77 protein-coding genes and 2 tRNA genes (1 of these 79 cut by a window edge) are annotated in these 91541 nt (G+C 62.3%); 47 read left to right on the forward strand and 32 right to left on the reverse strand.

Annotation, left to right across the window (positions count from 1 at the left end; translation table 11 throughout):
- Positions 1 to 486, forward strand: partial view of a pyridoxal 5'-phosphate synthase gene (locus M1L53_RS08320; protein ID WP_054188789.1) — the 3' portion only. It extends 189 nt beyond the left edge of the window; only the last 486 of its 675 coding nucleotides appear in the window; the start codon falls outside the window, past its left edge; the stop codon is at positions 484 to 486.
- A gap of 18 nt (positions 487 to 504) precedes the next feature.
- On the opposite strand, the gene M1L53_RS34855 is transcribed toward M1L53_RS08320, so the two are convergent.
- From M1L53_RS34855 to M1L53_RS08335, 3 genes are all read right to left on the reverse strand, one after another.
- A complete protein-coding gene (locus M1L53_RS34855) occupies positions 505 to 813 on the reverse strand; it encodes a hypothetical protein (RefSeq protein ID WP_306669658.1) in 309 nt (102 codons plus the stop codon).
- Between the two features lie 355 nt (positions 814 to 1168).
- Positions 1169 to 1819 carry a nicotinamide riboside transporter PnuC gene (pnuC, locus tag M1L53_RS08330; RefSeq protein WP_050654516.1) on the reverse strand — a complete coding sequence of 217 codons (651 nt, stop codon included), beginning with the start codon at positions 1817 to 1819 and terminating at the stop codon, positions 1169 to 1171.
- Positions 1819 to 3423: a peptide chain release factor 3 gene (locus tag M1L53_RS08335; protein WP_371747846.1), complete on the reverse strand. Its 1605-nt coding sequence runs from the start codon at positions 3421 to 3423 to the stop codon at positions 1819 to 1821. The genes pnuC and M1L53_RS08335 overlap by 1 nt, the downstream gene beginning before the upstream one ends.
- A gap of 349 nt (positions 3424 to 3772) precedes the next feature.
- On the opposite strand from M1L53_RS08335, the gene M1L53_RS08340 reads away from it, so the two are divergent.
- Positions 3773 to 5407 (forward strand): fatty acyl-AMP ligase, encoded by a 1635-nt coding sequence (locus M1L53_RS08340; protein WP_007728923.1) that lies wholly within the window; start codon positions 3773 to 3775, stop codon positions 5405 to 5407.
- A 3-nt stretch (positions 5408 to 5410) separates the two neighbouring features.
- Here the strand turns inward: M1L53_RS08340 and pth are convergent, their stop codons facing one another.
- The gene (gene pth / locus M1L53_RS08345) at positions 5411 to 5983 is read right to left on the reverse strand and encodes an aminoacyl-tRNA hydrolase (RefSeq protein WP_003946229.1); all 573 of its coding nucleotides are present in this window, start codon (positions 5981 to 5983) and stop codon (positions 5411 to 5413) included.
- A gap of 106 nt (positions 5984 to 6089) precedes the next feature.
- The gene (locus M1L53_RS08350; RefSeq protein ID WP_003946242.1) at positions 6090 to 6698 is read right to left on the reverse strand and encodes a 50S ribosomal protein L25/general stress protein Ctc; all 609 of its coding nucleotides are present in this window, start codon (positions 6696 to 6698) and stop codon (positions 6090 to 6092) included.
- 290 nt (positions 6699 to 6988) lie between these two features.
- On the opposite strand from M1L53_RS08350, the gene M1L53_RS08355 reads away from it, so the two are divergent.
- Positions 6989 to 8194, forward strand: coding sequence for a GAF domain-containing protein (locus M1L53_RS08355; protein ID WP_232319110.1), 1206 nt, complete (start codon positions 6989 to 6991; stop codon positions 8192 to 8194).
- Here the strand turns inward: M1L53_RS08355 and M1L53_RS08360 are convergent.
- Positions 8191 to 9651: an FAD-dependent oxidoreductase gene (locus M1L53_RS08360; RefSeq protein WP_054188787.1), complete on the reverse strand. Its 1461-nt coding sequence runs from the start codon at positions 9649 to 9651 to the stop codon at positions 8191 to 8193. The genes M1L53_RS08355 and M1L53_RS08360 overlap by 4 nt on opposite strands.
- Before the next feature lie 82 nt (positions 9652 to 9733).
- Entirely contained in the window at positions 9734 to 10915 is a 1182-nt protein-coding gene (locus M1L53_RS08365; protein ID WP_054188786.1) for an aminotransferase class V-fold PLP-dependent enzyme, read from the reverse strand.
- A gap of 14 nt (positions 10916 to 10929) precedes the next feature.
- Between M1L53_RS08365 and M1L53_RS08370 the strand changes: the two genes are divergently transcribed.
- From M1L53_RS08370 to egtD, 5 genes are all read left to right on the forward strand, one after another.
- On the forward strand, positions 10930 to 12204 hold the full coding sequence (locus tag M1L53_RS08370; RefSeq protein WP_054188785.1) for an APC family permease: 1275 nt from the start codon (positions 10930 to 10932) through the stop codon (positions 12202 to 12204).
- A 78-nt stretch (positions 12205 to 12282) separates the two neighbouring features.
- Positions 12283 to 13506: an ergothioneine biosynthesis glutamate--cysteine ligase EgtA gene (gene egtA, locus M1L53_RS08375; protein ID WP_042448924.1), complete on the forward strand. Its 1224-nt coding sequence runs from the start codon at positions 12283 to 12285 to the stop codon at positions 13504 to 13506.
- Positions 13503 to 14810 carry an ergothioneine biosynthesis protein EgtB gene (egtB, locus tag M1L53_RS08380; RefSeq protein ID WP_054188784.1) on the forward strand — a complete coding sequence of 436 codons (1308 nt, stop codon included), beginning with the start codon at positions 13503 to 13505 and terminating at the stop codon, positions 14808 to 14810. The genes egtA and egtB overlap by 4 nt, the downstream gene beginning before the upstream one ends.
- Position 14811: 1 nt before the next feature.
- Positions 14812 to 15558, forward strand: a complete 747-nt coding sequence (egtC, locus tag M1L53_RS08385; protein ID WP_007728904.1) for an ergothioneine biosynthesis protein EgtC — start codon at positions 14812 to 14814, stop codon at positions 15556 to 15558.
- Complete coding sequence (gene egtD / locus M1L53_RS08390; protein WP_054188783.1) at positions 15555 to 16526, forward strand: L-histidine N(alpha)-methyltransferase; 972 nt, start codon at positions 15555 to 15557, stop codon at positions 16524 to 16526. Before egtC ends, egtD begins: the two co-directional genes overlap by 4 nt.
- Positions 16527 to 16538: 12 nt before the next feature.
- Here the strand turns inward: egtD and M1L53_RS34860 are convergent, their stop codons facing one another.
- Positions 16539 to 16886, reverse strand: a complete 348-nt coding sequence (locus tag M1L53_RS34860; RefSeq protein ID WP_397517559.1) for a DUF4288 domain-containing protein — start codon at positions 16884 to 16886, stop codon at positions 16539 to 16541.
- Between the two features lie 96 nt (positions 16887 to 16982).
- Between M1L53_RS34860 and M1L53_RS34865 the strand changes: the two genes are divergently transcribed.
- Together M1L53_RS34865 and M1L53_RS08400 are read left to right on the forward strand one after the other, a co-directional pair.
- On the forward strand, positions 16983 to 18524 hold the full coding sequence (locus tag M1L53_RS34865) for an HNH endonuclease signature motif containing protein (RefSeq protein WP_054188781.1): 1542 nt from the start codon (positions 16983 to 16985) through the stop codon (positions 18522 to 18524).
- A gap of 108 nt (positions 18525 to 18632) precedes the next feature.
- Positions 18633 to 19838 (forward strand): sorbosone dehydrogenase family protein, encoded by a 1206-nt coding sequence (locus tag M1L53_RS08400; protein WP_054188780.1) that lies wholly within the window; start codon positions 18633 to 18635, stop codon positions 19836 to 19838.
- A gap of 3 nt (positions 19839 to 19841) precedes the next feature.
- Here the strand turns inward: M1L53_RS08400 and M1L53_RS08405 are convergent, their stop codons facing one another.
- The 6 genes from M1L53_RS08405 to M1L53_RS08430 form a co-directional block, all read right to left on the reverse strand.
- The gene (locus M1L53_RS08405) at positions 19842 to 20729 is read right to left on the reverse strand and encodes a cyclase family protein (RefSeq protein WP_054188779.1); all 888 of its coding nucleotides are present in this window, start codon (positions 20727 to 20729) and stop codon (positions 19842 to 19844) included.
- Positions 20729 to 22309, reverse strand: a complete 1581-nt coding sequence (locus tag M1L53_RS08410) for an SLC13 family permease (protein WP_054188778.1) — start codon at positions 22307 to 22309, stop codon at positions 20729 to 20731. Before M1L53_RS08410 ends, M1L53_RS08405 begins: the two co-directional genes overlap by 1 nt.
- A gap of 79 nt (positions 22310 to 22388) precedes the next feature.
- Positions 22389 to 23045: a hypothetical protein gene (locus M1L53_RS08415; RefSeq protein WP_030536285.1), complete on the reverse strand. Its 657-nt coding sequence runs from the start codon at positions 23043 to 23045 to the stop codon at positions 22389 to 22391.
- Positions 23046 to 23284: 239 nt separating this feature from the next.
- Positions 23285 to 24265, reverse strand: coding sequence for a ribose-phosphate diphosphokinase (locus M1L53_RS08420; RefSeq protein ID WP_003946284.1), 981 nt, complete (start codon positions 24263 to 24265; stop codon positions 23285 to 23287).
- A 71-nt stretch (positions 24266 to 24336) separates the two neighbouring features.
- A complete protein-coding gene (gene glmU, locus M1L53_RS08425) occupies positions 24337 to 25788 on the reverse strand; it encodes a bifunctional UDP-N-acetylglucosamine diphosphorylase/glucosamine-1-phosphate N-acetyltransferase GlmU (RefSeq protein WP_082900777.1) in 1452 nt (483 codons plus the stop codon).
- Between the two features lie 76 nt (positions 25789 to 25864).
- Positions 25865 to 25935, reverse strand: a tRNA-Gln gene (locus tag M1L53_RS08430).
- A gap of 154 nt (positions 25936 to 26089) precedes the next feature.
- Here M1L53_RS08430 and M1L53_RS08435 point away from each other — a divergent pair.
- The 11 genes from M1L53_RS08435 (at position 26090) to M1L53_RS08485 (ending at position 40655) form a co-directional block, all read left to right on the forward strand.
- Positions 26090 to 26743, forward strand: coding sequence for a TetR/AcrR family transcriptional regulator (locus M1L53_RS08435; protein ID WP_003946303.1), 654 nt, complete (start codon positions 26090 to 26092; stop codon positions 26741 to 26743).
- A gap of 189 nt (positions 26744 to 26932) precedes the next feature.
- Positions 26933 to 27574, forward strand: coding sequence for a ScbR family autoregulator-binding transcription factor (locus M1L53_RS08440; protein WP_003946317.1), 642 nt, complete (start codon positions 26933 to 26935; stop codon positions 27572 to 27574).
- A gap of 285 nt (positions 27575 to 27859) precedes the next feature.
- Entirely contained in the window at positions 27860 to 28306 is a 447-nt protein-coding gene (locus M1L53_RS08445; RefSeq protein ID WP_054188777.1) for a holo-ACP synthase, read from the forward strand.
- The gene (locus M1L53_RS08450; protein ID WP_003946296.1) at positions 28299 to 28541 is read left to right on the forward strand and encodes an acyl carrier protein; all 243 of its coding nucleotides are present in this window, start codon (positions 28299 to 28301) and stop codon (positions 28539 to 28541) included. Before M1L53_RS08445 ends, M1L53_RS08450 begins: the two co-directional genes overlap by 8 nt.
- Complete coding sequence (locus M1L53_RS08455; protein WP_042448906.1) at positions 28538 to 29728, forward strand: acyl-CoA dehydrogenase family protein; 1191 nt, start codon at positions 28538 to 28540, stop codon at positions 29726 to 29728. The genes M1L53_RS08450 and M1L53_RS08455 overlap by 4 nt, the downstream gene beginning before the upstream one ends.
- Positions 29725 to 30681 carry an amino acid--[acyl-carrier-protein] ligase gene (locus M1L53_RS08460; protein ID WP_007728880.1) on the forward strand — a complete coding sequence of 319 codons (957 nt, stop codon included), beginning with the start codon at positions 29725 to 29727 and terminating at the stop codon, positions 30679 to 30681. Before M1L53_RS08455 ends, M1L53_RS08460 begins: the two co-directional genes overlap by 4 nt.
- The gene (locus M1L53_RS08465; protein ID WP_003946304.1) at positions 30681 to 31667 is read left to right on the forward strand and encodes a DUF1839 family protein; all 987 of its coding nucleotides are present in this window, start codon (positions 30681 to 30683) and stop codon (positions 31665 to 31667) included. The genes M1L53_RS08460 and M1L53_RS08465 overlap by 1 nt, the downstream gene beginning before the upstream one ends.
- 2 nt (positions 31668 to 31669) lie before the next feature.
- On the forward strand, positions 31670 to 34255 hold the full coding sequence (locus tag M1L53_RS08470) for a glycosyl hydrolase 2 galactose-binding domain-containing protein (protein ID WP_054188776.1): 2586 nt from the start codon (positions 31670 to 31672) through the stop codon (positions 34253 to 34255).
- A 128-nt stretch (positions 34256 to 34383) separates the two neighbouring features.
- Positions 34384 to 38010: a transcription-repair coupling factor gene (mfd, locus tag M1L53_RS08475; RefSeq protein WP_261949217.1), complete on the forward strand. Its 3627-nt coding sequence runs from the start codon at positions 34384 to 34386 to the stop codon at positions 38008 to 38010.
- A gap of 7 nt (positions 38011 to 38017) precedes the next feature.
- Entirely contained in the window at positions 38018 to 38854 is an 837-nt protein-coding gene (locus tag M1L53_RS08480) for a MazG family protein (RefSeq protein ID WP_007728872.1), read from the forward strand.
- 319 nt (positions 38855 to 39173) lie between these two features.
- Positions 39174 to 40655, forward strand: a complete 1482-nt coding sequence (locus M1L53_RS08485; protein ID WP_007728870.1) for a sugar transferase — start codon at positions 39174 to 39176, stop codon at positions 40653 to 40655.
- Positions 40656 to 40669: 14 nt separating this feature from the next.
- Here M1L53_RS08485 and M1L53_RS08490 read toward each other — a convergent pair whose 3' ends face one another.
- The 6 genes from M1L53_RS08490 to M1L53_RS08515 all read right to left on the reverse strand — a co-directional run bounded on the left by M1L53_RS08490 (position 40670) and on the right by M1L53_RS08515 (position 46299).
- Entirely contained in the window at positions 40670 to 41224 is a 555-nt protein-coding gene (locus M1L53_RS08490) for a YdcF family protein (RefSeq protein WP_007728868.1), read from the reverse strand.
- Between the two features lie 33 nt (positions 41225 to 41257).
- A complete protein-coding gene (locus tag M1L53_RS08495) occupies positions 41258 to 42379 on the reverse strand; it encodes a glycosyltransferase (RefSeq protein WP_030536278.1) in 1122 nt (373 codons plus the stop codon).
- Positions 42376 to 42912, reverse strand: a complete 537-nt coding sequence (locus M1L53_RS08500) for a DapH/DapD/GlmU-related protein (RefSeq protein ID WP_007728861.1) — start codon at positions 42910 to 42912, stop codon at positions 42376 to 42378. Before M1L53_RS08500 ends, M1L53_RS08495 begins: the two co-directional genes overlap by 4 nt.
- Positions 42909 to 43889 carry a GDP-L-fucose synthase gene (locus M1L53_RS08505; RefSeq protein ID WP_007728859.1) on the reverse strand — a complete coding sequence of 327 codons (981 nt, stop codon included), beginning with the start codon at positions 43887 to 43889 and terminating at the stop codon, positions 42909 to 42911. Before M1L53_RS08505 ends, M1L53_RS08500 begins: the two co-directional genes overlap by 4 nt.
- On the reverse strand, positions 43886 to 44923 hold the full coding sequence (gmd, locus tag M1L53_RS08510; RefSeq protein WP_007728857.1) for a GDP-mannose 4,6-dehydratase: 1038 nt from the start codon (positions 44921 to 44923) through the stop codon (positions 43886 to 43888). The genes M1L53_RS08505 and gmd overlap by 4 nt, the downstream gene beginning before the upstream one ends.
- An 83-nt stretch (positions 44924 to 45006) precedes the next feature.
- Positions 45007 to 46299 (reverse strand): glycosyltransferase family 4 protein, encoded by a 1293-nt coding sequence (locus tag M1L53_RS08515; RefSeq protein WP_007728855.1) that lies wholly within the window; start codon positions 46297 to 46299, stop codon positions 45007 to 45009.
- Positions 46300 to 46707: 408 nt separating this feature from the next.
- On the opposite strand from M1L53_RS08515, the gene M1L53_RS08520 reads away from it, so the two are divergent.
- The 7 genes from M1L53_RS08520 to M1L53_RS08550 all read left to right on the forward strand — a co-directional run bounded on the left by M1L53_RS08520 (position 46708) and on the right by M1L53_RS08550 (position 56504).
- Positions 46708 to 47970, forward strand: coding sequence for a hypothetical protein (locus tag M1L53_RS08520; RefSeq protein ID WP_007728853.1), 1263 nt, complete (start codon positions 46708 to 46710; stop codon positions 47968 to 47970).
- Between the two features lie 166 nt (positions 47971 to 48136).
- The gene (locus tag M1L53_RS08525; protein WP_007728852.1) at positions 48137 to 49441 is read left to right on the forward strand and encodes a hypothetical protein; all 1305 of its coding nucleotides are present in this window, start codon (positions 48137 to 48139) and stop codon (positions 49439 to 49441) included.
- Entirely contained in the window at positions 49438 to 50874 is a 1437-nt protein-coding gene (locus M1L53_RS08530; RefSeq protein WP_054188775.1) for an oligosaccharide repeat unit polymerase, read from the forward strand. The genes M1L53_RS08525 and M1L53_RS08530 overlap by 4 nt, the downstream gene beginning before the upstream one ends.
- The gene (locus M1L53_RS08535; RefSeq protein WP_007728848.1) at positions 50871 to 51674 is read left to right on the forward strand and encodes an SGNH/GDSL hydrolase family protein; all 804 of its coding nucleotides are present in this window, start codon (positions 50871 to 50873) and stop codon (positions 51672 to 51674) included. The genes M1L53_RS08530 and M1L53_RS08535 overlap by 4 nt, the downstream gene beginning before the upstream one ends.
- On the forward strand, positions 51671 to 53086 hold the full coding sequence (locus M1L53_RS08540; RefSeq protein WP_007728846.1) for a capsular exopolysaccharide biosynthesis protein: 1416 nt from the start codon (positions 51671 to 51673) through the stop codon (positions 53084 to 53086). Before M1L53_RS08535 ends, M1L53_RS08540 begins: the two co-directional genes overlap by 4 nt.
- Positions 53083 to 54864 carry a polysaccharide biosynthesis tyrosine autokinase gene (locus M1L53_RS08545; RefSeq protein ID WP_007728844.1) on the forward strand — a complete coding sequence of 594 codons (1782 nt, stop codon included), beginning with the start codon at positions 53083 to 53085 and terminating at the stop codon, positions 54862 to 54864. The genes M1L53_RS08540 and M1L53_RS08545 overlap by 4 nt, the downstream gene beginning before the upstream one ends.
- 254 nt (positions 54865 to 55118) lie before the next feature.
- Positions 55119 to 56504, forward strand: coding sequence for a glycoside hydrolase family 71 protein (locus tag M1L53_RS08550; RefSeq protein WP_136471215.1), 1386 nt, complete (start codon positions 55119 to 55121; stop codon positions 56502 to 56504).
- Here M1L53_RS08550 and M1L53_RS08555 read toward each other — a convergent pair whose 3' ends face one another.
- Both M1L53_RS08555 and M1L53_RS08560 read right to left on the reverse strand, forming a co-directional pair.
- Complete coding sequence (locus M1L53_RS08555; RefSeq protein ID WP_083471248.1) at positions 56505 to 57737, reverse strand: lipase family protein; 1233 nt, start codon at positions 57735 to 57737, stop codon at positions 56505 to 56507.
- Positions 57734 to 59572 (reverse strand): serine aminopeptidase domain-containing protein, encoded by a 1839-nt coding sequence (locus M1L53_RS08560; RefSeq protein ID WP_168422010.1) that lies wholly within the window; start codon positions 59570 to 59572, stop codon positions 57734 to 57736. The genes M1L53_RS08555 and M1L53_RS08560 overlap by 4 nt, the downstream gene beginning before the upstream one ends.
- A gap of 135 nt (positions 59573 to 59707) precedes the next feature.
- Here M1L53_RS08560 and M1L53_RS08565 point away from each other — a divergent pair, with 135 nt between their 5' ends.
- Positions 59708 to 60970 carry an Hsp70 family protein gene (locus M1L53_RS08565; protein WP_142006234.1) on the forward strand — a complete coding sequence of 421 codons (1263 nt, stop codon included), beginning with the start codon at positions 59708 to 59710 and terminating at the stop codon, positions 60968 to 60970.
- A gap of 15 nt (positions 60971 to 60985) precedes the next feature.
- Here M1L53_RS08565 and efeB read toward each other — a convergent pair whose 3' ends face one another.
- The 3 genes from efeB to efeU are packed head-to-tail and all read right to left on the reverse strand — an operon-like array spanning position 60986 to position 64314.
- Entirely contained in the window at positions 60986 to 62266 is a 1281-nt protein-coding gene (gene efeB, locus M1L53_RS08570; protein ID WP_007728831.1) for an iron uptake transporter deferrochelatase/peroxidase subunit, read from the reverse strand.
- Positions 62267 to 63397 (reverse strand): iron uptake system protein EfeO, encoded by a 1131-nt coding sequence (gene efeO / locus M1L53_RS08575; protein ID WP_007728830.1) that lies wholly within the window; start codon positions 63395 to 63397, stop codon positions 62267 to 62269.
- Between the two features lie 14 nt (positions 63398 to 63411).
- Complete coding sequence (efeU, locus tag M1L53_RS08580) at positions 63412 to 64314, reverse strand: iron uptake transporter permease EfeU (RefSeq protein WP_003946279.1); 903 nt, start codon at positions 64312 to 64314, stop codon at positions 63412 to 63414.
- Between the two features lie 140 nt (positions 64315 to 64454).
- On the opposite strand from efeU, the gene M1L53_RS08585 reads away from it, so the two are divergent.
- The 6 genes from M1L53_RS08585 to M1L53_RS08610 all read left to right on the forward strand — a co-directional run bounded on the left by M1L53_RS08585 (position 64455) and on the right by M1L53_RS08610 (position 69129).
- Positions 64455 to 65267, forward strand: coding sequence for a lytic transglycosylase domain-containing protein (locus tag M1L53_RS08585; protein WP_116058051.1), 813 nt, complete (start codon positions 64455 to 64457; stop codon positions 65265 to 65267).
- A 214-nt stretch (positions 65268 to 65481) separates the two neighbouring features.
- Positions 65482 to 66768: a phosphopyruvate hydratase gene (eno, locus tag M1L53_RS08590; RefSeq protein WP_003946309.1), complete on the forward strand. Its 1287-nt coding sequence runs from the start codon at positions 65482 to 65484 to the stop codon at positions 66766 to 66768.
- A gap of 20 nt (positions 66769 to 66788) precedes the next feature.
- Positions 66789 to 67514: a septum formation initiator family protein gene (locus tag M1L53_RS08595; RefSeq protein ID WP_074447086.1), complete on the forward strand. Its 726-nt coding sequence runs from the start codon at positions 66789 to 66791 to the stop codon at positions 67512 to 67514.
- Positions 67511 to 68056 carry a DUF501 domain-containing protein gene (locus M1L53_RS08600; protein WP_003946286.1) on the forward strand — a complete coding sequence of 182 codons (546 nt, stop codon included), beginning with the start codon at positions 67511 to 67513 and terminating at the stop codon, positions 68054 to 68056. Before M1L53_RS08595 ends, M1L53_RS08600 begins: the two co-directional genes overlap by 4 nt.
- Entirely contained in the window at positions 68053 to 69018 is a 966-nt protein-coding gene (locus M1L53_RS08605; RefSeq protein WP_054188772.1) for a Ppx/GppA phosphatase family protein, read from the forward strand. Before M1L53_RS08600 ends, M1L53_RS08605 begins: the two co-directional genes overlap by 4 nt.
- 34 nt (positions 69019 to 69052) lie before the next feature.
- A tRNA-Leu gene (locus M1L53_RS08610) sits at positions 69053 to 69129 on the forward strand.
- Positions 69130 to 69222: 93 nt separating this feature from the next.
- Here the strand turns inward: M1L53_RS08610 and M1L53_RS08615 are convergent.
- The 3 genes from M1L53_RS08615 to M1L53_RS08625 form a co-directional block, all read right to left on the reverse strand.
- Positions 69223 to 69909, reverse strand: a complete 687-nt coding sequence (locus M1L53_RS08615) for a hypothetical protein (RefSeq protein ID WP_042448887.1) — start codon at positions 69907 to 69909, stop codon at positions 69223 to 69225.
- A gap of 944 nt (positions 69910 to 70853) precedes the next feature.
- Positions 70854 to 71048, reverse strand: coding sequence for a hypothetical protein (locus tag M1L53_RS08620; RefSeq protein WP_007728824.1), 195 nt, complete (start codon positions 71046 to 71048; stop codon positions 70854 to 70856).
- Between the two features lie 289 nt (positions 71049 to 71337).
- A complete protein-coding gene (locus tag M1L53_RS08625; protein WP_007728823.1) occupies positions 71338 to 72015 on the reverse strand; it encodes a tellurium resistance protein TerA in 678 nt (225 codons plus the stop codon).
- A 296-nt stretch (positions 72016 to 72311) separates the two neighbouring features.
- Here M1L53_RS08625 and M1L53_RS08630 point away from each other — a divergent pair, with 296 nt between their 5' ends.
- The 8 genes from M1L53_RS08630 to M1L53_RS08665 all read left to right on the forward strand — a co-directional run bounded on the left by M1L53_RS08630 (position 72312) and on the right by M1L53_RS08665 (position 82692).
- The gene (locus M1L53_RS08630; protein WP_232319109.1) at positions 72312 to 74615 is read left to right on the forward strand and encodes a bifunctional diguanylate cyclase/phosphodiesterase; all 2304 of its coding nucleotides are present in this window, start codon (positions 72312 to 72314) and stop codon (positions 74613 to 74615) included.
- Complete coding sequence (locus M1L53_RS08635; RefSeq protein WP_142006232.1) at positions 74608 to 76998, forward strand: bifunctional diguanylate cyclase/phosphodiesterase; 2391 nt, start codon at positions 74608 to 74610, stop codon at positions 76996 to 76998. Before M1L53_RS08630 ends, M1L53_RS08635 begins: the two co-directional genes overlap by 8 nt.
- Before the next feature lie 46 nt (positions 76999 to 77044).
- The gene (locus M1L53_RS08640; RefSeq protein ID WP_054188770.1) at positions 77045 to 77896 is read left to right on the forward strand and encodes an SDR family NAD(P)-dependent oxidoreductase; all 852 of its coding nucleotides are present in this window, start codon (positions 77045 to 77047) and stop codon (positions 77894 to 77896) included.
- 3 nt (positions 77897 to 77899) lie between these two features.
- Positions 77900 to 78805 carry a TIGR03619 family F420-dependent LLM class oxidoreductase gene (locus M1L53_RS08645; RefSeq protein WP_054188769.1) on the forward strand — a complete coding sequence of 302 codons (906 nt, stop codon included), beginning with the start codon at positions 77900 to 77902 and terminating at the stop codon, positions 78803 to 78805.
- 68 nt (positions 78806 to 78873) lie between these two features.
- On the forward strand, positions 78874 to 79560 hold the full coding sequence (locus M1L53_RS08650; protein ID WP_003943290.1) for a nitroreductase: 687 nt from the start codon (positions 78874 to 78876) through the stop codon (positions 79558 to 79560).
- Positions 79561 to 79633: 73 nt separating this feature from the next.
- The gene (locus M1L53_RS08655; RefSeq protein ID WP_007728811.1) at positions 79634 to 80770 is read left to right on the forward strand and encodes a class I SAM-dependent methyltransferase; all 1137 of its coding nucleotides are present in this window, start codon (positions 79634 to 79636) and stop codon (positions 80768 to 80770) included.
- Positions 80771 to 80964: 194 nt separating this feature from the next.
- Positions 80965 to 81816: a Bax inhibitor-1/YccA family protein gene (locus M1L53_RS08660; RefSeq protein ID WP_003943280.1), complete on the forward strand. Its 852-nt coding sequence runs from the start codon at positions 80965 to 80967 to the stop codon at positions 81814 to 81816.
- Positions 81817 to 81936: 120 nt separating this feature from the next.
- A complete protein-coding gene (locus tag M1L53_RS08665; RefSeq protein ID WP_007728809.1) occupies positions 81937 to 82692 on the forward strand; it encodes an enoyl-CoA hydratase/isomerase family protein in 756 nt (251 codons plus the stop codon).
- Between the two features lie 66 nt (positions 82693 to 82758).
- On the opposite strand, the gene M1L53_RS08670 is transcribed toward M1L53_RS08665, so the two are convergent.
- Together M1L53_RS08670 and M1L53_RS08675 are read right to left on the reverse strand one after the other, a co-directional pair.
- Positions 82759 to 83976, reverse strand: a complete 1218-nt coding sequence (locus M1L53_RS08670; RefSeq protein WP_019744600.1) for an acetyl-CoA C-acetyltransferase — start codon at positions 83974 to 83976, stop codon at positions 82759 to 82761.
- Positions 83977 to 84097: 121 nt separating this feature from the next.
- Positions 84098 to 85069 carry an SGNH/GDSL hydrolase family protein gene (locus M1L53_RS08675; RefSeq protein ID WP_042448870.1) on the reverse strand — a complete coding sequence of 324 codons (972 nt, stop codon included), beginning with the start codon at positions 85067 to 85069 and terminating at the stop codon, positions 84098 to 84100.
- A 71-nt stretch (positions 85070 to 85140) separates the two neighbouring features.
- On the opposite strand from M1L53_RS08675, the gene M1L53_RS08680 reads away from it, so the two are divergent.
- The 3 genes from M1L53_RS08680 to ilvA all read left to right on the forward strand — a co-directional run bounded on the left by M1L53_RS08680 (position 85141) and on the right by ilvA (position 89042).
- Positions 85141 to 86526 carry a cystathionine beta-synthase gene (locus M1L53_RS08680; RefSeq protein ID WP_003943292.1) on the forward strand — a complete coding sequence of 462 codons (1386 nt, stop codon included), beginning with the start codon at positions 85141 to 85143 and terminating at the stop codon, positions 86524 to 86526.
- A gap of 44 nt (positions 86527 to 86570) precedes the next feature.
- Positions 86571 to 87743, forward strand: coding sequence for a cystathionine gamma-synthase (locus M1L53_RS08685; protein ID WP_007728802.1), 1173 nt, complete (start codon positions 86571 to 86573; stop codon positions 87741 to 87743).
- 135 nt (positions 87744 to 87878) lie between these two features.
- Positions 87879 to 89042 (forward strand): threonine ammonia-lyase, encoded by a 1164-nt coding sequence (gene ilvA, locus M1L53_RS08690; protein WP_223304414.1) that lies wholly within the window; start codon positions 87879 to 87881, stop codon positions 89040 to 89042.
- Between the two features lie 6 nt (positions 89043 to 89048).
- Here ilvA and M1L53_RS08695 read toward each other — a convergent pair whose 3' ends face one another.
- Complete coding sequence (locus M1L53_RS08695) at positions 89049 to 89843, reverse strand: FAD:protein FMN transferase (RefSeq protein ID WP_003943281.1); 795 nt, start codon at positions 89841 to 89843, stop codon at positions 89049 to 89051.
- Positions 89840 to 90085 (reverse strand): hypothetical protein, encoded by a 246-nt coding sequence (locus M1L53_RS08700; RefSeq protein ID WP_230587541.1) that lies wholly within the window; start codon positions 90083 to 90085, stop codon positions 89840 to 89842. Before M1L53_RS08700 ends, M1L53_RS08695 begins: the two co-directional genes overlap by 4 nt.
- 205 nt (positions 90086 to 90290) lie before the next feature.
- On the opposite strand from M1L53_RS08700, the gene M1L53_RS08705 reads away from it, so the two are divergent.
- On the forward strand, positions 90291 to 91391 hold the full coding sequence (locus tag M1L53_RS08705; RefSeq protein ID WP_003943296.1) for a bifunctional lysozyme/C40 family peptidase: 1101 nt from the start codon (positions 90291 to 90293) through the stop codon (positions 91389 to 91391).
- Positions 91392 to 91541 lie beyond the last annotated feature (150 nt).

Consider the following 91541-nt stretch of genomic DNA (forward strand, 5'->3'; position numbering starts at 1 on the left):
GACGGCGACGGTATGCCTGATTCTCGCTTCCTCATCCTCAAGGACGTGACCGAGGGTGGGTTCTGGTTCTCTGGTTCAGCTGCTTCGCCGAAAGGTGTTGAGCTGAAAGAAAATCCGCGAGCATCGCTCGCCTTCTACTGGCGCGAAACAGGCCAACAGATCCGGATTCGCGGAACGGTTCGCGAGGGCGACGACGCACTTCGACGCCGAGACTTCGTCGAACGCTCCGTCACGGCGAGAGCGGTGGCGACGGCAAGTGAGCAGAGCGAGGTGCTCGAAGACTTAGGGGCGTACGACACGTCGGTGGCCGCTGCGGAAGCAAGAATCAGCGACGACCCAGGGTTCGTGTCGAAGGACTGGCGTGCGTGGTGCCTCGAGCCGGAGTCTGTCGAGTTCTGGCAGGCAGACTCCGGGCGTCGACATCAGCGGTGGTTGTACCGGCGCGGCTCGGACCGAGCATGGACACGAGCAGTGCTGTGGCCCTAAGGGGCAGCTGGGCCCAGATCAGCTCGCGCTGATCTCCGGCGATACGAGGTTGACGACGATCGACTGTCCGCCCAGCTTGGCGTGGATTTCGGGATGTTCGAACCCCGAGGACAACAGGTAGCTGCCGAGCATCGTGAGCAACTCGTCCAGATCCGTCGTGGGATCGGAGGAATGTGCGCTCGAGGGTGAGGCCTGATTTGCGATGAGTTCGGTGTGGGTGAGTCGACCGGCCACTCGAACGGCGGCTACGCCCATCGCGTCGCGACGTACGACGGTACGACTCCGAGTTTCGAGCGTCCTCGATGATTCGCGTGTTGAAGCTGGCACTGAAAGGTCCTCTCCGCTGCTGTGTGCGGCCGTGGTTCGGGCAGGAAGCGGAAACGTGAATGCATCGGATTGCTTGGGTGCGGTCGACAGAAAATCCGCTGTGGCGGTGGCACTGCTGGAACCGTTACCCGTGGAAAGGTTGCTCCCAGAACCATTGCTTGCAGAACCATTGCTTGCAGAACCATTGCTTGCAGAACCATTACTTGCGGAACTATTGGCTCTCGATCCGTTGCCGGAACCGTTGGGGCCCGCTATTCCGTGAGAATTCTTGTCTTCCATTGTTTCGCTCCTGATGCCCGTAAACAGACCGCCGGTTTGCTTAATCGACGCAAACATACCAGGAGTTGGTTTACGGTCATACCCCTTGTGGAGTTCGGCGTTGAATGCGCAGCCACATTGCGAAGCCCCACAGGACGAAGAATGCATAGACCAGATAGAGGATCGCCGAAGGGTAATAGCCGGCTCGGAAAAGAAGGGGAACACCAACGGCGTCGACGCCGATCCAGATGAGCCAGAATTCGGTCCAGCCGCGCGCCATGCCGTATGTCGCGAGGATGGAGCCGGTGAAGATCCAGGCCTCTGCCCACGCTCCGTACGAGCCGAGGAGGTCGAAGATCCAGGCGAAAGCGATTGTGCCGCTGGTCATGACGGCGATCATGGCGACGCGCTCGCGAGTTGTCGCCCAATGGGGCAGGACTGCGCGACCGGAGTCGCGTGCCCCGCGTCGCCACTGAGTCCACCCGTAGACGCTGACGGTGATGAACAACAACTGACGGCCGGCCTGGCCGTAGAGATTGAGCTCTTGCGGCGTGTGGAAAAGTGCGCCCATGAACACCGTGAACAACAAGGCATTTCCGGCTATACCGACGGGCCACGCCCATACCGAGCGTCGCGCGCCCGCGATCGCGGAGCCGATTCCGAACGCGTTTCCGATGATCTCTCGCCAGAGAATCGTGGCGCTGCCGATGTGCAGTTCGGCGTCGAACAGCGCCTCGATCAGGCTCATCAGTCCGCAGCAGCGACGAGGGGTTCGAGCGTCAGATCCGGGAGTTCCTTCTGGATGTACTGCAGGCGCCACTTGTCACTGACCAGGGCGAGCAGAACACCGTCGGAACGGGTGAAGACCTCCACACCTCGTTGACGGTTCAGTTCGACCTCGGACGCGGCGTCGGTACGGCGAGCCAATGCGTAGCCGAGCGGTTCCATCTTGGCCTCGACGTTGAACTCGGCCTTCATGCGCGCTGCGACGACCTCGAACTGCATCGGGCCGACAGCCGCCATGACGGGGGAGGCGTCGCCGCGGATGTCGTTGCGGAGAATCTGGACGACGCCCTCGGAATCGAGTTGGTCGACAGCACGGCGGAACTGCTTGTACTTGCCGGCGCTTTCGGCGCGCAGGATCGAGAAGTGTTCCGGCGCGAACGACGGAATCGGCGGGAACTCCACCTTCTTCTCGGTGTACAGCGTGTGGCCGGGTGCGAGTGCGGTGGCGTTGACGAGGCCGACGACGTCGCCGGGGAACGCGGATTCGACGGTGGAACGCTCACGTCCGAATACCGTCTGGGCGTACTTGGTCGTGAAGGGCTTGCCGGTTTGGGCGTGTGTGACAACCATGCCGCGCTCGAACACGCCGGAGACGATGCGCATGAACGCCAGACGGTCGCGGTGCGCGGTGTCCATACCGGCCTGGACCTTGAAGACGACCGCACTGAACGGATCGGTGACCTCGCGCGGCTTGCCGCTGAGGTCTTCGCGCCCACGCGGCGGCGGCGCCAATTCGACGAGGGTGTCGAGGATCTGGCGGACGCCGAAGTTGAGCATCGCGGACGCGAAGATCACCGGGGAAGTCTGACCGGCGAGGAACATCTCCTGATCGTGGTCCTGGCCGGTAGCGGAGAGCAGTTCACTCTCCTCGGCCGCAGTCTCCCACTCGGAGCCTTCCTTGGCGAGCGCCGCGTCGGCGTCCATGACCTCTTCGGGGGCGATCTTCGCGCCGCCTGCGGTGCGGGTGAAGCGGACGTATTCGCGAGCCTGACCGTCTTCACCGCGCCGCAGCAGTCCGCGGAAGTCGCCGGCGATGCCGACCGGCCAGTACAGGGGGGTGGGCGTGAGGCCGATCCGTTCGCTGATCTCGTCGAGCAGTTCGAGAGGAGTCTGACCGGGACGGTCCCACTTGTTGATGACGGTGATGACCGGAATGCCGCGGTGACGACACACCTGAAACAGCTTGAGCGTCTGCGGTTCGAGGCCCTTGGCAGCGTCGATGAGCATGACCGCCGCGTCGACGGCGGTCAGGACGCGGTACGTGTCCTCGGAGAAGTCGGAGTGACCGGGGGTGTCGACGAGGTTGATGACGTTGATCTGCTCGTCCGGGGTCTCGGACGAGTGGTAGTTGAACTGCAGTGCGGTGGAACTGACGGAAATGCCGCGGGCCTTCTCCATCTCCATCCAGTCCGAGACCGTCGACTTGCGGCCTGCCTTGCCGTGGACGGCTCCTGCCTCCGAGATCTTCTTCGCGTGCAGTGCCAGCGCTTCGGTCAGCGTCGATTTTCCGGCGTCGGGATGCGAGATGACGGCGAAGGTGCGGCGACGCTCTGCCTCGGCGGACAGGCCCTTGGTCGTCGTCGTGACCGCGACCGACCCGCTCTCGGTTGAATCGGGGCCTTCGGTGTCGGACTGGACAGTCGAGTCGGAAGGGACGGTCGAGTCGGACGGGGTAGTCAACGAAGAACCTCTCGAAGTGGGCGTCGGTGCCGGCGACGTGCCGGTGCGCGGACAGGTGGAGAGTGCGGCAGCACAACAGAGAAAGGATACTCGCACACGATGCAATAGCCACTGCGGCGTAACACTCGGCGAACGATCGCTGATTATCCATGTATGTGTGTGTTCGAACACACAGCCATTTGTGTCCTGCGAAGAGTTGCACTGATCGAAGAGTGACACTGACCGAGGAGTTGCGTTGAGCAAGTTCACCGAAGAGATGTATGCGACCGCCGCAGTCACCGACCGCGGCCTGGTGACGGGAGAGCCGGACAACGCTTTCCGTCAGACCTGGGGCGACATCCACCAGGAGGCTCGGCGCATGGCCGGCGGCCTGGCCGAGGTCGGTATCGATCGCGGCGTCGCGATCGGCATTCTCGCCGGACAGCCCGTCGACATCGCACCTGCCTGCCAGGCGACGTGGATGCGCGGTGCGTCGGTGACGATGCTGCATCAGCCGACCCCCCGAACGGATCTGGGCGTCTGGGCTCAGGACACCGAGACTGTGATCGACATGATCTCCGCGAAAGCCGTCATTCTGGGTGCGCCCTTCGACGCGGCCAAGCCGCTCCTCGAAGAGCGTGGCATCACCGTCGTGACGGTGGACGAGCTTCGCAGCGGAACGTCGATCGATCCCGTGGAGACGGCCGAATCGGATATCGCACTCCAGCAGTTGACGTCCGGTTCCACCGGTTCGCCCAAGGCCGTGCAGATCACGCACGAGAACTTCTACACAAATGCCTACGCCATGATCAACCGCATCAAGTTCTCCATCGAAGACGACGTGATGGTGAGCTGGCTTCCGCTCTTCCACGACATGGGCATGGTCGGTTTTCTCACGGTTCCGATGCAGGTGGGCGCAGAGGTCATCAGCATCACGCCGATGGATTTCCTGCGTACCCCGGTGCTGTGGGCCGAACTGATGGGCAAGTACGGCGGAACCGTCACCGCCGCACCGAACTTCGCGTACTCGCTCTTGGCTCGTCGACTCGCACAGGCGGAAGACGGGGCAGTCGACCTGTCCAGCGTCCGATACATGTGGAACGGCGCCGAGCCGGTGGATCCCGACACGATGGATGCACTCGCCGAGGCAGGTGCGCGTTTCGGTTTGAACCCGACTGCGCTGGCGCCCGTGTACGGAATGGCGGAAACCACGCTCGCCGTGTCGATTCCGGATCCCGATCAAGGTCAGGTCCTCGACTACGTCGATCCAGACTTTCTCGAATCGATGTCTCGAGCGGTGCCGTCCAATCGCCCCAACGCTCGTGCCCTCGCCACACTCGGCAAGATGGTGCCTGACCTCGAGGGACGCATCGTCGACCGTGACGGTCAGGTGCTTCCGGCCCGCGGTGTCGGAATCATCGAGGTTCGCGGCAAGGCAGTCACTCCCGGGTACGTCACGGTCGACGGACACAAGCCGGCCCAGGACGCCGACGGTTGGCTCGACACCGGTGACGTCGGGTACTTCACCGAGGAAGGACTGGTCGTGGTGTGCGGGCGTGTCAAGGACGTCATCATCATGGGCGGCCGGAACGTGTACCCCACAGACATCGAACGGGCGGCCGGAACCGTTGCCGGTGTGCGTCCCGGAAATGCCGTCGCGATTCGTCTCGACGCCGGCCAGAAGCGTGAGAGCTTTGCAGTCGCCGTCGAGACCAACGCTTTCGAGGATCCGGAAGAGGTCAAGCGTATCGAACGCGAAGTGGTCCACGCCGTGGTTGCCGACGTCGGTGTCCGACCTCGCGCCGTTGCGGTCCTGGGTCCCGGCAGTATCCCGAAGACGTCGTCGGGGAAGCTCCGCCGCGCGAATTCGGCTGCACTGCTGGGTAACTGACCGTCAGTGCAGGCGGTTCTGTGCGGCTTCCAACCCGAGTTCGAGCAGTAGCTCCACTGCATCCGCAGCCTCTTCGCATACGAGATCGAGTTCTTTTCGCTCCGTGGACGAGAACGGCTTGAGAACGTAGTCCGCCGGGTCCATGCGGCCCGGCGGACGACCGATCCCGACGCGCGTGCGCAGGTAGTCCTTGGTGGTCAACGAACTCGAAATGGACCGCAGGCCGTTGTGGCCGCCTTCGCCGCCGCCGAGTTTGAGTCTGATCGTCCCGAAATCGAGATCCAGTTCGTCGTGGACGACGATGATGTTCGCGGCGTCGACCGAGAAGAACCGTGCGAGACCGGCGACAGCGCCACCCGAGAGATTCATGTACGAGCGTGGTTTTCCGAGAATCACGCGCCGGCCGGCGAGGCGACCTTCGACGATTTCGGCGCCACTCTTCTTGTGTACGTTGAACTTTCCGCCCATGCGCCCGGCAAGGGTGCCGGCGACCATGAAGCCGACGTTGTGCCGGGTCTTCTCGTACTGGGGGCCGGGATTACCCAGGCCGATGACGAGGGCGGTATCTGTGCTCAACGGACGCTACTTTCTGGCTTGATTTTTCCTGCTACGCACGAACGGCGCGTCACTCCGAATCGGAATGACGCGCCGCGCGCAGTGAGTTCTGTTGGAACCGAGAGGATCAGGCCTCTTCTGCAGCCTCGTCGGCGGCGGGAGCTTCTGCGCCCTCTTCGAGGTCTGCCTCGGTGGGTGCAGCAACGACGTTGACGATCAGGGTGTCGGCGTCAGCCTGCAGGGTCGAGCCCTTGGGCAGTTCGAGCTGGCTGGCCAGGATCTGGGTGCCGATCTCGAGACCCTCGACCGAAACCTCGATCTGCTCGGGGATGTGAAGCGCGTCGGCCTCGATGGAGATCGTGGATGCGTCCTGCGCGACCATCGTGCCTGCAGCAGCATCGCCGACGACGATGACGTTCACGTCGATCGTGACCTTCTCGCCCTTCTTGATGACGAGGAGGTCGGCGTGCTCGATGTAGTTGCGGATGGGGTGCACGACGACCGACTTGGTCAGTGCAACCTGCTCCGTGCCCTCGATGTCGAGGGTGAGGATGGCGTTGGTGCCGTGTGCACGGAGGATGGCGGCGAAGTCGCGAGCCGGCACATTGAGGTGGCGGGGATCTTCACCGTGGCCGTACAGAACCGTGGGGACCTGGCCGTCACGACGTGCGCGGCGAGCTGCGCCCTTGCCGAATTCGGTGCGGACGACGGCGACGAGGTTGTTTTCTTCAGACATGATGAAACGGCTCCTACAACTCACGGGGTTCGTGCTCGGTTTACTGACGTGTGGTTTTGCCTGCGGCAAGGCGGACAGGCGCGCACACGGCCAGGAGCGAAACGCTCGAGCTGAGCCGTAGCCGCGTCGATCACGGTAAACCTGCAACGTGTGGAACTGCTGCGATTCACCCTCGCCGAGACAACTTTGGATACGTTACCGGAGTTTGCTCCCGGCCGCTAATCGCAGGTGGTGGGGACCTGGCCGTGTGGACGTGGTTCGCGTCACATCGAAAGCGGTAGCCTGACGGAGTGACCATCGTGGGGAACGCTCCCGAAGGCAGTCGGCTCGGTGCCGTCGTGCCGGGTACCGACCTGTCGCAGCATGCCCGCCTACTCAGTCGGGTGCACGACGCAGTTCTCTCCGGCCAGGAACCACCGGCGCAGCCGCGGACCGTCGTGGCGCGGTCGTGGTCGAGGGTGGCCGCCGGCGGGCTCACGCCGGATCACTGCGGTGCGTCTACTGTCGCCGATTTCTCCGAGTTGGAGGCGAGGCGTTCGCGTACCGCGCTGCGAAGCGTTCTGCCCGAACTGCGAACCACGCTCACCGAGGTCGCCGAGGACGCGGGCTTCATCGTGGTCGTTGCCGACGCCGACGGTGTCCTGCTCTGGCGCGAAGGGGCGAAGACCGTCAAACGTGCGGCGGACGCTCTCGGGTTCGCGGAAGGCGCGCGCTGGTCGGAGCAGTCGGTGGGGACCAACGCTATAGGTACCGCGCTGATCGAAGACTCTGCGGTGCAACTCTTCTCGGCCGAGCACTATGCGCCCACGCATCACAATTGGTCGTGTACCGGCTCGCCCGTGCACGACCCACGGACGGGCGAGATCCTGGGCGTGGTGGACATCAGTGGATCCGCAGCTTCGGTTCATCCCACCACCGTCGCGCTGGTGCGCACCGCGGTTCGCCTCGCGGAGGCGACGCTGTGGCGCGAGCACGCAGCTTCGCTCGAGCGCCTGCGCTCGCGCGCGGCGCCGTTGTTCGCGGCAGGAACAGGTCCGGCATTGGTGGTCGACGAGTACGGCTGGGTAGCCGGCGCCAGCGGGATTGCCGCGCCTGACCGCGTGGCAGCACCCAGTGCGGGAAAGCCCGTCATCGTGCCAGGTCTGGGGATGTGTCTGCCTGAGCCGCTCGGAGACGGCTGGCTGTTGCGCACCGGCGTCGGCGGGCCGTTGATCGAGCTGGAGCTGGCCCTCGGCGCATCGCCGCAGGTGACGGTGCGTGGTGACGCCAACTGGACGCGCGCGCTTTCGCCGCGTCACGCTCAGATCTTGCGGGCACTGGCAGCCGTCGGTTCGGCAGGTGTGGATGCCGCAGGCCTGAGCGAAGTGCTCTTCGGTGATCGCGAGCATGTCGTGGCAGTGCGCGCCGAGGTGTCCAGACTGAGGAAACACCTCGGCGCGGTCCTGCAGACTCAGCCGTACCGCTTTGCCGACGGTGTGCGAGTTGTGGTGATCTAGCGCGCCGCGCTGATTCCGGCACGACGTCCGAAGAAGCTGCCGTCGCCGAGACTTGTCCCGCTGGCGTAACCGCCCGCACAGACACCGGACGTGCAGCGACCCGCTGCGAAGAGTCCGGGGATCGGCGCACCCGAGACGTGCAGAACCTCGGAATCGACGGTGGTCTTCAATCCTCCCAGCGTGAATCCGCCTGTGCGGCCACGGAGATCGATTGCCGCGAACGGGCCGACGATCGGCTTCACCCACTCGGACTTCTTGCCGAGCACCGGATCCGAACCTTCAGCCGCGTGCCGGTTGTAGAGGTCGACGGTGGATTGCAGCGATCCGGCGGGCAGTCCCATCTCGCCTTCGAGTTCCTCGACGGTCTCCGCCACCCAGCTCGGCTGCGCCCGCAACTGTGCACTGGACGATTCGGCATTCATGCCTTCCTCGTACGCAGCTTCGTCGATCACGAGGAATGCCTGGTTGTCCTGCTGGAACAGCGTTGCCTGGCCGATGCGGCCGGGGTAGGTGTCCTCGGGGATGTATCGCTGACCGCGGCCGTTGACAAGAATGCCGCGCACCATCAACTGCGGGTCGCAGAAGAACGCGACCTCGGTGGCGTCCATGTGTGCGGTGTCGGCGCCGAGTGCCTGACCGATCTGGATTGCGCGGCCGTCGTGCGCCTCGATGGAGGCCGCCGGGTGGCCGAAGATGCGCGGTGCGTTCGAGCGCACCATCTCGTTGTTGTACGCGAAGCTGCCCATCGCAAGCACTACGCCCTTGCGTGCGCGAATCGCGACATCCTTGCCGTAGCGCTTGGCGACGACGCCGACAACCCGATCGCCGTCTACCACCACAGTTTGGACGCGCAGATCGTATTCTGCTCGGACGCCGAGCTTTTCGGCCGTCTCGACGAGTGGCTTCATCAGCATGTAGCCGCCGCCCTTCTCGCCGGTGTTCTTCTCGGACATCTGCGGAACGTGTCCGCGGGGCGCGGGATCGACGAGGGTGTTGAACGGCGCGGCGTTCTCGCCTCCCGAGTACATCAGGCCGTCGTCGTACGGCGGTTCCCAGCCGGGCTGACCCCAGAACGATTCCTTGAACGGGACCCCGGCGTCGACGAGCCAGTTGTAGTGATCGACGCTGCCCTCGCAGTACGCGTCGATCTTCGTATCGTCGGTTCCGGGGCCGAGCGCTGCCTTCATGAACGTCTTCATGTTCTCGACCGAGTCCTCGAACCCGCACGCCTTCTGCAACGGAGTTCCACCGCCCAGGTAGATGAATCCACCAGCCAGTGACGCGGCTCCGCCCCAACCGCCCGTCCGCTCCAGGACGAGCACCTCGGCGCCGGCACGCGCTGCTTCGATCGCAGCGGTGACGCCGGCGATGCCGTATCCCGCGACGACGACGTCGGCCTCGTAGTCCCAGGTGGTGATGTCGGCAGCGGAGATCGGTCTGACGGTGGGGTCGGCCATGCGAATAGTCCTCTCGGAAGGCGAAACTGCTGATCACCCCACAGTTGCAGTTTCGACTTCCACAGATCAGGCATGGTCCCGGTCAACGGGAGGTTTGTAATCCCCTGACCGCGCCCAGAAATGTGTCCAGGTCGGCTTCGTCGACGAAGTAGTGCGGCGATGCGCGAACCACGGCATCGAGCCCGCGGGCATCCATGTCGAGGAGGGTGGACCCGCGACCACTGACGGTAACGGTGATGTTCTGTGCTGCAAGCTGATCCCGCACCAAGTGCTCGGGGATACCGTCGACGGTGAAGGAAACGATGCCGCTCAGTTGGGTTCCTCGATCGCGGACTTCGACTCCGGAAATCGCTGCCAGACCTTCCCTCAGCGTGACTGCTCGGGATTCGATCTGCTCCCACGCCGTGTCGGTGCCGATCGAGAGCAGATAGTCGGCGGCGACGCCGAGACCCAGGCGCGCAGCGACACTCGTTTCCCAGAGCTCGAATCGTGTTGCGTCCGGTGCGGGTACGAAGCTGTTCTCGCCGGTCCATTCCGCTCCGTGCAGGTCCATCGCAGCGGGTTCGAGTGCGTCGACGAGTCCGGGGCGGACGTACAGGAATCCGGTTCCGCGTGGCCCGCGGAGCCACTTGCGGCCGGTTGCGCTGAGGGCGTCGACGCCGAGTTCGGTGACGTCGATGGGCAATTGGCCGACGGACTGGCATGCGTCGAGCAGAACGAGCGAGCCGTAGGCCCTCGCGAGTTCGACGACCTCGCGGACGGGGTTGATCAGGCCGCCGTTGGTGGGGACGTGGACGACGGAGACGACGCGAACACGATCGTCGAGCATGTTCTCGAGTGCGTCGAGGTCGATGCGTCCGTACTGATCGCTCGGGATGATCTCGACGTGGGCACCGGTCGAACGCGCCCGCCCCAGTGCAGCGATGGCGTTGCTCGCGTATTCGACTCCGCTGATGAGAATTCGATCACCGGGTCCGAGCGGAACGGCAGCGAGGAAGTCGTTCCACGCGCGGGTCGCGCTGTCCGTCAAAGCGATATCGGTTGCCTGAGCACCGATGACCCGGGCCAGCGAATGGGGAACAGCAGCGAGGGCGCCGCTCTGACGAGCAGCTGCGACGTATCCGCCGACGTCGGCTTCACGTCGCAGGTGCTCGATCATCGTGGCCGGCACCGGCTCGGGCGGGAGCGAGGATCCCGCGCTGTCGAGGAACACCTTGTCAAGGCATCCGGGAGTGTCGCGGCGGATCGTGTCGAGATCGAACATGGCACCTTCCGTTCATGTCGGTGTGGTTCAAACTACCTGTGAACGAAGCTGTCCCGATGGAGCGAAGACTGGGCACCGCCGATGCCGTGGTGATCGGCCTCGGCGCGATGATCGGCGCCGGAGTCTTCGTGGTGTTCGCGCCTGCTGCCGCAGTAGCCGGTACCGGGTTGCTTGTGGGCCTGGTGATTGCAGCGTTCATCGCCTACTGCAACGCGACGTCGTCGGCGCAGCTTGCGGCCAGATACCCCACTTCAGGTGGGACCTACGTCTACGGACGTGAGCAGCTCGGACCCTGGTGGGGGTTTGCCGCCGGCTGGTCGTTCGTGATCGGGAAGACCGCGAGCTGCGCGGCAATGGCCCTGACTTTTGCGACGTATGTTGCGCCTACGGCCTGGCGTGTCCCCGTCGCGGTATTGGTGGTGGCAGCGCTGGTTGCAGTCAACTATCGCGGAGTCACGCGGACGGCGCACATGGCCAGGGTGATCGTCGCCGTGTCGACGACGGCGCTGTGTGTAGCGCTGGTGGTTGCCGTCGTCGGTCCTGGTGCGGTGCGCGAGTTCCCGGACGTCGCGTTCGGGTCGTGGTACGGAATTCTGCAAGCGGCGGGGCTGCTTTTCTTCGCGTTCGCCGGTTACGCCAGGATCGCGACGCTGGGGGAGGAAGTGCGTGATCCGCGTCGAACGATTCCGCGGGCGATCCTGATCGCACTCACCGTCGCCGTTGTCCTCTATGCGCTGGTAGCGGTGGTGCTGTTGGTGACGCTGGGACCTGATCGGCTGGCGAATTCGGCGCGACCACTGGCAGATGCGGTGGGCGCAGTCGGGTGGAGTTGGGCCGTTCCCGTAGTGGTGATCGGTGCCGCGGCGGCGTCGGCGGGGGCGCTGCTGGCTCTGATCGCCGGCGTGAGTCGTACGGCGATGGCGATGGCCCGCGAGCGCGATCTGCCAGTGGCCCTCGCTGCAGTCCATCCACGGTTCGGGGTCCCTCACCATGCGGAACTTGTGGTCGGTGCCGTTGTGATCGCCTTGGTCTCGACAACCGATCTTCGTGGGGTGATCGGCTTTTCGTCGTTCGGAGTGCTGCTCTACTACTTCGTCGCGAACGTGAGTGCGTACAGCCAACGCGGTGTGGACCGGATGTATCCGAAGTGGCTGCAAGCGGTCGGCGCGGCTGGTTGTGTCGTTCTGGTGGTCACACTTCCGTGGATCGCGGTTGTTTCCGGCGCAGGTGTGGTTCTGGCCGGTTGTGGGTACCGGTGGATACGACTGAAGAAATTCAACGACACGTAACACCACAAAGGGTGCATCTCGGACGTTGGCGTTCTATCGTCGGTAGCGACCGCGAAGACCGCCCGAAGGGGAAGTCGAATGGTGACAGCAGCGTTGACAGCAGCACAGACCACGCAGGTGGATTCACGTCCTGCGGCCGAGGCCTACGTCGGTGGTGTGTGCTTCAAACAGGGGCCACCCCGTTTGGTCGGAGCTGAGCTCGAGTGGCTGACCAGCCAGGTTCCCGGTGGGGAGCGGCCGTCAGCAGCGACTCTGGCAAAGGCACTCGGGCGATACGCGCCCACCAGTATCGACCCGGATTCACCAGCGGTTCCGCTTCCTCGTGGCAGCCTCGTCACCGTAGAACCTGGCGGACAGATCGAACTCTCGTCAGCGCCGCGGACGTCCGCCCGAGAACTGTGTGACTGTCTCGACGAAGACCGTCGTACTCTCGAAACACTCCTCGCGTCGTACTCCATCGAAATCAGTTCTGCCGCGGCCGACGTCGCCCGCCCACCTTCCCGGATTCTCCGGTTGCCACGCTATTGCGCAATGGAATCCCGCTTCGCCGGGATAGGACCGTACGGCACCTTGATGATGTGCAATACAGCAGCAGTGCAGGTCAGTGTCGATGCCGGCGGCAGCCCGGAGTCCATTGCCCAGCGTTGGCGGCTCCTCGGGGACATGGGGCCGGCGCTCATCGCTGCGTTTGCGTGTTCTCCACGCTTGCAAGGGGTTCCGAGAGGGGATTGGGCGTCCCAACGCATGCGGACGTGGCTCGAACTCGATTCCTGGCGAACGGTCGCAGTCCCGGAAGTGCAGGACTACGCCGGCTGGGCGCTCGATGTTCCGCTGATGTGTGTGCGAAACGAGGGCGACGATTGGACGGCTCCGCGGGGTGCCACTTTCGGGGACTGGATAGACGGCGCTGTGGATGCCGAGATCGGACGCCGACCCGTCTGGGCGGACTTGGACTATCACCTGTCCACGCTGTTCCCGCCGGTTCGCGCTGTCGGCCATCTGGAGGTTCGCTACATCGATGCGCAGCCGGGAGATCTGTGGCGAGTACCGGTAGCAGCGATCGACGCGTTGCTGTCCGGGCCTGCCGTGATGCGTGAGGCGAGTGATGCCGCAGCGTCGACGGCCGGGAGATGGCGGGATGCGGCAGAGTACGGTTTGGACGACGTCGAACTGCGTTCGGCGGCAACCTCTCTGATGTCGCTTGCCGCGTCGTACGCGCCGGAGCCGCAGTTTGTCCGTCTTCTCGATGCCGCAGCCGAACGGTGTTGTCGCGCAATTGTGCCCGGTGAGAGCGACACATGACGGGGGAGATCACCAAGGAAGCGGTCGAGGCCGTACTTCTGCGAGCGCGTGAACGGTCGACGCTGCTCACCGACTGCGTCGACGATACCGAATTGGTCGCTCAGCATTCTCCGTTGATGAGTCCACTCGTGTGGGACCTGGCGCATATCGGCAATCAAGAGGAACTCTGGCTGGTGCGAGATGTCGGTGGCCGCGATCCGGTGCGTAGCGACATAGACGAGCTGTACGACGCGTTCAAGCATTCGAGATCGTCAAGACCCACACTTCCCCTGCTCAACCCGGCCGAGGCGCGCGAATACGTACGTACGGTTCGCGGGAAGGTCTGGGATGTGCTCGAAGCCAGCACCTTCGGACGCACAGAACTCGACATGGACGGTTTTGCCTTCGGGATGATCGCGCAGCACGAGCAGCAACACGCCGAAACCATGCTCGCAACCCACCAATTGCGTTCGGGACCCACGGCACTCGTTGCCACACCCGCTCCGCAAGCGGCCCGCATGCCGGAACTCGACGAGGTCACGATCCCCGCCGGCCCCTTCGTCATGGGGACCGACGACGAACCGTGGGCACTCGACAACGAGCGCACTGCGCATCAGGTCTATCTCACCGACTTCGCGATCGACAGATTCCCGGTCACCAACGGGCAGTTCGTCGAATTCATCGAGGACGGCGGCTATTCCCGACCGGAACTGTGGTCCCGTGACGGTTGGCGGCATCGCGTCGACGCGAAGCTCCGTGCACCACTGTTCTGGGAACGCGACAGTTCGGGTTGGTGGCACGAGACTTTCGGCGTCGAGGCTCCGGTCCCACCGGACAAGCCCGTCGTGCATGTGAGCTTCTACGAAGCCGAGGCCTACGCGAGTTGGGCAGGCAAACGGCTTCCCACCGAGGCGGAATGGGAAAAGGCCGCGCGGTGGGATCCGGAAACCGGGAGATCACGACGGTTCCCGTGGGGGGACGTGTCCGCAGACGAGAAACTTGCCAATCTCGGTCAGCGCCATCTCGGTCCAGCGGGCGTCGGCTCGTACCCGGCGGGTGCATCGGCAGCGGGTGTCGAGCAGTTGATCGGCGACGTGTGGGAGTGGACGTCTTCGGGTTTCCATCCGTATCCGGGTTTCCGGGCCTTCCCCTACCGGGAGTACTCGGAGGTGTTCTTCGGCGGCGACTACAAAGTGTTGCGAGGGGGATCGTTCGGGACCGACAGCGTTGCCTGCCGGGGGACGTTCCGCAACTGGGACCACCCGATCAGGCGCCAGATCTTCTCGGGTTTTCGCTGCGCCAGAACGATTTCGGGTAGATCCTGACATGTGTCGGCACCTCGGGTATCTCGGGCCGCCGCGTTCGGTTCGTGAACTCCTCCACGACGGCGAGAACTCACTGATGCGACAGTCGTGGGCACCTCGCGAGATGCGTGGCGGCGGGACCATCAATGCCGACGGATTCGGCGCGGTGTGGTGGAACGGTGGAAGGCAGGGACGGTACCGCAGTATCTCGCCGATCTGGTCGGACCCGACAGTCGACGAGACGTTGTCCCACATCGTTTCCGGATCCGTTCTCGCCGCCGTACGTTCCGCGACGGAGGGGATGGCCGTCGAGATCGGTGCCTGCGCACCGTTCGTCGACGGAACCTACGCTTTCAGCCACAACGGAGCGGTATCCGGTTGGCCTGGCTCACTCGCCGACTTGGCAGCAGAAGTTCCGGCCGTCGAATTGCTGAAGATGCCCGCGCCGACGGATGCTGCCTTGTTGTGGACAGTGCTTCGGCATCGGTTGAAGTCGAAGCCCGCGGAAGCCGCCGTGACGAGCCTCGTTCACGATGTGGCTGCGGCGGCACCGGATTCACGATTGAACCTCCTGTTCGGCGACGGGCAGGAACTGTGGGCCACGGCGTGGGGCCACACGTTGTACACGCGGGTCGACGAGTCGCGGGCACTGATCGTTTCCGAACCGTCCGATCGTTCACCGGACTGGGAGCAGGTGCCGGACCGGCACATCGTCTGCGCGCGTCCCGGCCATTTGATCATCACCCCGATACCGATGGGAGAACAATGAAAACCCCTACGCTCGAGGTTTATCTGACACCGGCCGAATCGGTCGACGCATTGCGAGCCGAGGCCAGGGAGGGCTTGACCGCTACGCCGAAGTGGCTCTCGCCCAAATGGTTCTACGACGCGCGTGGAAGTGAACTGTTCGAGGAGATCACGGCCTTACCCGAGTATTACCCCACCCGTACCGAACGCGGCCTGCTCGCTCGGTACGCCGACGAGATCGCGGCGTTGACCGAACCCGAGATCCTGATCGAACTGGGTTCAGGTTCCTCTGAGAAGACGCGGTTACTCCTCGACGCGATGACGGCTCGCGGAACTCTGCGAACGTATGTACCACAGGATGTTTCGGTGACGGCCCTCGAAGGTGCGGCGCAGCAAGTCGGTGCCGAGTTTCCCGGAATCGACGTGGTAGGGGTGGTCAGTGACTTCACCGGTTCGCTGCATCATCTACCCGGGGGTGGACGGCGCGCGGTCGCTTTTCTCGGTGGAACTCTCGGCAATCTCATTCCGGCAGAACGCGCCGAGTTCCTCTCGGGCATTGCAGCGGTGCTCGATCCCGGTGAGAACCTGATCCTGGGCGTGGGATTGGTGATCGATCCCGCAGTCCTCGTGCCCGCCTACGACGACGCTGCCGGTGTGACTGCGCAGTTCAATCTCAATGTTCTCTCGGTCCTGAACAAGCAACTGGGAGCGAACTTTCCCTTGGAGGACTTCCGTCACGTCGCGCTCTGGGATGCCGAGAACGAGTGGATCGAGATGCGCCTGGAAGCACTTCGTGAAGTCTCGGTGCACATCGACGACCTGGATCTGGAGATCACCTTCGCAGCGGGCGAGCAGCTGCGCACCGAGATCTCGGCGAAGTTCACCGAGGAAGGGATTGCCGCGGAACTCGCGTCCGCGGGCTTCGGGGTACGGAAGGTGTGGACGGATCAGGATCAGCGCTTTGCGCTGTTGTGCGCGCAGCGGGCGTGAAGTGGGCGCTTGTCAGAGGATGCTGTCTCCCCCCCCTAGAAGTGTCTCAAAAGTTCTGTAGGCGGCAATATTTGAGAAGTGTCGAGAGTAGAGATCTGCGGTGCCGGTATGGACAGCGTCCGACACCGGCGCAAGATCCACGAGATGCGCGAGTTTTACATAGGACTGGTCATCGCTCGCGCCGAGCGGATACTCCTGCTCGCCGGCCTTGCGCTCGAATTTTGACTGCGCCTCAGCGGGGTCGCCAGCCCAGATGAGATAACAGTCCTCTCGGTAGAAGCACCCGACCCCGTCATTCTTCCCCAACTCGAATATCGCTATGCCGAAGTACGGTTGATCTCGTGTCGGATGCTGAGTCATGCGATTGAACGTAGTGACATCGGAGCGCAAAAGGTATCGGTGAATACCCCGGGATTTCGCAAAAACTTGTCGGTGGGCGCCCGTAGAATCGCTCATATGTTCGAATCGAAGACTTCCGCGGACGCGCTGTTTCGGCAGCATGCGGAAATCGCGCGCGCCCACTTCCTCGAGATCGACGCGGTCACTGCGCTGTACTTGGACCGTTGTGAGGAGGATGCCGCGGTTGGAGTCAATGAGGCTTTTCGGGGTCAATTCGCGCACGTGGAGATCGCGTCGATACTGAGCATTACGGAGTACGCCGCGCAGAAAATGATTGCACTGGGATGTGACCTGCGCTGGCGACTTCCGCGGGTGGCGGCCGCTTTTGCTTGCGGTGACATCGATCTGGCCAAAGCGATGGCACTGTCCGAAGCTCTCGCCAACGTTTCCGAGCACGCGCTCGATGACATCGAGCGACTCCTCGTGGACGGTGCCTGCCGTGTAACCGGTAACAAGTTGAAGGCGCGCGCACGAGGTCTCATTGCTCGGCACGACCCTGATGGGGTGCGTGCCAGGCGAGTTCGTGCGGAGGCGGATCGGGACGTTCGGACGTGCGCGTCGCACGACGGTATGTCGACTCTGGACGGAATGCTTCCAGCGGTCGGCGCTCAGACTTTGGCCACGAGGCTCCGTGCGATGTCGATGCAGGTCTGTGGTTCCGATCCGAGAACTTTCGGGCAACGGCGTGCCGATGCACTGATCGCATTGGCGGAAGGAAAGACGTCGTTGGATTGTCAGTGCGACGGCGATTGCACCCGTAGGGATGATACGAAGACCTCCGCGCTCCCGATTGCGACAATTCTTGTGGGTGTCAACGCCTCCACCCTGCTCGGATTCGACGACCTGCCAGGCTATTTGCAGGGGTACGGCCACATCGATGCCGACCATGCGCGCGCGATCGCCGCGGACGCCACGTGGCAGAGAGTCCTCACCCTTGCACCGTCCGAGGTGCAACATTGTTCGACTGCGGGGGCAGTCGGACCGGTGCTCGGCGTGGGTCGGTCGATGCGCTCACCGGAGATATTGCCCGCTGCGGCAAGGGATAATCGCTCGAGAAGGAACAGTGGTTCGCGGCGCGGTGAATCCACGTACCAGCCGTCCGCGGCGTTGGTGACGATTGTAAGGACGCGAGACGGTACGTGCCGCTTTCCGAATTGTGTTGTGCGTTCTGATAGTTGCGATATCGATCACACGGTGCCGTTCGATCACGGCAACCCCGCTCAGGGAGGGCCTACTGCAGAACGGAACTTGGCCTGTCTGTGTCGAAAACATCACCGACTGAAGACGTTTGGCAGGTGGACAGTGAAGCAAATCGGAGGTGGTCTTCTGGAGTGGAAAGATCCGTCAGGACGACGAACGGTTACCGCGCCCGTAGGCCCATTCTGTGACCCCGAACTGAGAGTGCCCGACGCGGCGAGACTGCATTTGACGGACGACGATGCGCTGGAACGACGTTTCGGACTTCGGGACAGGGGAGTGGAAGCGGATCTCGAATACCTCCTGGACTGGAGTGTGCCCGGCTGGCGGAAGGCACGATCTGCATCAAGACGTAACGCATCCCCACTGGCGAACGCTTTGCCGGAGTTTGCCGACTTCTGAAGGGGTTTCGTTTCTCCTGTGGCCTGCGGGTATAGCGAGAGGGCCCGAAAAATGGTGTTTGTCTGTTTATAGTGAGGCGCAGAACGGTTTCCGACCCGAGGAGAACGCGTGCGTCATCCGAAGCTCGCCGCATTGACCGTGGCCCTGACTGCAGTACTGGTGATGCCGGTAACGCAGAGCGTGGCTCAACCATTCCCCTTCGACCCCGGCAGTTTCGGCAACGGAAGCACCGGATCGTTGGGGAGCGACGACCCGGACATACCCATCGAGGACACCCTCCCGCAGTTGTCGGTCACCACACTGGTCGACGGACTCGACCACCCCTGGGACGTGGTGGCGGCCCCGGACGGTGCAATCCTGACCGGACAACGATCCGGCGGATTCTTCGTTCGCCGAGGCGACAACACGACAGGTCCAGTCGCTGCTGACCTTTCGGATCTCTACGCGCAGTCCGAAACCGGGCTCATGGGCATCGCGCTTGCTCGCGACTTCGCTCAGTCGCGCACCCTGTACACCTGCCAAGGATTCAGCGCTGGGGGAGTCACGGACGTTCGAGTGATCGCGTGGACCGTCGACGCCGGATGGACCGCACTCACGCGAACCGGAACTGTATTGCCAGGAATCCCGGTCTCGTCCGGGCGTCACGGGGGTTGCCGAATTCTTGCGGCGCAGGACGGAACGCTGTTCGTCGGGACGGGTGACACCGCGACGCCGAGCGTCCCCCAGGATCCGAATTCGCTGGGCGGCAAGGTCTTGCACATCAACGCCGACGGAACTCCGGCGGCGGGGAATCCGAATGCTTCCAGCCCGGTCTACACGCTCGGGCACCGCAACGTCCAAGGCTTGGCCGTGCAACCCGGAACCGGCCGGGTGTACTCGGTTGAACAGGGCACAAGCGTCGACGACGAAGTCAACCTGCTTACCCCCGGCGGAAATTACGGCTACCGCCCGGATCGGCTTCCCGGAACGTACGACGAATCCGTGCCGATGACCGACCCGGTGCGAGTGCCGGGAGCAATTGCGGCGGTGTGGCGTTCGGGTAGCTCGACGTTGGCTACCGCCAGCGCTGCCTTCACCGGTGGAGCTGCATGGGGTGCCTGGGACGGTGCGCTCGTAATGGGTGGCCTCAAGAGCAAGGAACTGATCTTCCTCCGCCTGAATGCCGACGGACGCTCGGTCGACGCGCAGACCTTCGGGTTGGAGAACCAGTTCGGTCGCTTGCGGTCGGTGACCCCGACGCCCGACGGCTCGCTCCTGGTGACCACCGACAACGGCGCCGGCGACAAGGTGCTGCGGGTGACGCCCACGCCCTGATCTTCAGTACCAGGCGATGACCCGGCACGGACCACCCGAACCACCCGCATGCGTCGGCGCTCCCACCATCACCGTGGCGCCGACGGCCGGAAGTGCGGACAGATTTGCGAGGGCTTCGACTGCGTACTTTCCTGAGCCCAAAGCGCTTCGGTGAGCCCCGTGGGTGGTGCTTCGGCCCGCGTCGATGCTGAGGGTGTCCGAGCCCACGGCGACGATGTTGCGCTCGCGGACGAGAAAGTCGATCGCCTCGGGGTTGAATCCCGGTGTGTGTTGCACGCCGAGTGCATCTCGATTCGTGAAGGCGCCACCGGCACCGGCCCGGGTATCCCAACCCGAGTTCATCGCAACCAGGCTGCGGGGAGCGATGGTCCCGTGGAGGGACTCCCAATCGAGGATGTCCTGGCGGGTGAGCAGTGTGTCGGGGTCGACGGAGGCTCGGGCACTGATGTCGACGACCGCAATCGGCACGACGAGGTCGGCGACGGGAATCTTCTCGACGGTGATTCCGTCCGCACTGGCGTGTGCGGGAGCGTCGATGTGAGTACCAGTGTGTTCTTCGAGGCGGAGTTCGTTGAGGTAGAAGTTTCCACCTGACTCGGCGGAGCCGAGCGAGCCCAGAGACCCGCCGGCGTCGGCGATCTTCGCCAGGTTCCTCATCTCGAACGAGCGCGCGCCCGGCCACACCGGGAACTCCGGCGTCAGTACGTGGGTCAGATCGACGATGGTCTGACCTGTTGGTGCTGCCGACGCAGTGGGCTGTACAGCGCCGGCCATGACGGTCGCGCCGAGGGCACCGGTGCCCAGCGCCGCGAACATCGATCGACGGCTGATCTTCCTGCCTTCGCGTCCTATCGATTCGTAGACCTCCGACAAGACCTTCGGTGAGCACATCAGAAACTCCAGATCACTGGGATCAACACCGTTGCAACTATCAGGAACCACAACAACATCGGGAGTCCGAGCTTCCAGTAGTCGCCGAACTTGTAACCACCAGGGCCCATCACCATCATGTTGGCGGGAGTGGCTACAGGCGTCAGGAAGGAGGCCGCGGCAGCGACGGTGACCGTCATCAGAAGGGGCAGCACCGAGATGTCGAGTTCGATGGCGACCGAGATCGCGATCGGCGTGATGATCAACGCGGTTGCAGTGTTGCTGATCAGCTGGCCCAGAGTCGCCGTCACGACGAAGAGTCCAGCGACGACGACATACGGGCTTGCCCCACCGACGACGTCGACAAACGCATGCGCGAGCTTTTCGGCCGCGCCGGTCTGCTGGATTGCGGTCGACAGCGGGATCATTCCGCCGACGAGAATCAACGTTGTCCACGAGATGGACCGATGCGCCTGCTCGACGCTGATGACTCGTAGCAGCACCATCGCACATGCCGCGAGGAGTCCGGCTATCGCCGACGGCACCAATCCGAACGTCAGCATCACTACCATCGCCGCGACGATGACGAGAGCGATGACCGCGCGGGTTCCCAACGGGGCTGCCTGCTTACGGATCTGGGCAGGCGCGTCGACCACGAGGACGTTCGGATCGACGGCGGTGTGGGTGTCGAGATCGTCCCAGCTTCCTTGCAGGAGAAGCGTGTCACCGGCCGCCAACTTGACGCCCTTGGGGCCGCAGTCCTCACCGGCGCGCTGGACTGCGAGTATCACCAGATCTCCACTGTCGGTCACCATGCCCGGAAAAGCCCTGTCGCCGATCATTTCCGAGCGCGGCGGGATGATCACTTCGACCACGCCGTCGTGCTTGGTGATCAAGGGCTCTGCGGACGGCGCATCCTTTCCCATGAGCTGATACTGCTTCGCGAGGGTCTTGGCATGCCGGCTCAGGTCAGGCGACATCGACGTCCCCGCACGATGGGGGAGGACGTGAGGACCGAGAAGTACGGCGATCGCAATCGTTCCCAATACGAGCGGCGCACCGACCAAGGTGAAACTGAAGAACCCGAAAGCACCGGCCCCGGATTCCTCGGCGGCTTCGGAAACGATGATGTTGACCGGTGTTCCGGTCAAGGTGAGCATCGATCCGGCATGGGCGGCAAATGCCAACGGCAGAAGCAGTTGTGACGTCGATTTACCGAGACGTACCGCCAAGACGACCACCATCGGTACCAACGCGGCTACGGCCCCGTTGACGCTGATCAATGCGGTCAACGCGGCAACCAGCAACATGATCGCACTCACGAGACGGACTCGGGATTCGCCGACTTTCGCCAGCAGTTTCTCGCCCGCCCATGTGGTGACACCGGTGGCGTCGAGGGCTTCGCTGACGACAAAAAGCGCGGCGATGAACACCACCGTGGGATCGCCGAATCCGGCGAGCGCCTGCTCCATCGTGATCACACCGGTGGCGTACAGCGCCAGGGCAGTGCCGATCGCGATGATGCCGACCGGGATTCGGCCGATCACGAACAGTGCCACGACCAGTGCAAGCACGACGAAAGTGATGGTGATGTCATTCACGATTCGTAAAGGTACCTGCTCATACAGAACGGCCCCGTCTCGCAAGTGAGACGGGGCCGTGGGACGGACGCGAGGGGAATTAGTTGGAGGCGGCGATGCGGGCCTTCTCGAGAGCGGCCAGCGTGCGAAGAACCGTGGCCTTCTGCTTGTTCAGATCGCTCAGTCGTGCGCGAGCCGGCAACCCTTGTGCGAGTTCGGCGACCTTGATCTGCTCGTCGATCGAACCGAGCTGATCGAGAAGCCCTAGGACGCGCGTCTGGAGCGTGTCGATGTCCACGGTGTCGGTCTTGACCGGAGCGGCAACGCGCGTCGCTGTGCCCGTGCTGGCGGGGCGGGAAGCGCGTGCGGGTGACGTGTCGGCGACAACCGTTGCGGCGCGGGGCCGAATTGCCTTGCGAACAGCGGCTGCATCAGGAAGGACGTCCATACGGATCTCGTTCAGGACTCGGCGTGCCTCGCGTGCGTTGACGCGGTACTCGCGCTCTTCGTCGTCGTCGGACTGCAGCGTGCCGCCGAGCGGGCGCAGACCGTACATGCCGAGGAAGCGCTTGGCGTCGTCGATGATGCCTTCGTTTTCACGGCATTTTCCGCAGCGGGGTTCGTTGCGGAACATGTCCACGGAGTTGTCGTCTCCGCACCAGACACAAGATCCTGGGCGCCACCGCCGGATCGTCGGAACTGATGAATTCAGGGAATGAGATTCGGGCCGGGATTCCAGGGTTTGCGCGTCGATCACGACGAGCCACACTAGGCGAAGATTGCGGCGCGGTGAACACCGCCCCAACATCGACCTGGGTTTCTCGACGGTAGCGTGATCAAGATCATGTCAATCGTCGCATTCGGCGGTATTCGTGTGTCCCACAGGTGGTTTCATGATGACCGTGTGGTCTGTTTCTGAGACCTTCACGAAGACGACGACGGGCGCGTACCGGTGACCGTGAAGTCACAGGTACGCGCCCGTAGTGCGGCGCGAGACTAGGCGCTGCCGTTGAACAGCGAAGTCACAGAACCGTTCTCGAAAACTTCCTTGATGGTGCGAGCGAGCAGCGGTGCGATGGACAGCACCGTCAGCGTCGGGAACTTCTTCGACTCGTCGATCGGAAGTGTGTTGGTGACAACAACTTCCTTCGCGCCACACGTCGACAGACGCTCGGCCGCAGGGTCGGAGAGGACGCCGTGGGTTGCAGCGATGACGACGTCACCTGCACCGGCCTCCTTGAGCACCTTGACCGCGCCAGCGATGGTTCCGCCGGTGTCGATCATGTCGTCGATCAGGATGCAGGTGCGACCTTCGACCTCACCGACGACGCGGTTGGACTTGACCTGGTTGGGTACCAACGGGTCGCGCGTCTTGTGAATGAATGCCAGCGGTGCTCCGCCGAGCGAGTCGGCCCACTTCTCGGCGACACGAACGCGGCCCGAGTCGGGGGACACCACCGTGATGTTCTCGAGGTTGTAGCCCGCGCGAATGTGGTTGGCCAACTGGCTGTGTGCGTGCATGTGATCGACGGGGCCGTCGAAAAAGCCCTGGATCTGATCGGTATGCAGGTCGACCGTGATGATGCGATCGGCGCCGGCGGTCTTGAGCAGGTCGGCAATCAGGCGAGCGGAGATCGGCTCGCGTCCGCGATGCTTCTTGTCCTGGCGGGCGTACGGGTAGAACGGAAGAACGGCGGTGATGCGCTTTGCCGATCCACGCTTGAGAGCGTCGATCATGATGAGCTGCTCCATCACCCACGTGTTCAGCGGTGCCGGATGACTCTGCAGGACGAACGCATCGGAGCCGCGAACCGACTCTTCGAATCGAACGAAGATCTCACCGTTCGCGAAGTCGCGCGCGGTCTGCGGGGTGACGCGGATGTCGAGTTCCTTCGCCACCTGCTCCGCCAACTCGGGATGTGCGCGACCCGAGAACAACATCAGGTTCTTCTGGTTGTCGATCCAATTCGCAGTCACTGGTTCATGCCGTCCTTTTGTACTTGCCGGTCGATCTGGTGGTGATCTGTGCTGTCTGTTGTGCAGGGCTGTCAGGTTGTTGCAGGGCCGTCAGGTTGTGCAGCTGCTGCAGCGGCATCGGCCGCGGGTGTGCCGGGACGATTCTTCTGGACCCAGCCCTCGATGTTGCGCTGCACCCCACCCGAGACGGCGAGCGCCCCAGGCGGTACGTCGTTCTTCAAGACCGTGCCCGCACCCGTGTATGCGCCGTCTCCCACGACGAGAGGGGCGACGAACATGGTGTCGGAGCCTGTTCGGACATGCGACCCCACCACAGTACGGCTCTTGTTCACCCCGTCGTAATTGACGAAGACGCTCGAAGCTCCGATATTGCTGTGATGGCCGATGGTGGCGTCGCCGACGTAGGTAAGATGCGGAATCTTCGAATGCTCGCCGATATCCGCGTTCTTGGTTTCCACGTAAGCGCCGATCTTGCCGTGTGCCCCGAGGCGGGTACCAGGCCGGAGATAGGCGAAGGGGCCCACAGTCGCGTCCGCGCCGACAACGGAGTCGGTCCCGTGCGAGCGGACGACTACTGCGCGCTCACCGACGGTCACGTTGTCCAAGGTGGTATCCGGGCCGATCACGGCGTCTTCGCCCACCGAGGTTGTGCCGGTCAACTGAACTCCGGGCAGGAGCGTCACGTCCTGTGCGACGTGCACGTCGCAATCTATCCATGTGCTCGCAGGATCGACGACGGTGACGCCGGCACGCATCCACTTCTCGAGGATCCGACGGTTCATCTCGCGGGCGAGCGTCGAGAGCTGCACGCGATCGTTGGCGCCCGCGACGAGAACCGAATCCGCGATGTGCTGAGCACGAACACGCTTGCCCGCGCGACGGGCGATCATGATCACATCGGTGAGATAGAACTCGTGTTGTGCGTTGTTGGAGTCGAGGGACGCCAGCGCGTCGCGCAGAGTTTCGAAGTCGAAGGCGTAGACCCCTGAATTGACTTCGGTGATCGAGCGCTGCGAATCGGTGGCTTCCTTCTCCTCGACTATGGCGTTCACCTCGCCGTCCGTCGTACGAAGGATTCGCCCGTAGCCGGTGGGGTCGACGGCCGTCGACGTCAACACCGTCACCGCGGCCGCGGGAGCAGCCGTGTGCTGGGCGAGGAGGTCTGCGATGGTCTTTCCGTCGAGCAGAGGCACGTCGGCGGCTGTGACGAGTACGGTCCCGGAGAAGTCGGCCGGCAACCCCTCGAGCCCACAACTGACAGCGTGCCCGGTGCCCTTCTGCTCGTCCTGAACAGCGACGGTGACGGAACGGTCCAGTTCCCCGGCGACTGCGTTCACGGCTTCGGTGACACGCTCACGATCGTGACCGACGACGGTCACCAGGTGCGTGGGATTCAGTGAGGTTGCCGCGTGAAGCGAATGTGCCAGCATGCTGCGTCCGGCGAGAGTGTGGAGGACCTTGGGAGTCTTCGACTTCATTCGTGTACCGGCACCCGCTGCGAGAACGATCACGGCGGTCTGCACTGGTTTGAGCTCCCTCTGTCGATCAAACTGTCGATCAAGACATACATTCCGCTCGGGAAAGCATGTTGTTCACCAGCTCCGCCGCCAGGACTCGAACCTGAACTATCTGAACCAAAATCAGAGGTGCTGCCATTACACCACGGCGGATTGCCACGCATTGCCGAGCCTTGCGGCCGAACGCGCGAAAGAATAATCGCATGCCGACCCGCCGTAGGTCGAACCGCTCCTCCGATCGGGCCCCCGAAGTCCCGATAGGCTGAGCGTCCACAGCAGTGATTTGTGTGTCGGCGAGAGGAAGACAATGGCGACGGTGTCCGGTTCGGGTGGCGGGGATCCAGTTCCCGAACGAGTGACACGGATCCGGATGACCGGTACCCAACGTCGGCAACAGCTGATCGAGATCGGGCGGGCATTGTTCGCCGAACGGGGATACGAAGCGACCTCGATCGAGGAGATCGCCCAGCGCGCGAACGTGTCCAAGCCTGTCGTGTACGAGCACTTCGGCGGCAAGGAGGGGCTGTACGCCGTCGTAGTGGACCGGGAGATGTCGCGACTCCTCGAGATGATCACGTCTTCGCTCTCACAAAATCGCTCGAGAGTTCGAGTCGAGCGGGTTGCGTTGGCTTTGCTCACCTACGTGGAAGAGCACACCGACGGATTTCGGATACTCGTGCGCGATTCGTCCGTTGTCGCGCCCAGTGGGACATATTCGAGCCTCCTCAACGATGCGATCAGTCAGGTGGGCTACCTATTGGCGGGGGACTTCTCCAGACGCGGTTTCGACCCCGGACTAGCAACGATGTACGCACAGGCGCTTGTCGGCATGGTGTCCACTACGGCTACTTGGTGGCTCGACGAACGGACTCCGTCGAAGGAAGTTGTCGCCGCTCACCTCGTGAATTTGTGTTGGAATGGGCTGACGAATCTGGAAGCCGATCCACAATTGGAGGGTTAACCAGGCGCGCCTGCCGCGCAGAGATGGATCGCGGTCTAAGCTGTGTTCGCTGTATCACGATCGTTTGATGGGCAAATGTCTCATTTGTTTGCAGGGTGGGTTGAATGCCGAACCGTGCCATCCATTTTGACGCTGTGAACGGGTAAGACCAAGAATTCGTTCGATGTGTGGTGATTGGAGGCCGGATCGATGGTGAGGCAAGAGCGGGCAGAAGCCACCCGTGATTCGGTGCTGCGCGGAGCAGCGGGTGTGTTCTTGCGCCTGGGCTATGCCAATGCCAGCTTGAGCGAGATCATCGCCGAGTCGCAGGTGACCAAAGGCGCCCTGTACTTCCATTTCGGGTCCAAGGAAGAACTCGCGCGGGCGGTGATCGACGAGGGTTCGGCACGTTTCGACGCAAAATGTGAGCTCTGGTTGGACCGTCGAACTCCCGCGCTCGAGTCACTGATCGGTATTTCGTCGGTCATCGTCGACATCGGTGCGCATGACGCCATGGTTAGAGCTACGTTCCGCTTGTTGGTCGAGATCGGGGACTATCGGGGCTCCGGGCCGGCGACTCTGGACGTGTGGCTCGACATTTACCGTGAACTTGCCAGCCGTGCGGCCGACGAAGGTGATCTGCGTTCGGACGCGGATTCTGCTGACATTGCTCGTTTCCTGTTGGAAGTTGCGTCGGGAGTCCGGCTGATGGCAGCCGCGACCGGGACCGTTCGTGAGCTTTCGGACTCCATGAAGGCATCGTGGAACTTGATACTGCCGATCGTGGTCCCGGAATCGAAAGTGGAGTACTTCAGGCAATTCGCGGCCCGTCGCCTTGCCAGTGATCACTGAAATCACTGGCTCTCCGCACTGCTCCTTGGTCAATTTGCTGCAAATGTCCTGGTAGGGACATTGTTCTCTTTGTTCTGCATTCGAAACAAACTAAGAGTATGTTTATAGTGTTGATGGGAATCTGGAAGTCCGATCTTGCCGTCAATCTTCGGATTGCGGTATGTTCTATCGGTAGCTGAAGAATTGCTGAGAATGAAGGTTTGTCAGGGCAGGGTGACGGCGTCGGCGCACCGGGCAGCATAGGGGGCTGCCCGGCGTGTACGACCCCAGATGGGGAGTCAACAGATGGGTGACACTGCGCCGACGCCGATGCTCGACATCGGCCCGCGGATCGGCTGTGACGTAGTGAACGTCGTGGATGTCACTCGAAGTATCGAACTCTTCGGGCGGAGGTATCTCGATCGGACCTTCACCCCGCACGAATTGCAGACCTGCACCGGGCCGGCGCGGGATCAACGATTGGCTGCACGTTTCGCCGCCAAAGAGGCTGTGGTGAAGGTACTGCGGCCTGGTGACGTTCCCGTTCCGTGGAGTTCCATCGAAATCACTCGGGCCGAGTGGGGTGGCTGTGGGGTGACACTGTCCGGTAATGCCGCGGAACTCGCGCGGGCCCAGGATCTGCACGATTTTCAAGTATCTATCTCGCACGAAGCGGACGTGGCCATCGCAATGGTGATCGCAACACGCTCGGGCGCTCGCATCGAAAAGAAGGACGACATCGCTGATGATTGATCAGGCAATTCGGAAAGTGCTCGTCGAGCACGGTCGGCTGGCAGTCGACGTGAGCACGATCGACGGAGAGGCCGATCTTTACGAGTTGGGTTTGACGTCGCACGCGAGCGTGAATGTCATGTTGGCGCTGGAGGATTCGTTCGACATCGAGTTCCCTGACGAGTTGTTGCGGAAGAGTACTTTCGCAAGCGTCAAGGCGATCGAGGGTGCGTTGACGGAGTTGGGTGCTGCATGAACGCTCCGCAATCGCAGTGCTCCACCGGAACGGCCCTCGAGCGGGCCGCACGGTTGGCCGACGAAGTTGCAGCGGTGTGGGCCGACGAAGTCGATGCAGAAGCAAGGTTTCCGCGTGAAGCTGTCGACGCCATGCGAAGCGAACGGCTGCTGTCCGTAGCTGTGCCGAGGGAACTAGGCGGCGAAGGGCTCTCGCTGCAGGAAGTGTCGCAGATCGCCCGTGTGATCGGAACACGCTGTGCAGCAAGCGGAATGATTTTCGCGATGCATCAGACGCAGATATACTCGTTGGTCAAGCACGGCAACACCGAAGCACTACGCGAGTTTGTCGAAGAAACGGTCGACAAGCAATTGCTGTTGGCATCGGCAACCACTGAGCTGGGAATCGGTGGTGACGTCAGCCGGAGTTACTGCGCGGTGGAAGACTTGGGCGGTCACCTGCTGTTGATCAAGAACGCGCCTGTCATTTCGTACGGTGAACACTCCGACGCGATAGTCGTGACGGCTCGGCGAACACCGGAGAGTCAGCCGAACGATCAGGTTCTCGTGGTGTGTCGTACCCCAGACCTGACGCTCGAACGCACCACCGAGTGGAACACACTGGGGCTGAGGGGAACTTGCAGTCTCGGTTACATCCTTCGGGCCACCTCGACGCCGGAGATGGTCGCCGACGTACCGTATTCCGATATCTCCACCCACACGATGCTTCCGGTCTCGCACGTCGTCTGGAGTTCGGTGTGGTTGGGAATTGCCGACGCTGCAGTCGAGAAGGCGCGCAAGTACGTGCGTGCCGCCGCCCGCAAGCAGCCCGGGGTCACTTCCCCCGGAGCGCTGCGGCTCGCCGAAGTTGCCGCTTCGGCACAACAATTCGCCGATCTCGTCGGCGCCTCTGCACGCAGGTACGACCGCGCAGTCCACGCGGAGGAAGGCGTTGCCGATTTCGAGGCGACGGGAGCGGTGGGATTTTCGCTCGCAATGAACAACCTGAAAGTCACAGCGTCGACAGCGGTGGTGGAAATCGTGGGGCAGACAATGTTGATCTGTGGAATCTCGGGATATCGCGAGGACACCGAATTCTCGCTCGGTCGGCACCTTCGTGACGCGCACGGCGCAGCGGTGATGGTGAACAACGATCGAATCATGGCAGGTTCAGCGCACATGGCTATCGGATACCGGGGAACGCTGTGACGAACGAGACTGTGACGACCGAGACTGTGACAGGCGAGACCGATCTGGATCGGGCCCGGGCTGCATTTCAACGTGAACTGCTCGTCGAAGGACTTCTCGTCGAGACGGAGGTGCCGGGACTCTACGGGCGTTCCGGAGTGTTCGAGGACATCGTCGACGGTATCGACCGAGTGGTGATTGCAGCGGGGCCAGGCGACGCCGCGACTCGGCTGCGGTTCCCGCCGGTGTTCCCGCGGAGCAGTTTCGAGCGCACCGACTACATCGCTTCGTTTCCCAACCTCACCGGCGCCATCAACACCTTCGCTGGTTCCAATCGCGATCACGCGCGACTGCTGGCCGATCGCGCCGAGGGACAATCGTGGGACCGCCACCTCGAGCCGACCGAGACCATGCTCGTGTCCGCAGCGTGCCATCCTGCCTATGCGCGGTATACCGGAGTTCTCCCCGAAGGCGGAGTGCTGCTGGACATCTACGGTTTTTGCTTCCGGCACGAACCGGCGATCGATCCGGCTCGCATGCAGGCGTTTCGGATGCACGAGTTCGTGACGATCGGTGACGCCGCGGCAGCGCGAGCGCATCGCGAGCACTGGATCGAGCGGGGGCTCGAGGTGCTCGGCCGGCTCGAACTCGACGCTACCCCGGTGATCGCCAATGATCCTTTCTTCGGGCGCGCCGGAAAGATGCTTGCAGCCAACCAGCGTGAAGAGAATCTCAAGACGGAACTGACGGTTCGGCTCTACGGAGATCTCGACGAGGGCACGGCGATCGTGTCCTCGAACAACCATCTCGACCATTTCGGTGTCAACTTCGACATCCGAACGGCGGAGGGGGAGGTGGCACACAGCTCGTGCGTCGGCTTCGGGATGGAGCGAATCGCGTTGTCCTTGTTGCGGACTCATGGTCTTGACGTGGCTGCATGGCCAACCTCCGTTCGTGAACGAATGGGCATCTGATGTCACGGCTCATCGACATTTCACCTGATCGCTACAGGCCCCATTCGTTGCATCAGGACGACCGCGTGTGGGCGCAGACCAACTGCTACACGGATCTGTGGATCGAAGTGTTGCATTCGCTGGGATTGGACCCCGTCCCGGCATTGGCATGTGCCTTCTCATCGCGGTTCGACGGGACTCAGTGGACGTTCCTCAAGCTCAAGGCCGAGGACATCTACGCGCTGTACGGAATCGAAGTCGCCGAGATGAACGTCTGGCGGGCACCGCTGATCCATGTCGAGGACAACCTCGCGGTTGGGATGCTGTCGACGGTTGAAGTGGACGGATACTGGCTTCCCGACACTCTTGGAACGAGCTATCACGAGGGGCACACCAAGACCACGATCGTGCCCAATCGGATCGATCGCGTTGCCGGCGAGCTCGAGTACTTTCACAACAGCGGCTACTACTTGCTGCGAGGCGACGATTTCTCCGGCGTCTTCGATCTCGATCGTTCCTCACTTCCTTCGTTTGTGCCCTATGTCGAACAGATCAGGTTGAATCCGGTTCACGCGACCAACGCCGGAAACATCGCCGAAGTGGCTCGGCGGAATGTAGCGGTTCGAGCGGTGGGTAATCCGGTGCGAGAGCTGGGACGCAAGGTGATCGACGACCTCGAATGGGTGCAGGGGGCGGGTATGGATGCGTTTCACCTCTGGTCCTTCGGGCTACTTCGTCAGTGCGGGGCCAGCGCGGAGCTGGCTGCCGACGCCAGCGAGTTCTTGGACACTGCAGGTTTCTCCGGGACAGGCGAAGCTGCGCCAGATTTCCGCAAAGTGGCATCCGGTGCCAAGAGCGTGCAGTTTCAGATGGCGCGTGCCTCCAGGGGCCGCGCGGTGGACCCGCGTGAGCAACTCGACGAGATGGCCGTGTCGTGGAAGAGGGCGATGGAAATCGTTGCCGACACAGTCGGCGTCGACTCGCATCGACACTTGAGGTTGGTCTAACAGTGCCTCGTTCGTCAGCAGACCTGCTGGCCGGCGCGATATGGCGATGCGCTGCAACCGAACCCGGATCCATATCCGACCCGGATGCCCTCGAAGCCGTGACCGAGTGGGTCGCAGCGTCCGTGCCTGGAACAGTCGTCGGTGCGTTACGTGCGGAGCAGACGGACGCCGGACGCACGAAGTCCGTTTCGTCGTCGTCTGTTTCAGAATCGTCCGTTTCATCGTCGGACTGGTGGTTCGTGACTACCGTGGCCACGACCGGTGAGGGGTCGTGGCTGCTCCAGTTCGACGGTATGACGGCGTTTGCGGATGTCTGGATCGGCGGTGTCCGTGTCGCGTCCACTGAATCCATGTTCACACCTGGGGAAGTGATCATTCCGGCCGGAGTCGGAGCTGGTAAACGTGTCCAGGTGGCTGTTCATTTTCATTCTCTCTCCGCGATTTTGAGATCGAGGCGTCCCCGAGGGCGTTGGCGCTCGTCGATGGTCCGTGAACAGGGTCTTCGGTGGATCCGAACCACGATGCTCGGTATGGCTCCCGTGTTCAGTGGTGTACCGGTACCGGTGGGTCCGTGGCGGGGTATCCGCTTGTTGGACAAGGGGATTGCCGCCGCAGTCTCTGCTGTCAAGCATGCGAGTATTGACGGCACAACCGGTCGCGTTGCCGTCAGTGCTCGGCTCACCGGATTGCCGGCCTCGCTGGAGTACGTGACCGTGCGCGTCGGCGAACACTCGCGGCAATTGGCTGTATCCGCCGGACCGGATGGATTTCTCGAGGTGTCCGGCGTCGTCGAAGTGCCGGACGCGCAGTTGTGGTGGCCGCACACTCATGGCACCCCGCGCACTTATCGGGTGACGATGGAAGCGCTCGGAGTCTCCGAGCATCTCGGTTCAGTTGGCTTCCGGACGGTGGAGGTCGACAGATCCGATGGTGGATTCCGTTTGTATGTCAACGGCATCCGGGTGTACTGCCGTGGTTCGGTGTGGGTGCCGACCGACCCGATCTCGCTTCAAGGCGACGCCGGCACCACTCGTGTCTTGGAACGCCTGGCAGAGGCGGGCCTGAACATGATTCGAATCCCGGGGACGATGGTCTACGAGAGCGACCACTTCTGGGAGGAATGCGCGCGTCTGGGCATTCTCGTGTGGCAGGACATGATGTTGGCGACGCTCGATCCGCCCGACACCGACGAATTCTTCGAACTCGTTGCCTCCGAGGTCACCGAGTTCTTGCACAGAGTGCGCGGAAATCCCGCTTTGGCAGTCTTCTGCGGCGGCAGCGAGACCGAACAGCAGCCGACCATGCTGGGCTTGGTCGATCAACACATCCCGCTCATTCATTCGAGACTGCCGGAGTTGATCTCGACGGTGGCACCCGAACTCGAGTACGTGACTTCGTCCCCCTCGGCGCCTCGCGGGGGCGAGCAATTGGCAACGCATGTCGGAAGCGGGGTCGCTCACTACTTCGGGGTGGGTGCCTATCGTCGTCCACTGGCCGACGTGCTCAGCGCGCGAGTACGTTTTGCGACCGAATCATTGGCATTTTCGATTCCACCGTCGAATGCGGTGATCGAGAACGAATTCGGTTCACTCGCCGTCGCGGGGCACCACCCGGCATGGAAAGCCGCGGTGCCTCGGGACAACGGATCGTCGTGGGATTTCGAGGATGTTCGGGACCACTACGTCCACGCGCTTTTCGGCGAAGACGCTCGTGAAGTCCGGTGGTCCGACCCGGAACGCTATCTCGACCTGGGGCGAGCAGCTGTATGTGAGGCGTTCGCATCGACGCTCGGATACTGGCGTCGCCCGGACTCTCGGTGCGACGGCGCCTTGACACTCGCACTGCGAGACCTGGAGCCCGGACCGGGATGGGGGGTCCTCGATTGGAGCGGCAGCCCCAAAGCTCCGTGGTTCGTGCTCCGTAGGAGCGCCAAACCGATCGCGCTCCTCGTCACGGACGACGGTATGGACGGATTGAGGCTCGACGCGATCAACGAGACCGCCGAACCTGTCGTCGGCGAGATCAGGTTTCGAGCGCACAGTCGGTCAGGTGTCGTCCCGGTCGACGTCGCGCTACCGGTCAAGGTGGAAGCGCATTCAAGTCTGACCTGGTCCGTGAACAGCCTTGTCGGCCGTTTCACCGACCTCACTCACGTCTTTCGGTTCGGGGCGCGGACATACGACGCCGTCACCGTCACACTCGAAGACGAAGACGGCGAGATGGTGGACGAAGTGGTCCACCTCCTGGGTGGCTCGGCGCGGCCTCGCGAGCGATCGGTCGGACTTGTTGCCACAGCGCGCAACGTCGGTGACGAAGAGTGGGTAGTCGACGTCTCGACGGATGCTTCCGCCCAATACGTTGCCCTCGAACTGCAGGGCTTCGAGCCCGAAGACTCCTGGTTCCACCTCGCGCCGAACGGTCGCAGGACTGTACGCCTACGGAGAACCGGTCAGGCGACGAAGGTGATCGGTCGCGTTCGGGCGCTCAACTCATACGTGAGTGCGGCCGTGGCGCCGCCGATCACTCCGGTCACACAATCCTCGCCGTCCAAGCGGACGTCGAAGAAGACGAGTGCTACGGGAAACTGAACGGATCGGACTGCGCTGCGAGATCGCACACCGATAGAATCGAACCGGCGCACAACTCTGCCTCGGTGGGGATATTGCGCTCGGGCTGTGCGTCCGCAACCCGTCATCACTGTTCAGGAGCGCGTTCGTTGACTTCCTTGTCCTCTGCCCAGACTGCGCTCGCTGGACTCGCCGAGGTCGCCCTCGCAGATGCCGCGTTCACTCCGGTGATCGAATCCATCGGCTCGGCCGCCTTGGACATCGTGGCTCCGAAGCCGGCTCGACCGTTCATCGCCGCTGCACTCGCCGCTCGCACGCCGGTGCTGCTGGTGACGGCCACCGGTCGTGAAGCCGACGATCTCACTTCGGAACTCACCGAGATGCTCGGTGGAGGCGTGGCGCAGTTCCCGTCGTGGGAAACATTGCCGCACGAGCGATTGTCGCCGAGCGCGGATACCGTTGGGCGACGGGTGCAGGTACTGCGCAGACTCGCCAGACCAGACGACGCCTCGTACGGATCGCCACTTCGGGTGATCGTCACCACGGTGCGCTCTCTCGTTCAGCCGATGGCGCCAGGCCTGGGCGAGATAGAACCGATCACGTTGCGCGTCGGCACCGAGATCGATTTCGATTCCGTTCTGGTTCGTCTGGTGGAGATGGCGTACAGCCGCGTCGACATGGTGGGAAAGCGTGGTGAGTTCGCGGTCCGTGGTGGCATTCTCGACCTGTTCTCGCCGACGGCGGATCATCCGGTCCGTATCGAATTCTGGGGTGACGAGGTATCGGAGCTTCGCTACTTCTCAGTTGCCGATCAGCGTTCGCTAGCGGACGTCGACGTCGATTCCGTGATCGCGCCGCCGTGTCGTGAACTGATTTTGACAGCTGATGTTCGTGATCGAGCTGCCGCACTCGCTGCTGAGAACCAGGCTGACGCGTCGTTGGTCGAGATGCTGGACAAGATCTCGGCAGGTATCCCCGTCGAGGGGATGGAAGCTCTGCTCCCGGTTCTCAAACCCGGTGAACTGCAGCTACTTTCCGATGTACTTCCTGAAGGGGCGCACATTCTTCTGTGTGATCCGGAAAAGGTGCGCACCCGCGCCACCGACCTGGTGCGCACCGGCCAGGAATTCTTGGAAGCATCGTGGACGGCGGCGTCGATCGGCGGCGCTGCACCGCTCGACACGTCGATCCTCAACGGCGGAGGAGTCGATCTCGGTGCCTCCGCGTACCGGTCGCTTCGTCATGTTCGCGAATCTGCCGAAGCTGCCGGCCGACCCTGGTGGACAGTCAGCCCGCTGGCGTCGGGAAACGGTGAAGAACTCGAACTCCCGGTGCATGCGGCACCGCAGGTGCGCGGTTCCGACGACCTGTTGGCCGAGCTGTTCGTCAGCCTTCGGGCGCACGTGAGCACGGGCGGTCGCGCGGCGATCGTGGTGGCAGGTGCCGGAACCGCAAGCCGCGTCGTGGAGCGACTCGGTGAAGCCGAAGTGCCCGCCAAGATGCTCGATGCCGGCGCTACCCCCGCCCGTGGACAGGTCGCGGTGCTCCGTGGATCACTGCATGACGGACTGGTACTCGCCGGCGACGACTCGACGCCTGGGATGGTGATCGTCACCGAGTCCGATCTGACCGGCAACCGCGTTGCTGCGGTCGGCGACGGAAAGCGCTTGCCGGCCAAGCGCCGCAATCAGGTTGATCCCCTCGCGCTGTCGGCAGGGGACATGGTCGTGCATGATCAGCACGGTATCGGCCGGTTTGTCGAAATGGTCGAACGCACCATCGGTGGGGCGCGTCGTGAATACCTGGTCATCGAATACGCGCCGAGCAAGCGCGGTCACCCGGGCGATCGTCTGTTCGTCCCGATGGAATCGCTCGATCAACTCTCCCGATACGTCGGTGGGGAGTTGCCGGCGCTGAGCAAGCTCGGTGGATCCGACTGGGCAAACACCAAGCGAAAGGCCCGCAAGGCAGTTCGTGAGATCGCGGGCGAGCTGGTTCAGCTCTACGCAGCGCGTCAGGCTGCTCCCGGGCATGCGTTCGGCCCGGACACACCGTGGCAGAAGGAACTCGAAGACGCATTCGCGTTCACCGAGACGATCGACCAGTTGACCGTTATCAGTGAGGTCAAGGCCGACATGGAGAAGCCGGTTCCGATGGACCGGGTGGTCATCGGTGACGTCGGGTACGGCAAGACGGAGATCGCCGTCCGCGCCGCGTTCAAGGCAGTGCAGGACGGCAAGCAAGTGGCGGTGCTGGTGCCGACGACTCTGCTTGCACAGCAACATCTTCAGACCTTCACCGAACGAATGGCGTCGTTCCCGGTGAAGGTGCGAGGGCTGTCCCGGTTCACCGACGCCAAGGACTCGAAGGAAATCATCGCCGGCATGGCGGAAGGTGAGATCGACATCGTCGTCGGTACTCACAGGTTGCTGCAGACCGGTATTCGCTGGAAGGACCTCGGGCTTGTGATCGTCGACGAGGAACAGCGATTCGGAGTCGAGCACAAGGAACACATCAAGGCGTTACGCACCCACGTCGACGTCCTGACGATGTCGGCTACCCCGATTCCTCGTACTCTCGAGATGAGCATGGCCGGGATCCGCGAGATGTCCACGATCCTCACACCGCCGGAAGAACGTCATCCGATCCTCACGTACGTCGGCGCGTATGCGGACAAGCAGGTTGCCGCGGCCATCCGGCGTGAACTTCTGCGCGACGGCCAGGTCTTCTACGTACACAACCGTGTCAGCTCGATCGACAAGGCAGCCAAGAAGATCCGTGAACTCGTCCCGGAGGCTCGCGTCGTCGTCGCGCACGGTCAGATGAACGAGGACACTCTCGAAAAGACCGTGCAAGGATTCTGGGAACGCGACTTCGACGTGTTGGTCTGTACCACGATCATCGAAACCGGTCTGGACATCTCGAACGCGAACACACTGATCGTCGAACGTGCGGATTCGCTGGGCCTCTCGCAGTTGCATCAGCTTCGCGGACGCGTCGGGCGTAGTCGTGAACGTGGATACGCCTATTTCCTGTACCCGGCCGAAAAGCCTTTGACGGAAACGGCATACGACCGACTGGCAACGATTTCGCAGAATTCGGACCTCGGCGCGGGTATGGCCGTCGCGATGAAGGACCTCGAAATCCGTGGAGCCGGAAATGTTCTGGGCGCAGAGCAGTCCGGCCACGTCGCGGGGGTCGGGTTCGATCTGTACGTCAGGCTGGTCGGTGAGGCGGTCGAAGCCTTCCGGGCTGCAGCCGACGGCAAACCGATCACAATGGACGAGGGCACGAAGGAAGTCCGGATCGACCTACCGGTGGACGCGCACATCCCGCCCGACTACGTCACCAGTGACAGGCTCAGGTTGGAGGGGTACCGCAAGCTCGCTGCGGCAACTGATTCCGACGGCATCGCTGCCGTAGTCGAAGAACTGGTCGATCGCTACGGCCCACTGCCCGAAGAGGTTCGACGGCTGATCTCGGTGGCCAAGCTTCGACTGCTCTGCCGCGAGTATCAACTGGAGGAAGTCGCCGTCACCGGAACTCAGCTCAAGATCTCGCCTATGTCACTGCCCGATTCCAAACAGATCAGGCTCAAGAGGATCTATCCGAGCGCGCAGTACCGGGCAACGACCGGGCTCGTGCAACTCCCGCTGCCTCGCACCGGCGGAGTCGGCTCGGATCGCCTGCGGGACGTCGAATTGCTCCAGTACATCGCGGACTTCATCCTGGCGATTGACGGGCGCGCCGCCGGTGCCGTCCTGGTCGAGGCGTGAGCACACGGTGAACGAATCGCCCGTCGTCGTACTGCTCGATCCTTTGCGGCCGCATGTCTTTCCGCTGGAGGCGCTCCCGTTCCTGTCCGGCGCGATCGATATCGACCCGGACGTCCCCGACTCGGTACGCGGCGCACTGCCGGCCACGACACCCGGCGCCGCGGTGACTGTGATGATGGACACCGCCGAGCCGAAGATCGCGGCGTTGTCTGCCGCTGGGGTAAAGATGATTCGCGCCAAACCCATTCACGGCGATCGACTGGTGGAAGCGGCGTCGATCATGGACCGGTTGTGGAATCGCGGCGGTTGGGAGTCGACCCAGACGCACGAGAGCCTCTCCGTTTACCTCGTCGAGGAGACCTACGAGGTACTCGACGCGATTCGAAGCGACGACGAGAGCGATCTTCGGGAGGAACTCGGAGACCTGTTGCTTCAGGTGTTGTTCCACTCGCGGATCGCTCAAGCACACGGTGTTTTCGAATTGGACGACGTGGCCGGTGCATTGATCGCGAAACTCGTGCACCGCAGCCCGCACCTGGTCAGTTCCGGGGCGGTCGACATCGCTGAGCAAGAGCGGGCGTGGGACGCTTTGAAGGCTGCCGAGAAGGCTCGCGCGTCATCCATGGACGGCATCGCTCGGTCGCAGCCGCCGTTGCTCCTCGCCGAAAAAGTACTGAGCAGGGCCGCCAAAGCTGGTGTGATCGAAAGCGCCGATGAAGCTGATCTGGAAGCTCTGATCGAGCAGTGCCGACGCGCCGACACTGCACTCCTGGGCGCCCTGGACATGCTGATCGCCGACATTCGGATTCGTGAGGGAAGACGTCTCGAAGACGTGGAGGATTAGCCCACTTTGACGTAATTGCCCGGTAATCACCTGGCAATCGGAAAATAGCTTGGGCTTGGTGAGTGCAGTTGAAACAAACCTAAGGTATGTTTACGTACGGAATGAGCAACACTGGGTCGTTTTCTTGCATGAATTGGCCTTTGATCGGCGGTTATGTAGGGGGGTCCGATGACGGTTCATTTCTGTACTGCGAGCAGCGAGGTACGGCAACCGGCGGGGTGTTGCCGTACCTGGACGCTCGCGGTGGCTACCGATCAGCGATCCCCCAAGCCGTTCGATCCGCTGACGCCGTTCGTATGACAAGAAAGACTGATGGCAAATGAGCGTTCATGCTGAGGTGGAGAGCCGGTCGGCGGTATCGCAGGATTCCGCTCATGTCGGAACAGACTGGCGCCGGGCATACCGGAAGCGGATCGCAGTGAGCGATTCGATCACGGTCCTGTTCGTGATCGCACTCGCTCAGATCGGCAGTATGTGGCCGCATCCCATCGAGTGGCTGACACCACTTAAAGTGATCGCGTCTGCAGCGTTGGGCGGACTGTGGATGATCGCCCTCGCACGGGGGCGTAGCCGTCATCAGGCGATGCTGGGCGAGGGCAGTGACGAGTACGAGAAGGTACTGCTCGCTACCGGCCAGGTCTTCGGAGTAGGCGCATTGGCCGGGATCATTCTGGGCGTGGGAATTGCGCGAAGCTACCTCATGATCGCACTGCCCGTCGGACTCGCTGCGCTGCTTCTCGGACGCTACCTCTGGCGACGCGACATTCGAAAGAAGCGTGCGATCGGGGATTGCCGTAACTCGGTGCTGTTGGTTGGTGGACATGCGTCCGTCGTTGCTACTACGCGTGCCTTCGTGCGGGAATCCTCGGCAGGCTACGACGTTGTGGGAGCGTGCATTCCGCGTCGGGCGACCGCGTTGGACGATCACATCGTTGTCGACGGAGCAGCAGTCCCGGTAATGGGCAACGAGTTCGAGGTAGTCGAGGCGATGCGCGCAAGTGGCGCAGACACCGTCATCGTAACCGGGACCGAAGACCTCGGACAGGTGGGCATTCGCAAACTGATGTGGGACCTCGAAGCCGAGGGCGTCGACATGGTGGTTTCACCGGTCGTGGCCGATGTGTCGAAGGCTCGCTTGATGTTTCGCCCTGCGGCGGGACTCCCGTTGATTCACGTTGCGCGGCCGCGCTACCAGGGCGCGAACCGGCTTGAGCCCGCTGTTTTCGACGCGGTGTTCTCGATGCTGATGATCCTCCTCGTGGCGCCGGTCATGCTCGCCGCTGCCGCTGCAGTCAAGTTCACGTCCAAAGGCCCGGTGTTCTACAAGGCGGAACGCATCGGCCTCAACGGGAAACCGTTCCCCATGTTCAAGTTTCGTACCATGGTGGAAGGCGCCGATCAGCAGGTTGTCGATCTGATGGGGGACAACGAAGGCGCCGGAGGTGTGTTGTTCAAGATGCGTGAGGATCCACGAATCACGTCCGTCGGCAAGATCCTTCGCCGATTGAGTATCGACGAGCTACCGCAGTTCTTCAACGTCATTCGCGGAGAGATGAGCGTTGTCGGCCCGCGGCCGCCATTGCGTCGCGAGGTCGAGATGTACGACGACGAGGTTGCCCGGCGCCTGCTGGTCAAGCCTGGCATCACCGGTCTCTGGCAGGTAAGTGGTCGCAGTGATCTCTCCTGGGAAGAATCTGTTCGTCTCGACTCTTCCTACGTGGAGAATTGGTCTGCGGCGCAGAATATCTCGATCATCACCAGGACCGTATCCGCAGTGCTCAGGAGCGACGGAGCGTACTGACCGGACAGAGGCAGTCAGCATTCCTGGAACTGGGCGCGAACATACCCGGCGGTTTGCCACACATAGTTCGCGGCCCAGACCCAGACCGGAAGTGGTCGGGGGTCCGCGACTACGTCGATGTCACCGTCCCAGCAACGGTTGATGATGTAGCGACTGCGAGAGACATGGGGAACGAAGGTCACAACGATGACACGCTTCCATCCCTGTGCCTCGGCGCGACGCCGAATCTCCTGTCCTTCACCACGCGTGGTCGACGGATCTGGCTTGAAACAGCTGACCTCGAAGTCGTAGGTGCCCTCGCATATTGCGGTGATCCTCGGATCATTGCTTCGATACGGATTCGAAAAGATGATCTGGGGCGCGTAGCCCTGCTCGGCCAAGGACAGTCCGTATTCTTCTCTGCCGTCGTGATCACCGCCGAGAACAACTATCGCGTCGGCCATTTCGGGTGTGTCGATCACCGGATCGACGTAGACCGGCCAGCCGGCGGCAGTGATTGCAGTAAGTCCGCCGACAATCCCGCTGAGAACGAGTACGCGTCGACGGACCTTGGGGCGAGTGGATTTCACAATTACTTCCTGTAGTGCAGATGTGGGAGCCGCTCAGAGCCCGTACTGGGTTTCGAGCACCGCACGAACGGCAGGCATTCCTAGTCGTTCGCGAGCAACATTTCGCGCGCGGGCGCCCATCTCTGCAGCGGCGACGGGATCCTTCAAGAGCGACGAGATCGCCGCGGTCACTGATTCGGTGGCGTCATCGGTCACGAGGCCACACCGACCATCCCGGATCAGTGGTGCGAGGCCGCACGTGTCGGTGACGACTACGGGCAGTCCAGCGGCCATCGCCTCGAGTACAGACATCGGGAACGGTTCGTTCACGGAGGGCAAGACATATACAGCGGCTTGACGAAATCGTTCGGGAGACTTGTCGAACGGTAGTGGGCCTTCGTACTGGATGCAATTGCTATGTCCGGAGCGTTCGATCAGTCGGTTGACGGCTTCTGCTTCACCCTCATCCGGTCCGACTATCGAAAAGCGCGCCGTGTGTCCGCTGTCCAACAACTCTTTTGCGGCTTCGACGAAGACCTGGGGTCGCTTTCTTGCCTGTAGTCGTGCTAGGTAGAGGACCTCGGGCGGGTCGCAACTGTTGACTGGCCGTGACTCGAGGTCTTCGGCCTCGGGGATCCCGTTGTTGAGTTCCACCAAGTTGACGCGACTGTCTCCGACAACAGACTGCAGGTCTGTGTGCTCTCGTTCGGTCAGATAGAACACTGTCCGTGCTCGTTTGAGGACCGGGATCGTGAAAGCAGCGTCCAACGGCCTTGCCAGCAATTTGTCTGTCTCGTCGATCATCCCGTGAGTTTGTGCGAAAACTGGAATACCGTATGCAAGAGCCAATTTCGCGGCAGGAAGGGTCACCAGGTCACGCGCGAGATGAATGTGCACGACGTCGAATTCTCGGACGTGCTTGCGAAGCCACACAAGCATCGACGGCGCGCCGATTCCCGCGTACCCGATTTTGGGGATCACGGTTCGCGCCGGAAACAATTGCAGAGCGATACCCTGCTCGCGTGTCGGTGGCACCGCGTATCCACGCTCACCCGCGGCGATAGTTACGTCATGCCCATTGTCCTGCAATGCTTTCGACTGATTTAGGGCGACCCTGATAGGCCCTCCGTAGGCGGCGTCCGGTGAGAAGAGAGTGACGATCTGCAGTATCTTCATCGTGCAGCGCCGGCCCGTGGCGCCAACATCGTGGCTCCGGCGGGAACATCGGACGTCACCAAAGCCGTCGCGCCGACGATTGCGTTGTCCCCGATCGTTACACCGCGGAGTATCGTCGCACGGGCGGCGATCCATGCTTGGTCACCGATGACGATGGGAGCATTGTCGAACTCGAATGTGGGACTTCGGTGATCATGACTGCCCGTACACAGGAGGACATCCTGCGAGATAGCCGTATTCGCCCCTATCGTGACGGGTTCGAGATTGAGTATCCATGTTCCCTCGCCGATCCACGAGTCTGCTCCGACCGTCAGTTTCCACGGCCAGTGGATACGGACGCGGTGTCGAATCAGGACCCCGTCGGCGATGTCGGCACCGAACCGCCGGAGAACTGCAACGCGTACTCCATTGGGGCACCACCAATGAGAAAGCAGCACACCGGAAATCGCGAGCCAGGAGATTTGGACCAGCGGGCCGCGTCCCTTGTCGTATCCTGCACCGGTGAACCCGGACAGAGTGCGGTTTGTGCTCACAGTCGGACCGCTGCAGACGAATCCCGTACGTGCTCGCGATACCAGGCTACGGTCGACTCGATGCCCTCGCGGGTTGAGATCTGTGGTTTCCAACCGGTGGCCATCAATGTGGACACGTCGAGTAGTTTGCGCGGTGCACCATCGGGCTTGCTTGTGTCCCAGTCCATTCGGCCTTCATATCCCACTGCTTCGGCCACAATATTTGCGAGCTCTTTAATGGTTTCGTCGTGACCGGTACCGACGTTGACATGCCCGGACTCGTCGAAGGTGTCAAGTAGGTGAAGGAGTGCATCGGCCAAGTCGTCCACATGGAGGAATTCTCGACGTGGGCTCCCCGAACCCCAGTTTGTGACTGATTCAATTCCCTCGTTCTTGGCTTGGTCGAGACGGCGGATCATCGCAGGAAGTACGTGCGAAACATTCTCCGAGAAGTTGTCGCCGGGTCCGTACAGGCTTGTCGGCATCGCCGAGATCCAGGGCAACCCGAACTGCCTACGAACAGCCTGGACCTGGATGATTCCCGCAATCTTGGCGATCGCATATGCGTCGTTGGTCGGTTCGAGATGGCCGTTCAGTAATTGATCTTCTCTGATCGGCTGTGGCGCCAGGCGCGGGTAGATGCACGAGGACCCGAGGAACAGCAATCGGCGCACGCCGTGCCGCAGCGCTGCGTCGAGCACATTGGTCTGGATCTGAAGGTTGTCGGAGATGAAATCGACCGGATACGTGTTGTTCGCGACGATTCCTCCGACCTTCGCGGCAGCCAAGACGACGCACGACGGTTTGGCGGCTTCGAAGAAGGCGAATACGTCTGCTCGGTTTCGCAGATCGAGTTCGGCAGATGTGCGGCCGATCAGGTCGGTGAAGCCACTCTGTTCGAGCTTGCGCCAGAGCGCGGATCCCACCAGTCCCTTGTGTCCGGCGATGTAAGTCGGGGCGCTGCGATCAAGAGGTGCAATCGATTTCGTTGTGATCATGAGAGCGAGATCTTCCAATCAGGGAGATGCGGCGTGTCGATCCACGGTGTGCCGGCATGCGCCAATGCTGCGATGTCGGCGTCCATCATGATTCGAGCCAATTCTGGGGTCTGTACTGTCGCTTTCCAGCCCAGTTTGTCCTCGGCCTTGCCTGCATCGCCGACCAGAGCGTCCACCTCTGTGGGGCGAAGGTAACGAGGATCGAATTTGACGTACTTCTGCCAGTCGAGACCCACATGTTCGAATGAGGCCACGACAAAATCTTGGACCGTGAAGTTTCCTCCAGTGGCCAACACGTAGTCATCTGGTTCGTCGACTTGAAGCATCCGCCACATACCCTCGACGTACTCGGGTGCGTAGCCCCAGTCCCTGACCGCGTCCAAATTGCCCAGGTACAGGGAATCTTCGATCCCGGCCTGGATTCGCGCGACTGCACGCGTGATCTTTCTCGTGACGAATGTTTCACCGCGGCGGGGTGACTCGTGATTGAAGAGGATCCCGTTCACCGCGTGAATTCCGTAGGCCTCGCGATAGTTCCTGGTGACCCAGTACGAGTACACCTTTGCAGCGCCGTACGGCGACCGCGGATAGAACGGGGTGTCCTCGTTCTGTGGAGGCGGACTGGCTCCGAACATTTCTGAACTCGAAGCTTGGTAGAAGCGGCACTGCAATCCCGTCATGCGGACTGCTTCGAGCAAACGAATAGACCCGATTCCGGTTGTGTTGCCTGTGTGTTCGGGCTCGTCGAAGCTGACCCGCACGTGCGACTGCGCAGCGAGGTTGTATACCTCGTCTGGTGCGATCTTCGACAGGAGCGTGACGAGTCGTGCGCCGTCGGACAGGTCACCGTAGTGCAAGAACAGCCGTGCGCCCAGTTCGTGAGGGTCCTGATAGAGGTGATCGATGCGTGACGTGTTGAAAGTTGATGCGCGTCTGATCAATCCGTGAACTTCGTAACCTTTGGCCAACAACAGTTCTGCCAGGTAGGAACCGTCCTGTCCGGTGATCCCTGTGATGAGTGCGCGTTTGGTCATCGAGCGTCAGCTGCCTTGTCTATGTTCGTCGTCTTCAGATCCGAGTCGAGATGTGTGAGGTTTTGTTCCGAGCGGCTCGCGTACTAACTGCGGCCGGCCACCAGCTCGCGGATCCACTTTTCGCATTTGTCGATGGACGCGGTTTTGCCAACCGAGGTGGCGCAGTAATGGACCCCGGCGGCACCAAGTCTGGCGGAAGTCTCCGCGTCGCCCGCGAGTTGTAGGGCTGCAGAGAGCAGGCCTGCGGGATCACCGTTCTGAGTGACGACCCCAGCACCGGAGGCACGGATCTCGTCGGCAGTCGTAGATGCCACATCGGTTGCGGCGACAATCGGGGTACCGCTGCTGAAATACGACGTCAGCTTGCTCGGCACTGCCATCCCGACGATCCCGGGTGCCTCGTTGACCAGTAAAACGTCGGCGGCGGCCATGGCAGTGCGGAAATCCTGGTCGTCGAGTGGGCGGACGAAGTCGATTCGATCGACTCCGACTGCCGCGGCTTCGAGGTTCGGTCGCTGATTGCCGTCACCGACCAGAACGAATCGGATTGGCAGACTCTGCTCGTCGGCGAGTCGAGCGGCCTCGACGACATTTTCCAGACCTTGTTTCAGGCCCATGTTTCCGGTGTGCAGAACAATGGTTTCGTCAGGCGACCAACCGAATTTGGTGCGTGCGGCGGTGAGATCGTCCACATCGATCGGCGTCACGTGCGTCCAGTTCCGAACCACTGTGACTCGTTCGCGTGGGACGTGAAGTTCGTTGACGACATGGTCGACGAAACGGTCATGGACGACGGCGATTCCGTCGGCGGACTTCACGACAGCCGCCTCGAGCCTGGACGTTGCGCGGGCACTGCGGCCTGTCATCGCACCGGTCTCCACGACGCCTTGACCGTACAAGTCGTGTACCCAGACCCCGATGGCCGGACGTTTGGGTGTCAGCCGAGCACGTCCGAGGACCATCGCAGTGGCCAGCAATGCCGGACTGGTGCACACGATTACGTCAGGTGTGTTCCATCCGGAACTGGCGGCACGTGCGCCGAAACTCAGCTCCATCTTGATTCGTCCCAAGGCATTCGGTGGGCTGGGCACGAAGTGGCGGCGTCGGTGAACGTGAACGCCGTTCACGACCTCGTCGATCGACCGTCCCTGGTAGGAAGCGTCGATTTCCCACGCCGGATAGTGCGGGTACCCGGTGACGACGTGCACCTTGTGCCCGCGCTCGCCGAGGGACTCGGCAAGGTCCGTCATGTACGGGGCTATCCCCGTGGTTTCCGGCGCGTAGTTGATGCCGAGAATCGTGATGTTCAGCGATTCGACGGGACCACGATTGGATAACTCGAAAGTCGCGGAGACGTCACCAGGTTTGTCGTGCATCTGGTCGATCTGGGTGCTGATGACGAACCTCCAGTTGGTAAACTGCGCTTCAAACAGTCAAATGGTTTGGTTTACGCTATTTAAGCCCTATTTCCACGGTTTATCAACTGGTCTCATGTCGTGCTTCGATCGCCGGGAGCGATGTTGCTGCATCAGATGGAGGCGAGCCTGTGCGTGCGTAGTGTTAACCAGAAGGTTGCAACAGGGTGATGGGTGGACTGGCCTCGTTGGGCAATTTCGAATGTGGCGGAGCGCACTGGCGGAAGGCGGAGATTTCGATCCGGCCGCGGGTTCCCTCGGAGGTTCTGCAAACTCGCTGAAACCGGCGCACGGTTGTTTTGCCGCGAACGAAGGGAAATTGGTCGGTGAGGATTGAATTTCGGGCACACGTGATCGTGGAGGGATGAAGTGAAGGTCGATCCGCTGGCAAGCACGTACTGCTGTCACGCGCAGGAGTCCTTCGGCCCAGTTGATAGAGCTGGTGTCGTAGCCGTTGTCAACGAGTGGATCTCGGAGACTTTCGAAGCGGGTATCGGGGTCTTCCCCCTGATTTTCGAGATGCGTACCGCTGGTGAGGGTTCGCCTACTGCCTCGTTACACGGACTGGGTGCCGTCGAAGGAATGCGCGTGGCCGACGTGTCTTCGGCGATAGGCGTCGAGGTATTCGACCGGACATTGTTCAAGTATTTCAATGCGCGACGATTCAGTGACCCTCGCGAGATCACTGTCGTCGTTGCACGCAACATGATCGGCCTGATCTATTCACACATGTTTGGTGACGAGACGGTCTTCATGCCGAAATCAGAACGACTCTTTCTTGCGTTGTCGGGTCTGGATCCGGCGCTTGGTCCGCGCTCTCCCGCTGTGCGCAGATTGTCGAAGCGTCGGATCGTTGCTGCCGGGCTTTTGATGGCGTCGACCAATCCCTTGATTGCCGCGACGTCCCTGAGGCGAATCCTCAGTGGTACAAGTATGTTCCAGCGTGAGGTGGTGAGTCGGCGGGCATCGGGAAACGCAATCTCGTCCTCGGCCGTATCCACGGAACCTGTTCGCGGGTGGTGGCTCTCCGTTCGTTTGGTTGCAGCACCTGGAACCCGTGTGCCTTCCGTGTATTTCTATTGCGCAGTGCTCGCGGCTCTGGAGTGCGGCCCCGACGTCACTCATCACGTGGTTGTCGACCTGCGATCGGCATCGCCCCTACTGGCGAGGACAGGGGGGAATGCGTTCAGTCACATTCCTTTCCGGGCAGATTGGACAGCTAGTAGTCCCCTCGAAGTGGCTTCGCAGGTTCGGTCGAGGATTCGCTCCGGCGAGGCGCTCGTCCGGCGTGCTGCTGGGGAGTTGGTCGGACGGCGCAATAGTCGGTCCCGGGCCGACCCTGATGGCGTGGCGTCCCCGATGGTGCTTGCAACTACAATGTCGTGTTTTCGGGTGCCCGGTGATCGAGATCATGCGTTCAGTGGTGGTGATCTGGCGTTCGCGAGGGGAATGCAGACACTCGAGCCGGCAGTTCTCGCGTCCAACATGCGCACGACGGGCCGCTACGCCGACTGTACATACAGCCATTCGGGTAATTTCGTCGATCTCGAGAAGATGCGTTCGGCCGTCAACGCTGCGGCCGCCTACCTCGGGCTTCGAATCGCGGTCAACACTGGCTCGCACTTCGACTAGAGAAGGTTCGTCTGGAGGAGGTTCTCTCTCTGGAGGAATGCACGAAGGCAACCCCGGCTACTTCGCAGTAAACAATCCTATAGACTGTTTCAGGTGGACTGAGCCGACCGACGGTTTCAATTTGATCTCAGTCTGGAGACACCACGTGTGCAAGGGAGGTGGGGTCGTGGCAGGTCTGAAGCTGCGAGTGCTGTTCAGTGCGGGTGACCAAGTGCTGTCCAGCGTAAGTAACGCGTTGATTCTGTTCGCGATGGCCGGACCGTCCTCCGTCAGTGAGTTCGGTCTGGCGATCCTTGTTTTCTCCATCCTCACGGCTGCGCTCGGATTCGTTCGAGGTGCAGTTGGCACACCCCTGCTGTTGATGAGTGCCCACAGTCGCAACAGGATTCGCGCGGAGAGCAGACATGCGATCTCGGGTGCTGCCACCTTCGGAGTCCTGGTTGGGATCGTTGCCTTCGGAGTCTCGGTTTTCCTTCACGAACCGCAGGTAGGGATTGCATACGCCGTTGCCGCGCCGGTTGTTCTCGCGCAGGATGCCTTGCGGTTCACCGCGATGTCGATGGGAGAACCGGAACACGCGTTCTTCAGCGACGCGTTGTGGGCGAGTGCGGCGTTCGGTGTCCTTGTCGTGACTTGGATTCGACCAGAGGCACTTTCGATCGCAGAGATGATTTGGTTGTGGTCCGTCGCCGGAGGACTCGCACTCGTTTACCTGATGATTCGCGTACAGACGCTACCGCGACTGACTGGTCTGTATCGCTGGTGGGCGTCGTTCTGGACTCATCGAATCCGGTTCGGATTCGAGAGTGGCATCGACCAACTGGCTGCAATCGTGATCGTCGCGGTGTCCACGGCCTTCATCGGAACGGTGGCTGCCGCGTCTTTGCGCGGAGCCGTGACCGTCCTGGGGCCGTTCGCCGTGCTGATCAGTTCTCTTCCACTGATCGTCATTCCCGAATCGGTGCGGGCCGGCCATACCGCGCGCCAGGTGTGGAGCACACTGCGTTATGCAGCGTGGCTCACATCTGCGATGGCGGCAACGATCGGATTCGCCGCTCCCTTCCTTCCAGATGCACTCGGCCGAGTCGTTCTAGGAGAGTCCTGGGCCGAGGCTCGCCATGTTCTGCCGTTTCTCGGACTCGAGTACGCGGCGATCTGTTGGATAGCGGGTGTTTACAATCTCTACCGCACTCAAGGAGCCAGCGGACGACTGCTCAAGCTGCGAATTGTCCAGAGTCTCACGGCAATCGTCATCTGCAGCGCGGCCGCGGCCCTCACGGGAACCGCGGTCGGAGTCGCGATCGGGCTGGCGGTCTCGTCCGTCCTCGTTGCGGTGTGCCTGGTGGTCGCTGCCCAACGGAAGCACTCCGGCCGTGAAGACCCCGCGAGCGTGCCGTCCACTGCTGATCGTGCCGAACCAGGCGATCTGCGCCGAACACGAACAGGCGCACTGGCCGGGACGACCACGTGAAAACAATTTCCAGCGGGCGGACAAAGCCTCACGAGTTCGCGGAATTCGACGTCGGGCGGCAGGACTCGTTGATGCCACCGCTGTTTGCGATCTGGACCGCGGTGATCATGGTGATCATCGTGCCTTTCGCAGTCGTCGAGTTCACTCCGACACCGCCAGGGCGTGTATGGATGGCGGTACTTGCCGTCACCACGATTTCGGGACTGCGCTATGCGTGGATTGTGGGCGAGGGCTTTCGTCGGCTCGTCGAGATGTCGTTCTGGGTTTTCACCTATGTCTTCATGGGTCTTGCCCCACTTGCCCAGCTCCGCCTGCGAGAGATTCCTCCTACGACGCCCCGAGTGGATCCGTCCCTCAACTCGACAGCGGTGGCTATCGTCCTTCTGGGAATCGGCGGCTTCCTGGTGGGATTAGTGTTCTCCGGAGCGGTGTGGCGTCGAATCAAAGACACGCGATGGGGAAACGCCACAAGCGTGCGTGTGGATCCCGTTCGGGTTTTGATTCTTGCCGGTTGCGCCCTGGTCGCCAACGCGTACTACATCAAGAAACTTGGTGTAGGGACGCTTCTGTCGAGCCGAAGTGCCGTGGTGGAGCAGGCGAGTGCGTCGCTGGGGCAATCCACGGTCGCCAGCATCATCGGCGCCGTCGCGATGATGTCCTTGCTTGTCGCATTCATCGCGGTGGTCAAATACCGTGATCAGAATCCGGGAGCCGATCGTTTATTTCTTCTCTGCGCCATCGTGCTCGGAGCCGTGCTGTTGTTGACTTTCAATCCGATCTCGAGTGCGAGGTATCTGTTCGGTACTGCAGCACTAGCCGTGGCGGCACTTTTCGGACTCTTCGCGACCCGTGGTCGTTTCCGTGTGGTTGCCTTGCTTGCCGTGGCTGCACTTGTCCTGGTCTTTCCGCTCGCCGATGCGTTCAGGTACAGCACGTCGGCACAGTTCAAGACAAGCTCGCCTCTCGAATCGCTCACGTCTCCGGACTACGACGCATTTGCGCAGGTCAACAACACCGTCAACTTTGTGAATACGCACGGGGTTACCGATGGCAAGCAGGCACTCGGAGTTGTTCTTTTCTGGATTCCGCGGACCATCTGGCCCGGCAAAGCTACGGACACGGGCATCCTGCTCGCGGAGAGCCGCAACTACACGGTCAAGAACCTTTCTGCTCCGTTGTGGTCCGAGCTGTTCGTCAACGGTGGGTGGATCGCGCTGATTGTCGGAATGGTTGCTCTAGGCTTGATCGCAGGGATTCAGGACAGGCGAATCGAACTGTCGCTGCGCCAGTCCAGGGCGCCGACGATCCTTGCCTGCATCCTGCCCTTCTACCTGATCATTCTGCTCAGAGGATCACTGCTGCAAGCGATGTCGTACTTCCTCGTCATCATCGGTTGTGCATTCTTCGTCTCACGGCGGGAGGTGACTCGATGACTCGGACGAACCGATTCTCGTCGAGAATCTCTGCCCGTCGCCCGCTGGAACTCGTGGGCCTTGCTCTGCTGGTGGTACTGGTCGTTTGTGCGACGGCGCTGGCGGTGCGTCAGAATTCGGCTGCCGGAAACGGCCGGTCCGCCCTCACAGCAGCGACAACGGTTCCTCAGTTGCCGCCGGACACAGCGCCGGCATCGATGTGGTTCGGCGACAGCTTCACTGCGGGCATCAACGGAATCGGGCTCGGGGCATACCCGAGAATCATCTGCGTCCGGATGGGGTGGGACTGCAATGTCGATGCTCAGGGAAGCACCGGTTTCACCAACGACGGCGCACCCGAGTATCAGGGAACTACAACACGATTCGAGAATCGACTACAGGTGTCGATCGAGCGGTATCGAGCGGACATCATTTTCGTGGACGGTGGGCGAAACGATCTGCACATGAGTCCGATGGATTTGTTTCCCGTCATGACGTCGTACATCGATACCGTCCGGGATGCATGGCCGGATGCGCGTCTGGTGATCATCGTGCCGACATACGTCACACCTGTGCCGTACGACGGATACGACCAATTCGTATCAGCGCTGCGAAGTTACGGGGAATCGGTTGCCGCGACCGTGATCGATCCTGTTGCCGACGGTTGGTACGCCGACGTGGACCTCACGACACTGAAATTCGAGGACGGTGTGCACCCGAATGCAGTGGGGAACGCAGTGATTGCTCAGAAACTGGTGGAATCGCTGACCGCCTCCGGTGTGATTCGCGAGGGCGCGCCGAATGGGGGGATTCTGCGATGAACCCGTCCCGCTTCTTCGGAGTCCTTCGTGACAAGTGGGTTGTCGTCGGCATCTCGACATTGCTCGGCCTGCTGGTAGGCGTTCTGCTGACATTGCTCACGCCGACCACTTTCAAGTCTTCGACCCAGCTCTTTCTCACCACGCCAGGGTGGGGTACACCGACCACTCTGGGCAATGCCGATTCGAGCCCTTTCCAAGGTGACGAATTCTCGCAGCAACGAGCGGGTACGTACACGCGTCTGGCGGAGGGTGCCGACTTCTCGGCCCGCGTCGCAAGTCGTCTGGGCGAGAGTGGTCTGCGTGACGTCGAAAGCATTTCGGTTCGCGTTGTGCCCGACACCGTGTTGCTCGAAATCTCTGGCACCACCGACAGCGCAGACCGGGCGTTGCAACTGACGAACGCGGCTTCGGATGAGATGAACGAGACGATCCGGCGACTCGAGACGCCGAGTGGGACTTTGATCCCGACGGTTCAGCCGCTGACTGTCGTCACGGCGTCAGCACCGACGAGCCCGGCTGGTCCGCAGACGATTCCGAACGTTCTTCTGGGGTTGGTCGTCGGATCGCTGGTTGGAGTGACTGGTGTGATCTTGGCTGCTGCGAGGTCGAGAGCAGTTCAGGGTGTCGACGAATTAGCGGCCTGGACGGGTCTACCTGTGCTCGAGTCGATCCCGTACCTCGGTGACAGGGGATTGTCCGCCGAGGAAGGTGCTCAGTCGGCATCGAGAAGTTATTTTGAGAGACTGCAGTTCAACCGAGATCTCATCGGGTCAGGTACGCCCGCGTCACCCGTGCTCGTGACCGCTGCCGACGAGGGGAAGATCAGCAGGTTCGCAGCTGGCGGCATCGCCGATGCTGCTTGCGCTCTGGGGTATTCGGTGGTTCTCGTCGACTGCAACTTCCGATCCTCGCGTGCACATATCGAGTTCGGGGTCACCGACATCGTCATGTCGGACAGCGTCCTCGATGATGTTCTGATCTCGACACCGCTGCATCCGACTCTCCTCCGGAGCGGTTCGCCGACCGAAACTCCGGAGCGAGTCTTCGAGTCTGAGTCGTTCAGGCGCATGCTGCGAGATCTGAGTGCCAGGTTCGACGTAGTGGTTGTTTTCGACTCCGGCGGGACGCAGTACGCCGACTCGGGCCGACTGGCCAAGGTATGCCGTTCGATAATCCTTGTCGTTCAGTCTCATTCGACAAACATGCAGACGGTGATGACGAAGATTCACGATCTGGAAATCGCAGGAGCGAAAATCGAAGGTTCGGTCCTCTTGACGACCACGCGCCGAACGCAGCGAGGGGCAGTGTTGCCCGTGAATCGGCCAGACACAACTGACTCGGTGGCAAGTTACACGCCACGGCGCGACGGAGACACACGCACACAGCGATCTCCAAGAAAGGCGAACACATGAATGCACTCAGCACTGCCGCGCGAATTCTGAGGCGGGGGTGGGCAATACCTGTCTTCGCGGTGCTCGGCTTGATCCTCGGTGCTTTCATGGCCATCTCGAGTCCGTCGTCCTACACGTCGACAACTGTGCTGTTCATCGGCTCGCCGATCAGTGCTGACTCGGCTGGCGCCTACCAGGGCGATCTGTTTTCTCAGCAACGAGCGGCGACCTATGCCCAACTGTTTTCGAGCGACGATCTGGCGGTCAAGGTGATCGACGACCTGGGTCTTCCAATGAGCGGACATGAGTTGGCCTCGCAGGTTTCGGCGGCAGCAGTTGAGAAAACTGTGCTCTTGCAGGTCTCTGTCACGGATTCGACGGCCGAAGGATCGGCCGGTATCGCCAATGCGTATGCGAAGAATTTTGCACAATATGTGGGGCAGTTGGAGACCCCTAACGGTGGTGGCCGTCCGAATACCTCCGTCCAGGTGGTCACCGAGGCCAACGCTGAAGATGCCAGTGGGGGTTCGAATCTCGTGATGACGTCCCTGTTCGGCCTCATCGGTGGCCTGGTCGTCGGCATCGGCGTCCGGGTGCTCCTTGGGCGACTCGACCGGTCCGTTCGAAGCGCTTCCATGCTCTCGGCCGTTGCAGGTGTACCGATTTTGGCGACAGTTCCGGAATCGGCCTCGCGGGGATTTCGCGCGTTGACGTTCCCCGCCGACGGCGCGACCGCCTATGCCGAGTCGATACGCAAGCTCAGGACAGGTATCGAGTTCGCCGGCCCGAGTGCCGACGCGATCCGTTCGGTCCTCATCGCCTCGCCTCGGTACTCGGAGCCTGCGGGGTGCATCGCAGCCGATCTCGCGGTTGTCCTGTCCGAAGCGGGACGTCGAGTGCTGTTGGTGGACGGTGACTTGAGGTCGCCGAGCTTGGATTCATACCTCGGTATCAAGCCGGCAGTCGGCTTTTCCGACGTGCTGGCCGGTGCGATTCCGCTCGTGGACGTGCTCGTTCAGGTACCCGGTCGCTCATTGACTCTGCTGCCCGCCGGCTCGATACGATCCGATTCCGGTGATGCCATCGCATCGGTCTCGGCACGCGAGATGCTTTCGGAAGCCTCCGAGAAATTCGAATACACGATCGTCGTGGGTCCACCGTTGTCGCTCTATTCCGATTCGGCTGTGATCGGCTCAGTCGTCGACGGCGTGGTTCTTGTTTCAACACAGAGTATTTCGTCGGTCGACGAGGTGGAAGGCGCAGCGACCACGCTGCGCGCTGCCGGCGCGAACCTGTTGGGCGCGGTGCTGTCGGGTGTCGGACGGGGTGGCTTGGTCAAGGTCCGCAGCCGTGTGAGTGTGGTGGACGAGCCTGCGGCGAACGAGCCTCCGGTGAATGATGCATCGAATGAACCAGTCGGCGCGTGGCCTCCCGTTGAAGGCGGAGCCGGCGCGCAGGTAATACACGCAGAACCAGGTGTGGGATCGACGGGGAAGAATGAAGTGGAGAAGCATGATTCGGGGGATTCGGTCGAATCTCCGGCCGAAGATATGCGCATCGATTTCGACGAATGGGAGCCGGCGGAGACTGAGGGGCGCTACACGCGCAGTGATCTGGACAGTCCGACAGTGGCGATCCCTCGCTCGATGCTCCGCACAAAGGTCGCGCAGAAGGCGAACCTCTCGAGTGACGAGTTGCCGACCGATAAGCGGCAGGTAAGATCACTCGGTGGGAACGGCGATTCCGATTCCAGGTCGAATCACCCGCCGCAAGCTTCGGATTCTGTGCAGCAGAATTGAATTGGAATTCGATTTCCAGGTTCGGGATGTCAACGTCACCGGACATTGCGGCGTAAGGCCGTGTGTGAGAAGGGGTGGCTGATTCGGTGAACGCCGATGCTCGAAAACGGAAACGGGTGAGTATCGAAGGTTCGCGGGACAGGAAATTTCGTGCAGTTGCCATCGGCATTGCGCTGGTGTCGTCAGTGCTTCTCGTAGTGGCCGGCCTCAGGCTCTCTGATGGAGTGGACCCAAACGCGAGGGTTGACGCGGCGGTGTCATCACATCCCGCCGTCGAGCTTCCGGACAACGGACAGTCGACCGCCAAAATGGTCTTTGCGCACTACTTCCCGCCGTATCCCCTTTCGATCGACAACCTACCGTCGGGCGAAGACTATTACGCCACGCAGTATCTCAATCCGAACGGTGAACGAGGTTCATACGCCGCATTCGGAGGGTTTCTTCGAGACCGACCGCAACCACGGCCTGTTTCAGCTGACCCACAGTGGAGGCAGCGAGATCTCGAAGATGAAGTGCGGCAGGCAATCGACGCGGGAATCAGTGGGTTCTCGGTTGACATTCTGACGAAGTCGTCGAACCCGTTGTGGTCTTCGTCCGTTCCGTCCCAACTTCTCGCCGCTTCGGCTGCGGTTGATCCTGCGTTCGAAATAATGCTGATGCCGGATATGAACGGCGAACTCGGCACATTGGACCCCGCGAATCTGGCAGGCGAGTTGTCGCAGTACGCGTCATCGCCGTCGGTTTTTCGATTGACGGACAACCGGGTGGTGATTTCGCCCTTTCTTGCCGAGAAACACGACCCGGCGTGGTGGTCGCAGTTTCTCGAAATCATGAAGGCCCGCTACGGGATCGAGGTGGCCTTCGTTCCACTCTTCCTGAACTCCACCACGAATATGGATTCATTCGCGTCGATAAGCTATGGAATGTCGACGTGGGGTGGACGTAACCCTTCCTTCAATCCAGTGACGGACACCGGGATCGGCTCGCCACTGGATCAGGTGAACCGAGCGCACGCTCTCGGCAAGATATGGATGCAGTCGGTCTCGTTCCAGGATGCGCGTCCCAGCCAATCGGTTTTCGACGAAGCGCAGAACACTGGGAATCTCCGAAACACCTGGCAGATTGCGCGCGAATCGGATAGCGAATGGGTGCAACTAATTTCGTGGAACGACTACAGCGAAGGTACGGCGTTTGCACCGAGCGAGGGGCACGGTCGTGCGCTGCTCGATTTGAACGCATATTTTGTCGACTGGTTCAAGACCGGAACGGCACCGGCGATTGCACGTGATATCGCGTACGTCACCTATCGGAACCAGCTGTCGTCCGCGCAACCCGCACTACCCTCGGTATCACCGATGATTCTGCGTGCGGGGTCGTCCCCGGTTCGCGACACGATCGAGGTTTTGACCTTCTTGGTCGAAGGTGCCGAAGTGAAAGTTACGGTCGGCGGTACGACGACCACGTGCAGTGCCGATACAGGGATGGACATCTGCACGGTTCCATCGGCGGTCGGCGCCGTCTCGGTCAGCGTGGTTCGAAACGGGGCGGAAGTGGCTTCGGCGAAGGCACATTCAGACGTCGTGTCCACTCCTGCGGTTCAGAACATGGAGTACCTGGTCGATTCGAGTTTTGGACGATAATCAGCAGTCCGACGGCGGTGACTCGCCTCTGAAGCGCGCTTGGAGCCAGACTGCGGTCTCGGACCCCGGATCCAGATTATTGTGAGTTTGGCCTGCCCTGACGATGTGCTGCACCGAATCGCCGAACGCACAGGCATTGTCGACGGCCTCTTGCACCCACTGCGGGCGGATCGTCTGATCAGCGTCGCCGTTGATGACCAAGAGTGGTCCTCCGGCCGGACGCTGCGGAAGGGCGATCGATATGAGCCAGTCGCGCAAGACTGCTCCGGCCTCGTCGGAGTTCGGCAGGGTATCGGCGGGATTCAGTCGTGATGCTTGTTCGCCGCGTTCTTTCAACACCGGACCCGCACATGCCAGCCACATCGCAGAGTTGCTCGCCAGCGCGCCGTGTAGGTAGTTGCCTGGATCGGTGCCGGGTCGAGCGATGGTCAGCCCAGATACTACGTACGACATCATGATCTGCTGTTCATGCGTCAGCCACTGCGACTGGGCCAAGTCGGCGAGCTTGGAAAGATCTGCCGCCGGAGCCAGCGCTACCGATCCGACAAAATTCAATTCGGGCGCGTAGAAACCGGACAACTCTGCCGCCGCCCATGTCGCCTGCCCGCCGATCGACACGCCGAGTCCTGCCCATTTCCCGGACGTGTCCGGGACCATTTCTCGCGCCGCGCGAACTCCGTCGATCAGGTTGAATGCGCTGGTGTTCGGATCGAGGTACGGGTTGATGCCGCCTGCCGGACCCAATCCTTGGTAGTCGGTCATGACTGCGACGAACCCAAGTTTCATCAAAGGGACGATCGTGCTCGCGTAACCCAGGAGATTCGGGTACATCGAAGGTCCGCACTCCGCAGTCACTCCCGTTGTGCCGTGACCGACGGTGACAACAGACCGCCCGCCGGGTGGTGGATCGCCTTCCGGAACGAAGACGACTCCAGACACGACCGTTGGGCTTCCGTCCATACCTGAAGTTGATCGGTACGTGATCTGGCGGGCAGTCGCGCCCACGTCGGCGATCAGTGGATCGATTTCGTCGAACGCGGACGCACTTTCCAGTTTGCCTCTGGCCGCGACGGCGTCGGCGCTGATCGAGGGAAGAGGTACGGACGTAGGAGTCGGTTTTGAGGGCCTTGTGTGGGCAGTGCAACCGGTCAGAAGCGCCACGGTTGTCGCTGCAACGACTACAAATACTTGGGACGACGTTGTAATTCCGTCCCGGGTAGACGTGCGCATCATGCTCCGAGTCGCTCCTGATCGCGCTTCGACACGGCGAGTTTTCGGTCTCCGAACGCATCGAGTGCAGAGGCAACTATCAACCGGCGGACGCGTTCTCGCGAACTGCGATGGAACAGGTTGTGATCGCCGGAGCCTGAGAACAAGACCTGTGGAGGATTCCTCGATCTCGAAAGACGCGCTATACCTCGTCGGCCTCTGTTCGCCTCGAACCACGCTTCGTCTTCCGGCGAGAGTGACACTGCAGTTTTTGTCCCGCGGCGGGTCAAGGTCCGAAGCATCGACTCGGGGGCATTGACCAATCCGAGGAAACCGAGACCGAGCCACACCGGGTAGGGGACGTACCGCTGAGCTCGTCGTCCGGAATTGCGAATTGTTCTGGCCACGAGGAAAATTCGGTTTGCAACGTCAGACTCCATTGCATCGACGTGTGCTTTCTTCACTGGTGGTCGGCGATTGTTGATCGACCAGTTCACTATGTTGAGAAGCACCACGGACCTTGCGCCGCGCTGGCTTGCTGCATAGGCGCCCATCCATGCGCCGGAACACATTCCGACGTGCATCCGGCGGGACGGCGGCACGTCGAGAGTGTCGACGAGATCCAACACATTGCGGCGCGCTTCCGGAGACACGATGGGCGTGCTCTCGTCGGTGCAGACCGTGCCGCTGTCTCCTGTGCCCATCCTGTCGAAGCGAATCGAGCGAATACCGTGCGAGGCGAGAGTTCGAGCGGACTCGACCCACAGTCTCGCCGGCCCGATCCGGTGCTCGTTCGCGGTGCTGTGAAAGATCGCTGTGGCAGCGTGGCTCGCGGTCGTGCGGGATGCGGTGGAGATTGCAAATAGTGATCCGGTGGACCGTCGTTCCAATATTTCCCAGACTTCTTCGCCGTCGTCAGCCGTCGCGACATGCGCCGCCGACGTGATCTCTGGATCGACGGAAGTCTTGTCCTCGCCGAATTGTCGCGACACCCAACTCGAAATCCGCTGTATGTCGTGCGTAGGCACCGAGAGTACGAAACTGCTGGGGGAAACGAACTGATTCTGGCGTTCGACGAATATGCGTTCAGCACCGGATCGCTCGAGCATCCGTACCACGCGGGGCGAATCAGCGAATTCAGGGCGAATCGCGGCGAGGACTTTCGTCGACGAACTCGGATCGAACGTGCTGAGGTCAAGTCCGGAAAGGTCATTCACCGCTGCGGAAGCCAGCAGGCCGCCGACGATCGATGTGCAATCGTCGTGGTGGGGGTCGTCGTCGACCGAAACGCGGTACAGCGACGTCAGTTCTCGAACATAGGCCCTACCGGATATGACCGGATCCCACAAGACCATCGCACGTAGGTCGCCAAGTGTATCTACGGTGGACGCGGCCAGTAGGGCCCCTGCACGCAAACCTGCGACGGCAACGGACTCGATACCTGTGCGCCGCACGTACGAAACGGCTGCTGTCACGCTGGCCTGCCAGTGCGCAACTGCTAGCGGGTCATCCTGCCGACCGGATGAATCTCCTTGTCCCTCATAGTCGAAACGAAGAGCGAGGAATCCGTGCTCGGCAAGTTCTTGGGCGAGTTGGCGCAGTCCCCGATAAGCGCTGATGTGTTCCTTCGCGAGGGGTGGACATATGACCACGGCACCGCGCACGGCAGCATCCGACGGCAGGTGAACCGAGGCGAACAGTGCCCCATCACCAGGGCCCGGAATCCACGTGTCGATCGTGCGAATCCCGGTCGGTGTCTGGCGGTCGCGGAGGCGCCGGGTGGTGATCGCCAGCAGGGTGGGGTTGGGTGCGTGTAGTGCGGACATCACGGTTGTCATGTTGGCCATCGATTTGTTCAAGGACCTCTCCACACATTGATTCGGCCTGCCAGTTTCGCGTAGTTCTCCGGTTTCCAGAGGATCCGGTAAACTTCCCGCTACAGATAACATACCGCAAGTATGTTTTGCGGCGGATGAACAGTGCAAGAGTTGGATATGGGGGTGCGTACAGCGATGGATCCAGTGTTCGGTGCGTCGTTGGGCGCTGCCTCGGTTCGTATTGTTCGGGCCGACCCCCAGCCGGAAACCGGATCCACGAGCGGTCGATTCCTGACTCGGACTGTAGATGCATACGACGCCTCTCCGGTCCGGACAGCCGCGATTCACCTAGTTGCTGCGGTTCGCGGGGACACGTCACGGATGGTCATTTCGGTTCCCGACGAGCGGCAGAACGTAGCGCTCGAATCAGAACTGCGTGCCCGAGGTATCGAGGGCGTTGTCACGGTGCCGGAAGCGGTTGCCGTTGTCGCGTTGGTACGGACTTCGGGTGCGGCCGAAGTTTTTCGGTTACTTACAGTTCTCGATATCGGTCGAACCGGAGTGACTGTCTCGATGATCGAGATCGGGACCGCGACAACCATCGCGTCCACGCGGTCGACGGCGCTCGCCGGTGACAGGCTCGACGGGGTTGTCGCGGAGTTACTTCCGGCAACCACTGTTGATGCAGCCCTCGACGCTGATTCAGCGTTCGACGCCCGCGAAGTCAAGGAGTATCTCGCCAGTGGCTCCCGTCGTGCGCAGGTGATGCCCGTTCCCGAATCCATGTGCATCCGTTTCGATTCGGTTGTCGAGCGTGAAGTCGAAGACACGCTGATGGTGATTCGAGAAGTTGCGGCACGAGCTCGGTGTGTCCCTGACGCTTTGGTTCTCGTCGGAGGAGGCGCCCGAATTTCACTGGTGGAGAAGATACTCGCGCGGGAGTTTTCGGTACCGGTGATCAGGCCGGCCGAGCCCGAGCTCGCCTCGGCCAAGGGCGCAGCATTGATAGCCGAGGTCTTACATCAGGAGCACCCCAGCTCGGAAGTCGCGGTTTCGGACGTCGCGGTTTCGGCAGTCTCCGACTCGGAAATCGCAACGGATACTGTAGAAATGTCTTCCGATCAGGCCGTGGTGCACAGCGTCGGTGAAACCGAAGAAGACACCGAATCGGATTCGCTACCTGCTGGTGGGCTTGGGAGGATGCAAATCCTTGTGGGCGTCGGGTTCTCGATGGTTGCGCTGACCAGCTTCCTCGCGTGGGCGGTGCTGCGCCCGTTTTCGGATCCTGCACAGGCGGAACCGCCGCAGGCGCAAACAACGGCAATTGTCGCGCCGGTACCTACCTCCGACTTGCTGCCGCCGACCACGACCAGAGCAATCGATCCACTGACCGAGCGGAATCGGGCACCGGTCAATTTGGTGCGTTCGTGGAGGTACTGAACACAGAGACTCGCGTCAGGTGAACAGTTGGGAACTCCAGTCCTTGCCGTCGGCGAGACCGCCGGGGCAAGCGAAGACCGCAGAACCGACGTGCTGGATGTATTCGTTCAGCGCATCGTGTCGTGAAAGGTTTTGCTGCATCGGAATAAACTGCTCGACCGGATTCCGGCAGTACGCAACGAAGAACAGTCCCGCGTCCAGGTGGCCGAAGCCATCGGAGCCGTCCGTGAAGTTGTATCCGCGGCGCAAGATCTGAATCCCACCGAGTTCCTCGGCAGAGGCCAGGCGCACGTGTGAATCCTCCGGGATGACGAAGTCGTGTCCCATTTTGGAATCGAGATCGAGCTCGTCGAACTCGTCCTTGCCACCGAGCGGCGCTCCGCTCCGTTTGGAGCGGCCGATGACAGCTTCCTGTTCCTTGAGTACTGCGCGATCCCACTGCTCGATCAGCATGCGGATTCGTCTGGCGACGAGGAATGATCCGCCTGCCATCCAGGCCTGATCGTCAGTGGGATCAACCCAGACGTGCTGGGCGAGTGCGTTTGGATCTTCCGCCTTGATGTTGGCTGTTCCGTCCTTGAACCCGAACAGATTTCGTGGTGTCGCCTGCGTCGTCGAGGTCGAGGATGTTCGTCCGAACCCGAGTTGTGACCATTTGACCGACGCGGTCCCGAACGCGACTCGCGCGAGGTTGCGGATCGCATGGACGGCAACCTGGGGGTCGTTGGCGCACGCTTGGATGGCGATGTCGCCCCCGCTGCGATTCGGATCGAGGTTGTCCGCACGGAAGTGGGGGAGATCGAGCAGGGCAGCAGGTTTCTTGTTTGCGAGACCGAAACGGTCGTCGAAAAGTGACGGTCCGAATCCGATGGTCAGGGTGAGTTGCGACGGCGCGAGATCGAGTGCCTCACCCGTGTCGCTCGGTGGTGCATACGGACCGTCGCCGGTCGCTCCGTCCTCGGTTGCTTCCTGACCCGCCGTCATTCGTTCGGCCATCGCCGTCCACGTCTGCAGCAGCGTGATCAGTTCGTCGCGCGACTTCGTCGTCACATCGAAAGCGACGAAGTGCATACGATCCTGGGCCGGCGTCGTGATGCCTGCCTGATGCTCGCCGCGAAAGGCGACCACGTCTGCGTGATCGGCGCCGGAACTCTCGTCGGCGGTCACCCGCCCGATGACGGCACCGGCACCGGCCAGGACGGCGCCGGCCCCCACGGCGCCGAACAGTCGGCGCCGTGAGACTGCGTGCGGTGCTGCGTTTTCCGCAGCGGGTGTGCCTTCTGGTGAATCAGTCATCTACTGTCCCGCGACTACTTCCTGGACCTGGCTGACCTCGGCGGACAGTGCATCGATTTTACGCGAGAGTTCCTGACGCTGCGCCTCGGTGACGGTGTCGTAGTACACGAATCCGTCGCCGACCCGGAACTGCGCCAGCGCAGCGTCGAGGTCGGCGAATCGGTCAGCGATGCGCTGGGCGAGCTCGGGATCACGTTCCTGCAGGATCGGGTTCAGTGCCGCGATCGCCGCTTGCGAGCCGTCGACGTTGGCCTGGAAATCCCACAGGTCGGTGTGCGAGAAGATGTCTTCCTCACCGGTGATCTTGGAAGTCGAGATCTCGTCGAGCAGTCCTTGGGCGTCGCCGGCGATCTTGGTTGGATCGATCGTGTAATCCTCGGCATTCAGCTGGTCGGCAAGATACTGAATGTCTTCGAGCAGTTGATCGGCGACCGCGTTGGTATCCGGCTGAAGCCCGGTCACCCACAAATCTTTCTCGAGGCGGTGGAATCCCGTCCAGACCTGACCGAGCTCCAGATCCGCTTCGCGCAGGTCCAGCTTGGGATCGAGTTCGCCGAAGCTCTCGGCTTCGGGTTCGATGCGCTCGTAGTAGGTACGTGCGATCGGGAAGAGTGCCTTCGCCTGGTCGACGTTGCCGGACTGGACGGCGGCGACGAACTGAGCTGCGGTGTCCTGCAGCGCGACGATCTGGCTGCGGATGTACCTCCGGTAGCCGTCGGCAGCTTCGGCGAGTTGGCCGCTCCCGTCGGTGGCCGCCTGCGAATCGCCCGTGACGACGAAGTCCTGACGGATGCCGGTTCCGACCATGCCCGGCTTGCACGCGAGTTGATAGGTCGCAGCCTCGGGGAGGGAGACGATCAGCTGCCGGGTAAGGCCGGGGCCGATGTTCTCGACTTCGCCCATCGCTCGATCGCCCTCGGCGAAGACGTAGAACTCGGTGACCTTCGAGCCGTTGTTCGTCACCTGGAACGTCGAACTGCCAGTGGTTCCAGTGGTGGCACTGACGTCACACGAATCGTCGGTGGCCGTGACGACGATGTCGCCGTCGCTCGCGGTCGTCTTCTCGGTGCATGCGGCGAGGGAGAAGGGAAGTACCGCGGCCGTGGCCAGTACGAGGGTGGATTTACGCATGTCGGCAATGCCTCTCAGGATTTTTCGGGAACGTGTGTGTCGTGCGCAGGCGGGGTTGTCGGTTCCGATGGGCTCGACGGAAGGGGACGTAGGAAGAGCGCGAGGACGACTACGAGGTAGACGACCCATGCGACGGCTTGCAGGACGGTCGGGTCCGGGCGGAAGTTGAAGATTCCGGCGAGGACGGTGCCGTACCAGGTCGACGGGTCGTAGCCGGGTGTCAGGTTGAACGCGAGATTCGAACCGCCCGGCAGGACGTTTCCGGTCTGCAGAGCGCGAACACCGTACGAGAGGATTCCGGCGGCTACGACGATGAGGAAGATCGCCGTGTACCGGAAGAAGGTCGTCAGGTTGAGACGGAGGGCGCCGAAGTACATGGCGACGGTCAAGACGGCGGCCAGGAGAATTCCGAGGAGCAGTCCGACCAACGGCCAGGAGCTGCCTGCGGTGTTCTCGGCGTAACCGACCATGAGCAACGCAGTCTCGACGCCTTCACGACCGACCGCGAAGAACGACAGCGACAAGATGGCGACGGGTCCGGCGATCAACGCCTTCTCCATCCCCGCTTTCAGATCTCCGGAAATGTTTTTGGCGGCCGTGCGCATCCACAAGACCATGATCGTGACGATGACGACGGCGATCAGGGAGGCAACGCCCGCGATGATCTCTGCGGTCAGGCCGTCGACCGTCGACGTTCCGTAGTGGATCGCGAAGAAGATGATCGCCACCATCGCGACGGCGATCGCGACGCCGAGCCACACCCATTTCAGTGCGTCCTTGCGCTGGGCCTTCACGAGGTAGGCGGCGAGAATCATCACCACGATGCCCGCTTCGAGGCCTTCGCGCAGACCGATCAGGCCACTGCCGAATAGCTGGGTGGCAACTGATGGTGTGCTCGCGGCAGCGAGTACCGACACGGGCACGGGCGACTCCTGACTGAGTGAGTGCAACAGCTTCTGACGAACGCATGAGGCTAGGCCAGCCTTAACTCAGAAGAAGATACTCCATCATCGACGGCGAACCATGCTCTCACCTGTACTTTTGCTGTTCTTTACCAATGGATTCGGGAGTAGTTCACTCGCATGTGGATGATGGAGGGGTGTACCGAACTCCCGCAGCCCGCAGAAGTCCCCGGCGTCTCTCGCGAGCCGTAGCAGCAGTAGCTGCCGGAACAGCTTTGCTGGGCGCAGGCGTCGTGGCTTGCGGATCGAACGAACCGAAGGTTGCTATTCCCGAGGGCATACCCCCAGGTACCGGCTCTCCGACGCCGCCGATCGACATCAATGCTCCCGGCCGCAGTGCTGATCAACTCGCCGACTGGGCAGCGGGATTGTCGGACGACATCGGGATCGGGACGACGGCACTCGAGGCCTACGGGTACGCCGCCGCGGTGATGGCCGAGACGCTTCCCGGCTGCGGAATCGGGTGGACAACTTTGGCCGGTATCGGCAGCGTCGAGAGCCGCCACGGGACCTACGACGGCTCGTCGGTCGACGCGTTCGGCCAGGTTGCTCCGATCATTCGGGGAATCCCTCTCGACGGTGGCCCGGGAGTTGCCGAGATCCCCGACACCGACGGCGGGGCGATGGACGGCGATCCAGTGCACGACCGTGCGATGGGGCCCATGCAGTTCATCCCCGAGACGTGGCTCAAATGGGGAGTCGACGCCAACGGCGACGGCCGGGTGGACCCCGACAACATCGACGACGCTGCCCTCACGGCCGCCCGCTACCTGTGTGCACGCGGGGGAGACCTCACTTCCGCTGCCGGATGGCAGCAGGCACTGATGGCGTACAACCTCTCGGGCGACTATCTCGCGCTCGTTCGTGATCGTGCGTCGGCGTATTCAGTCGGGGTACGGCCGGACTGACGGTGATCGATCCGCAGGTCGGACCCGTGACCGCGCGTCGATAAAGAAGCCTTCGGCCCGTGCGGTTAGGCTGTGTGCTGGCACTACAGAGGTGCTGGCACTGCAGAGGCCCAGCCGCGATCGTGGTCCTCTTTCGACCGGAGGGGTCGGAGCCCAAGTGTCAAGCACGCAGAGCGTGCCCCAATGCGAAGCCCATTCGAAGGAGAACCACACAGTGGCCAGTATTGAGCAGGTCGGAGCTCGCGAGATCCTTGATTCCCGTGGTAACCCCACGGTTGAGGTCGAGGTTCTGCTCGAAGACGGAAGTTTCGCCAGGGCTGCGGTGCCGTCCGGCGCTTCGACGGGTGAGCACGAAGCCGTCGAACTGCGCGACGGTGGCGCACGCTACGGCGGAAAGGGCGTCGAGAAGGCCGTGGAGGCTGTGCTCGGCGAGATCGCTCCTGCCATCATCGGCATCGACGCAACCGAGCAGCGCACGGTCGACCAGGCGCTGCTCGACGCGGACGGCACCCCGGACAAGTCGCGTCTCGGCGCAAACGCTCTGCTCGGTGCCTCGCTTGCCGTGGCTCGCGCCGCCGCCGAGTCCTCGGGCCTCGAGCTGTTCCGCTACGTCGGTGGCCCCAACGCTCACGTTCTCCCTGTCCCGATGATGAACATCCTCAACGGTGGCGCACACGCAGACACCGGTGTCGACGTCCAGGAGTTCATGGTTGCTCCCATCGGCGCACCGAGCTTCAAGGAATCGCTGCGCTGGGGCGCCGAGGTCTACCACTCCCTGAAGTCGGTTCTCAAGGAGAAGGGCCTCTCCACCGGTCTCGGCGACGAAGGCGGATTCGCGCCCGACGTCGCAGGCACCAAGGAAGCACTCGACCTCATCACGATCGCCGTGAACAAGACCGGCCTCAAGCTGGGTACCGACGTCGCGCTCGCTCTCGACGTCGCTGCCACCGAGTTCTACACCGACGGCACCGGCTACAAGTTCGAGGGCAAGAACCGCACCGCGGCCGAGATGGCGGCGTTCTACGCCGAGCTCATCGACGCCTACCCGCTCGTTTCCATCGAGGATCCGCTCGACGAAGACGACTGGGACGGCTGGGTCGCACTCACCGATCAGATCGGCAACAAGATCCAGCTCGTCGGCGACGACCTCTTCGTCACCAACCCCGAGCGCCTCGAAGAAGGCATCGTCAAGGGTGCGGCCAACGCACTCCTGGTGAAGGTCAACCAGATCGGCACCCTGACCGAGACCCTCGACGCCGTCGATCTCGCTCACCGCAACGGCTACAAGACGATGATGAGCCACCGTTCCGGCGAGACCGAGGACACCACCATCGCCGACCTCGCGGTTGCCGTCGGCAGCGGCCAGATCAAGACCGGTGCTCCGGCACGCAGCGAGCGCGTTGCCAAGTACAACCAGCTGCTGCGCATCGAGGAAAACCTCGGCGACGCAGCACGTTACGCCGGCGAGGTTGCGTTCCCGCGCTTCGCTTTCGAGGCCTGACGGAAATCTAAGATTCAGTAGTGTCTGCACAGCGCGGTAAGCCACGATCCCCCGGCGGAAGTCCGGGGGGTCGTGGTTCCCGTCGTGGGGACACACCGTCGCGTGCGCGTCGGGACAGCGCCCGACGCCCGCGCGTGTCGGAACCTTCGGTAGATCCGGAAGCAGTCGATTCCGCTGTGACAGACCCCGCGCAACCGGGGGTCTCCGCCGAGAAAGCGTCGGCGCGAGGGTCGAAGTCGGCCCGGGGGAAGAGCGGAACCAACAAGTTCTGGTCTCGGCTTCCGAAGTCGGACAACACCATTTTCGGCTTGTCCACCAGTCGGGCAGTTGTGCTCGCGATGGTTGTGCTCATGCTGGCGCTGACACTGGCAGTGCCGCTCCGTACTTACATCAGCCAGCGTTCGGATGCCGCGCAGGTGGCGGCCGAACGTCAGGTACTCGAGGAAGAACTGCGAAAGCTGCAAGGGCAGAACGCGCGCTTCGACGACCCTGCGTACATCGAAGCTCTTGCACGAGAACGCCTTCGGTACGTCAAACCGGGCGAGACCCCGTTCCAGGTTCAGCTTCCCGGTGACTACAAGGAACCCGAGAAGAAGCAGGAAAAGGAAACACCGCTCACAGGTCCGTGGTATCGCGATCTGTGGCAAACGATTTCGGAACCGCCAGTGGTTCCCGAGACGACGACACCGGCCCCGATGCCGTTGGCGCCGATAGAGCCAGAAGAACAAGGAGTACCCACCGGGTGAGCAACACGTCCGAAAATTCCCCACAGGTTTCACAAGCGGATCTCGACGCCGTTGCCGCTCAATTGGGCCGTGAGCCACGCGGAGTGATCGAGATCGCGTACCGCAGCCCGGACGGTCAGCCGGGCGTGGTCAAGACCGCCCCCAAACTTCCGGACGGAACACCGTTCCCGACGTTGTACTACCTCACGGACCCGCGACTGACTGCCGAAGCGAGCCGTCAGGAATCCGCCGGCGTCATGCGTGAAATGACCGAACGCCTGACCCAGGATCCGGAACTTGCCGCGGCCTATCGACGGGCATACGAGTCGTACCTTGCCGAGCGTGACGCGATCGAATCTCTGGGAACCGACTTTGCCGGCGGTGGGATGCCGGATCGTGTCAAGTGCCTGCACGTGCTGATGGCACATTCGCTTGCCAAGGGACCCGGCGTCAATCCGCTCGGTGACGAGTCCGTCGCGTTGGCCGGTCACGGAAAGCTGCGCGGCACTGCAATTCCCGCGGACTGGCCTGGCATCGACGATGCCGACAACACCGACCGGTGACTCGCCGTGTCGCCGCAGTCGATTGCGGTACCAACTCCATTCGACTGCTGATCGCCGACGTCGGCGCCGACGGTCGTCTGGTGGATGTCCGGCGCGAGATGCGCGTCGTGCGACTCGGTCAAGGTGTTGATGCGACAGGGACATTCGCGCCCGAGGCCATCGAACGCACCCGGATCGCGCTGGTCGAGTACGCGTCGATGATCGCCGATGCCGGAGCAACCGCCGTTCGCATGGTCGCCACCTCGGCTACTCGCGACGCTGCGAATCGGGAAGAATTCTTCACGATGACGCGGGACGTGCTCGGCGCGGTGATTCCCGGATCCGGAGCAGAGGTCATCACCGGCGACGAAGAGGCGCGCCTCTCGTTCAGCGGTGCTGTGGGAGAACTCGATCCGTCGGAGGGCCCCTTCGTGGTGGTCGATCTCGGCGGCGGATCCACCGAAGTTGTCCTCGGCGACACGTCGGGCGTCCAGGCTGCGTACTCCACCGACATCGGCTGTGTGCGCGTCACGGAGCGTTGCTTACCGTCGGATCCGCCTACAGCAGAGCAGGTTTCCGAGGCGACGGCTTTCGCGACCGCGAAACTTGCCGAGGCGTTCGAGGCCGTACCCGTCGAGAAGGCGCACACGTGGGTGGGTGTCGCTGGAACCATGACGACGCTGGCCGCGATCGCGCAGGATCTTCCGGAGTACGACGCCGAGAAGGTGCACCTGTCGAGGATTTCGTTCAATCAACTGTTCGACGTGTGCGAGCGTCTCATTGCTATGCCTCGGGTTGATCGTGCTGCCTTCGGCCCGATGCATCCGGGGCGGGTGGACGTCATCGGCGGCGGAGCGATCATCACCACGGTGCTGGCTCAAGCGTTCGAAGCCGAAGCCGGGATCACCGAACTGGTTGTCAGCGAACACGACATACTCGACGGCATCGCGATGTCGGTAGCTCAGACCGACCCGATAGTCTGATCCCTGCCGCACCCGACCCGTCGGGTGCGGCAAGGCCCCCATAGCCCAATTGGCAGAGGCAACGGACTTAAAATCCGTCAAGTGTCGGTTCGAGTCCGACTGGGGGCACCACGTAGATCCTCCTGCACATTGAATCGAAAAACCCCGCTCGTCCTCTTCGGGCGGGCGGGGCTTTCCGTGGAGCAGCGACTGACCACCAAGTGGCTACTGAGCCCAGACGGTCGTCCCTGCAGGAGCATTCAGCGTGTTGACGAGATCGATGCCGGCTACGACAGCCGCGCCGCCGCCGCCGAGGATCGTTCCGGCGACACCGCCGATTCCGGCGCCTGTTGCGAGGCCACCCAGGCACAGTGCCGCGGCGACGGGGAGTCCGACGATGGTCAAGCCCAGCGGAGCGCCGACAGCGCAACCGATTCCGGCGCCGACGATGGTGCCGAGCAGGCTGCCGACCTGAGTGCCGAGTCCGAGTTGGCTCTGGAAGTGCGCAATCGCCCGATCATTCTCCTCGGGCGAGGCGACGGGCGTCCATTCTTTTGCCGCAGGCGCACTCTCGGGTCGAGGTGTTGCCTTCGCCGAATCGGTGATCGGTGTCAGCGTGAGGGTCTTACCGTCTTCACTGATCGTGCGATCGAAGGGGAACTGTAGATCCCCGAGGTTGTATGCGAGAGGCAGGGAAACAAGGTCGGCTCCCTTGCTGTCCTGCAAGACGACGGACTTGCCGTCGCCGGACACCTTGAACAACCCGGCGTCGATGGTGGTGACGATCGACTTGTCGACGACCTTCGCTTCGTAATTCACGTCGGTCGACGGATCAGCTGATGCGATCCCTGTTGATGCTCCGACTGCAGTGACCGCTAGAGCAGTCACAGCCGCCTTCTTGAAGAAACCCATAGTTCAACCCCGTGTTCGCCTGCGTGTGCTCGCAGAAACTCGACAACTTCGGACATTGGTAAACCCCCGACAAAGCCTTCGTATTAAAGCAGACCGAAGTGACGGAAGGGATAGTTGCGCTCGGGCCGACCGGAAGCGGCCGGTGCAATCGAATGTGCAGCGTGCAGTACCAAGTTGTCGAACATGTGTGCGAAAATGTGGAGATGCGGTTGACCGAGCAATCCCCGGACTGCTGCCCCAACGGACACCGGCTCACGGCGAACACATGCCTTGTCGGTTGGGAGGTCTGCGGGTGTGCCTCGGCGGAGAATGGCGGACACAGGACCCATTACTGCAGGCGATGTGGTGAAACTGTCCGGACGCCGGAGTGCGTAGGCGTGAATCCGCAGAAAAGTCGGTGGAGTTGAAGTGCTGTTACGTTGTGTTTCAAAGAGATTGGCGAGAGCCTCACCCGGCGGATCGGTGCCGGGTGAGGCTTGTGGATCAGGTAGGCGGCGCGACGGGTGCGTCGCTGCTTCCTCCCGAGCTCCCGCTCGACGAGCCGGTGCCGAACAGTAGGCCGAAGAAGCCGGAGATTGCGCCGAAGAAATCGAACATGGGCGAGCCTTTCGCGAGGACGAATGCGGTCACGACAAGTGGCCGACTTGTGGTGGTGTTCAGAGAAGTTCCGTCGACATTGACGGCAAAGGCGTCGGACGAAGGCCGACTGCCGGATGAAATGTACGATTCGCCCCGGTTTGATACAAGTCTTTCCCGAGTAACAGTTACTTGAGGCTTAAATTATCGGGGGTGCCTGCCTGATCTGGGGTGCCCTGCCTGCTTGGGTGGGGCAACCAGGCAGGGCAGTGGTTGGCCGTCCCTCTCAATACCGACCTACGGCGAACCATCGGCGTTGAAACTACCCACAGTTCGTGACGTGCGCCACTTACGTACCGGTACCTTCGTTAGCCGAGGTCGGACGTTGCGGCGAAGGCGGTCGTCGACGTCCCCGCGGGGACGTGGTTCATCGAGAAATCGCGGTCCCGATCAGGGTTGACGACGCTTGCCAACAGGAGCATGGCGGCGACAAAGAGAACTCCTGCGGCGAGGTAGGCGATTCTCACGGGCAGGCGCGGGCGTCGATCTGAATTCGTGGACATTCACGTTCTCCATCGGTGCATGTTGGACGAACGCCTAGTTTAACGATCAACTAATGAAAGGGTGCGAACAGTGACGCAAGATACGAAAAGGCCCTCGATCTCGGGGGAAATCGAGGGCCTTTCCGGTCGAACGTCGGCGCCGCCAAGCACATAGCGTCACCGACCCACTATCGGTGTCGAGCGTGACCCCTCATGTCCGACCCCACTTCTCGACACTATCCAGTAACTTGCGACATTGTGGATGATTCGGACATTGTCGTTCGGATGGGGGAGATCCCGTCCGCAGCCCCTACTTTCGTCCGGCAGCCCATTTCATTCCCCAGTTGTAGGCCCGATCGAGATCTGACTGACTGCCGTTGATGTACTGAACTTCGCGCGTCACCGTCACGCCTTGACCTGAACTCTGGATGAGAGCGATCGCGCACAGTCGCTCCTGGTTGCTGGCGGAGTCGAGTCGCACTTCCACCTCCGGCCCGTTGGTGGGATACAAGGTGACGACGCCGTCCACCGCCGCCCAGTTGGGAGCGCCGTCGTAGATCATCGCGAAGATCAGGATTCGCCGGAAAGCGCTTGGGTCACCAAGATTGACGTGCATGTTCTCGCCGCCGGTGTTCGCACCACTGCGGTCGTCGCCGTCGAGGGAGATGTAGGGCGGAGAAGTCAGTGAACCGAAACTGTTACCCAAGGCCTGAACTACTCCCTTGGACCCGTCGGCAAGTTCGTAGAGGCATCCGAGGTCCAGGTCGACCGCACCAGAGCCTGCGCCGGCGAGCTTGGCGAGAAAACCGGTCTTCTTCGGTGGTGCCCCCTGTGACCAGTTGAGGTTCACGCGCATATTGCCTTGTCGTTCACCCGCCTTCGCGAGGTTGACCGTCGGCGCCGATTTTGTGAGCGTGATCTTGCTCAAGCTGACCGGCGCTTGCGACGGAGTGGACTCGCCGGAACGTCGGGTGTAGTCGATTGCCATCGTGATAGTCCTTGTCTGAACTCGAATGAGTCCGATCGTGTTACCCGTCGAGGAATCTCCACCGACGTGATCGGCGATCTCCGGCCATTGTCCCTCATGTCTGATTTCAACCCATGGGCATCAAACTTGCGGCGCCAACTTGCGGCAGACCAGCAGTTTGCTGATTACTGTGTCTGTGGGCAGACGCGACTCCGAAATAGGGTGGACGCACTGGTTGACACGGCAACGTCCAATTACGGAAGAATTGCTGAGTCGGACGTCCGATTCAATTGCGTCGTGGGAGCGGGAGGTAAGTGATGCCAGTCCTGTCGCTTCTGCAACCCCGCCAGAGAGAAAGACTGACGCCCGCCCAACGTGATGACGTAACTCGTGAGCAGATAGCCGTTACCTTCGGCGTGCTGCCATGGGCCGCTGCCGTCCACCTCGTCGTCACACTCGGGCTGACGTTGTATGTAATTCCCCCGGACGGCGGACCGCTGCCGCGTGTGTGGCCATTGCTGTCCGGCGTGATCGGGTTGGTGGGGATGTGCGTGGGTCTCGCCATTCATTTCAACCTGATCACACCCACGTACCGGATGTCCTACGCGTTTCTCGTCGTCGAATTTGCTGTAGTCGGGATCCTGTATTCCTCGCTCGCCCTGGTCCTGTACCCGATCCTGGACGATTCCGGCGATCTGATCCTGATAGCGGTCACCACATCGATCACCGGTGCCGGAGCCGTGGCCACCGCGATGTTGCGAGTGGTGGGGGTCACCTGGGTCCTGTCCAATCTGATAATCCTCGGGGTGGCATTCTGGCTTCAGCCGGGACCCGAGTTCGAACGAATTCTCATTGGAATGATCGCCTATGGCGCGGCTCTGATCGGCGGCACGATAGTGGTCTCGGGCAACCTGGAATCTCGCTATCGAGCTGAATTGAGCGCCGCGTCGGAACGATCGGTCGTGCAGATGCTTCTCGAAGACTTCGAAGGCAACGCCGGGGACTTCGTGTGGGAGACGGACCAGAAAGGCAAGTTCAACCGAATCCCGACGCGGCTCGCGGTCGAAGCGGGGCTGGACTCCACCGAGTTGCAGGGAACGGCGTGGCAGGACCTGTTCATGGAGTTGGGCACCCTACGGATCCCCGGCGGGATCGATGCGCTCATGGAGTTGCAGCAGGCCCGCCACACGAAGACCGCATTCGTCGACGTGCTCGTTCCGGTCCGAGTTCACGGTGAAATTCGGTGGTGGCAGATCTCCGGACGCCCGCGCCCCGGCCGTACACCCGACGAGTTCGTCTGGCGAGGAGTCGGTTCCGACGTCACGGAAGTAAAACTGCAGAGTGACGAGATCGTGCGGATGGGTCGTGTGGACGCACTCACCGGTATGCCGAACCGGCACAGCTTCTGGACCGAGCTCGAGCGACTGCTGCGCGAGCCGTACACAAGCGAAAGTGGTCTCGCGTTGGCCATGCTCGACCTCGACAACTTCAAGTCGGTCAACGACACACTGGGACACACCGTTGGCGACGCGGTTCTGCGAGAGGTCGCGGATCGCCTGTCCGAAGCCGGCGGGGTGTCACAGTTGTTCGCACGTCTGGGGGGAGACGAGTTCGCGGTTCTTTTCACCGATGTGGGTGACAGCTCACAAGTTCGTACTCTGCTCGGCCGCTACATCGAAACTCTGCACGAGCCGATCACAGTGGCCGGTACGCGGTTGGAGATCGGATGCAGCATCGGGTACTACCTCCCCGACGAGCTGCCGTCCTCCGCCGACGAGATGATGGGCGCTGCGGACCTGGCCTTGTTCGCGGCAAAGGAATCCGGGCGCGGGGCCGTACGTGAATATCGAGACTCGATGAAGTCCGTGGCCGATCGGCGGGCCCGCCTGCTCGAAGATCTGGGAAACACTGTCGCGGAGAAGGACCTCGAACTCGAGCTGTTGCCCAGGATCGACGTGGTTTCCCGCGAGATCGTGGCCGTGGAAGTCCGCGTGATCTGGCACAACGCCCGCCTCGGTGCCGTTACGTCCGCCGAATTCATGAGCGTCGCAGACGACACCGGTTTGGCGTACTCACTGGGGACTACCGTCTTCGAGTTGGCCTGCGAGGCGGCGTCCCGCCTTCCTGATCACCTGCGGGTAGCCGTCGCGGTATCGACGCGTCAGCTCGAATCGGATTCCTTTGTCGTCGCGATAGGGGACTCGCTTCGACGATCAGGTGTCAGTGCACATCAGCTCGAGCTCCAACTCAACGAATCATCGGCGATCACCGACGAGTCCAAGTTTGCGTTGCACGCCATCGCGGACATGGGAATCGCGCTGACCGTGGACGAGTTCGGCGCCGGATTCTCCTCGCTCGCATCACTGTCCGGCCTTCCGTTCACCCGAGTCCGGATAGAACGCTCCATTTCGGGTGCAGTGCCTGGTGGACGGTCGATCCTCGAAGCTGTCGTGGATCTGGTCGACGCATTGGGAATGGAGGTCGTCGTCTCGGGAGTCGACGGTGAGGAAGACTTGAAGTCCGTGGCCGCTGCAAGGGTGAGGACTGTTCAGGGATACATCGCCGGCGGAGCCATGTCGGTCGACGCGGTCGCAGCGGCGGTAGCAGGCCGACGTGGATGACCCGGCAGTACTCCGTAGGCGTCGCGTCGGGACGTCGGTGCGCAAACTCGGTCGCAGCGGCACGGAACAACACCTCTCGGATTACGATCGCCGTCGCCTACTCGATCGACGACTGCGGTTCACCGCGCGCGTACTGCCGTGGTCGTTTCTGACCGCGGCGGTTGCCTTGTCAGCGATCGTGGTGCTTCTGCCGGTGGATGCCGGATGGTTCACCTTCGCCTGGTCGAGCGTCATGCTGTTGTCGAGCGCTGGATTCAGTGTGTATTGGCTCCGGCGCTCGCGTCTCGGCGTCTCCGAGTCCCAGGCCACCGAACTGGTGGTACTCACAGTCGAAATCATTGTCTGGGGAGTGCTCCTGGCGTGCTTGGCTCTCGTTCTCTTTCCGATGCTCGATCCTCGTGACGAGTTGGTACTGAGCTCGACCTTGATCGGTGGGATCGCGGTCGGCGTGTTTCCCACCATGATGTTTCGCGGAATCACTGTGGTCTGGATCAGCCTGGTGGGAGTCGGGTTGGCCGGGGCGTTCTGGACGGAACCGGGCACATCGCGTTTCGTGCTGATCGGGGTGCTGGTCGTCTTTGTAGGTTCGCTCTACAGCGGAACTTTGCTGTTGGCCAAACTTTTCGAGAGACGGCTACGCGCCGAACTCATAGCCGAGGACGAACGAGATCTCGTCGAGTTGTTGCTCAACGATCTCGAAGACGGAGCACAGGATTGGCTCTGGGAGACCGATTCGCGCGGTATCGCCAGTACCGTGTCGTATCGATTCGCCGAGCAGGTCGGTTTGCCGGCAGCACAGATTCGGGGCCGCACAATGCACGAGATCCTGATCGGGATCGGCGCGTCCCGAACAGATGTGGGCAGGAAGTCCCTTGATCTCCTCGCCGCGAATTTTCAAGCCGGGACGGCGTTTCGGGACCTCACCATGCAGGTCGTCGTTCGGGGCGATACTCGCTGGTGGTCGATGTCAGGTCACCCGGGCAGTGGCGATGGGGCGACCTACGGGTGGCGCGGTGTCGGATCCGATATCACGCACTCGTATCACCAGCGCCAGAACATCTTGCGATTGGCAGAGATCGATTCGTTGACCGGGCTCAGAAATCGGTACAGCTTCAACGCTCAACTGTCTTCGCGGATTCGGGACGGACACAGGGTGTGGCTGGCAATTCTGGATCTGGACAACTTCAAGTCGATCAACGACCGGTTGGGACACCACATCGGAGACGACGTGCTTCGCGATGTTGCCGGCAGACTGCACAGCGTTCTGCGATCGAACGAGATCTGTGGCCGACTGGGGGGTGACGAGTTCGCCATCGCCTTCGACGACGTAGCCTTCGACGACATCGGGAGTGCAGATGAGGTGGAGAAGAGATTCCAAACGATTCTCGACTCATTCGAACGACCATTTTCACTGGTCGGCAACCAGATTCGCATTCGTGCCAGCCTGGGGTACGGCTCGATGCCCGACGACGCCGACAGCCTCGAAGGCCTGGTGATTGTCGCGGACCTCGCGCTTTACCACGCAAAGGAGAGCGGTCGGAACCAGATTCGCGCCTTCGATGCGACTTTGCGGGATCGTGCGACGGGTAGGGCCAGGGCATTGTTGGATCTTCGTCGTGCGTTGATCGACGAAGAGTTCGAGTTGGTTTATCAGCCACAGGTCTCGGCCGCGACGGGAGTTGTCGTCGGGTTCGAGGCTCTGCTGCGGTGGAACCATCCGACTTCAGGTCTCGTCTCGCCGGGAGACTTCATTTCGGTCGCCGAGGAAACCGGCTTGATCGTGCCGATCGGTGCAGGTGTTCTGAGGGCTGCCTGCACGGCGGCGACAACGTGGCCGGAGGACATTCGGGTTGCCGTCAATGTTTCTCAGGTGCAACTGCGTTCGAGTCGATACGTCGACTCGGTACGCCGGACACTGATCGAGGTGAACCTCCACCCCAGCCGACTCGAGATCGAGGTGACCGAATCGTTGGTCATCGACGACGCCGACCGAGATGTGTTGGTACAGCTCTCGGCGCTCGGCATCGCCATTGCGATGGACGACTTCGGCACAGGGTTCTCCTCGGTTGCCAGCTTGGCCCGGCTGCCGCTCGATCGGTTGAAGATCGATCGGGCGTTCGTCGCACCGCTGGACGCGGATCCCTCGAATTCGAGGTTCGCTGTCTTGCGAGCCGTCATCGCGATTGCCAAGTCTCTGGGGCTGGACACCGTCGCCGAGGGCGTGGAGACGGAGAGGCAGCGCGCGATAGTGACCGAGTGCGGATGTGACGTGATCCAGGGGTACCTCGAGGGAATGCCGATACGGGCAGCCGAGATTCCGCGCTATTTGAATGGGCGACTCGGCGGTTCGAGCAGGTGGGGTGTCGCGGCTACCACTGAGTGAGAACTTTGCGCCCGTTTTGCCGTTCGATGTGTGACGGTACGCCGAAGTGCTTCACATCGAACTGCAGAAGGGTGTCTTCGTGGTGGTCGGATCGGCGTACTCCCCAGGGCCGATGTTGGTGGGTAAGAAGGCAGTGGTCACAGGCGGTTCCCAGGGAATCGGCGCAGCGATTGTTCGAGCATTTGCATCGCATGGCGCGTCAATTCTGGTTGTCGACGTGGCTCCTCTTGGCGACGTCGAATTCGACTCGGCTGCAGGTGGTTCGATCAACTATCTCGAGTACGACGTGCGGACGCGGGAAGTCCCCGTCGCGTTGACCGAGTTCGCCCCGGACGTCCTTGTGAACAATGTGGGTCATTTCCTGAACCCGCCGACAGAGTTCACCGGTACGGATCCCGGTTTCTGGTCCGAGGCCGGCAGCATCAATTTCGATCACGTCGTGCGTCTGACCCATGCCCTGCTTCCCGGCTTGATCGACCGCGGTTTGGGTGGATCGATCGTGAACCTGACGACGGTGGAGGCGCATCGAGCGATCCCGGGCCACACGATGTACTCGGCATACAAGGCCGCGCTGACACAGTTCACCAGGAGCCTTGGTGTGGAGATCGGTCGAACCGGAGTGCGCGTCAACGCCATTGCCCCGGATCTGATCGAGTCGGTACAGGTGCCGTATCGCACGATCGTTCCCGCCGACGACTGGGACAAGTGGCCGGGGTGGGCACCGTTGGGCGGACCGGGCCAGCCGGTCGACATTGCCGGCCCCGCACTGTTCCTGGCTTCCGACCTGGCGAGATACATCACCGGAACCGTGATCCACGTCGACGGCGGCTCGCACGCTGCCGGAGGCTGGTTCCCCACAGAAGAGGGTGGCTGGACCAACCGGCCCCGAAAGGCTTGACACATGACAACTTTCAGTCTGAACGTTCCCAACTTCGGCACCACTCTCGCGGAGGACTCCTACGCGAAACTCGTGCAGGTCTGTCAGAACGCGGAAGCTGCCGGCTTCGACCGGGTCCTCGTCACCGATCACGTGGTGATGGGCTCGGACAACTCGGCGTACACGTGGTCGGCGTTCCCCACCGAGCCCGACGCCAACTGGCTCGAGCCGCTGACCGTCCTGGCTTTTGTTGCCGGACAGACGAAGACAATTCGCTTGGGGACCGGAATCGTCATCGCGGCGCTGCGCGGGGGAGCGGTACTGGCCAAGACGGCCGCGACACTCGATCTGCTCTCCGGGGGCCGACTCGACCTGGGCGTCGGAACAGGTTGGCAGGAACGTGAATACGAGGCGGCAGGTATGGACTTCGGTAAAAGGGGACCACTGCTCGACGACACTCTCGCAGTGTGCCGGGCCCTGTGGAGTTCGGCGCCGGCGAGCATCGACACCCCTCGTCTGAAGTTCGACGACGTGTACTGCGCGCCCCGTCCGGCCGCTGGAATCCCGATCTGGGTGTCCGGTTCGCTCTCCAAGGCCGTTGTACGACGCGTTGCAACCTGGGGTGACGGGTGGATTCCGATCATGGGTGCCGCGGACGACGACCTACGTGAAGGGATCGACGTCATCGGCAAAGCGATGGCGGATCTCGGACGCGATCCAGCGGAATTGCAGGTCCGTGGGCGACTGACCGTCGTACGCGGGTCCGACGGTTCGATCGACCTCCCGGCGACGATGATCGGCGCCGAGCAGCTGCTCGAATCCGGTGCCACCGATGTGCTGGTCGCGCTGGCGGCAGTAGACCCGGATCCGGATGCGGCGATGGCAGAGTTCGGCGAGCTGGTGGCGGCCTTCGCAAAGGTGACCCGCTGACGATTGCGTCGAGGCGGTAGTTCTATCGTGCGAAGTGTTGTAGTGCAGCCTGATCGAGGAGAGAACACATGACCGAGAGCATCGTCGTGGATACGAGCCTGGAAGCGTTGCTCGACGCCCGGATCAGCTGCCGCGCCTACGAGGACCGTCAGGTGCCACGTGAGGTGATCGAGGAGATCCTTCGGCTGGCGCAGAAGACGCCGTCGTGGTGCAACACGCAACCGTGGCAGGTCGCGATCACCGAAGGGGAGGGCACCGAGCGATTCCGCGCCGGCCTCGGTGAGTACGTGATGGCCAACGCCCAGGAGTCGGACTTCGAGTTCCCGCGCGCGTACCAGGGCATCTACAAGTCGCGTCGGTTCGACTGCGCGATGGCGCTGTATTCGAGCGTCGGAATCGAGCACGGTGACCGCGCCGGATCCGCGGCACAGACGATGAAGAATTTCGAGCTCTTCGGCGCTCCCCACGTCGCGATCATCACCACCGACGAGGCATTGGGCACCTACGGCGCAGTCGACTGCGGGTTGTACGTGAACAGCTTCCTGCTCGCGGCCCAGAGTCTGGGGGTCGCCACCATTCCGCAGGCGGCGCTCGCGGGCAGCTCCAAGTTCATTCACGAGCATTTCGGTATCGACGACACTCGCAAGGTTGTCTGCGCGATCTCGTTCGGATACCCCGACGCCGACCACCCGGTGAACGGATTCCGCACCGAACGCGAAACCGTCGACAACGTCGTGCAGTGGATGTCGAACTGACAGGGATGTCGAACTGATCACCTGCTGGTCGGGGGATTGAGTGTTGCGTAGTTCCACCTGAAAGACTGGTGGCATGTCCGACACACCCGAACTGTTCGATCGTCTGCGCCGATTCCCCGATGTCGAGGCACCCAATCTCTTTGCCGTCGATGCGGCTGATCGTCTGATCCTCGACGAGGCCGCCGACGCTCTTGCCGCGGCACCGGCTGGCACCGTCGTCGTGATCGGCGATCACTACGGTGCGCTGACTGCCGGTGTTGCGCTCGTGCACGGAATCGCCGCCGTGCGCGTTCACCAGGATCCGCTCACCGGAGAGCTGGCCCTCGCGAACAATGCGCGCGAACTCGGATTCAGTGACGCCTTCACCTCGCACGGACTGGACGAGGAGTTGCTCAGCGGCGCCCGCGTCGTGCTTATGCAATTGCCGCGTAGCCTCGCCGAACTTGCCGAGATCGCCCAGCTGATCGCGCTTCACGCCGACCCGGCGGTTCGTGTCTTCGCCGGTGGGCGTGACAAGCACATCACCCCGGCGATGAACAAGGTTCTCGGCGAATCGTTTTCCGACGTCAGCGCCTCGCGTGGGCGTCAGAAGTCCCGCGTACTCAAGGCTTCGGAACCGAAGCCCGATGTTGCTATCACGTTCCCGGTGACCGAACGCCTCGACGAATTCGACCTCGACGTCGTTGCTCACGGCGCAGTGTTTGCCGGTGCGAGCCTGGACATCGGCACCCGGTTGCTCCTGGAGAACCTCGGAAAGATTGCGGTCGATCCGCTGAGCGACGTGATCGATCTGGGTTGTGGCAGCGGCATTCTCGCGGCGGCGATCGCGCGGAAGTTCCCGGACGTGCACGTGATCGCAACGGATCAGTCCTCGGCAGCCGTCGCTTCGGCTCTGGCGACCGCGTCCGCAAATGGCGTCGGCGATCGAGTGAGCGGCCTGCGCGACGACGCCGTGAGTTCGTTGCCCAGTGCGAGCGCGGATCTGGTTCTGTTGAACCCGCCGTTCCACGTCGGCGCGGCGGTCCACACCGGCGGAGCACTCAAGATGTTCGAAGCTGCCGGCCGTGTCCTGCGTCCCGGTGGCGAGTTGTGGACTGTTCACAACGCGCATCTGGGGTATCGCGAACCGTTGAAAGCCGCGGTGGGTCCGAGCGAGGCGATGGCGAAGAACGCGAAGTTCATCGTGATGAAGTCGGTCAAACCGTCCTAGTATCGAAAAGGGACGAGTGTCGAAGAGTGTTGATCTTCCGGAAATGCGCCGGGAACTACAACCGAAGCTTCGACGTTGTAAATTACGAGTGCTTTACTTTTAGTCAGGTACACGGACCGTGTCGGAAACTCGGATCCGTCCGGCGAACCCGCGACGCACCCGTCGTAGGCCACCACGATGAAGGGATGATCACGGTGCGCACCACCAGCAACCCGGTGTTCCGCAATCTGCCCAAGCAAGAGGGCAACGGATACGCCTCGTTCGGATCTGCGACGGCGGGCGCCTCGCAGGCAACCCAGCAGTTCGGTCAGCCGCAGTACGCTCCGGCCGAGCCGTACCAGACCGGTCCCACCTCGCGGGCCATGACGATCGACGACGTCGTCACCAAGACGGGCATCACGCTCGGTGTGCTGACGATCTCGGCACTGGTGTCGTACTTCCTGGTCAACAACAACGTCGACCTCGCTACCCCGCTGGTCATCGGCGGCGGTCTCGTCGGCCTCGTTCTGGTTCTGGTCGCTACGTTCGGCCGCAAGATGGACAACCCGGCAATCGTGTTGGCGTACGCCGTCGCCGAGGGTCTGTTCCTCGGTGCGCTGTCGTTCATGTTCACTGATATTCAATTCGGTGGCGTCGGCGGATCCGCACTGATCGCGCAAGCAGTCCTCGGAACGTTCGGCGTGTTCTTCGGCATGCTGGTCGTCTACAAGACCGGTGCGATCCGGGTGACACCGCGTCTGACGCGAATGATCATCGGCGCGTTGATCGGCGTTGTCGTTCTGGCCCTCGGTAACCTCGTCGCGAGCTTCTTCGTCGAGGGCGGACTGGGACTGCGTGACGGCGGAACGCTCGCCATCATCTTCAGCCTCGTCTGCATCGGCATCGCAGCCTTCAGCTTCCTGCTCGACTTCGACGCCGCTGATCAGCTGATCCGCGCACAGGCGCCCGAGAAGGCAGCCTGGGGCGTCGCATTCGGCCTCACCGTCACCTTGGTCTGGCTGTACGTCGAGATCCTGCGTCTGCTGAGCTACTTCAACAACGACTAGTTCTCGAGTCGATCCGTAACACGAAGAAGGGCCCCGCGAGGGGCCCTTCTTTTGTCGTCTGTGGACGGTTACGGTGCTTGGATACCTAGCAACTGCTTGGTTTGGAACGAAGGGGAGCGAATGTCGACAAACACCTCTGAACCCATCCTGGTCGCGGATGCCGGAGCAGTGCGAACGCTGACCTTCAATAATCCGAGTCGCCTGAACGCATTTGATGCAGCCGGTTTTCGAGCGTTCACCAAGGCGCTCGACGACGCGGCGTCGGACGAAGCCGTGGCCGTGGTGATCGTCGAGGGTGCAGGCAAGGCATTTTCCAGTGGCGTCGACCTACGCGCACTCGCCGAACCAGGCGCAGACAACGCCGACTTCGGCCACGCATTCGCGCCGCTGATCGTCGCGCTGGTGGAGTTCCCGAAGCCATTGATCGCCGCGGTACACGGCGCTGCCGTCGGCATCGGCCTGACCATGCTGCTTTACTGCGACGTCGTCTACGTTGCCGAGGACGCACGTCTGCGGGCACCGTTCACTTCGCTGGGTACCGCTCCCGAAGCTGCCAGTAGTTGGTTGCTGCCCAAGGTGATCGGAACGCAGCGAGCCGCCGAGCTGATCCTGTCGGCCCGGTGGCTCAGCGGCGTCGAAGCGGCCGACTACGGACTGGCGAACGTGGCCGTACCGGCCGAAGAGGTTCACATCCGTGCTCGGGAGAGCGCCGAGCAGATTGCCGCCAACGTCGGACCGGCAGTTCTTGCCGCCAAACGACTGCTCCGTCACGGATGGGCGGACGAAGCTCGCGCTGCCGTGCAGCGTGAGGACGACGCTGCGCGAGAGTTGATTCGCGAGTTGGGGAGTTTTGCTCGGAAGTTCACGACTACCTGAAACCCGACCACACGAAAGCGGCCGCCCGGCAGAAGCCGGGCGGCCGCTTTCGACGTGCTCAGGGGATCAGCTGAGGCGCTCGATCACCATTGCCATGCCCTGTCCGCCGCCGACACACATGGTCTCGACGCCGAAGGTCTTGTCCTGCTCCTGCAGGTTGTTGATCAGGGTGTTGGTGATACGGGCACCGGTCATACCGAAGGGGTGACCCAGCGCGATCGCGCCACCGGAGATGTTGAGCTTGTCCTCTTCGATGCCCAGTTCGCGAGCGGATCCGAGGACCTGCACTGCGAATGCCTCGTTGATCTCGAACAGGTCGATGTCGGAGATCGACTTGCCGGCGATCTTCAGGGCGTTCTTGACGGCCTGGATCGGGCCGAGGCCCATGATCTCGGGGGACAGGCCCGAGACGCCGGTGGAGACGATGCGAGCGAGCGGGGTCAGGCCGAGTGCCTTTGCCTTGGTGTCGGACATGATCACCAGTGCGGCTGCGCCGTCGTTGAGCGGGCAGGCATTGCCGGCGGTGACGGTGCCGTCGGGGCGGAAGACGGGCTTGAGGCCGCTGATGCCCTCGTAGGTGGTGCCGGCGCGGGGGCCGTCGTCCTTGGAGACGACGGTGCCGTCGGCGAGCGTGACGGGCGTGATCTCACGCTCGAAGAAGCCGCGAGCGATGGCTTCCTCGGCGCGGTTCTGACTGCGAACTGCCCAGCGGTCCTGGTCTTCGCGGGTGATTCCGGTGGCGGAAGCGACGTTCTCCGCGGTCTGGCCCATGCCCAGGTACACGTCGGGGATCAGGCCCTCTTCGCGAGGATCGGTCCAGGCGACTCCACCTTCGGCGAGCTTGGCGCTACGGGCCTGCGCTGCGTCGAAGAGCGGGTTCTTGGTGTTGGGGAGGCCGTCGGCGTTGCCGGTGATGAAGCTGGAGACGGACTCGACGCCGGCGGAGATGAAGACGTCGCCCTCGCCTGCGCGGATGGCGTGCAGCGCCATGCGGGTGGTCTGCAGCGAGGAGGAACAGTAACGGTTGACCGTGACACCGGGGAGGAAGTCGTAGCCGAGCTGGACGGCGACGACGCGGGCGATGTTGAAGCCCGACTGACCGGCGGGCTGGCCGCAACCGAGCATGAGGTCGTCGATCTCGGTGGGGTCGAGCTCGGGGATCTTTGCCAACGCGGCGGCAACCATCTGAGTTGCGAGGTCATCCGGGCGGATGTCCTTGAGCGAACCCTTCATTGCGCGGCCGATGGGCGACCGTACTGCTGAGACGATTACTGCCTCGGGCATGAAAACTCCTTTTGTGTACTGCTCGAGGGCGGCTTGAAACGCCGTCGAGCAGGGCAAGTTGAATGCAGCTTCGACTTACAATTTACGTTGCCGCTCCCAGATGGTGGTCACGCAGTCTCACTCAGTTGACGTCGGGGCGCTGACCTGCAGGTTTGGTGCGTCTCGCGAAGGCTTTCCACTGGGTTGCCGCCGCCGTCAGTCGGGCCGCGACGGTGCGGGCTTGCGCCGCCTCTGAAACGTGGGGGAGCTCGGGTAGCGGGCCACCCTGCCATTCACCCAGAGCCGACGCGAGAACCGGGACGATCTGCTTCGCCGCGAGTTCGTATCCGGCCGCGGACGGATGGAAACGGTCGGCCGAGAACATCGTGTCGGGCGAGGCCAGGAATTCCTTGGCCAGCAGGTCGGCCAGTGGAACGGGATGACCCCCGGCGTTTCTGGTCGCGGCCGCCTGGGCGAGTGCGAGGCGATGGCCCCATTCGCGCACCACGGAGCGCAGAGGTTGCGGGATCGCCGTGACCACCCCCAGATCCGGGCAGGTGCCGACAACAACGACGGCGCCGCTCTCGCGTAAGCGTCGAACCGCGTCGCCGAGGCGTTTAGCCGACGCGTGAATCGCGTTCTTGGCGGTGACGTCGTTGGCGCCGATCAGGATCACCGCAGCGTCCGGGGGAGGACCGGCGACGAACATGGCGTCGACTTGCCCACTCAACCCGCGGGAGGTGGCGCCCCCGATGGCCTTGGTGCTCAAACGGATTCGCTTCCCGGTTTCACTCGCAAGCAGCTTCGCGACCTGAACACCCGGTACTTCCGAGGCCGTCAGCGCGCCGACGCCGGCCGCAGAGGAATCGCCGAAGATCATCAAGTGGAGATCGAAGGGCACGGCCCGCCACCAGAGTTCCGGGTTGTCGGCGCCGGGTGCGTACACCCCGTCCGCCTCGGGTGGCTTGGCGATATTGCGACCGATCACCCCGCGGGCCGCCCCCGCCTGCGACATCAGATAGTTGTAGCCCAACCAGGAGAGCGTGCCTGCACTCGATCCGGCCACCACCGTGGCCACCGACGCTTTCAGTCCGGTTCGACTCACACTTGCCAATCTAGCCGGATTGCACCACCTTCGCCCGACGTCCGCGCGCACCGTTTTCTTTCATCTGGGAACATGGACGAATGCGCATCGCGGAACACGTCGTCGACCTCATCGGCAACACCCCACTCGTCAAGCTCACGTCCGTCACGGGCGAAAACTTCGGCACGGTGGCAGCCAAGGTCGAATACCTCAACCCTGGCGGTAGCTCCAAGGACCGCATCGCCGTCAAGATGATCGACGCAGCCGAGGCTTCGGGTGAACTGAAGCCGGGCGGCACCATCGTCGAGCCGACTTCGGGCAACACCGGAATCGGCTTGGCGCTCGTGGCGCAAAAGCGTGGATACAAGTGCGTTTTCGTCTGCCCAGACAAGGTCAGCGAAGACAAGCGCAACGTCCTGCGCGCCTACGGCGCCGAGGTGGTCGTGTGCCCCACGGCCGTCGCGCCGGACAACCCGAACAGCTACTACAGCGTCTCCGACCGCCTCACCCGTGAGATCCCCGGCGCCTGGAAGCCCAACCAGTACTCCAACCCGGGCGGACCGGAGAGCCACTACGAGACCACCGGCCCCGAGATCTGGGCCGACACCGACGGCAAGATCACGCACTTCGTCGCGGGCGTCGGCACCGGCGGCACCATCACCGGCACCGGCCGCTACCTCAAGGAAGTTTCGGGCGGCAAGGTCAAGGTCATCGGCGCAGACCCCGAGGGCTCCGTCTACTCCGGCGGCACCGGTCGTCCGTATCTGGTCGAAGGCGTCGGCGAAGACTTCTGGCCGTCGGCATACGACCCGTCCATCCCGGACGAGATCATCGCCGTCTCGGATGCCGATTCCTTCGAGATGACGCGTCGCCTCGCCCGCGAGGAGGGACTGCTGGTCGGCGGTTCCTGCGGTATGGCCGTCGTCGCTGCCCTCGAAGTAGCCAAGCGTGAGGGCCCCGACGCCCTGATCGTCGTCCTCCTCCCGGACGGTGGCCGCGGCTACCTGTCCAAGATCTTCAACGATCAGTGGATGGCGTCGTACGGATTCCTGCGCACCCCACTCGACGGCAAGACCAACGTCCCCACCGTCGGCGACGTTCTGCGTGGCAAGTCGGGCGAGCTGCCGGACCTCGTTCACACCCACCCGTCGGAGACCCTGCGCGATGCGATCGAGATCCTGCGCGAGTACGGCGTGTCCCAGATGCCCGTCGTGGGTGCGGAACCGCCGGTCATGGCAGGCGAGGTCGCCGGAAGTGTGTCCGAGCGGGATCTGCTGAGCGCGGTCTTCGAAGGCCGTGCGCACCTTGCGGATTCCGTCGAGAAGCACATGAGCAAGCCGTTCCCGCTCATCGGTTCCGGCGAGCCGGTCTCGGCTGCCACGAAGGCGCTCGGGGACACCGACGCACTCATGGTCGTCGACGACGGCAAGCCGGTCGGTGTCATCACGCGCCACGATCTCCTGGGTTTCCTGAGTTCGGATTCCTGAGTTCGGATTCCTGCGCCGGCACCGGCGCCATTAGGCTGGGGACCATGAGTGAGCAACGCAGCAAGGCCGACAACATCAGCTGGCAGGGTTTCTCCACGAAAGCGGTGCATGCGGGTTACGAACCCGATCCGCTGACCGGTGCGGTCAACGTGCCGATCTACGCGAGTTCCACCTTCGCCCAGGACGGCGTCGGTGGAATGCGCAGTGGCTTCGAGTACGCGCGAACGGGTAACCCCACCCGTCGCCCACTCGAGGCGAACCTCGCCGCGCTCGAATCCGGAACCTACGGCCGAGCGTTCAGTTCGGGAATGGCGGCCACCGACTGCCTGCTCCGTTCGGTACTTCGACCCGGCGATCACCTGGTCATCCCCGACGACGCGTACGGCGGAACCTTCCGCCTCATCGACAAGGTCTTCACGCAGTGGGGGATCGAGTACACCCCGGCTCCGGTGTCCGACGTCGATGCGGTGCGCGCGGCGATGAAGTCCAACACCAAGCTGGTCTGGGTCGAGACGCCCACGAACCCGCTGCTCAATATCGGTGACATCGAGCTCCTTGCCGAGGTCGCCCACGAGGGCAACGCAAAGATCGTGGTGGACAACACCTTCGCCTCGCCGTACCTGCAGCAGCCGCTGCAGCTCGGTGCCGACATCGCGCTGCACTCCACGACCAAGTACATCGGCGGACACTCCGACGTGGTCGGTGGCGCTCTCGTCTGCAACGACGAAGAACTGGACACCGCGTTTGCCTTCCTGCAGAACGGATCCGGCGGCGTTCCCGGCCCCTTCGACGCGTTCCTGACGTTGCGCGGAATCAAGACACTGGCGCTGCGCATGGAGCGTCACAGTGACAACGCGGAGAAGGTCGTCGAATTGCTCGACGGCCACCCCGCGGTTGCCAGCGTCATCTACCCCGGATTGGCTTCGCATCCGTCGCACAAGGTCGCGGCCAAGCAGATGCGACGCTTCGGCGGCATGATCTCCGTCCGTCTCAAGGGCGGCAAGGCGGCAGCTCTCGACCTGTGCTCGCGCACCGAGATCTTCACGCTGGCAGAATCTCTCGGCGGAGTCGAATCCCTCATCGAATTCCCCGGTGCGATGACCCACGCCTCGACGGCCGGTTCCGCTCTCGAGGTTCCCGACGATCTGGTTCGCCTGTCGGTCGGCATCGAAGACGCCTCCGATCTGGTCGGCGACATCGAGCAAGCGCTGTCCTGATCTTCGCTCTACAGTAATTCGACTTCGAATCTGCAGTGCGCCTTCACACCTCACGAGGGTGTGGAGGCGCACTTTCTGGAGGCATGCGTGAATCTCGAACAGATAAAGGCTGCACAGCAACTGCTCGCCCCGGTCATGCGACGCACCCCGGTCGTGGCCTCGCGAGTGTTGTCCGAAACCACCGGCTTCGCCGTGAGTTTGAAATGTGAAAATCTGCAGCGCACCGGCTCTTTCAAACCGCGCGGTGCGTACAACCGCATTGCCAATCTTTCCGCAGAGGAACGGGCAGCGGGCGTGGTGGCGGCCAGTGCCGGTAACCATGCGCAGGGAGTTGCCTGGTCTGCAACAGAATTGGGAATCAAGTCGACCGTCTTCATGCCGACGGGTGCGCCGCTGCCGAAGTTGGTGGCCACCAAGGCATATGGAGCTCAGGTCCACCTGCACGGTTCGACTGTCGACGAAGCGCTCGTGGCCGCTCGCGAATTCGCGGACCGAACCGGAGCAGTTCTGGTCCACCCGTTCGACCACGAGGACGTCGTGGCGGGGCAGGGGACTGTGGGGCTCGAAATCCTCGAGCAACTGCCTGAGGTCGGCACGATCCTCGTTCCCACCGGCGGCGGCGGTTTGATCGCGGGAGTGGCTGCAGCCGTCAAAGCTGTGCGCCCGCAGGTCCGCATCGTCGGAGTGCAAGCCGAGACCGCGGCTGCCTGGCCGGCGTCGTTGGCAGCCGGGAAGCCGACCGCCTTGGCGTCGATGTCCACGATGGCAGACGGTATCGCCGTTGGCTGCCCGGGCGAGGTTCCGTTCGCCGAAGTTGCCGCCCATGTCGACGCCGTGGTGACGGTCAGCGAGGAAGCGCTGTCCAAGGCGCTCCTGCTGTGCCTCGAACGCGCCAAGCTCATCGTCGAACCGGCCGGCGTCGCGGCCGTCGCGGCCTTGATGACCTGCACTCCGGAGGAGCTGGGACTGACAGGGCCGGTGTGCGCCGTGCTTTCCGGCGGCAACATCGATCCGCTACTTCTCACGCACGTCATCTCGCACGGTCTGCGAGCGGCCGGACGGTTCCTCGGCGTTCACATCACCATCGACGATCGGCCGGGCGCACTGGTCTCGTTGCTCGAAGTGGTTCGAGCGAACGGCGCCAGCGTGGTCGATGTCATCCATTCCCGTACCGGTGGCGAACTTGCACTCGACGAAGTGGAAGTCTTCCTCACCGTCGAGACGCGTGGTCCGGACAACAAGGCGGAACTTCTGACGGCCTTCGACCGCGCCGGTTACGCAGTACGACTGCAGAACTGAGGCGAGTTACTCGTCAGGCCAGCCGCCCAGAACCGTCACGCGGTACTCCTGGTCGACCAGCCTGGCGGGTACGTCGAGTTGATGTAGCCAGTCGATGGCCGAACCGCCCATGCCGACCGCAACCCGACTGAATGCGGCGGCCTGGGCGCAGGAGGATGCAATCACCGACACCGTGCGCCACATCGGCGTCGCCGTCGATTCGCGGTGCAGTGGCTTGACGGTGCTGGCCGTGGCGATCCCGCAGTCGGACGGAAGTGCTACCTGGCAGGTCGGGTCGCCGGGCAGGTCTTGCACCTGAATCTGCCAGCCGTCTTCCGGCGCCGGGCCGGCAACCGCGATGTCCCCGCCGAGGCCGACCAGCACGCCACACCCGAGAAGAGTCGCAGTGGACGCGGCACAGTGGTCCGCTGAACTGGCGCGGGCCGTCGCGGACAGATCGAGAACGACGTCGTCCGGGCTGTACACGCGGTTGTTCTCGACGCGAATCTTCCACCAGGAGTGAGGGTCTGCCGACCCGGCCGTCGGCGTGAGTTTGCCGTCGGTCAGTCGTGCGACAGCCAACGCGTCTTCGAGGAAGTGCGCGAACATCGGGGTCACGGCGACGCCGTCGACGTTGCTCGCGGCGCTGACATAGGTACGAATCTCGGAGTCGGCACGATCTCGATTGGTGGCGGCGTCGGCAGCGGTGAGGTACCCGCGAACCAGGCTGGCCGCGGAGGGAAGGACTTCAGGGTCGGTGACGACGACCCGGGCCTGAACCCCCCACGTGAGCCACTCGGAGGCCGAGCGCGGAGTACTCACGAACCGTTGGAGACGGCGTCCGGGGATCCGAATCCGGCGACCACGACGGGCCGCTTCGCTACGGGATTCTTGGTGTGAGAAGCCGACGTGTCCGGCGCGAGTGCCGTGGCAGTGGGAGAAGAAACGAGTGAAAGTCCGCCGCTTGCGAGTGCTCCCGCCACAGCCGTGGCTGCGAGGGCGAGGCGAACGGGTCGATACACCGTAGTGCGTCCCCGGGCGGGTCGTGGCCGATCGTCGCTCATGGACTCAGCTTGCACGCCGAACCTGAGAAAAGCCTTGGCGTCTGTAGTCATTTGCGTAACGCCCGCCGAGATAAATGAGACATTGGTTACAGGAGTCGCGAGACTGAGCCTTGTCGAATGCATGTTCGAAAGAGTAGATGTTCGCACCGACAAGTTTCGGGTACGACCACGTACATGGATTTTCAGAGGTTTATCGGAGGTTCGGATGGCAGTCGGTGTCCTGGCGATCGCTGTGTCGATCGGCACCGCACTGGGCGTGATGAGTGGAACTCTCGGAGCGCCCGCACAAGTCGAGAAGAACGAGTCTTCGAATGCTGCAGTCTCACTTGCAGCCTGGAACGGACCGGCACGAACTCAGGACACACCTGAGGGAATCGTGCCTTCCGTACCCTCCAACTTTCCGGGAGCGACATTGGCGCCCGTGGGAGCGGTGGCAGTGTTCGCGCCGTGGATCAAAAAGGCCGGTGCTCTGTGCTCGGAGATCACGCCCGCGGTGATCGCCTCGCTGTACTCGGTCGAGAACGGATTCAAGTACGGACCCGATACCGACATCTCACCGGAAGGTGGGCGCGGGCCTGGCCGCTTCACCACCGCAGCGTGGACGGCATACGGCAAGGACGGTGACGGCGACGGAAAGATGGACATCCTGGGCGTTGCCGATCCGGTGATGACAACCGGATACCGGTTGTGCGATCTCGTGAAGCAAGCGCAGTCCTGGCAGAAGTCCGGTGAGGTCGAGGGCGATACCGTCGACCTCGCGCTCGCTGCCTACGACGTCGGGCCGGACGCAGTTCGCGAAGCGGGCGGCGTTCCGGCAGACAAGTCGGGCGAGGTTCCTGCGGAGCAGGCGGTCGCCGCTCCGTTCGTCGCCCAGATCAAATCGTTGCAGGACTCGTTCGCCCTGATGCTTGCGCCCTTCGACTACAACAACCTCGCCGCAGCGGTGGGCGGCGTCGTCGAGGCCGGTCTGAAGTTTCTCGGATTGCCGTACGTGTGGGGTGGCGGAAACATCAACGGGCCGTCGATGGGCGGGTTCGACTGCTCGGGGCTGACGTCGTACGCGATCCACGCGGCCACCGGGGTGACTCTGCCCCGGACCTCGGAGACGCAGTGGGGTGTCGGCGTCGAGATCCCGCTGGATCAGGCGCAGCCCGGTGACCTGTTGTTCGGCAACTGGCAGGCAGGCGGCCCCGGCCACGTGGCGATCTACGTCGGCAACGGTCAGATGCTTCACGCACCCACGTTCGGCGACGTGGTGAAGGTCGGCCCGATCTTCGCCGGCATGAAGGCTCGCCGCGTGGTGTGAGTGGGCAGGAAACGGCGAGCGTCGACAGAGCAAGAAGCGGGGGGGGGGCGGGGGGGGGGGGGGGGGGTGGTGGGTGTGGGGAAACCACAAAAAAAAAGGGTGGGGGCCCCCACCACAACCACGACCCAAAAAGGGAGACAGGTGGGCGGG

The sequence above is a fragment of the Rhodococcus sp. T9N genome, assembly GCF_024436645.1.
In the GTDB taxonomy this organism is placed as follows: domain Bacteria; phylum Actinomycetota; class Actinomycetes; order Mycobacteriales; family Mycobacteriaceae; genus Rhodococcus_F; species Rhodococcus_F qingshengii.

What these genes read in the sequence shown, in the direction of transcription:
- M1L53_RS08515 (WP_007728855.1), bottom strand. Translation starts at nt 46,299, where the DNA reads ATGCACGACAAACCTGGTGACGTCTCCGCGACTTTCGAGTTATCCAAT.
- M1L53_RS08680 (WP_003943292.1), top strand. Translation starts at nt 85,141, where the DNA reads ATGCGCATCGCGGAACACGTCGTCGACCTCATCGGCAACACCCCACTC.
- M1L53_RS08615 (WP_042448887.1), bottom strand. Translation starts at nt 69,909, where the DNA reads ATGGGTTTCTTCAAGAAGGCGGCTGTGACTGCTCTAGCGGTCACTGCA.
- M1L53_RS08370 (WP_054188785.1), top strand. Translation starts at nt 10,930, where the DNA reads ATGTCGGTGTGGTTCAAACTACCTGTGAACGAAGCTGTCCCGATGGAG.
- egtA (WP_042448924.1), top strand. Translation starts at nt 12,283, where the DNA reads ATGGTGACAGCAGCGTTGACAGCAGCACAGACCACGCAGGTGGATTCA.
- M1L53_RS08625 (WP_007728823.1), bottom strand. Translation starts at nt 72,015, where the DNA reads ATGGCAATCGACTACACCCGACGTTCCGGCGAGTCCACTCCGTCGCAA.
- M1L53_RS08440 (WP_003946317.1), top strand. Translation starts at nt 26,933, where the DNA reads ATGGTGAGGCAAGAGCGGGCAGAAGCCACCCGTGATTCGGTGCTGCGC.
- M1L53_RS34860 (WP_397517559.1), bottom strand. Translation starts at nt 16,886, where the DNA reads ATGACTCAGCATCCGACACGAGATCAACCGTACTTCGGCATAGCGATA.
- M1L53_RS08565 (WP_142006234.1), top strand. Translation starts at nt 59,708, where the DNA reads ATGGGGGTGCGTACAGCGATGGATCCAGTGTTCGGTGCGTCGTTGGGC.
- M1L53_RS08705 (WP_003943296.1), top strand. Translation starts at nt 90,291, where the DNA reads ATGGCAGTCGGTGTCCTGGCGATCGCTGTGTCGATCGGCACCGCACTG.
- M1L53_RS08445 (WP_054188777.1), top strand. Translation starts at nt 27,860, where the DNA reads ATGGGTGACACTGCGCCGACGCCGATGCTCGACATCGGCCCGCGGATC.
- M1L53_RS08700 (WP_230587541.1), bottom strand. Translation starts at nt 90,085, where the DNA reads ATGAGCGACGATCGGCCACGACCCGCCCGGGGACGCACTACGGTGTAT.
- M1L53_RS08465 (WP_003946304.1), top strand. Translation starts at nt 30,681, where the DNA reads ATGTCACGGCTCATCGACATTTCACCTGATCGCTACAGGCCCCATTCG.
- M1L53_RS08405 (WP_054188779.1), bottom strand. Translation starts at nt 20,729, where the DNA reads ATGTGCTCACCGAAGGTCTTGTCGGAGGTCTACGAATCGATAGGACGC.
- M1L53_RS08505 (WP_007728859.1), bottom strand. Translation starts at nt 43,889, where the DNA reads ATGATCACAACGAAATCGATTGCACCTCTTGATCGCAGCGCCCCGACT.
- M1L53_RS08620 (WP_007728824.1), bottom strand. Translation starts at nt 71,048, where the DNA reads ATGTCCACGAATTCAGATCGACGCCCGCGCCTGCCCGTGAGAATCGCC.
- M1L53_RS08450 (WP_003946296.1), top strand. Translation starts at nt 28,299, where the DNA reads ATGATTGATCAGGCAATTCGGAAAGTGCTCGTCGAGCACGGTCGGCTG.
- gmd (WP_007728857.1), bottom strand. Translation starts at nt 44,923, where the DNA reads ATGACCAAACGCGCACTCATCACAGGGATCACCGGACAGGACGGTTCC.
- M1L53_RS08360 (WP_054188787.1), bottom strand. Translation starts at nt 9,651, where the DNA reads ATGGCCGACCCCACCGTCAGACCGATCTCCGCTGCCGACATCACCACC.
- M1L53_RS08495 (WP_030536278.1), bottom strand. Translation starts at nt 42,379, where the DNA reads ATGAAGATACTGCAGATCGTCACTCTCTTCTCACCGGACGCCGCCTAC.
- M1L53_RS08555 (WP_083471248.1), bottom strand. Translation starts at nt 57,737, where the DNA reads ATGATGCGCACGTCTACCCGGGACGGAATTACAACGTCGTCCCAAGTA.
- M1L53_RS08645 (WP_054188769.1), top strand. Translation starts at nt 77,900, where the DNA reads ATGACAACTTTCAGTCTGAACGTTCCCAACTTCGGCACCACTCTCGCG.
- M1L53_RS08670 (WP_019744600.1), bottom strand. Translation starts at nt 83,976, where the DNA reads ATGCCCGAGGCAGTAATCGTCTCAGCAGTACGGTCGCCCATCGGCCGC.
- M1L53_RS08540 (WP_007728846.1), top strand. Translation starts at nt 51,671, where the DNA reads ATGAACCCGTCCCGCTTCTTCGGAGTCCTTCGTGACAAGTGGGTTGTC.
- M1L53_RS08545 (WP_007728844.1), top strand. Translation starts at nt 53,083, where the DNA reads ATGAATGCACTCAGCACTGCCGCGCGAATTCTGAGGCGGGGGTGGGCA.
- M1L53_RS08435 (WP_003946303.1), top strand. Translation starts at nt 26,090, where the DNA reads ATGGCGACGGTGTCCGGTTCGGGTGGCGGGGATCCAGTTCCCGAACGA.
- M1L53_RS08650 (WP_003943290.1), top strand. Translation starts at nt 78,874, where the DNA reads ATGACCGAGAGCATCGTCGTGGATACGAGCCTGGAAGCGTTGCTCGAC.
- M1L53_RS08665 (WP_007728809.1), top strand. Translation starts at nt 81,937, where the DNA reads ATGTCGACAAACACCTCTGAACCCATCCTGGTCGCGGATGCCGGAGCA.
- M1L53_RS34865 (WP_054188781.1), top strand. Translation starts at nt 16,983, where the DNA reads ATGTTCGAATCGAAGACTTCCGCGGACGCGCTGTTTCGGCAGCATGCG.
- M1L53_RS08365 (WP_054188786.1), bottom strand. Translation starts at nt 10,915, where the DNA reads ATGTTCGATCTCGACACGATCCGCCGCGACACTCCCGGATGCCTTGAC.
- egtB (WP_054188784.1), top strand. Translation starts at nt 13,503, where the DNA reads ATGACGGGGGAGATCACCAAGGAAGCGGTCGAGGCCGTACTTCTGCGA.
- M1L53_RS08630 (WP_232319109.1), top strand. Translation starts at nt 72,312, where the DNA reads ATGCCAGTCCTGTCGCTTCTGCAACCCCGCCAGAGAGAAAGACTGACG.
- M1L53_RS08485 (WP_007728870.1), top strand. Translation starts at nt 39,174, where the DNA reads ATGAGCGTTCATGCTGAGGTGGAGAGCCGGTCGGCGGTATCGCAGGAT.
- efeO (WP_007728830.1), bottom strand. Translation starts at nt 63,397, where the DNA reads ATGCGTAAATCCACCCTCGTACTGGCCACGGCCGCGGTACTTCCCTTC.
- M1L53_RS08350 (WP_003946242.1), bottom strand. Translation starts at nt 6,698, where the DNA reads ATGTCTGAAGAAAACAACCTCGTCGCCGTCGTCCGCACCGAATTCGGC.
- M1L53_RS08585 (WP_116058051.1), top strand. Translation starts at nt 64,455, where the DNA reads ATGGATTCGGGAGTAGTTCACTCGCATGTGGATGATGGAGGGGTGTAC.
- egtC (WP_007728904.1), top strand. Translation starts at nt 14,812, where the DNA reads ATGTGTCGGCACCTCGGGTATCTCGGGCCGCCGCGTTCGGTTCGTGAA.
- M1L53_RS08455 (WP_042448906.1), top strand. Translation starts at nt 28,538, where the DNA reads ATGAACGCTCCGCAATCGCAGTGCTCCACCGGAACGGCCCTCGAGCGG.
- M1L53_RS08685 (WP_007728802.1), top strand. Translation starts at nt 86,571, where the DNA reads ATGAGTGAGCAACGCAGCAAGGCCGACAACATCAGCTGGCAGGGTTTC.
- M1L53_RS08655 (WP_007728811.1), top strand. Translation starts at nt 79,634, where the DNA reads ATGTCCGACACACCCGAACTGTTCGATCGTCTGCGCCGATTCCCCGAT.
- efeB (WP_007728831.1), bottom strand. Translation starts at nt 62,266, where the DNA reads ATGACTGATTCACCAGAAGGCACACCCGCTGCGGAAAACGCAGCACCG.
- M1L53_RS08535 (WP_007728848.1), top strand. Translation starts at nt 50,871, where the DNA reads ATGACTCGGACGAACCGATTCTCGTCGAGAATCTCTGCCCGTCGCCCG.
- egtD (WP_054188783.1), top strand. Translation starts at nt 15,555, where the DNA reads ATGAAAACCCCTACGCTCGAGGTTTATCTGACACCGGCCGAATCGGTC.
- pnuC (WP_050654516.1), bottom strand. Translation starts at nt 1,819, where the DNA reads ATGAGCCTGATCGAGGCGCTGTTCGACGCCGAACTGCACATCGGCAGC.
- ilvA (WP_223304414.1), top strand. Translation starts at nt 87,879, where the DNA reads ATGCGACGCACCCCGGTCGTGGCCTCGCGAGTGTTGTCCGAAACCACC.